This window comes from Streptomyces sp. NBC_00669 (assembly GCF_036226785.1).
Lineage (GTDB): Bacteria > Actinomycetota > Actinomycetes > Streptomycetales > Streptomycetaceae > Actinacidiphila.
This window is the reverse complement of the sequence record NZ_CP109018.1, coordinates 2,704,675-2,819,584: the sequence shown is the minus strand read 5'-3', so window position 1 is coordinate 2,819,584 and position 114,910 is coordinate 2,704,675. Positions and strand designations below refer to the sequence as shown.

105 protein-coding genes and 1 tRNA gene (1 of these 106 cut by a window edge) are annotated in these 114,910 nt (G+C 71.1%); 43 read left to right on the top strand and 63 right to left on the bottom strand.

Going from position 1 to position 114,910, the window contains the following annotated elements; translation table 11 throughout:
* Positions 1–580: 580 nt before the first annotated feature.
* The 19 genes from OG896_RS11305 to OG896_RS11215 form a co-directional block, all read right to left on the bottom strand.
* Complete coding sequence (locus OG896_RS11305) at positions 581–1,336, bottom strand: amino acid ABC transporter ATP-binding protein (protein ID WP_329373899.1); 756 nt, start codon at positions 1,334–1,336, stop codon at positions 581–583.
* Positions 1,337–1,377: 41 nt separating this feature from the next.
* On the bottom strand, positions 1,378–2,352 hold the full coding sequence (locus OG896_RS11300; protein WP_329364656.1) for an amino acid ABC transporter permease: 975 nt from the start codon (positions 2,350–2,352) through the stop codon (positions 1,378–1,380).
* Between the two features lie 10 nt (positions 2,353–2,362).
* A complete protein-coding gene (locus OG896_RS11295; RefSeq protein WP_329364654.1) occupies positions 2,363–3,259 on the bottom strand; it encodes a transporter substrate-binding domain-containing protein in 897 nt (298 codons plus the stop codon).
* A gap of 55 nt (positions 3,260–3,314) precedes the next feature.
* Positions 3,315–3,791, bottom strand: a complete 477-nt coding sequence (locus OG896_RS11290) for a DUF3830 family protein (protein WP_329364652.1) — start codon at positions 3,789–3,791, stop codon at positions 3,315–3,317.
* Positions 3,792–3,947: 156 nt separating this feature from the next.
* On the bottom strand, positions 3,948–4,787 hold the full coding sequence (locus OG896_RS11285) for a gamma-glutamyl-gamma-aminobutyrate hydrolase family protein (RefSeq protein ID WP_329364649.1): 840 nt from the start codon (positions 4,785–4,787) through the stop codon (positions 3,948–3,950).
* The gene (locus OG896_RS11280; RefSeq protein ID WP_329364647.1) at positions 4,784–6,283 is read right to left on the bottom strand and encodes an aldehyde dehydrogenase family protein; all 1,500 of its coding nucleotides are present in this window, start codon (positions 6,281–6,283) and stop codon (positions 4,784–4,786) included. Before OG896_RS11280 ends, OG896_RS11285 begins: the two co-directional genes overlap by 4 nt.
* Positions 6,284–6,369: 86 nt before the next feature.
* A complete protein-coding gene (locus OG896_RS11275) occupies positions 6,370–7,362 on the bottom strand; it encodes an Lrp/AsnC family transcriptional regulator (protein ID WP_329364645.1) in 993 nt (330 codons plus the stop codon).
* 589 nt (positions 7,363–7,951) lie between these two features.
* Complete coding sequence (locus tag OG896_RS11270) at positions 7,952–11,986, bottom strand: glycoside hydrolase family 3 C-terminal domain-containing protein (RefSeq protein WP_329364644.1); 4,035 nt, start codon at positions 11,984–11,986, stop codon at positions 7,952–7,954.
* A gap of 793 nt (positions 11,987–12,779) precedes the next feature.
* The gene (locus OG896_RS11265) at positions 12,780–13,802 is read right to left on the bottom strand and encodes an LLM class flavin-dependent oxidoreductase (RefSeq protein ID WP_329364642.1); all 1,023 of its coding nucleotides are present in this window, start codon (positions 13,800–13,802) and stop codon (positions 12,780–12,782) included.
* Positions 13,803–13,932: 130 nt separating this feature from the next.
* Positions 13,933–14,652: a hypothetical protein gene (locus tag OG896_RS11260; protein ID WP_329364639.1), complete on the bottom strand. Its 720-nt coding sequence runs from the start codon at positions 14,650–14,652 to the stop codon at positions 13,933–13,935.
* Positions 14,653–14,874: 222 nt separating this feature from the next.
* The gene (locus OG896_RS11255) at positions 14,875–16,410 is read right to left on the bottom strand and encodes a PstS family phosphate ABC transporter substrate-binding protein (RefSeq protein ID WP_329364637.1); all 1,536 of its coding nucleotides are present in this window, start codon (positions 16,408–16,410) and stop codon (positions 14,875–14,877) included.
* 88 nt (positions 16,411–16,498) lie between these two features.
* Entirely contained in the window at positions 16,499–17,377 is an 879-nt protein-coding gene (locus OG896_RS11250; RefSeq protein WP_329364635.1) for a hypothetical protein, read from the bottom strand.
* Positions 17,378–17,639: 262 nt separating this feature from the next.
* Positions 17,640–17,921 carry a hypothetical protein gene (locus tag OG896_RS11245; RefSeq protein WP_402451203.1) on the bottom strand — a complete coding sequence of 94 codons (282 nt, stop codon included), beginning with the start codon at positions 17,919–17,921 and terminating at the stop codon, positions 17,640–17,642.
* A 240-nt stretch (positions 17,922–18,161) separates the two neighbouring features.
* Entirely contained in the window at positions 18,162–18,479 is a 318-nt protein-coding gene (locus tag OG896_RS11240; protein ID WP_329364632.1) for a DMT family transporter, read from the bottom strand.
* A gap of 55 nt (positions 18,480–18,534) precedes the next feature.
* Positions 18,535–19,212 (bottom strand): HAD family hydrolase, encoded by a 678-nt coding sequence (locus tag OG896_RS11235; protein ID WP_329364631.1) that lies wholly within the window; start codon positions 19,210–19,212, stop codon positions 18,535–18,537.
* A gap of 45 nt (positions 19,213–19,257) precedes the next feature.
* Positions 19,258–20,355 carry an ABC transporter ATP-binding protein gene (locus tag OG896_RS11230; protein ID WP_329364630.1) on the bottom strand — a complete coding sequence of 366 codons (1,098 nt, stop codon included), beginning with the start codon at positions 20,353–20,355 and terminating at the stop codon, positions 19,258–19,260.
* A complete protein-coding gene (locus OG896_RS11225) occupies positions 20,352–21,320 on the bottom strand; it encodes an ABC transporter permease (protein WP_443057000.1) in 969 nt (322 codons plus the stop codon). The genes OG896_RS11230 and OG896_RS11225 overlap by 4 nt, the downstream gene beginning before the upstream one ends.
* The gene (locus tag OG896_RS11220; RefSeq protein ID WP_329364628.1) at positions 21,308–22,339 is read right to left on the bottom strand and encodes an ABC transporter permease; all 1,032 of its coding nucleotides are present in this window, start codon (positions 22,337–22,339) and stop codon (positions 21,308–21,310) included. The genes OG896_RS11225 and OG896_RS11220 overlap by 13 nt, the downstream gene beginning before the upstream one ends.
* Positions 22,340–22,347: 8 nt before the next feature.
* Positions 22,348–23,472 (bottom strand): ABC transporter substrate-binding protein, encoded by a 1,125-nt coding sequence (locus tag OG896_RS11215; RefSeq protein WP_329373895.1) that lies wholly within the window; start codon positions 23,470–23,472, stop codon positions 22,348–22,350.
* A 298-nt stretch (positions 23,473–23,770) separates the two neighbouring features.
* On the opposite strand from OG896_RS11215, the gene OG896_RS11210 reads away from it, so the two are divergent.
* Positions 23,771–24,541: a GntR family transcriptional regulator gene (locus tag OG896_RS11210; protein ID WP_329364626.1), complete on the top strand. Its 771-nt coding sequence runs from the start codon at positions 23,771–23,773 to the stop codon at positions 24,539–24,541.
* 54 nt (positions 24,542–24,595) lie between these two features.
* Here OG896_RS11210 and tmpA read toward each other — a convergent pair whose 3' ends face one another.
* From tmpA to OG896_RS11135, 15 genes are all read right to left on the bottom strand, one after another.
* Positions 24,596–26,281: a 2-trimethylaminoethylphosphonate dioxygenase gene (gene tmpA, locus OG896_RS11205; RefSeq protein WP_329364624.1), complete on the bottom strand. Its 1,686-nt coding sequence runs from the start codon at positions 26,279–26,281 to the stop codon at positions 24,596–24,598.
* Between the two features lie 291 nt (positions 26,282–26,572).
* On the bottom strand, positions 26,573–27,490 hold the full coding sequence (locus OG896_RS11200; protein ID WP_329364622.1) for a TauD/TfdA dioxygenase family protein: 918 nt from the start codon (positions 27,488–27,490) through the stop codon (positions 26,573–26,575).
* 81 nt (positions 27,491–27,571) lie between these two features.
* The gene (locus tag OG896_RS11195) at positions 27,572–28,324 is read right to left on the bottom strand and encodes a 2OG-Fe(II) oxygenase (RefSeq protein WP_329364620.1); all 753 of its coding nucleotides are present in this window, start codon (positions 28,322–28,324) and stop codon (positions 27,572–27,574) included.
* Positions 28,315–28,695, bottom strand: coding sequence for an acyl carrier protein (locus OG896_RS11190; protein ID WP_329364619.1), 381 nt, complete (start codon positions 28,693–28,695; stop codon positions 28,315–28,317). Before OG896_RS11190 ends, OG896_RS11195 begins: the two co-directional genes overlap by 10 nt.
* Complete coding sequence (locus tag OG896_RS11185; RefSeq protein ID WP_329364616.1) at positions 28,692–30,020, bottom strand: AMP-binding protein; 1,329 nt, start codon at positions 30,018–30,020, stop codon at positions 28,692–28,694. Before OG896_RS11185 ends, OG896_RS11190 begins: the two co-directional genes overlap by 4 nt.
* A complete protein-coding gene (locus OG896_RS11180) occupies positions 30,017–31,309 on the bottom strand; it encodes an MFS transporter (protein WP_329364614.1) in 1,293 nt (430 codons plus the stop codon). The genes OG896_RS11185 and OG896_RS11180 overlap by 4 nt, the downstream gene beginning before the upstream one ends.
* Positions 31,306–32,292 carry a biotin synthase BioB gene (locus OG896_RS11175; protein WP_329364612.1) on the bottom strand — a complete coding sequence of 329 codons (987 nt, stop codon included), beginning with the start codon at positions 32,290–32,292 and terminating at the stop codon, positions 31,306–31,308. The genes OG896_RS11180 and OG896_RS11175 overlap by 4 nt, the downstream gene beginning before the upstream one ends.
* Positions 32,276–33,463, bottom strand: coding sequence for a CocE/NonD family hydrolase (locus OG896_RS11170; protein WP_329364610.1), 1,188 nt, complete (start codon positions 33,461–33,463; stop codon positions 32,276–32,278). Before OG896_RS11170 ends, OG896_RS11175 begins: the two co-directional genes overlap by 17 nt.
* A 68-nt stretch (positions 33,464–33,531) precedes the next feature.
* Positions 33,532–35,058 (bottom strand): radical SAM/SPASM domain-containing protein, encoded by a 1,527-nt coding sequence (locus OG896_RS11165; RefSeq protein ID WP_329364608.1) that lies wholly within the window; start codon positions 35,056–35,058, stop codon positions 33,532–33,534.
* Between the two features lie 18 nt (positions 35,059–35,076).
* On the bottom strand, positions 35,077–35,922 hold the full coding sequence (locus OG896_RS11160; protein WP_329364606.1) for a GNAT family N-acetyltransferase: 846 nt from the start codon (positions 35,920–35,922) through the stop codon (positions 35,077–35,079).
* Positions 35,915–37,285, bottom strand: a complete 1,371-nt coding sequence (locus tag OG896_RS11155) for a B12-binding domain-containing radical SAM protein (protein ID WP_329364604.1) — start codon at positions 37,283–37,285, stop codon at positions 35,915–35,917. The genes OG896_RS11160 and OG896_RS11155 overlap by 8 nt, the downstream gene beginning before the upstream one ends.
* 119 nt (positions 37,286–37,404) lie before the next feature.
* The gene (locus OG896_RS11150) at positions 37,405–37,680 is read right to left on the bottom strand and encodes a hypothetical protein (RefSeq protein ID WP_328469445.1); all 276 of its coding nucleotides are present in this window, start codon (positions 37,678–37,680) and stop codon (positions 37,405–37,407) included.
* 420 nt (positions 37,681–38,100) lie between these two features.
* A complete protein-coding gene (locus tag OG896_RS11145) occupies positions 38,101–39,378 on the bottom strand; it encodes an XdhC family protein (protein WP_329364602.1) in 1,278 nt (425 codons plus the stop codon).
* A 116-nt stretch (positions 39,379–39,494) separates the two neighbouring features.
* Positions 39,495–40,052 carry a response regulator transcription factor gene (locus OG896_RS11140; protein ID WP_329364601.1) on the bottom strand — a complete coding sequence of 186 codons (558 nt, stop codon included), beginning with the start codon at positions 40,050–40,052 and terminating at the stop codon, positions 39,495–39,497.
* 41 nt (positions 40,053–40,093) lie between these two features.
* Positions 40,094–40,222: a hypothetical protein gene (locus tag OG896_RS11135; RefSeq protein ID WP_329364599.1), complete on the bottom strand. Its 129-nt coding sequence runs from the start codon at positions 40,220–40,222 to the stop codon at positions 40,094–40,096.
* Between the two features lie 320 nt (positions 40,223–40,542).
* On the opposite strand from OG896_RS11135, the gene OG896_RS11130 reads away from it, so the two are divergent.
* Positions 40,543–41,706, top strand: a complete 1,164-nt coding sequence (locus OG896_RS11130) for an IS701 family transposase (protein ID WP_329364597.1) — start codon at positions 40,543–40,545, stop codon at positions 41,704–41,706.
* Between the two features lie 11 nt (positions 41,707–41,717).
* On the opposite strand, the gene OG896_RS11125 is transcribed toward OG896_RS11130, so the two are convergent.
* From OG896_RS11125 to OG896_RS11110, 4 genes are read right to left on the bottom strand one after another with little or no spacing between them, the layout of a single operon-like run.
* Positions 41,718–43,874: a xanthine dehydrogenase family protein molybdopterin-binding subunit gene (locus tag OG896_RS11125; protein WP_329364596.1), complete on the bottom strand. Its 2,157-nt coding sequence runs from the start codon at positions 43,872–43,874 to the stop codon at positions 41,718–41,720.
* Positions 43,871–44,872 (bottom strand): FAD binding domain-containing protein, encoded by a 1,002-nt coding sequence (locus OG896_RS11120; protein WP_329364595.1) that lies wholly within the window; start codon positions 44,870–44,872, stop codon positions 43,871–43,873. The genes OG896_RS11125 and OG896_RS11120 overlap by 4 nt, the downstream gene beginning before the upstream one ends.
* Positions 44,865–45,365, bottom strand: coding sequence for a (2Fe-2S)-binding protein (locus tag OG896_RS11115; protein ID WP_329364593.1), 501 nt, complete (start codon positions 45,363–45,365; stop codon positions 44,865–44,867). The genes OG896_RS11120 and OG896_RS11115 overlap by 8 nt, the downstream gene beginning before the upstream one ends.
* 39 nt (positions 45,366–45,404) lie before the next feature.
* Positions 45,405–46,628, bottom strand: a complete 1,224-nt coding sequence (locus OG896_RS11110) for an MFS transporter (RefSeq protein WP_329364591.1) — start codon at positions 46,626–46,628, stop codon at positions 45,405–45,407.
* Between the two features lie 85 nt (positions 46,629–46,713).
* Between OG896_RS11110 and OG896_RS11105 the strand changes: the two genes are divergently transcribed.
* Positions 46,714–47,211 carry a MarR family winged helix-turn-helix transcriptional regulator gene (locus OG896_RS11105; protein WP_329364589.1) on the top strand — a complete coding sequence of 166 codons (498 nt, stop codon included), beginning with the start codon at positions 46,714–46,716 and terminating at the stop codon, positions 47,209–47,211.
* Positions 47,212–47,383: 172 nt separating this feature from the next.
* On the opposite strand, the gene OG896_RS11100 is transcribed toward OG896_RS11105, so the two are convergent.
* The 3 genes from OG896_RS11100 to OG896_RS11090 form a co-directional block, all read right to left on the bottom strand.
* Positions 47,384–48,193 carry a class I SAM-dependent methyltransferase gene (locus tag OG896_RS11100; RefSeq protein ID WP_329364587.1) on the bottom strand — a complete coding sequence of 270 codons (810 nt, stop codon included), beginning with the start codon at positions 48,191–48,193 and terminating at the stop codon, positions 47,384–47,386.
* Positions 48,194–48,346: 153 nt separating this feature from the next.
* Entirely contained in the window at positions 48,347–49,804 is a 1,458-nt protein-coding gene (locus tag OG896_RS11095) for a carboxylesterase/lipase family protein (RefSeq protein WP_329364586.1), read from the bottom strand.
* 92 nt (positions 49,805–49,896) lie between these two features.
* On the bottom strand, positions 49,897–51,327 hold the full coding sequence (locus OG896_RS11090; protein WP_329364584.1) for an MFS transporter: 1,431 nt from the start codon (positions 51,325–51,327) through the stop codon (positions 49,897–49,899).
* Positions 51,328–51,517: 190 nt separating this feature from the next.
* On the opposite strand from OG896_RS11090, the gene OG896_RS11085 reads away from it, so the two are divergent.
* Entirely contained in the window at positions 51,518–52,093 is a 576-nt protein-coding gene (locus OG896_RS11085) for a TetR/AcrR family transcriptional regulator (RefSeq protein ID WP_329364582.1), read from the top strand.
* A 265-nt stretch (positions 52,094–52,358) separates the two neighbouring features.
* On the opposite strand, the gene OG896_RS11080 is transcribed toward OG896_RS11085, so the two are convergent.
* The 3 genes from OG896_RS11080 to OG896_RS11070 all read right to left on the bottom strand — a co-directional run bounded on the left by OG896_RS11080 (position 52,359) and on the right by OG896_RS11070 (position 54,651).
* Positions 52,359–53,189: a dioxygenase family protein gene (locus OG896_RS11080; RefSeq protein ID WP_329364580.1), complete on the bottom strand. Its 831-nt coding sequence runs from the start codon at positions 53,187–53,189 to the stop codon at positions 52,359–52,361.
* 183 nt (positions 53,190–53,372) lie between these two features.
* A complete protein-coding gene (locus OG896_RS11075; protein WP_329364578.1) occupies positions 53,373–53,582 on the bottom strand; it encodes a hypothetical protein in 210 nt (69 codons plus the stop codon).
* A 505-nt stretch (positions 53,583–54,087) separates the two neighbouring features.
* The gene (locus tag OG896_RS11070; RefSeq protein ID WP_329364576.1) at positions 54,088–54,651 is read right to left on the bottom strand and encodes an NADPH-dependent FMN reductase; all 564 of its coding nucleotides are present in this window, start codon (positions 54,649–54,651) and stop codon (positions 54,088–54,090) included.
* Positions 54,652–54,750: 99 nt separating this feature from the next.
* Between OG896_RS11070 and OG896_RS11065 the strand changes: the two genes are divergently transcribed.
* On the top strand, positions 54,751–55,236 hold the full coding sequence (locus OG896_RS11065) for a MarR family winged helix-turn-helix transcriptional regulator (RefSeq protein WP_329364574.1): 486 nt from the start codon (positions 54,751–54,753) through the stop codon (positions 55,234–55,236).
* A gap of 363 nt (positions 55,237–55,599) precedes the next feature.
* Here OG896_RS11065 and OG896_RS11060 read toward each other — a convergent pair whose 3' ends face one another.
* Together OG896_RS11060 and OG896_RS11055 are read right to left on the bottom strand one after the other, a co-directional pair.
* Entirely contained in the window at positions 55,600–56,295 is a 696-nt protein-coding gene (locus tag OG896_RS11060; protein ID WP_329364572.1) for a hypothetical protein, read from the bottom strand.
* 32 nt (positions 56,296–56,327) lie between these two features.
* On the bottom strand, positions 56,328–56,834 hold the full coding sequence (locus OG896_RS11055) for a sigma-70 family RNA polymerase sigma factor (RefSeq protein WP_329364571.1): 507 nt from the start codon (positions 56,832–56,834) through the stop codon (positions 56,328–56,330).
* Positions 56,835–57,109: 275 nt separating this feature from the next.
* Between OG896_RS11055 and OG896_RS11050 the strand changes: the two genes are divergently transcribed.
* The 3 genes from OG896_RS11050 to OG896_RS11040 all read left to right on the top strand — a co-directional run bounded on the left by OG896_RS11050 (position 57,110) and on the right by OG896_RS11040 (position 59,495).
* On the top strand, positions 57,110–57,283 hold the full coding sequence (locus OG896_RS11050; RefSeq protein WP_329364570.1) for a hypothetical protein: 174 nt from the start codon (positions 57,110–57,112) through the stop codon (positions 57,281–57,283).
* Between the two features lie 530 nt (positions 57,284–57,813).
* Positions 57,814–58,167 (top strand): hypothetical protein, encoded by a 354-nt coding sequence (locus tag OG896_RS11045; protein ID WP_329364568.1) that lies wholly within the window; start codon positions 57,814–57,816, stop codon positions 58,165–58,167.
* A gap of 389 nt (positions 58,168–58,556) precedes the next feature.
* Positions 58,557–59,495 carry a phosphotransferase family protein gene (locus OG896_RS11040; RefSeq protein ID WP_329364567.1) on the top strand — a complete coding sequence of 313 codons (939 nt, stop codon included), beginning with the start codon at positions 58,557–58,559 and terminating at the stop codon, positions 59,493–59,495.
* Positions 59,496–59,685: 190 nt separating this feature from the next.
* Here OG896_RS11040 and OG896_RS11035 read toward each other — a convergent pair whose 3' ends face one another.
* Complete coding sequence (locus tag OG896_RS11035) at positions 59,686–60,405, bottom strand: hypothetical protein (protein ID WP_329364565.1); 720 nt, start codon at positions 60,403–60,405, stop codon at positions 59,686–59,688.
* Between the two features lie 52 nt (positions 60,406–60,457).
* A complete protein-coding gene (locus OG896_RS11030) occupies positions 60,458–61,849 on the bottom strand; it encodes a helix-turn-helix domain-containing protein (protein ID WP_329364563.1) in 1,392 nt (463 codons plus the stop codon).
* A 246-nt stretch (positions 61,850–62,095) separates the two neighbouring features.
* Between OG896_RS11030 and OG896_RS11025 the strand changes: the two genes are divergently transcribed.
* The 5 genes from OG896_RS11025 (at position 62,096) to OG896_RS11005 (ending at position 64,589) form a co-directional block, all read left to right on the top strand.
* Positions 62,096–62,614 carry a bifunctional DNA primase/polymerase gene (locus OG896_RS11025; RefSeq protein ID WP_329364561.1) on the top strand — a complete coding sequence of 173 codons (519 nt, stop codon included), beginning with the start codon at positions 62,096–62,098 and terminating at the stop codon, positions 62,612–62,614.
* Complete coding sequence (locus tag OG896_RS11020; RefSeq protein WP_329364559.1) at positions 62,601–62,900, top strand: hypothetical protein; 300 nt, start codon at positions 62,601–62,603, stop codon at positions 62,898–62,900. Before OG896_RS11025 ends, OG896_RS11020 begins: the two co-directional genes overlap by 14 nt.
* Positions 62,897–63,235 (top strand): hypothetical protein, encoded by a 339-nt coding sequence (locus OG896_RS11015; RefSeq protein WP_329364557.1) that lies wholly within the window; start codon positions 62,897–62,899, stop codon positions 63,233–63,235. Before OG896_RS11020 ends, OG896_RS11015 begins: the two co-directional genes overlap by 4 nt.
* 44 nt (positions 63,236–63,279) lie before the next feature.
* The gene (locus tag OG896_RS11010) at positions 63,280–63,984 is read left to right on the top strand and encodes a hypothetical protein (RefSeq protein WP_329364555.1); all 705 of its coding nucleotides are present in this window, start codon (positions 63,280–63,282) and stop codon (positions 63,982–63,984) included.
* Positions 63,985–64,157: 173 nt separating this feature from the next.
* On the top strand, positions 64,158–64,589 hold the full coding sequence (locus OG896_RS11005) for a hypothetical protein (RefSeq protein WP_329364552.1): 432 nt from the start codon (positions 64,158–64,160) through the stop codon (positions 64,587–64,589).
* A gap of 268 nt (positions 64,590–64,857) precedes the next feature.
* Here the strand turns inward: OG896_RS11005 and OG896_RS11000 are convergent, their stop codons facing one another.
* The 5 genes from OG896_RS11000 to OG896_RS10980 all read right to left on the bottom strand — a co-directional run bounded on the left by OG896_RS11000 (position 64,858) and on the right by OG896_RS10980 (position 69,621).
* Positions 64,858–65,136, bottom strand: a complete 279-nt coding sequence (locus OG896_RS11000; protein WP_329364551.1) for a hypothetical protein — start codon at positions 65,134–65,136, stop codon at positions 64,858–64,860.
* Positions 65,137–65,395: 259 nt separating this feature from the next.
* Positions 65,396–66,337, bottom strand: coding sequence for a transposase family protein (locus OG896_RS10995; RefSeq protein WP_329364549.1), 942 nt, complete (start codon positions 66,335–66,337; stop codon positions 65,396–65,398).
* A 109-nt stretch (positions 66,338–66,446) separates the two neighbouring features.
* On the bottom strand, positions 66,447–67,388 hold the full coding sequence (locus OG896_RS10990) for a transposase family protein (RefSeq protein ID WP_329364549.1): 942 nt from the start codon (positions 67,386–67,388) through the stop codon (positions 66,447–66,449).
* A 109-nt stretch (positions 67,389–67,497) separates the two neighbouring features.
* Positions 67,498–68,439, bottom strand: a complete 942-nt coding sequence (locus tag OG896_RS10985; protein WP_329364549.1) for a transposase family protein — start codon at positions 68,437–68,439, stop codon at positions 67,498–67,500.
* A 240-nt stretch (positions 68,440–68,679) separates the two neighbouring features.
* Positions 68,680–69,621, bottom strand: a complete 942-nt coding sequence (locus OG896_RS10980; RefSeq protein ID WP_329364549.1) for a transposase family protein — start codon at positions 69,619–69,621, stop codon at positions 68,680–68,682.
* A gap of 96 nt (positions 69,622–69,717) precedes the next feature.
* On the opposite strand from OG896_RS10980, the gene OG896_RS10975 reads away from it, so the two are divergent.
* Positions 69,718–70,488, top strand: a complete 771-nt coding sequence (locus OG896_RS10975) for a transposase (RefSeq protein WP_329364548.1) — start codon at positions 69,718–69,720, stop codon at positions 70,486–70,488.
* Between the two features lie 88 nt (positions 70,489–70,576).
* Here OG896_RS10975 and OG896_RS10970 read toward each other — a convergent pair whose 3' ends face one another.
* Positions 70,577–71,725 carry a TIGR02391 family protein gene (locus OG896_RS10970; protein WP_329364547.1) on the bottom strand — a complete coding sequence of 383 codons (1,149 nt, stop codon included), beginning with the start codon at positions 71,723–71,725 and terminating at the stop codon, positions 70,577–70,579.
* A gap of 277 nt (positions 71,726–72,002) precedes the next feature.
* Positions 72,003–72,074 (bottom strand) — tRNA-Arg (locus tag OG896_RS10965).
* 157 nt (positions 72,075–72,231) lie between these two features.
* Here OG896_RS10965 and OG896_RS10960 point away from each other — a divergent pair.
* From OG896_RS10960 to OG896_RS10845, 24 genes are all read left to right on the top strand, one after another.
* Positions 72,232–72,735, top strand: a complete 504-nt coding sequence (locus tag OG896_RS10960; protein WP_329364545.1) for a response regulator — start codon at positions 72,232–72,234, stop codon at positions 72,733–72,735.
* Between the two features lie 85 nt (positions 72,736–72,820).
* A complete protein-coding gene (nrtL, locus tag OG896_RS10955; RefSeq protein WP_329364543.1) occupies positions 72,821–73,984 on the top strand; it encodes an ArgS-related anticodon-binding protein NrtL in 1,164 nt (387 codons plus the stop codon).
* Between the two features lie 137 nt (positions 73,985–74,121).
* The gene (lysA, locus tag OG896_RS10950) at positions 74,122–75,513 is read left to right on the top strand and encodes a diaminopimelate decarboxylase (RefSeq protein WP_329364542.1); all 1,392 of its coding nucleotides are present in this window, start codon (positions 74,122–74,124) and stop codon (positions 75,511–75,513) included.
* Between the two features lie 536 nt (positions 75,514–76,049).
* Entirely contained in the window at positions 76,050–77,399 is a 1,350-nt protein-coding gene (locus OG896_RS10945; RefSeq protein WP_328469595.1) for a homoserine dehydrogenase, read from the top strand.
* 34 nt (positions 77,400–77,433) lie between these two features.
* Positions 77,434–78,498: a threonine synthase gene (gene thrC, locus OG896_RS10940; protein WP_329373893.1), complete on the top strand. Its 1,065-nt coding sequence runs from the start codon at positions 77,434–77,436 to the stop codon at positions 78,496–78,498.
* 546 nt (positions 78,499–79,044) lie between these two features.
* Complete coding sequence (gene thrB, locus OG896_RS10935; protein ID WP_329364541.1) at positions 79,045–79,968, top strand: homoserine kinase; 924 nt, start codon at positions 79,045–79,047, stop codon at positions 79,966–79,968.
* A gap of 383 nt (positions 79,969–80,351) precedes the next feature.
* Complete coding sequence (rho, locus tag OG896_RS10930; protein ID WP_443057244.1) at positions 80,352–82,379, top strand: transcription termination factor Rho; 2,028 nt, start codon at positions 80,352–80,354, stop codon at positions 82,377–82,379.
* A 266-nt stretch (positions 82,380–82,645) separates the two neighbouring features.
* The gene (locus tag OG896_RS10925) at positions 82,646–83,818 is read left to right on the top strand and encodes an LCP family protein (protein ID WP_329364537.1); all 1,173 of its coding nucleotides are present in this window, start codon (positions 82,646–82,648) and stop codon (positions 83,816–83,818) included.
* 211 nt (positions 83,819–84,029) lie between these two features.
* Positions 84,030–84,254: a 50S ribosomal protein L31 gene (gene rpmE / locus OG896_RS10920; protein ID WP_202236258.1), complete on the top strand. Its 225-nt coding sequence runs from the start codon at positions 84,030–84,032 to the stop codon at positions 84,252–84,254.
* A gap of 139 nt (positions 84,255–84,393) precedes the next feature.
* On the top strand, positions 84,394–85,473 hold the full coding sequence (gene prfA / locus OG896_RS10915) for a peptide chain release factor 1 (protein WP_329373891.1): 1,080 nt from the start codon (positions 84,394–84,396) through the stop codon (positions 85,471–85,473).
* 13 nt (positions 85,474–85,486) lie between these two features.
* Positions 85,487–86,332 (top strand): peptide chain release factor N(5)-glutamine methyltransferase, encoded by an 846-nt coding sequence (gene prmC, locus OG896_RS10910; RefSeq protein WP_329364534.1) that lies wholly within the window; start codon positions 85,487–85,489, stop codon positions 86,330–86,332.
* A gap of 84 nt (positions 86,333–86,416) precedes the next feature.
* A complete protein-coding gene (locus tag OG896_RS10905) occupies positions 86,417–87,064 on the top strand; it encodes an L-threonylcarbamoyladenylate synthase (protein ID WP_328469610.1) in 648 nt (215 codons plus the stop codon).
* Complete coding sequence (locus OG896_RS10900; protein WP_402451109.1) at positions 87,061–87,741, top strand: arsenate reductase/protein-tyrosine-phosphatase family protein; 681 nt, start codon at positions 87,061–87,063, stop codon at positions 87,739–87,741. The genes OG896_RS10905 and OG896_RS10900 overlap by 4 nt, the downstream gene beginning before the upstream one ends.
* 495 nt (positions 87,742–88,236) lie before the next feature.
* Positions 88,237–89,565 (top strand): MraY family glycosyltransferase, encoded by a 1,329-nt coding sequence (locus OG896_RS10895; protein ID WP_329364532.1) that lies wholly within the window; start codon positions 88,237–88,239, stop codon positions 89,563–89,565.
* A 290-nt stretch (positions 89,566–89,855) separates the two neighbouring features.
* Positions 89,856–90,317, top strand: coding sequence for a hypothetical protein (locus OG896_RS10890; RefSeq protein WP_329364531.1), 462 nt, complete (start codon positions 89,856–89,858; stop codon positions 90,315–90,317).
* Positions 90,318–90,602: 285 nt separating this feature from the next.
* A complete protein-coding gene (gene atpB, locus OG896_RS10885) occupies positions 90,603–91,409 on the top strand; it encodes a F0F1 ATP synthase subunit A (protein WP_329364529.1) in 807 nt (268 codons plus the stop codon).
* A 78-nt stretch (positions 91,410–91,487) separates the two neighbouring features.
* Entirely contained in the window at positions 91,488–91,733 is a 246-nt protein-coding gene (atpE, locus tag OG896_RS10880; RefSeq protein ID WP_037913419.1) for an ATP synthase F0 subunit C, read from the top strand.
* Positions 91,734–91,775: 42 nt separating this feature from the next.
* On the top strand, positions 91,776–92,327 hold the full coding sequence (locus OG896_RS10875; protein ID WP_329364525.1) for a F0F1 ATP synthase subunit B: 552 nt from the start codon (positions 91,776–91,778) through the stop codon (positions 92,325–92,327).
* Complete coding sequence (locus OG896_RS10870; protein ID WP_328469622.1) at positions 92,324–93,139, top strand: F0F1 ATP synthase subunit delta; 816 nt, start codon at positions 92,324–92,326, stop codon at positions 93,137–93,139. The genes OG896_RS10875 and OG896_RS10870 overlap by 4 nt, the downstream gene beginning before the upstream one ends.
* An 84-nt stretch (positions 93,140–93,223) precedes the next feature.
* Entirely contained in the window at positions 93,224–94,795 is a 1,572-nt protein-coding gene (gene atpA, locus OG896_RS10865; RefSeq protein ID WP_329364524.1) for a F0F1 ATP synthase subunit alpha, read from the top strand.
* A gap of 4 nt (positions 94,796–94,799) precedes the next feature.
* Complete coding sequence (locus tag OG896_RS10860; RefSeq protein WP_329364523.1) at positions 94,800–95,732, top strand: F0F1 ATP synthase subunit gamma; 933 nt, start codon at positions 94,800–94,802, stop codon at positions 95,730–95,732.
* A 5-nt stretch (positions 95,733–95,737) separates the two neighbouring features.
* Positions 95,738–97,192: a F0F1 ATP synthase subunit beta gene (gene atpD / locus OG896_RS10855; protein WP_329364521.1), complete on the top strand. Its 1,455-nt coding sequence runs from the start codon at positions 95,738–95,740 to the stop codon at positions 97,190–97,192.
* A 153-nt stretch (positions 97,193–97,345) separates the two neighbouring features.
* On the top strand, positions 97,346–97,720 hold the full coding sequence (locus tag OG896_RS10850; RefSeq protein WP_328469630.1) for a F0F1 ATP synthase subunit epsilon: 375 nt from the start codon (positions 97,346–97,348) through the stop codon (positions 97,718–97,720).
* A gap of 124 nt (positions 97,721–97,844) precedes the next feature.
* Entirely contained in the window at positions 97,845–98,294 is a 450-nt protein-coding gene (locus tag OG896_RS10845; RefSeq protein ID WP_329364518.1) for a DUF2550 domain-containing protein, read from the top strand.
* Positions 98,295–98,382: 88 nt separating this feature from the next.
* On the opposite strand, the gene OG896_RS10840 is transcribed toward OG896_RS10845, so the two are convergent.
* Complete coding sequence (locus tag OG896_RS10840) at positions 98,383–98,955, bottom strand: cob(I)yrinic acid a,c-diamide adenosyltransferase (protein ID WP_329364516.1); 573 nt, start codon at positions 98,953–98,955, stop codon at positions 98,383–98,385.
* Positions 98,956–99,125: 170 nt separating this feature from the next.
* Between OG896_RS10840 and OG896_RS10835 the strand changes: the two genes are divergently transcribed.
* The 3 genes from OG896_RS10835 (at position 99,126) to OG896_RS10825 (ending at position 104,159) form a co-directional block, all read left to right on the top strand.
* Positions 99,126–99,974, top strand: a complete 849-nt coding sequence (locus tag OG896_RS10835) for a 3-hydroxyacyl-CoA dehydrogenase family protein (RefSeq protein WP_329364514.1) — start codon at positions 99,126–99,128, stop codon at positions 99,972–99,974.
* A 185-nt stretch (positions 99,975–100,159) separates the two neighbouring features.
* Positions 100,160–100,459: an STAS domain-containing protein gene (locus OG896_RS10830; protein WP_329373889.1), complete on the top strand. Its 300-nt coding sequence runs from the start codon at positions 100,160–100,162 to the stop codon at positions 100,457–100,459.
* 229 nt (positions 100,460–100,688) lie between these two features.
* On the top strand, positions 100,689–104,159 hold the full coding sequence (locus OG896_RS10825; RefSeq protein WP_329364512.1) for a hypothetical protein: 3,471 nt from the start codon (positions 100,689–100,691) through the stop codon (positions 104,157–104,159).
* Positions 104,160–104,260: 101 nt separating this feature from the next.
* Here the strand turns inward: OG896_RS10825 and nucS are convergent, their stop codons facing one another.
* A complete protein-coding gene (nucS, locus tag OG896_RS10820; RefSeq protein WP_328469642.1) occupies positions 104,261–104,923 on the bottom strand; it encodes an endonuclease NucS in 663 nt (220 codons plus the stop codon).
* Positions 104,924–105,152: 229 nt separating this feature from the next.
* Here nucS and OG896_RS10815 point away from each other — a divergent pair, with 229 nt between their 5' ends.
* On the top strand, positions 105,153–105,545 hold the full coding sequence (locus tag OG896_RS10815) for an SCO5389 family protein (RefSeq protein ID WP_328469644.1): 393 nt from the start codon (positions 105,153–105,155) through the stop codon (positions 105,543–105,545).
* Between the two features lie 134 nt (positions 105,546–105,679).
* Here OG896_RS10815 and OG896_RS10810 read toward each other — a convergent pair whose 3' ends face one another.
* On the bottom strand, positions 105,680–106,705 hold the full coding sequence (locus OG896_RS10810) for an LLM class flavin-dependent oxidoreductase (RefSeq protein ID WP_329364508.1): 1,026 nt from the start codon (positions 106,703–106,705) through the stop codon (positions 105,680–105,682).
* Positions 106,706–107,039: 334 nt separating this feature from the next.
* Between OG896_RS10810 and OG896_RS10805 the strand changes: the two genes are divergently transcribed.
* Positions 107,040–107,351, top strand: coding sequence for an ATP/GTP-binding protein (locus OG896_RS10805; RefSeq protein WP_329364507.1), 312 nt, complete (start codon positions 107,040–107,042; stop codon positions 107,349–107,351).
* Positions 107,352–107,532: 181 nt separating this feature from the next.
* Here OG896_RS10805 and OG896_RS10800 read toward each other — a convergent pair whose 3' ends face one another.
* From OG896_RS10800 to mce, 5 genes are all read right to left on the bottom strand, one after another.
* Complete coding sequence (locus OG896_RS10800; RefSeq protein WP_329364505.1) at positions 107,533–108,306, bottom strand: ABC transporter permease; 774 nt, start codon at positions 108,304–108,306, stop codon at positions 107,533–107,535.
* A 2-nt stretch (positions 108,307–108,308) separates the two neighbouring features.
* Entirely contained in the window at positions 108,309–109,511 is a 1,203-nt protein-coding gene (locus OG896_RS10795; protein WP_443056996.1) for an ABC transporter ATP-binding protein, read from the bottom strand.
* A 166-nt stretch (positions 109,512–109,677) separates the two neighbouring features.
* Complete coding sequence (locus OG896_RS10790) at positions 109,678–110,616, bottom strand: cellulose-binding protein (RefSeq protein ID WP_329364503.1); 939 nt, start codon at positions 110,614–110,616, stop codon at positions 109,678–109,680.
* 105 nt (positions 110,617–110,721) lie between these two features.
* Positions 110,722–114,276 carry a polarized growth protein Scy gene (gene scy / locus OG896_RS10785; protein WP_329364501.1) on the bottom strand — a complete coding sequence of 1,185 codons (3,555 nt, stop codon included), beginning with the start codon at positions 114,274–114,276 and terminating at the stop codon, positions 110,722–110,724.
* A gap of 251 nt (positions 114,277–114,527) precedes the next feature.
* A protein-coding gene (gene mce, locus OG896_RS10780; protein ID WP_329364499.1) for a methylmalonyl-CoA epimerase crosses the window boundary here: on the bottom strand, positions 114,528–114,910 show its 3' portion. The gene runs 67 nt beyond the window's last position; the window shows 383 of its 450 coding nt (coding positions 68–450); its start codon lies off the right edge, out of view; it ends in the stop codon at positions 114,528–114,530.

Here is a 114,910-nt window from a genome sequence, read left to right as displayed (position 1 = left end):
TTAGCAGCCGATAAAAGGGTCCACAATTGCCCTATGTGCTATGCCGCTTAGTAGACGGCCATGGTCCCCGCGGTTTTCTCCCCGGATAGCGGGGCGGGGGCGCCCGAGAATGCACTAACCGGCTTCGTAGGTGACGTGTGTCCTATGTCGTGCATCACGTCGGAGTGCCCGATGGGGAAACGCGACGTAAGGATGCGGGCGCGGAAAGTGCGGACGCTTTTCCTTCTTAACAATGGCTTAGACGTGCAAATTGCCCAAGGAGCGCTTATGTCATCGAATCGGACATAAGGAAGCGCGTGCGATCGGCTCGGCGGGTGATTTCGGGTGATTTGCCGACGTGGGGACGTGGAGGCGCGCAGGCGCGGTGATGCGGCGATGTGGGCACGCGGTGATGCGGTGATGCGGTGACGCATGGATACGGTGGCGCGGCGACGCATGGATACGGTGCACGCGGCGACGCATGGATACCGTGGCGCGGCGACGGGCGCGCAAAAGGAGGCCAGGGCGCCCTCTCGGCGTCCTGGCCTCCTGATCCGGCTCTGAGTTCTCCTGCCCCTTCGGGGACCTGCTGCGCCGCCCCTCAGAGCACCGTCGAAAGGAATGCCCGGGTGCGTTCGTGCGCGGCGCCCGTCGGCGTCAGCCGCGCGGACGGGCCGGTCTCCACCACCCGCCCGTTCTCCATGAACACGAACCGGTCGCACACCTCCCGTGCGAAGCCGATCTCGTGGGTGACGATCAGCATCGTCATTCCGGAACTGGCCAGCGACCGGATGACGTCCAGCACGCCGGCGACGAGTTCGGGGTCCAGCGCCGAGGTCGGCTCGTCGAAGAGCAGGACCTGGGGGTCCATGGCGAGGGCGCGCGCGATGGCCACCCGCTGCTGCTGCCCGCCGGACAGCTCGGCGGGGTACGCGTCCGCCTTCTCCTTGAGCCCGACCAGGGCCAGCAGCTCCCGGGCCCGCCGGGTCGCCTCGGCCTTGCTGCGGCCGAGCACGCCGACCGGCGCCTCGATGATGTTCTGGAGGATGGTCATGTGGGAGAAGAGGTTGAACCCCTGGAAGACCATGCCGATGTTCCGGCGCTGCGCGGCCTCCAGGCGGTTCGGCAGCTCGCGGACGGCGGTGCCGTGCGGCCGGTAGCCGAGGAGCTCGCCGTCCAGCAGGACGGCTCCCTCGTCCGCCTTCTCCAGCATGTTCAGGCAGCGCAGGAACGAGCTCTTGCCCGCGCCCGAGGGCCCCAGCAGGCAGATGGTCTCGCCGCGCGCCACGTCCAGGCTCACGTGGTCCACGACGGTCAGGTCGCCGTACCGCTTGGTGATGTCCACCGCGCGCAGGATGGGGCCGCTGCCCGCGGTGGTCGCGGTGGTCTCTGTGGAGGTCACGGTTGGTCCACCTCGATTGCCTTGGGCCGGTTCGCGGACCGGCCGCGGGTGTTGCGCAGGGTCCGCTCCAGCAGGGTCTGGCCCACCGACATCACCGAGACGATGATCATGTACCAGAGGCTGGCGACGATGAGCAGCGGGATGACCTGGAAGTTGCTGTTGTAGATCTGCTGGACGGAGTAGAGCAGGTCCGGCACCGAGATGAAGGCCACCAGGGAGGTGGACTTCAGCAGGTTGATCGACTCGTTGGCGATCGGCGGCACCGCGGTCCGCAGGGCCTGCGGGAAGACGATCCGGCGCAGGGTGCGGATGTTCGACATGCCCAGCGCCGTCGCCGCTTCCCGCTGCCCGTTCGGTACGGCCAGGATCGCCGCGCGCAGCACCTCGGAGGTGTACGCCGCCTGCTGGAGCCCGAAGGCGACGATCGCCGCGGTGACCGGCTGCACCAGGTTCTTGGTGTCGACGTCGAAGAACTGGGGCCCGAACGGGACGCCGAGCCCCAGCGCGGGATAGATCAGCGAGAAGTTGTAGACCAGGATCAGCAGGACCAGCAGCGGCATCGAGCGGAAGAACCACACGTAGACGCCGGCCGCCCCGCGGAGCACGGAGTTGGCGGAGAGCCGCATGTTGGCGAGCACCGCGCCGAGGACGACCGCGATGGCGATGGAGGCGACGGTGATGATCACCGTCCGCTCCAGGCCCTCCAGGATCGAGTGGTCGAAGAAGTAGTCGCCGACGGTGCCCCAGGCCAGGTTCTTGTTGCGCGCGAGGCCCTGCAGCCAGAACGCGCACACGAGCACGACCACGACCGCGGCGACCTTGCGCGCGTAGTGGGGGTGCGGGGAGCGGGTCATCCCGGCGAAGGGGTGCGGGGGGAGCACGGCGGCTCCCCCCGCCGCGCGGTCGGCCGGGGGCGGCACGGTGTTCCCGGGGAGCGCGGTCCCCTGGGGCGATTTGCTGGTGTCGGCCATGGCCGGTTCCTCAGTTGGTCGGGTTCGGGGAGGGGTTGACGAGCGCCTTGGTCACGCCGGCCTTCTCGACGCCGTAACGCTCCAGGATCTTCTGGTACGACCCGTCCTTGATCAGCGCGTCGATGCCGTCGGCGACGGACTGGGCCATCCCGCTGCCCTTCTTGGTGGCCACGCCGATGTAGACCGACAGGTAGTGCGGGCCGCCGAGGGTGAACACGTCGCCGGACTGCTTGGCCACGTAGCCGAGGTTGGTGACGGTCGCGGTGGTGGCGTCCACCTGCTTGCTGCGCACCGCGAGGGTCGCGGCGCCCTGGTCGGCGAAGGTCTTGACGTCGATGGCGCCCTTGCCGGCCTTGACGCAGGTGGTGGACTGCTCCTTCAGCACCGGGATGGAGCTGGAGGCGGCGACCATGGAGATCTTCTTGCCGCACAGGTCGTCCATCGAGCCGCCGATCGCCGGGCTGCCCTTCAGCGACAGGAACTCGTAGTGGTCCTCCAGGAAGGCGACCTGGTCGAAGGACTTCTCGCGCTCGGCGGTGACGTCCGCGCCGAACGCGCCGAAGTACGTGCCGCGGTTCACGCCCAGCAGCGCGTTCTCGAAGGAGTCCTTCTTCTGCTGGACCTTCTTGCCGAACGGCCCGCTGAGCGCGTCCGCCAGGTCCACGTCCACGCCGACCGCCTTGCCCGACTCCAGCATCGCGTAGGGCGGGTAGCCGATGACCATGGGGGCGACCAGGTCGCCCTTGGCGCCGGCGGGCAGCTGCACGGAGGCGGTCGAGGTGCCGCTGCCGGCGGAGTCCTTCGGCGAGCTGCCGCCGTTGTCGGAGGAGGAGCCGGAACAGGCGGTCAGGACGCCGGCGGCGACCACCGCGGCGGTGCCGGCGAGGATGCTCTTTCTGATCTTCATGAGGGGCGCCGTACTTTCTCGCAGGGTGTGTGGCTTCGGGGCGGGGGCGTTCGTACTACGCGACGCGGCCGATGGTCAGCGACCGCACGCCGCTGACCCGGGTCTGCGCGCAGGCCGCGGCGAACTCCGCCAGCCCCTCGGTGATCGAGGCGAAGATGGTGCAGGGGGTCCAGCCCAGCGGGCCGAACACGCGGCCGCCCTTGCCGTAGAAGATGCCGACCTCCCACAGCTCGAAGTTCAGGCCGGACATCTGGCCGGGTTCCTGGAAGAACCAGATGAGGTCGCCGGCGCCGGGGATCACCTGCTGGTTCTCCGCGGGCAGGGCCCGGGGGTCGAAGGTGTGCGCCTGCTCGGGCAGGCCGAACATGATCTCCGGCCCGGCGTACATGGCGTGCATGACCTTCTCGGTCACGGGCTCCGCCAGGGCGTCCCAGATGGCCGCGCACGTCTCGGGTGCGTCGTCCGTGGCGAGGGTGGCCACGGCGCGGGTGCCGTCGTCGAACTGGAGGTAGATCCGGCGGTCGGTGCTCATGGGTTTCTCCGGAAGTGATGACCGTCGCCACACGTGCGAGCGGTGATAAGAACGATAGTTCGTCTTATTTCGGACAGGAACGGATTGTGAGGAGACTCATGGTGTGCGCGGAAGCGCACGGTATGAGCGGGCTGGGGGCCGTCGGTGGACGGGGTGTCAGGCGGCGGAGCGGGTCCGCGCGGCGTACCCGCGGGCCGCGGCCACGAAGTCGTCGAAGAGGATGTCGGCGTGGTGCCGCTCACCGGGCGCCGTCATCTTTTCCGGGTGCCACTGGACGCCCCGGAAGTACCAGTCCGGCGTGCGGCTCTCCGCCGCCTCGATCACGCCGTCGGCGGCCCAGGCGACCGGGCGGAGCGCGGCGGCCATCCGGTCCAGGGCCTGGTGGTGGATGGAGTTGACCCGCGCGGGGTCGGGCAGGCAGTCGCGCAGCCAGGATGTGTCGGTGCGCACCTCGTGCCGCAGGTTCCGCAGCTCCCGCGCGCCGTGGACGGCCGGATGCGCCGCGGTGACCGGGAGGTCGGCCTTGAGGGTGCCGCCCAGGGCCACGTTGGCGATCTGAAGGCCGCGGCAGATGCCCAGCACGGGCATCCGGCGGCGGAGCGCGCCGCGGACCAGCGCGGTCTCCGTCGCGTCCCGCCCGGGGTCGAGGTCGCCGGCCGAGTCGGCCGAGTCGGCCGCGCCCGCGGCACCTGCCGCGCCGTACGTCGCCGGATGGACGTCGCCGCCGCCGGACAGCAGCACCCCGGCCACCGTGTCCAGCACGACCTCGGCCTCCTCCGCGGTGAGGGTGGGGGTCAGCACCGGGACGCCGCCGGCCGCGCTCACCGCGTGGGCGTACTCGGTGCCGAGGGTGTAGAGGTCGGTGCCGTCCCCCAGGTACGTGTCCAGCGGGCGGCGCCAGCTCGTGACGGCGACCAGTACCGGGCGGTGCGCGGCGGGCAGCGGGCCGTTGGCGGCGGGCGCGTGGCGGTGCGTGGCGGGCAGCGGGCTGGTCATCGGGGCTCCAGCTGGAACCAGGTGCTCTTCAGGTCGGTGTACTTGTCGATCGCGTGCGCGGACTTGTCGCGGCCGAAGCCGCTCGCGCCCGTACCGCCGAAGGGCATGGCCATGGAACCCTCCTCGTAGCAGTTCACCCAGACCGATCCGGCCTTCAGCCGCCGCGCCACCGTGTGGGCGGTGGAAAGGTCACGGGTCCACAGCCCGGCGGCCAGGCCGTACGGTGTCGCGTTGGCCAGCCGGACCGCCTCGTCGGTGCTGTCGACCACGAGCACCGACAGCACCGGGCCGAACACCTCCTCCTGGGCGATGGACATCTTCTCGGTGACCCCGGTGAGCACCACGGGCGCGAGGTAGCTGCCGCGCACCAGCGCCTCGCTGGGCACGAAGCGCTCCGCGGTTCCGGCGGCGAGCGTCGCGCCGTCGCGCAGCGCGCCGCGGACGTGCCCGAGCACGCGCGCCAGGTGCGCCTCGCTCACCAGCGCGCCCGACGGAGCGTCGGCGTCCAGCGGGTCGGCCGGCCGCATCCGCCGCGCCTCCTCCACCGCGGCCGCGATGGCCTCGTCCGCGACGTCCCGATGGACGATCATGCGCGAGGAGGCGCTGCACATCTGGCCCTGGTTGTAGAAGCAGGCCCAGGCGGTGGTGCGCCCGGCCTTCGCGACGTCGGCGTCCGGGAGGATCACGCTGGCGGACTTGCCGCCCAGTTCGGGCCAGACCCGCTTGCCGTTGGACTCGGCGGCGTAGCCGAGGAAGCGGCGGCCGACCGCGACGGACCCGGTGAAGGCGAGCACGTCGACGTCGGGGTGGCGGCCGAGCGCTTCGCCGGCCTCCGGGCCGAACCCGGGAAGGACGTTGAGCACGCCCGCGGGGAGCCCCGCCGCCAGGGCGAGTTCGCCGAGCCGCAGCGCCGAGAAGGAGGTCTGCTCGGCGGGCTTGAGGACCACGCTGTTGCCCGCCAGCAGGGCCGGCCCGAGCTTCCACGCGGTCATCGTGAGCGGGAAGTTCCAGGGCACGACCGCCGCGACCACGCCGGCCGGCTCGCGGGTGACCAGGGCGAGCGCGTCGCCCGGCGAGGCCGGGTTCTCGTCCGCGAGCTTGTCGGCGAGCTGGCCGTACCAGCGCAGGCAGCCGGCGACGGCGGCGAGTTCGACGTCGAGCGCCTCGCGGACCGGCTTGCCCATCTCGATCGCGATGCGCAGCGCCAGTTCCTCGGCGTGGGCGGCGACCGTGTCGGCGAAGCGGATGAGGATCTCGCCGCGCCGGGCGGCCGGCAGCCGCGACCAGCGGCCGTCCTCGAAGGCCAGCCGGGCGGCGCGGACGGCCTGGTCCACGTCCGTCCGGTCGGCCGCGGCCAGGAGCCCGACGACGCTGCCGTCGCGCGGGCTGACCACGGTGATCTCCCGCTCCCCGTGTGGCTGGACCCGCCGGCCGTCCACCAGGTGGCCGGCCGACCAGTCGAGCCCTGCGGCAAGAGCCGCGTCGTGAAGCCGCATCGATCTCTCCTCGTTCTGGATGAGGAGAGATTATGCCTAGTCGGCTATTTCGGCAATGGTTTCTTTCTGGTTCCGACAGATGAGGCTCACTCGTGTCTCATGTTCGCCATCTGCATCGGGCCGCGTCGCAGTGCCTCCAGGACCACCGAGGAGCGGGCCACGGTGACCGAGCCGAGGGAGCCGATGGCCCCGGTGAGGAAGGAGTAGAGCGCGGCCGGGTCGGAGACCAGGCAGTCCACGAGGATCTGCGAGGAGCCGGTGCAGGCGACGCAGAAACGGACCTCCGGGCGGCAGCCCAGCGCGGCGCCGGCCGCCTCCACCTGGTCCGGCGGCACGCTCAGCCAGATCAGCGCCTCCACCCGCAGGTCGTGCACGGCCGAGGAGAGCTCGGTCCGTACGTGCAGCGCGCCCGCGCCGAACAGCGCCTCCAGGCGGCGCCGGGCGGTGGGCGCGGAGATGTCCGCCGCCTTGGCGAGCGAGATCACGGTCGCGCGGCCGTCCTCGGCGAGCGCGGCGACCAGCGCCTCGTCCTCCTGGGTCAGCTGCACCGGCCCCGACGCGGTCGCGCCGCGCGCCGGGGTGTCCGCGCGCAGCGTCTGCACCACCGGCGCGGGCAGCACGCCCACGCTCCAGTCGTAACCGGACCGGAAGTAGCGCAGCACCGTGCTGGCCTCCACCGAGACCACGCCGTCTATCGCCGGCAGCTCGGCCAGCAGCAGCCGGGAGCTGTCCTGGCGGGTGCGCGGCAGCAGCATGCACACCACGTCGCCGGACCCCTCGACCACCGAGACCGACGAGGCGTCCGGGCGGCGCGCGAGCTCCTCGCCGACCTGGAGCGCGACCCCGGTGCGGGTCGACAGCCGCAGCACCAGGGGATGCGCCTCGCCGACGATCGTGGTGTCCAGATACGTCGAGACCTGCACCAGTCCGGCGTCCAGCAGCCGCTGCCCCCGCCGCTGCACCGTCCGCTCCGACAACCCGAGCGCCCGGGCGATCGCCCCCCAGGTCGCGCGCCCGTTGACCTGCAGGGCGTACGCGATCATCCGATCGGGCTCGGTCAGCTCCTCTGCTGCGTTCATAGCCCAGAACACTAGATCAGCCCCCGGCCCCCGCTCACCCGTCGCCCCCGACGGCGGGCGCCCCCTGCCCCGGTGGTCGCGCGGACCCCGTCGCGCCCCCCGCGCGGCCGGCCGTCACCTCTCCCGCTCGGCGCCCCCGCGCTTCTCCGCTTCGTACGACGTCCACGCACCCTGGTGGTCCGCGCACCGCGACGAGCCCTCCATCGCCGGACGTTGGCATCTCCGCCCGCGCAACGTCCGCATATGGCATATCAGTTGGCGTTCTCCCACGATCACTCCTCGACGAGGTCATCCACGGCACTCGCATGCGCTCCCCACGATCGCAGCGAACCCCCCACCCCGGGCAGTCGTGCGCCCGGTGGTGAAGAGAGCACACCGAGCGCACCCGCCCACCCCCGAACTCGCTTACCGAATAGGGAAGTTGGGCCGCAGCGCCGATCGGGCGGACCCGCCGGACGGGCACAAGGGCACGGCCACCTGGCGCGCTTCGGGTCCTTTGGACCGGATCGAAGCGCGGCAGGTGGCCGTGGTGGGTGTCAGGTGGAACCGTGCTCCCCGCACGAGGGGGTCGTGCGGGGAGCGGGTGCGATCAGCTCGCGGGCATCAGTTGGGCCATGTTGAAGCCGGCCACGTCCTTGCTGGAGCCGATGCCGTCGCCCCACTGGTCGTAGCCCTTGCGCACCCCGTTGTCCTTGTCGTTGTCGTCCAACGCGAAGGAGAACACGGTGTTGTCGGTCGGCTGGACCGAGCTGACGTCGCTCCACGGGAGCGCCATCTCGTAGAGCGTGGTGTGGGTCGCCTCGTCCCTGGTCACGGTGACGGTCGCGTCGGTGACCTGTCCGCTGCCCTCGGTCGGTGCGGTCCAGCGGTAGAGCTGGGGGCCGGCCGAGGTGAGGGCGGCGCCGTACTCGTAGTGCCCGTTGGCGGAGGCGGTGCTCTCCGTGGCCGAGGCACCCGGCACGCCCGAGGTCGCCGCGAACTGCAGGGAGTCGCCCTGCCAGATGTCCGCCCCGGTCGCGGGCTGCGACTGGACGTCATCGGTGAGGTTCGCCGTGATGTAGAGGTTGTCGGAGTCCCAGTCGAGCCACACCTTGCCCGACAGGTCGGAGTCGCCGCCGTACGGCTGCGAGCCGTCCAGCGTCACCCACTTCCCGTCCGCGGTCGCGGACATGTCCACCGCGGGGCCGTCCTTGACCTGGTCGAGCGTCCACGACTTGCCGAGGCTCTTGTTGACCACCGGCAGGAAGGAGACATGCCCGGACAGGGCTTCCGAGGGCAGGTCGCCGGCGATGACGCTGGTCACCGTGAAGGACGAGCCCTTGCCGAAGGTGACGCCCGTCACCGGCACGTCGACCGTGGCCGACTCCTGGGGCGCGATGGTCGCGCTGACCGGCTGGGTGCCCGACGCGCTGCCGAGCTTCCAGTTGACCCCGGTCACCGTGGTCGGGGTGTCCGACGGGTTCTTCAGCACGACCTGGAACTTCCCGGCCGGCGGGTTGGTCCCGGTCACCACCGGGGTGACCTGCTCGGGCGTGGCACCCGAGGTCACCGTGACCGCGCTGACCGCGGCCTCGGAGTAGGCACCGGCACCGCCGGTGAACTCCGCCGACGCGTCCAACTCCGCCTTGGTGCCCGGGCTCGCGGACGCCGGCACCGTGACGCTCCAGGTGGCCGTCACCTTCTGACCGGGCGCCACGTTCGACAGCGACACCGGAGAGGTCGCCTTCACCGTCCAGCCGCTCGGCGAGTCGAGACCCAGCGAGAGTTTGCGGACGGCCTGCGCGCTGGTGTTGGCGAACGTCGCGGTCGCGGTGATCGTGGTGTTCGGCTTCACCACGGCCGCCGACGCCAGAGCGAACGGGTTCTGCACCACGATCGGGGTGCTGCCGGTCACGCCGTTCACCGTCACGTCGATCGTCGCGGCGCCGGGCGCCCGCATGGTGACCACACCACGCGCGCTGACCGTGGCGACCCGCGGGTCACTGCTGCGGTAGGTGACATGAGCGTGCGACAGGTCGGCGAGCGACTGGTCGTTGTCGGCCGCTTCGACGATGTGGTCCGCCGGCGCGTGCTTCTGCTCCAGCGAGGGATTCGTGTCCGCCGCCTTCATCGGGTTGGTGCCGGTGAGGTCCAGCGTGCCGCCGGGCTGGAAGAGCACCTCGTCCGGCTGGACCGTCACGGACCGCACCTTCGGCGTGATGGCGCCGTGCACCCGCACCGTGCCGGAGCCCGCCACGGTGGCGGAGTCGGGCCCGACGCGGAACTGGTAGGAGCCGTTGCGGACGACCTGCTTCAGCGCGCTCTCGTCCCACTGGCTGAGGTCGGCGGCCTTGACGGACAGGTTGACGTGCTGGGTGTGCCCCGGCGCGAGCACCGCCGTCTTCTTGAAGCCGACCAGCTGCTCCTTCGGCGACTGGCTGCCGGACGCCGCGGACTGCGGCGCCGCGTAGAGCTGGGCGACCGTCGCGCCCGCGGTCGTACCGGTGTTGGTGACGTCGAAGCCCACCTTCACCGTGCCGTCCGCGGAGACCGAACCGGGTCCGACCTTGACGCCGGAGTACTTGAACTGCGAGTAGGACAGGCCGTATCCGAACGGGTAGGTCGGCTTGCCGGTGAAGTACATGTACGTACGGCCGAGCCCGTCGGTCTCGGACGGGGAGAGCCCGTAGTTGTCGACCGACGGCAGCTGGGAGTCGTCGGCGTACCAGGTGAAGTCCAGGTGGCCGGACGGGTTCTGCTGCCCGAAGAGCACCTGCGCGAGCGCGGTGCCCTGGCTCTCGCCGTTGTAGCCGCTGAACACGATCGCCGGGAAGTCCTTCTGGGCCTGCTGGATGTCGTACGGGCCGTCGGCCTGCATGACCAGCGCCGTACGCGGGTTGCCGAGGGCGGCGACCTGGCTGATCAGCGAGTCGTAGTTGCCGGGCAGGGCCATCGTGGAGCGGTCCGTGCCCTCGTCGGCCACGCCCATGTCCGAGCCGACGTCCACGACCACCAGGTCCGCCTTCTTGATCGCGGACTGCGTGCCGGCCGAGCACGCCGCGGGCGTGGTGGCGCCCGTCGAGGTGCCGCAGGCGTCGTAGGTGACGGTCGCCGACGGGTTGGCCGCCTTGACCGCCGCGGTGATGCCCTGCACGGCGTCGACCCTGAGCGTCGGCTGGCCGGAGTAGCCGCCCAGCGTCGTGGTGTTCGCCAGGTTGCCGACGATCACGATGTTGTTCAGCTTCTTCGGGTTCGCCGGCAGCAGCGGGGCCGAGGTGCCGGAGACCTTGTCGTTCTGCAGCAGCACCAGGTCCTGGGCCGCGACCTTCTCGGCCAGCGCCTGGTGCGCGGGCGACTCGATCTGGTCCTTGGTGATCTTGGTGTAGGCGACCTTGCTCGCCGGGTCGAACTCGCCGGTCTGCATCCGGACGGTGAACAGCTTCGTCAGCGCGCTGTCGACCACGCCGGGCGTCAGCAGCCCGATCGAGATCGCCGCGTCGATGTTCTGCGTGTTCATCTCCCCGCCGGCGCAGTTCAGCTGGGTGCCGGCGCGCAGCGCGAACGCCTGCCCGCCCGCCGCCGCGGGGACCTGCTTGCCGGTGGCGGTGTTCGTCCAGGTGGTGCCGTTGGTCGTCCAGCCGGGCGGGGCCCAGTTGTGGCCGCCGGAGGAGTAGACGTCGCTGATCGCCCCGCAGTCGGAGGTGGTGTACCCGCCGAACCCGTAGGTGGCCTGGAGCAGTTGGTCCACCGTGTAGGTGTCCGCCGGCGCCGGCGTGCCGTTCACCGCGTTGTACGAGGTCATCACACCGGAGACGTGCGCGTTCTGCACCAGGCTGGCGAACTGCTTGGTGTAGTAGTCCCTGATGTTCGCGTCGGTGGTGTTCGCGCTCTGGGTGTGCCGGCTGTTCTCGTCGTTGTTGAGCGCGTAGTGCTTGGCGGTCGCGGCGACCTTCAGGTACGGGGTCTGCGCCTTGCCGGTGAGGGTCTGGCCCTGGTAGCCGTTGACGAACGCGTCGGCCATCGTGGACGCCAGATAGGTGTCCTCGCCGAACGACTCGTTGGTCCGCCCCCATCGTGGGTCACGGTCCATGTTCACCGTCGGCGCCCAGAAGGTGAGGTCGCCGTAGTCCGACGCGGACGGGCCGATGTTGTTCTGGCCCTTCCCCCACAGCGACTTGTCGAGGAAGCCGCGCACCTCGTCCGAGATCGCGGTGGTCTCCTGGTACGTCAACTCCGGGTCCCACGACATCGTGGATGCGAAGTTCACCGGGAAGCTGGTCGCCGTGACGTCCAGCTCGCCCTGACCGCCGGCCTGGGTGTCGGCGCCGAGCCGGTTGATGCCGTGCTGGCCCTCGCTCCAGTACGTGTACTGCTGGACCCCGAGCCGGGGGATGGCCGGCGCGTTGTTGGTCTGCAGCTGCGCGACCTTCTCGGCCTCCGTCATCCGCGACACCAGGTCCGCGGCCCGCTCGGCGAAGGTGTAGTGCGTGTTCAGGTAGATCGGCTGCGTCGAGTCCGCGGCGGACAGCGCCGCGGACTGCGGACTCGCCTGCGCCACCGCCGGCACCCCGGCGACCACGCTCACCGCCAACGCGGCGGTCAGCACTCGTCGTCCAACTGCTGATCTGAGTCTTCGGGAGCGCATGGTTGTCTCCTTCACGTCATACCCCGCTGGGGCACAGGTTCATGGGGGAGCAGGCCGGCACCGTTTGACGGTGGCATGCGCGGAGTGCGCGGATTGCGTAGGTATGACAACGATGTCTCCTTCGCGTACGACGCACCGTGCATCGCGGCTGCCTGCCGGGCTGACGAAATCTCGCTGACACACTGTTCAGCTTGGTATGAGCAGAAGTCAAGACTTCCTTCAGGACTCCCACGGAACCCGCACGATGCGTCAGATAGGCGCTTTGGCAAGGAGATCGGGCGGTTGGGCGGGGCCGGCGCGGGTAGCGGCGAGCGGGGTTGAATATGCCTAAAAGCGGTCGTCGGCCCAGGTCGGGGCCGGGTCCGGGCGACTTCGCGCCCTGGTGCGCGGGTGGTGCCCGGTGTGCCCGCGCCGGTCGGCTCGATCCTGACCAACGGGCGCGTTCCGGGGCGGCCTCGGCGGGTGGCGTGCGAGGATATTTCTGACTGAAGTCGACGGAAGTCGCTGTCGGAGCGGCCGTTCGACGCGTGCGGTGGCCGGACCGGTGGCGCGGAATATTGCGGCTTGTCAGGCGGAACGGCGGGGCGGCGGCCCCGGCGGGCCGGTCGTATACGGCGCCGGCGCGGTGACGGTCCTTTCGCGGCGGCGGCCCCGAAAACGGGTGCGGCCCAGCCGGGGTGAGCGGCTGGGCCGGGGGTGGCCGGGTGGTGGCCTGCGGTTCGGGTGGGGGCGGCCGGCTGCGGGCCGGGGCGGCCGGCTGCGGGTCAGGGCGGCCCGGGCCCGGGTGGGCGGGTCAGCGCCAGCCGAGCTCCGGGGCCACGTGGGTCAGGATGCTCTCCAGCACATGCGCGTTGTACTCCACCCCGAGCTGGTTCGGGACGGTCAGCAGCAGGGTGTCCGCGGCCTGGATCGCCTCGTCCTCCCGGAGCTGCTTGACCAGCGCGTCCGGCTCGGCGGCGTACGACCGGCCGAAGATCGCCCTGGTCGTGTCGTCGATCATGCCGACCTGGTCGCGCGACTCGCGGTCCTGGCCGAAATAGGCCCGGTCCAGGTCGTTGGTCAGGGCGAAGATGCTGCGGCTGACCGACACCCGCGGGGTGCGCTGGTGGCCGGCCGCTCGGAACGCCTCGCGGTACGCCTCGATCTGCTTGCGCTGCTGGACGTGCAGCGGCTCGCCCGTCTCGTCGTCCTTCAGGGTGGAACTCTGCAGGTTCATCCCGAGCTGCCCGGCCCACACGGCGGTCGCGTTCGAGCCCGAACCCCACCAGATCCGCTCGCGCAGCCCCTCGCTGTGCGGCTCGACCCGCAGCAGTCCGGGCGGGTTGGGGAACATCGGGCGCGGGTTCGGCTGCGCGAAGCCGTCGCCCTCGATCACCTTGAGGAACGCCTCGGTGTGCCGGCGGGCCATGTCCGCCGCGCTTTCGCCCTCGGCGGGCGCGTAACCGAAGTAGCGCCAGCCGTCGATCACCTGCTCCGGTGACCCGCGGCTGATGCCGAGCTGGAGCCGGCCGCCGGAGATGAGGTCGGCGGCGCCGGCCTCCTCGGCCATGTACAGCGGGTTCTCGTACCGCATGTCGATCACACCGGTGCCGATCTCGATCTTCGAGGTCCGCGCGCCGATGGCCGAGAGCAGCGGGAAGGGGCTGCCCGCCTGCCGCGCGAAGTGGTGCACCCGGAAGTACGCGCCGTCCGCGCCGAGCTCTTCCGCGGCGACCGCGAGATCGATCGACTGATGCAGGAAGTCGGCGGCGGTACGTGTCTCGGAGTGCGGGTTCGGCGACCAGTGTCCGAAGGAGAGGAATCCGATCTTCTTCACCTACTGGACAGCGTTCGGCGGCCCTGATTGATTCCCCGGGCCGGCCGAAACGCTCAGGTCACGGTGCCGGCGGGCCGCCGCGCGGTGCGATCGCCGCGCGGCGGCCCGCCGGCACCGTCCGGACCGGCGGTCACGCGTGGGCGCTGATGATGCCGCCGTCGCTGAGCACGATGTAGATGCCGTTGGCGTCGAGCCCGACGTCGTGCTGGTTCGTCTCCACCGTGGCGTCCACTTCGCCCTCGTTGCCGAGGATCTGCGCGCGGTAGCGCAGCTCGCCGATCTTCGTGACCTTGGCGGTCCAGCCGCCCGCGAGCTTGAACGTGCCCGGGCCCTGCTTCCCGCCGCCCATCCAGGAGTGGAGGGTGCCGTCCAGCGAGAGCTCGATGAACATGTCGTTGGCGTCCAGCCCGGCGTCGTGGCCGTGGGTCTCCAGCGTGACGAAGAGCTCGCCGTTGTGGACGACCTTGGCGAGGTAGTGCTCGTCGCCGAGCTTGTAGATCTCGGCCTTGCTGCCGTCCACCAGGGTCTGGGTGTGGATCGGCTTCGCCGTCCTGGTCGCGGCGGCGGGCGCGGCGGGTGCGACGGCCGGAGCGGTGGTGGGCGCGGGCGCGGGTGCGGTGGTGGGCGCGGCCGCGTTCGGGGCGGGCGCGTTCCCGGCGCCGGCCGGGCTGCTCGGGGGAGTCGCCGGGGTCGCCGGGCTCGCCGGGTTCGAGGGGGCCGCGGAACCGGTGGTGGACGCCTTGGCACCGTTCGCCGGCCCGCTCGCGGCGGAGTGGGAAGAGCCGCACGCGGTGAGGAGCAGAGCGGCGGAACCCAGGGCGACGGTGGCGAGTGCGGTACGGCGGATCATGGTTTCCCCTAGCGATGAGCTGGTCACTTGCATCGGCTGACACTCATGAGGACAGCGAGGCGCCTGCGGGGGTTTCCGCTGTGCGCCGCCTGTGACGGGACGGTGACCGCTGTCATACGACGGAGACGAACGTCACGCCGCGCCCCGGCAGTTCCGCGCTGCGCCGTCGCGTGCGCCGGTCCGCTCCGGGCTACGTCGCCGCTTACGCCGGTCCGCTCCGCGCTACGTCGTCGCGCCGGCGGCGGGCTCCTGACAGCGCTTCAGCCCTTCCGGCGTGTAGCAGGGGAGGTGGCCGCCGGCGGTCAGCAGGTCCTGGCCGGCGCCGCGGAGCGTGAAGTCCAGGAAACCGGCGGCGAGCGAGTCCGCGGGCGGCAGACCGTAGGTGTACGCGTACTCGATCTCGGTGAACGGGTAGCTGGAGTCGGCCACGGCCTGCGGCGTGGGCGCGTGCCCGTCGATGGTCAGGGTGCGCACTCCCGCGGAGGTGGTGGCGGCGCCCAGTTCGCTGTAGCCGATGGCGCCCGGCAGCCGGGCGACGGTCCGGAGGACCTCGCCGGTGCTGTCGAGTTCGCAGCGGATCACCTTGTCGGAGGGGGAGTTCCTGTGCCGGCAGTCGCGTGAGGTGAAGGCCGGCTCGCCCCGGCCGCCGAGTATGCGGCTGCGGAAGATGTCCCGGGTGCCCGAGTCGGCGCTGCGGCTGACGAGGAGGACGGGCAGGTCGGGGCCGCCGAGCTGGTCCCAGTTGGTGATGTCGCCGCGGTAGATCGCCCGGATCTGGCCGGTGGTCAGGTTCCTGACCGGCACGTCGTCGTCGACCACGAGCGCGAAGGCGATGACGGCGACGCGGTGGTCCCGCAGGTTCGGGTAACCGCCGTCCGGCGCGGGGCCGTCGGACATGGCGATCACGGCCGGCGCGGCGCCCTTGCCGGCCGCCGCGCCCTCCTCCGACAACTGGCGCACGCCCTGCTCGCTGCCCTGCGCGGCCACCGTGACCGTGGAGTGCGGGCACTCGGACTGGTACTCGTGCGCGATCCGGTCCATGGCGGGGGCGAACGCCGTGGAACCGGTGACCGTGAGGTGCCCGGTCGCGCAGCCCATCGGCAGCGGGGTGTCCTTGCCCACGATGATGATGCCCGCCAGTACGGTGACGCAGACGGTCAGCATGAGGGTGATCAGGCGGCTGGGCCGGCTGAACAGCGGCGGCTTCTCGTCCATCGGGACCGAGCGGTTGGGCTTCACCCGGCCGCCCGCGATCCCGCCGGTGATCTCGACCCTGGAGCGGACCGGACCGCCGGTGAGCCGGATCAGCAACTTGTAGTGCTCACCCGGGTTGAGCGGCACGCGCGGCAGGAAGACCTTGTTCCCCTGGTGGCGTACGCCCGTCGCGTCCGCGGACAGCCTGAAGTGCTCGATCAGGCCGCTGGGATCGGGCTGGGTGACCGCGGCGCTCTGCACGTGCCGGCCGGCGAACCGGACGGTGAGGCCCGGCTGTTCGTCGCGGTCGGTGTAGTCGCTCTGCCGGATGTCCTCCGCGCCGTCGTTCTCGATGCGCAGCAGGACCAGCGTGGCGTCGGGCATCCGGGGCAGCGCGTTGAACAGTTCGTTGTCGCTGTCGACCGCTATGTCCATCTGCACGCGGTAGCCGATGCTCTTGCCGCGGACCAGGCGTTCGTACCAGACCACGCCGATCGACACCCCAACGCCGATCAGCGCGGTGACCAGCGCCACGATGTTGTCGGCGCTCAAGTAGTCGCCCATGGTCGGCTCGTCCCCCCGTGACGGCAGTGCTGGTGTACGGCGTCGGCCCGCGCCGGCGGTGGGCCGGCGCGGGCCCAGGCGGGCGAGGTCAGCCCGCCGGCTGGTAGTGCTGGAGGTAGAGGAAGATCGACTTCCAGCCGGACCCCACGTTCAGGACGTGCAGTTGGCCGCCGCTCGGGCCGAGGTCCAGCGCCGCGATGCCCTCGACCTCGTCGTCGGGCTGGACGTCCTGCGAGAAGGCGCGGGTGACCGCACCGGTCGACGGGTCGATCCCGTACACCGCTTTGTCGCCGTCGCCGTCCACCGAGGCGTAGAGCACGCCGTTCAGCATGGCCGCGCCCTGGATTCGGCTGAGCGGCCGCGACAGCCGGACGGTCCGGGCGACCGGCAGCGCCGCCCCGGCCGGCAGGGACAGCAGGTCGGCGAGCCGGTAGGCGACCAACTCGTCGGTGCCCAGGGCCGCGTCCTGGTTCCACGCCGCGGTGTAGACGAGCCCGGCCGCCGCGTCGACGGCCACCCACGGCACGCCGCCGGGCAGCAGCGCCAGCGGCAACTGGACGTATCGCCCGGTCCAGCTCAGGTCGCCGGTGTTGTACAGCGCCAGCAGCGGGTGCTGGTAGTCGCTGCCGTCCTCCAGCGGGGCGATCACGTATCCGCCGTAGACGTCGATGTCACCGATGTGGTCGGAGCCGTAGGGGCCGCTCAACGCGGCGGGGATCGCCAGGGCGTTGGAGGCGGTCTCCTGGTTCCCGCCGACCGTCGCCTTGTCCAGGCTGTAGGTGCCCGAGTAGTAGAAGAACGTGCCGTCGGTCGCGATGCCCTGCCCGCGCTCCAGCGCGGTGATCCCGGTCCAGGTGGAGTAGTCCGGGAGTCTGGTCCATGTGGTCGCGTACGCCGCCTGCGGCAGCAGCAGCGCCATCGCGGCGGCGACCGCCGCGGCCGCACCTCCCGCATACCGGAGTTTCATCAGCTCGGACCTCCAAGTCGCCCTGTGACACGTCCTGTTGCTCGCCGGCGCCATTCATTTCAGCAGCGCGCGGGTGAGCGGCACACCGGTCGCAGATGAACTCTGACCGACGGGAGCGGGGCGGCGGGCGGAGGGAGCGGGAGGAGTGGGCGGGGCGCGAGGCGTACCGGGCCGCTCCGCGTCATGGAGCCGCCCGCGTACGAGGCCGCTCGGCGAGCGGCGACGTACGCGGGCGGCCGTGGAGGTGGCGGCCCCGGGGCGGTCAGCGCGCGGCGGCGAGGCCCTTCCGGAGCTCCTCGACGTTCATCACCGGCTGGATCTCGATCCGTGCGCCGAGTTCCTCGAAGAGCGGCTCGACGATGCCGGGCAGCTGCGAGCTGTCCTGCATGTCGAAGACGAAGAGGGAGCACCGCTCGCCCTCGCGGGCGAAGAAGTAGGCCGCCTCGGGCTTGAGTTGCTCCGCCAGCGACTGCATGAGCTTTTCCATGGCGCCGTTCTTGATCGCCTTGTTGGCGACCTGGGTGTCCATTCGGGCACTCAGCATGACCCTCATCGCACGGGCTCCTTCCGCTCGCCGTGACCGGCGCGGTTCGGCCCCGCGCTCATCGGTACCGGGGTGACGTCCCGCTCATCGTCACCACGGCCCCCCGGCGCGGCAACATCTCACCCCCCATTCGGGCCGGAGGCGGGGCCGGGCAGGCCGGAGGCCGGATCGAACGCGCACGCGGGCACGCGGGCGGGTCGGGCCGGGGGTGCGTTCACGCCCGAGGCTCACGCCCGACGCTCACGCGCGGTGGACGTTCAGCACCACGACGCCGGCGATGATCAAGGCGATGCCCGTCCACTGGGGCCACCCCAGCGCCTCGTTGAAGGCCGCCGCTCCGATGGCCGCCACCGCCGCGGTGCCGGCCCCCGACCAGACGGCGTAGGCGACGGACACCGGTATCCGGGTCAGTGCCCGCCCCAGCAGGACGAACGAGACCACGTAGCCGATCACCACGCCGACGGTGGGCAGCAACCGCGTGTAGCCGTCGGTGAGTTTCAGGCAGCTGGTGGCGCAGACCTCGCAGGCGATGGCGAGGGCGAGCAGCAGGTAGGGCAACGTGACTCCCGGGGAGCTGGTCGGGCCCGGCGGCGGGCGGCGGGTGCGGCGGGGATCAGACCCCGGCGGCGTCGAGCGAGGAGAGCAGCGCCAGGTCGACCTCCTCCAGACTCCCGACCACCAGGACGCCGGCCCCCGGCGCGAGCGGCACCGTGGACGGTACCGCCACCACCCGGCAGCCGGCCGCCCGCGCGGAGGCCAGGCCGGGCGGGCTGTCCTCCACCGCGACGCAGGTCCGGGGCGGCACCCCGAGCCGGGCCGCCGCGGCGAGATACGGTCCCGGGTCGGGCTTGGGGCGGGCGGTGTCCTCGGCCGCCACGGTCAGCGCGAACCAGTCCGCCCCCAGCGTCCGCAGCACCAGGTCGACCACCCGCCGGGGGGACGCCGTGACCAGGGCGGCGGGCACCGCGGCGTCCCGCAGTTCCGCCAGCAGCCGCAGCGCGCCCGGCCGCGGCCGTACGTCGCCGGCCACGCGTGCGGCGAAGGCGTCGTCGAGTTCCGCGGCGATCCTCGCCTCGGTGACGGCCGGCCCGACGACGCGGTGGAGGTACCCGGCGGTGTGCCCGACCGGGCGGCCGACCACCTCCGGCAGGTCGGCGTCGGTCAACCGGTACCCGAGCCGGTCGGCGATCTCGGTGACGGCCCGCCACCACAGGTGCTCGGTGTCGACGAGGGTGCCGTCCATGTCGAACAGGACGGCGGCGGGACGGAGCCGGACGGTACGGGAGTGCACGAATGCCCTTCCTGGAGGGGGAGTTCGGAGTCGGCCGGGAGCGGGTCAGGCGGTCCGGCGGTCCACCAGCACGGGACGCTCGGGCAGGGTGAGCGCGGCCGGCGAGCCCAGCGGCAAGGCGGCGGCGCGCTCGGTGGGCACGTCGGCCTTGACCTCGGTGCCGTCCGGGAGGCGCACGGTGACCCGGGTGACCGCGCCGAGGAAGGAGGCGGCGACCACCAGCGCGGCCCCGCGCGGATCGGCGGTGACCCGCACGGCCTCGGGCCGTACCAGGGCGTCCAGTTCGCCGTCGGAGGGCAGCTCGCCCTGCACCGGCAGCCGTGCGCCCAGCACCTCGACCTGGGGGCCGCCGCCGGCCCTGGCCGCGGGGATGCGGCTCATGGTGCCGACGAACTCCGCGACGAACGCGGTGGCCGGGCGGGCGTACAACTCCGCGGGGGACGCGACCTGTTCGAGCCGCCCGGCGCGCAGGACGGCCACCCGGTCGGCCATCGACAGCGCCTCCTCCTGGTCGTGGGTGACGAACAACGTGGTGATCCCCAGGTCGAGTTGGAGTCGGCGGATCTCCTCGCGCAGCGCCAGCCTGACCTTGGCGTCGAGAGCGGACAGCGGCTCGTCGAGCAGCAGTACGCGCGGTTCCAGCGCCAGCGCGCGGGCCAGCGCGACCCGCTGCTGCTGCCCGCCGGACAGCTGGTGCGGGTAGCGCCCCGCGAGGTCGGCCAGGCCCACCAGGTCCAGCAACTCACCTGCCCGGCCGCGCTGTTCGGCCTTGCCGGCGCCCCGCATCCGCAGCCCGAAGGCGACGTTCCCGGCGGCGGTCAGGTGCGGGAAGAGGCTGTAGGACTGGAACACCATGCCCGCGCCGCGCCGATGGGCGGGCACGCCGGTGATGTCCTCGCCGTCGACGAGCACGTCGCCGGCGTCCGGATGCTCGAAACCGGCCACCATGCGCAGCGCGGTGGTCTTGCCGCAGCCGGACGGGCCGAGCAGCGCCAGCAGTTCGCCCGGCCCGGCGGACAGGTCCAGCCCGTCCAGCGCCACCGTGCTCCCGAACGTACGGCGCAGGCCGCGGAGTTCGACGGTGGCGCCGCCGGTTCCCGGCGCGTGCGCGGCGGCCTGGGCGGCCGCGGTGGTGGCGGTCATGAGTTCTCCTCGGCGGTGGGGGTCGGTGCGGTGCGGGCGCCGCGGGGGCCGCGATCGCTCCGCTTGCTGCGGGAGGTACGGGTGTCGCGGCTGCCGGCGGAGGTACGGGCCGATCGGCCGCGCCCGGCGGCGGCGAGCACCAGCAGCAGCACCCAGGTGAGGACCAGGCTGAGCACCGAGACCGACACCGACATCTGCGCGTTGCTGCCGCCGAGGGAGACGATCCACACCGCGAACGGCCGGAAGCCGAGGATCGAGGCGACGGTGTACTCGCCCAGCACCAGGGCCAGCGTGAGGAAGCAGGTGTTCAGCAGGGCGCCGCGCAGGTTCGGCAGCACCACCTGGAGGACGGCGCGCGGCCAGTTCGCCCCGCAGTTGCGGGCGGCCTCGACCAGGGTGGTGAGGTCGACCGCGCGCAGCCCGGCGTCCAGCGTCCGGTACGCCAGCGGCAGGGCCATCAGTACGTAGGCGAGCAGCAGGACCACCGGAAAGCCGGGGTTCTGCACGGCGTTGAAGGTCTGGAAGAGCGGGGTGTCGGCGAAGTCGTCGGGACCCCACTGCAACACCGAGCTGATGCCCGCCGTCAGCGCCACCGCGGGCACCACCAGCGGCAGCGAGCAGAGCACCTCCACCAGCACCCGCAGCCGGGGAGCGGTCAGGCGCACGGCGATCAGCGCGGGCACGAGCAGCAGCAGGGTCACCGCGGTGGTGGCCGCGGCCAGCTCCAGGGTCAGCCGCAGGCTGCTCCCGAAGCCCTCGGCGCCGAGTATCCCGCGGTAGGAGCCGAAGGTCAGGCCCTGGCCGGGGACGTCCACGGTGAAGAGCACCGAGAAGACCATGGGGCCGAGGAAGTACAGCGCGGCGACGAGGCCGACGACCCCGCGCCACAGCCGGGGCCGGCGGCGGCCGCCGGGTGCCCGCGCGGGCCGGGCGGCGCCGGTGGCCGGCGGGGTCAGTGCAGCCATCGTGCGCTCCTGCGCTGGAGGGGGATGTACAGGGCCATCACCGCGCCCGCGATCACGATCATGTCCAGGCTCAGCGCGAGGGCCACGTTGCCCTGCCCGGCCAGCACGTTGCCGGACAGCGCGTTGGCGATCTGCAGGGTGATCAGCGGCACGGAACTGCCGACGATCGCGGCCGCGGTGGCGTAGGCGGCGAAGGCGCTGCCGAAGAGCAGGACGAAGCCGCCCGTCAGGGAGGGGGCGAGGACCGGCAGGGCGACGTGCAGCCAGTACTGGCGGCTGGTGGCGCCGCTGTTCTGTGCCGCCTCGCGCCACTGGGCCCGCAGGCCGTCCAGCGCGGGGGTGATGGTGAGCACCATCAGCGGCACGAGGAAGTACAGGTAGACGACGCTCAGCCCGGTGAAGGAGTACAGGCTCCAGCCGTGCCCGCCCAGGTTCAGGGCGCGGGTCAGCTCGCCGGAGTTGCCGAGGGTGGCGACGAAGGCGAAGGCGAGCGGCACGCCGCCGAAGTTGGCCAGCACGCCGGAGGCGGCGAGCACGCCTTCCCGCAGCGCGCGGAAGCGCGACGTCACGACGGCGTGCGCGAGCGGCAGGCCGGCCAGCACGCCGACGGCCGCGGTCAGGGCGGAGAGCTTGACGCTGCCCCACAGCGCGGTGAGGTAGGCGCCGTGCACCGACTGGCTGAGGTTGTCCGTGGTCCAGTGCCGGCCGCCGGGCGTGCCGGCCGACGTCCTGAAGGCGTTGGTGACGATCGCGAAGGCCGGCAGCCCGAAGACCACCAGGACGAAGACGATCAGCGGCAGGACGGCGAGCCATCCGGCGGCGCGCGGCCGGCGGCGGGGGCCGGCCTTCCGGGAGGACTCCTTGCGGGAGGCGGCCTTGCGGAAAGTGGCCTTGCCGAAAGTGGCCTTGCGGGAGGTGGCCTTGCGGGGGGTGGGGGCGGCAGCGGTCCCGGCGCCGCCGGCCTCCTGAGCGGAGGAGCCGGCGGCGGGGGACGGCGTCGCGGCGCGAGCCGTGGTCATGGTGCCGGTCAGCTCACGGCCTTGGCCCAGCCGGCGAGCACGGTCTTCTGCGCCGCGTCGACCTGGGCCGTGGTCGGGAACCGCGGGCTGCCGGAGACCGCCGGGAGCTTCGCGGCGGCGGCCTTGTCCACGGTGCCCTTCTGCGTCATGGCCGGCAGCTCCGCCGGGCGGGAGTAGCCCCGCAGCCACAGGTTCTGTCCCTCGCTGCTGTAGAGGAACTCCTCCCACAGCCGGGCGGCCGCCGGATGCGGGGCGTACTTGTTGATCGCCTGGCTGTAGAACTGGGCGTACTGGCCGTCGGCCGGCACGGCCACCCGCCAGTCCAGGCCCTTGCCCGCGAACTCCTTGGCGTAGCCGGCGTTGAGGTAGTCCCAGTCGATGCTGATCGGCGTCTCGCCCTTCTCGACCGTCGCCGGCGTGGACTCCACCGGGTTGAAGTTGCCGTTCGCCTTCAGCTTGTGGAAGAAGTCCAGGCCGGGCTGGATGTCGTCCAGCGAGCCGCCGTTGGCCAGCGCGGCCGCGTAGACGCCGCCGAACGCCGAACCCGACTTGGTGGGGTCGCCGTTCATCGCGACCTTGCCCTTGTACTGCGGCTTGAGCAGGTCGGCGAAGGTGGTCGGGCACTCCTTGACCGCCTTGGCGTCGCACCCGATGGACACGTAGCCGCCGTAGTCGTCGTAGCGCAGGCCGCCCGGGTCCTTCTGGGCGGCGGGGATGTCGTCCCACGAGGCGACCTTGTACGGCGCGAGGATGCCCTGCGAGGCGGCCTTCAGCGCGAAGGAGTTGCCCAGGTCGACCACGTCGGGGGCGCGGCCCTGGCCCTTGCGCGAGGTGATCGCGGTGATCTCGTCCTGGCTGGCGCCGTCCGGGTTCTCGTCGGAGACCTTGATCCCGTACTTCTTCTCGAAGGCGCTGATGACGGCGCCGTAGTTGGCCCAGTCCGGGGGAAGCGCGATGGCGTTGAGCGTTCCCTCCTTCTTGGCGGCGGCGACCAGGGCGGGCATGCCGCCGAAGTCCGCCGCGGACGCGGCGGTCGCCGCGCTCTTGCCGCTGCCGCCCGCGGAGGCCGCGGTGCCTGAGGCGGAGCCGCACCCGGTCAGGGCGAGCGCCGCGGCGGTGAGCCCGGCGGCCATGGCGGCAACGCGGACACGAGGGACTGTCACGGGATTCCTCCTGGGGAGCGGCGCGCGGAGGGCGGGTCGGATGACCGCCGACGGAACGAACGCCGAGGTTGGCTGTACAACTTTCGCCAGTACGCCCGACGCCCGTGTCCGGCGGGTGAACGGCACGGCGACGGCCGGGAGACGGTGGCGAAATGTCGGCGTCCGGCCGGCGCCGGCGGTCCGTCGCGGGGGACGCCTGGTGACGGAGAGCAGATAGGGTCCAGCGGAGCGGAAGGGCTCGACCGTGGCGCGGTGACGAGGAGCGACGTTGCAAGGTGACAGCGCGGTGCCGGCGAAGGGCACGCTCTATCGCAAGGTCGCGGCCGACCTCCGCGAGGCGATCGCCGCCGGCGAGTACGGATCGGGCGGCAAGCTCCCCGCCGAGAGCGCGCTGGCGGAGCGGTACGGCGTCTCCCGCGGCACCATCCGGCAGGCCCTCGGGTCGCTGCGCGCCGACGGCCTGGTCACCTCCCGCCGCGGCACCCGGCGGGTGGTGCTCGCCACGACGCGCGTGCAGAGCTTCGCGGAGCTGGTCAGCTTCACCAGCTGGGCGCGCTCGGTGGGCGAGGAGCCCGGCGGGCGGGTGGAGCGGATCGAGCGGCGGGCCGCCGACGCGCGGGAGAGGGAGCAACTGCGCCTGGAACCGGGCGCGGAGGTCGTCGTCGTGCTGCGGGTGCGGACGCTGTCCGGCCGCCCGGTGATGGTCGAACGCAGCGTCTACCCGGTGTGGGTGGGGGAGTTGGTGGCCCGCATTCCCACCGACGCGGTCTCGCACACCGAACCGCTCCAGGAGCAGGGGGTGGTGTTCGCCGACGCCGACCACACCATCGACCTCGTGCTCGCCGACACCGACGACGCCCGGCTGCTGGAATGCGGCGAGGGGCAGGCGCTGCTGCGCGAGCGCCGCCGCTCCACCGACCCGGTCGGGGCGCCCGTCGAGTGGTCGGAGGACCGCTACCTCCCCGGGACCGTCGCGTTCACGGTGCACAACTCGATAGCCGCGTCGGCGCTCGGCCGTCGCCACCGCCGTACGCCCTGACCCCGCCGGGCCGTACGCCCCGACCCCGGCGCGGCGCCCCCCGTGGCCAGGGCGCTACCCGTGCAGCAGCGAGGTGAGCAGCGGCAGGAAGTGGCCGAACTCCGGTGTGGCGGCGCCTGGTTCCTTGGCCTGCTCGTCCCAGCGGCGTACGGCCACCGCGTCGGCCGCGTACGGACGGCGGGCGAAGGCGGCGGCCTGCGCGTCGGTCATGGGGCCGCCCTGGAGCCGCAGGGTGTGCTCGGAGGCGGCGGACAGGCCCTCCCGGTAGCCCGGCTCCACCGTGCACAGGTACCGCTTCGCGGCGACGTGCAGCCGTACCGGTTCGGTGACTTCGGGGCCGAACCAGCGGGCGAGGAAGTCGGCGCCGGTGTGGCTGTGCCGGGTGTCGCCGTACTCCGTGACGTCGGCGTCGGCGTCCGCTCCCGCTTCGGCGCCCGTCGCGTGCTCGCCGAAGTGGCCGACGTCGTGCAGCAGGGCCGCCGCCACCAGGTGCGGCGGGGCGCCCGCGGCTTCGGCCAGCGCGCCCGCCTGGAGCATGTGCGCGGCCATGGTGACCTCCTCGCCCAGGTACTCCGCCGCCCCGGCCCCGTCGAAGAGCTCGGCCAGCAAGGCGGGCGAATCCGCCCGGCGCAGTACGGCGAGGCAGCTCGCCGGCCCGTCCAGGTCGGCGTACGCGCCTTGCAGGTGCCGGGAGCCGTCCTGCGCGAACGCGGTACGGGCGTGCAGCAGGCGGGTGTTGTCGAAGACCAGGCAGTCGCCCGGGGCCAGCCGGAAGTCCAGTTGCAGGCCGGGCCGGAGCAGGAGTTCGCCGAAGGCGCGGTAGGCGGCGTAGAACGCGTCCAGCTCCGCCGCGGGGAGTCGTACCGTGCCGAACGACCGGTTGTTGAAACGGACTTCGCGAATCCGTCCGCGCGCGTCCACCTCGATCAGCGGGCGGTCCGCGCGCAGTTCGGTGCGGTCGTCGCGGAAGACGAACGGGACGGGCGTACCGGTCAGCACCGCGAACGCCTCGGGGTCCTCCGCCCGCAGCAGCGCCGCCGCGTGGAAGCCGTCGACGAGCCCGGAGTCGCCGCCGGACGCGGAGTTCTCCAGGCAGTGCAGCAACTGCACGGTGGGGACCGGGTCGCGGTAGGGGTTGTCCGTGTGCGGGGTGATCCGCGCCGAGGTGAAGGCGAGGTTGTTGGGGTCCGGCTCGACCCTGACGTCGAAGAGCCGGCCGTAGTTGGTCTGCCGGACGTGGCCGAAGGTCTCGGCGACCGCCAGTACCTGGCCCTCCCGCACCGGCACCCCGCGCAGCAGGGCGAAGCCCAGCCGCTGCAACGCTTCGAGCACGCGGGCGCGCCGGGCCGGGTCGGCGAGGTAGTCGTCCCAGGCCGCCTCCGGCAGGCGCCCCGCCAGATCCGCCGCGCTCCACAGCTCCTTCCCCGTCTCGGTGCGCCGGTCGCCGGTGAGGGGGGAGTCCGCGGGGCGGTGGGCGTCCAGCCAGCCGACGGTGAAGCGGGACCGGTGGCCGTCCGGTGCCCATCCGACCTCTACGCAGGGCGAGTCGGGGCCCGGCTCCACCACCTCCTCGACGGCGAGTCCCCGCGGCAGATCGGTGATCTGGAAGAGCTTCTGGCCGGTGCGCGGATCGCGGCACTCGGGGCACGGGCAGTTGTCCCGCAGCCAGGCCGCCGGCAGGGCCCTGATCCGTGCGGACAGGTGACGAGTGGCAGGTACGACCGCTGGTTGCGCCGCCATGCTGTTCCCCTCGGTGGGTCGGGTCGGTCAAGTTGTACAGCCAACTTTGCCGAGCCAGGGTGAGCGGCAGGCGATCTGCGGGTGACGAGAAGGCGACCGGGCGCGGATACGCGCGCGACCCGTCGCGACGGTCCCCGGCGTCGCGCGGCGGATCACCGGCAGCCGGAACAGGTGGGTGGGCGCGGCCGGTGGTCGCTCGTACGGGCCGTGATCCTCGCCTACGACATCGGCCTCGTCACAGGACGGTGAACGCCTCCTCGACCCTCCTCGACCCCCTCCTCGATCTCCCGGTCACTCCGGACGGTCGCCGGCGATGACGACGCGCTCCATCAGACGGTGCTGCGGGAAGTAGTCGTTGACCCCGTAGTGAACGGTGGTCCGGTTGTCCCAGAAGGCCACGGACCCTGCCTCCCAGCGGAAGCGCACCTGGTACTCCGGGTAGGACAGCTGATGGAGCAGGAAGCCGAGAAGTTCTTCGCTCTCGTCGTCGGGGAGACCGACGAGGTGGGAGGTGAACGCGGCATTCACGTAGAGGGACTTGCGACCTGTCTCCGGATGCGTGCGCACCACGGGATGCTCGACCGGAGGCCGGCCGCTCCGCGCGTTGATGCTCCTGAGCAGGACGGCGATGCTGCCGCTCGCCGCGGGAAGCTCGTGGACCGCCCGGAGCCCCTCAAGGCGCTCCTTGACGTCTTGCGGGAGCCCGTCGTAGGCGGCGGCCGTGTCGGCCCACAAGGTGTCACCGCCGAGCGGCGGCAGGTCGACGGCGCGCAGGACGGCGCCGAGCGGCGGTGCCTCGTAGAACGACGCGTCGCTGTGCCAGACGTTCTCACTTCCGGGGTTGTCCCGGTCGTGCTCCAGCCGCGCCACTTCGTCGATTTCGGCCCTGCGCTGGGGGTGGGCCGCCTGGAGTTCCCCCCAGTTGCGGGCGAACGCGGCCTGCTGACGGCCGGTGAGCGTCTGGTCGCGGAAGAAGAGGACCTTCCAGTCGAGGAACGCCCCCCTCAGTTCGGTCAGCGTGTCGGCGTCCACCGGCCGGGCGAGGTCGACCCCGTGGATCTCCGCGCCGATGAGCGGGGACAGCGGCCGGACCTCGAAGGTCGCGTAGCGCCGTCCGGCGCCGTCCGACTCCAGCCTGCGCGGCGCCAGCTCCTGGGACACGACATGCAACCGCCGCCTGTCGGTGACGGCGGGCTGTGATGCGTTCACGGGCATTCCTCCGGAGAGGGAAGAGGGAGAGTGGTGACGGATGCGGGTACACCCTGCGGACGTCCGGCCTGCGCCCCCGCCTCAGGGGGTCGTGCTGTTCAGGATGGAGTTCCTGGCCAGATCCCGGTTGCGCTCGGAATCCGGCTGGAACTTCCTGTTGAGGTAGGCGAAGCCGGTCAGCGAGCAGCGCCGGTTCTCGCCCGCGGTGTGGTCCACCCTCCGGATCGTGTGCAGGGTGTCCGACATCACCATGACCAGGCGGTTGGGCCGCGGCAGTACGGCGACCGGGCTCCGCTCGCACGTGCGCAGGATCTTGTTCACCAGGCCCGCGGAGCCGCTCGCGGTGGTCTCCTCCGGGTCCGGCCCGCCGCCGGCCGCGGGGAGAAGGGTGCGCGGTTCTTGGTCGATCAGCATCAGCTCACCACCCCACGAGATGTCCCACTCGCGGTGCAGATAGACGATGTACTCCCCGCGACGGCCGCGCCCGGCGTCGTTGTGCCAGCCCAGCCGGCTGTTGGCGGGGTACTGCCAGAACGTGAAGGTGAGCCGGTCCCAGTCGGTACCGGCCGCGCCGAACAGCCCGGTCTCGGTGCGCACGGCCTGGGTGACGCGGGTGAACACCGCGGGCCGTCCACTGCTCCCGGTCTCGCCGATGGACGCGGGGAAGTGCGTGCCCCGGGTCCGGTGGGCCGGGCCGTCGAGTTCGGCGGAGATCACGCTTCCGGTCTCGCCCAGCGCCGAGCGCTCCATCAGCTCCACCGCCTGGTCGAAGACCTCCGGGGGGAGGAAGTCGTCGTACACCACGTAGCGCTCGCCGCGCTCTGTCATTCGCATGGATCGCCCTTCTTCCCGCGCGCATCGTCGTCGATGCCGCGCTCCGGTTCAGCCGCGGTGGCCGTCCGCGGCCGGATCAGGTGGTGCACGTGCTCGCTCCATCCGGCGACCGAGCGGTGCTCCGGGTCCAGCAGCACCTCGTCCGGGAGCTCGATCCCGAACGCGTCCTCCACCTCGGTCGCCAGGCCCATCCAGTCGACGGAGTTGAGTCCCAGCGCCGCGAAGTCGAGCCGGCTGAGCCGCGGGTCATCCGACAGAGCGTCGGCCGGGATTCCGCGGACCCCGCTGCGTTCGAGCCTGGCCGCGACGATCCGGGCCATCGCCTGCGTGGTCTCCCGGGCCCGGTCCCGGTCCGGCGGGGGCCCGCTCATCGTCCCGGCCATTGCGCGTCGATGAGCTTGATGACGTGGGCCCGGTCGACCTTTCCGCCGGCCGTCACGGGCAACTCGTCGCAGTGGACCAGCCGGACGGAGCCCGTGCCGGCCGGGAAGGTCGAACGGCTCCGCTCCACCTGGGCCCGGTCGACGCCCTCGCCCTGCACGACGGCGTACAGGTCCTCGGTCTCACCGGCGGAGCGGACCAGGACGACGGGAACCACCTCGACGACACCGGGTACGTGACGTATCGCGCGGCACAGTCCGTCGAGGTCCACGGTCCGGTCGTTGAGCCGGGCCGAGGGGTGCAGCCGGGACACGAACGTCACCACGCCGTCCCGTCCCCGCCGCACCAGATCGCCGGTGTCCCATCGTGTCCGGGGCGGACCGGCCGCGCCCAGGAAGCCCTCGACCGGCGCGTCCAGCAGCAGGCGCAGCTCGCCTTCGGCTCCCGGGTCCGGTGCCAGCACCGTGACCCCCGGCATGGGGGTGCCGATGGCCCCTTCCGGCAGTCCGGCCGAGCCGATGAAGGTCGGGCCGGTCTCCGAACACCCGTAGTTCCGGGTGAGCCGGATGCCGAACCTCGCGGCGAACCGCTCGTCCAGGTCGCTGCTGACGCGGCTGGCGCCGACCATCGCGATCCGCGGCCCCGCGGACGCGGTCGCCGGCGTGGCGGCGAGCAGGTCGGCCGTCGGGGCCGTGAGCGCCACGACGCTCGCGGCTCCGGCTCGGGCGGCGGCCCGTCGGGCGTGCACGAGGCGGCGCGCGTCGAGCCGGGAGCCGGCCATGAGCGCGGCGAACGCGATGCCCCAGCCGTAGGAGTGCGTCAGCGGTGTCGGCACGTACACGGTGTCGTCGGGGCCGAGCGGGAGCCGTGTGCGGTACCCGGCGGCCTCGTTGAGCACGCTGCCGCAACTGCGCCTGGCGATCCTGGGCGGGCCGGTCGAACCCGATGTCATGTGGAGTACGGCGGTCGAATCCCCTTCCGCCGCGACGTCGGAGCCCGCCGGCCGGCACACGCGCGCCGACGGCGACAGCTCCGCGCCGAGCGGACCGAGCGGCGCGTCCGTCAGGCTCTCGCACAGCAGCGGTACGGAGTCCGTCTGCCAGGCCGCGAGAACGACCGCGAAGAAGTCCTCCGCCCGCTGCTGCGTCACCGCGATCACCGCGCGTTCACCGGCACCCGCGGAGTCCAGCCGCTGGACGTAGTCGTCGACCAGCGGCCGCAGTTCCGCCATCCCGGTGTCGTCGAGACGGCCGCCCGCCTCCGTGACGAGCTCGGCCAGTTCGCGCCGCGTCGCCGGTGCGCCGGGGGCGGTCATCGGACGGCCTCCGCCACATCGCGGTCCGGCTCCGCGTCACTGGGGTCCGGCTGGGGGCCCCGGCCCGCGATCGGGCCCAGGGCCAGCGCGCAGGCGACGAAGAGTCCCGCCATCACCAGCCATGCGGCGGTGTGCCGGTCGGCGGCCAGCCAGCCGAACAGTGCGGGCGCGACCAGCATGCTGACGTCCAGCCCCATGTTGTAGACGCCCTGGTATTCCCCCACGGACTCGGCGGGCGCGAGCGTGTAGACGAGTTCCCAGGACGCGGCGGAGTACAGCACTTCGCCGCCGGCCACCAGCAGACCCAGCAGGATGATCGCCGCCACCTTGGGCCCGGTGCCGTGCACGGCACCGGCGGCCGCGAACATCGCGAGGCCCGCGCCCAGCAGGATGCCGCCGCGTCGCCCGGCCCGCACCGCGGCGACCGCGCCGCTCAGGTTCTTGGAGACCGGAACCTGTAGCAGCAGCACGACGCCGATGTTGAGGGCGGAGACGACCGAGACCAGCCACAGCAGTGACGACGCCTGGGCCGAGATCCACAGCGGCAGGGCGACGGAGAACACCGACGAGTAGAGCAGCAGGAACGCGTTGAGCCCCGCCAGACCGAGGAAGCGGCCGTCCCGGTAGACCATGCGGCGTCCCGGCCTGCCCGGTTCGGGTGCCGCGCCCGCACCGGCGCTCTGGCCGCTCGGTGCGTCGGCGGGCCGGGGCTGCGGTGTTCCGCGGGGTGCGGTGGCGACGAGGAAGCCCGCGGTACACAGGGTCAGGGCCTCGACGACGAAGGCGGTCCGGAACAGCGGGCGCGAGTCGAGCGACAGGACGACGCCTCCCAGGCTCAGACCGATGAGCATGGCCGCGTTGCTCACGGTCTTCACCATGGCCCGGTAGCGCACCCGACGGTCGGCGGGTACCTCACGCCGGACGAGCGCGCCCATGACGGCGCCGCTGCCCCGACCGCAGATGAAGAGCAGGCAGATCAGCACGAACGCCGTCCAGGCGTTCACGACCGCGAGCAGCCCGGTGGCGACGGCCATCGTGCAGACCAGCCCGGCATACGTGCGTCGGGCGCTGCCGTTGTCCGCGAGCCGGCCGGCCAGCGGGCCGGACACCATGCCGCACAAGGCCGCCAGGCTCATCGTCACACCGAAGGCGCCCGCGCTCGCGTGGAGTTGCCGCACCAGGTAGACGGCCAGCACCGAGGTGGACATGCCGGTGCCCAGCGACAGGATTCCGAAGGACAGGATCAGCCGCCGTTCGAGGGGCGGTCGCCGTTCTTTCCCAGGCGTCACTCCGCCCCCTCGGGCAGGAAGGCCGACCCTCGGACGGCAAGCCCCATGCTGTCGATCACGGCCCGCACGTGATCCAGACCGACCACGAACCGTTCCTTTCCGTAGATCAGGTACCGCTCCGCGTTGGCGTCGCCGGTGAAATTGCTGGTCATCACGTTCGCTCCGGCGGCCAGACCGAGGGACTGCCCGCCCGAACTGGTCTTCTCCAGGGCGCTGACCGACGGTATGAGAAGGCCCGGATAGCAGACCCGCAGGGTCGCGATGACGTTGAGCGCGAGCTGGAGGTCGCCGGCGGGAGAGAGCATCAGCGGGGTGTCCGGAGCCGGGACGAACGGGCTCACGCTGCACATCTGCACACCCAACTCGCCGACGAGTTCGATGTCGTCGATCACGCTTTCCAGACTCTGCCCGGGGAGGCTGGAGATGAGTCCGGTGCCCACCTTGAATCCCAGGTCCAGCAGGGTCCTTATCCGTTCCAGCCGTGCGTCCAGCTTCTCGTGGCGCATCTGCTCGAAGAGCACGGGATCACTGGTCTCGTGCTTGATGATATAGCTGTTGGCGCCCAACTCCCTTAGTTCCTCGTACTGTCGGCGCGAGAAGTTGCCGAGGTTGAGCAGGATCTCCACCTGGCCGTCCCACATGCGCCGCAGGGCCGGTATGACCTCGCGCAGGGTGGGGAAGAGACTCGGCGTCTCGCCGCCCTGCAGCAGGACGATGTCGATACCCGCGCCGCGGATGTGCTCCGCGCGCTCCAGGATCTGCTGCGGGCTCATGACGAAGCGGTCCAGGTGACCGAGGTTGTCCCGCCGCATCGGGCAGTAGTCGCAGTTCACCCGGCACACGTTGGTGATCTCGATGACCCCGCGAAGGAGCACCGCCCGGTCGAAGTTCTCGTCCCTCAGCCGGCTCGCCTCGGCGAACAGTGCCTCCTGGTCCGCGCCGACGGACCGGAGCGCGTGTCGGACTTCAGATCGTGTCAGCATCGCTGGGGCTTTCTTCCTCCGGATCGTCACGGGGACGCGGCGGCGAACCGGGCACGTCCAGGGTCACGACCGCCTCCGCGGTCAGTGCGGGGTCCCAGTGCCGGCGGTGGGTACGGAACACCGTGTCGACACTGGGACGGAAGCGGACGGTCGAGGTTTCGCCGTTGACCACGACGCGGACCTGCTGCCCGGCGTCGAGCCGATCACTCGTCAGGTAGAGCCGGACCTGCTCCGCGCCTTCGGCCCGCAGGTCGTACGCGTCGTCGTCGGTGCGCTCCGCGGTCACCTCGGCGCCCGCCGGGTCGACACCCGACAGGGCGACCCAGTGGGCCCTGCCGTGCCGGTCGTCGAGGGCGCGGTGGCGCACGCGTGCCACATCCGGTTCCCGCCGGCGGTCCCTCAACCAGGCCGACAGGCTCGCGACCAGCTCGCCGTCGTCCTCGAAGTGCAGCGAACCGAGCGGATGGTCGCCGTCCGGTACCTCGACGTAGGTCAGCGCCTGGTGGCCGGCCTCGCGCAGTTGCGTCACGGAGGTCCGGTCGAACTGCGGGGGGATGCGCTTGTCCTGGGCGCCGTGGATGACGAACAGCGGTAGCGGCAGCACGTTGTCCAGCAGGAAGCGGGTGCGCCGGTCGCTGCCGAACGCTTCCCACATCGACAGGGCGCCGTTGATCGGCACCGCCGCCGCCAACCGCGGCCACCCCCGCATGGCGAGGTTCCAGCACGCCAGCCCGCCCATGGACACGCCGGCCAGCACGATACGGTCCGGGTCCGCGTCGAGGTGCTCCAGAGCCCAACGCAGGGCCGCCACCGGGAAGTCGTCGTCGCGGCCGCTCCACCGCGGATGGCGGAAGTGCTTGGCGAAGACGCCGCTCACGTCCAGCTTCCCCACGACGTCGTCGAGCAGTTGCGCGTCCGGGCAGAGCAGCACCATGCCCAGCCGTTCGCTGATGCCGACGAAGGACGGCAGCATCCTGGCCCCGGTGTTCGCGGCGCCGTGCAGCACGATCAGGGCCGGCGGGTGAGGGCCCGCCGACTCGGGCACGTGCACCACCATGGTGGTGGTCCGCGCACCGAGGCAGAGCTCGACCGTCGAGGTGCCGGGCACCGGCGCCCGGTCCGTGCCCAACCGGCGAAGTGCCCTGCGGAGGTTGGCGGCGCCCAGGCGCATGCCCTCCTCCATGGGCGGCGGCCGATCCCCCACCGGCACCAGGGGGTTCGGCCACGACCGCATGGAACTCACAGGGTGGCTCCGAGCCGGGTGAGCCGGGCGATCTCGGTGTCGACGGCCGGGTCGAGGCGCTCTCCGGTCAGGGCGAACACGACCCTGGCCCGTTGCAGGATGCCGATCGCGCTGCCCACCAGCGGCACTGAGCAGAGCTCCCGGGGCAGCGCGATGGGTTTCACCAGCGGCTCCACGCTCGGCTCCACGGAACGGAAGGTCTCGACCGCCAGGCGGCGCAGGACGTCCGCGCACACCCGCTTGGCGACGGCGCAGGAGTACCGGTCCAGCTTGGTGAGGCTGCCGGTGGCCTGGATGTTGCGTGACGGGCACCCGCTGTCGCAGATGTCGCGCGCGTAGCAGGTCTGGCAGGACTGATGCTGGGACGGCAGCGCCGCCTGCCCGATCTGGTCCTTGCGCAGCAGGTCCACGAAGACCACGTTGCGGTCGGTGGCCTGCCCGACGTTGTGGCCGTACTGCTTGTTGCGGGCGGGGTCCTGCATCTCGGGGCACATGATCAGCTCGCCGGTGGCGTTGAGCACGTGGTAGGAGTCCCCGCTGCTCATCGGTCCGCAGTAGGAGCGGGGCGGGCTGGACAGCAGGTGCTGGAAGGCGTAACTGAAGACGCTGGCGTCGATGCCCCGAGCGACGTCCATGGCGCGCAGCAGGTTCTCCGCGTAGTCCTCGGCCGAGGGTTCGGAGTAGCGGGACAGCCGTCCCGGCGTCGTGGTCCCGACCGGTCCGACCGGCTCGAAGTGGACGAAGTTGGCGCCGAGGTCGGCGAAGAACCCTACCGTCTCTCCCATGTGGTGCACGGTCTCGCCGGTGACCGTGGACCGCACGCGGTAGGGGACACCGGCTTCCGCGAGGAACCTGATGGTGTCCATGGTCTGGCCGACGTTGTGGCGCTTGCCGTAGATCCGCTGCTCGCCCTGGCGTTCCGGCGCCGCGTCCATCGACACGGTCAGCGTGAAACGGTGGTCCACCAGGTACTGGAGCACCGGGAGGGGCGCGGTGCCGTTGGTGACCATCGTGAAGTAGGGAGTGACGTTCTTGGCCGCGCACGCCCGTTCGGTGTGCTCGACCACCTTCTCGATGTCGCTGATGGCCAGGGTGGGTTCCCCACCGAAGAAGTTGACCCCGAACAGCTTGTTCTGCGGACCGGGTCGACGCTCCAGGGTGTGGTCGACGATGGCCAGCATGCGGTCCGCTTCCAGACTCGCGGTGCTGTGGCCCACTTCGCTGAAGCAGTACACGCAGCTGAGGTTGCACCGGTGGCCGACCACCAGGGTGACGCCCCAGGGGTCGGGTTGACGCCTGTAGAGCCGTGAGTCCCGCAGGGAGGGGTAGTCGGCCAGGACCTGACGCCATGGCGCGGCCGCCTCCTGGTCGGCCGGGACACGGATGGCGTGCATGGACCTCGGTATGACGAGATACAGCCACTGGCCGTCGCGTACGGCGGGGTAGTCGTCAAGGAGTTCGGCGACCGCTTTCGATCCGTCCTGGGCGCCTCGCTGAGCGGCTTCGGGAGCCTGTGTTCCCATCGCTTGTCCCTTCTGAGGTCAGAATTCGTATCGGCCGACGTGGACCGGCCGACCGCTCACCCGCCGGCCTTTGCGACCGCCCAGCCACAACATGAGGGTGATGGCCGAAAGCGGCACCGGAATCTCGATCTCCGGCATTTCCCATACGGCGGCGAACGGCGCGAGTTCCGCCAGGAGAGTCGCGACGTCACTCACCGCCGCGCAGGGAAGCGCACCGAGGAGCAGGCGGTCCCGGTCGAGAACCGCCCGCCGGCCGGCGATCGGGGGGCCGCCGGCCAAGGGCGGGATGGGCAGCAGATCCGGCACCAGAGCCTCCCCCGGCGCTTTGACGCGGTCGGGGGAAAGCAGGTCCTCGATCCGCCCGAGCGCAAAGGAGCGTGACGGCGGGCTGTCCCCGGTCCTTTCGCCTTCCGGCAGGGCCGCGAAGGGCAGCGCGAACAGGTGGAGCGGGTCGCCGGCCCGCCGCAGTCGCAAGCGCTCGGCAAGCACGAGTTGGGCCGGGCTGCCTTCGGAGACCCAGGCGGCGATCCCGCGCAGTCCTGCTTGTTGTGCCAGGCGGCGCAGCGCGAACGCAAGACGCAGGGCGTGGTCGCCGCCGCGTGCCTCGGGATGGACGAAGACGCCCTTGAGGAACAGGTAGTCGCCCCAGCGCAGTGAACGATGCACCGCGGCAAGGCTGCCGTCGGGCCGGCGTCGTCCCATCCACCGGTAGCGGTCGTGGTCGGACAGTTCCGCGTGGAGGATCGCGTCGGTGAATCGGTGCCCGGCCACCAGGTCGGCAACGTCCCGCAGGTCGGCGGGGCCGAGGACCTGCACATCCTCCGGCGACCGTGGAAGCGCGGACCCGGACGCGGTATCAAGCATCCGCGGGCCTCCGGGTCAGTGCCAGATAGGGGAATCCGGTCGGCGCGATTTCGGCCGATTCCTCGGGATAGGGAACCTTGGTCATCTTCTTGCTGGCGATGTTGCCGACCATGATGTGCAACAGCCGTTCGTTGGGAAGGAACTGGCCGTCGAAGTACTTGATCACCCAGCCGAACAGGTCGGGGTCCAGCGGGTAGAAAGTCGGTTCGACGAGGTCGTCGTCCGGAATTCCGACCTGGCGGGCCAGGGCGGTGGCCGGAAGGACCCGGAAACCGATGTTCAGCACCGGCTCCCCGGTGCGCAGGTGCGCGTTCACGTATTCGGCCGATGCGCGGACCGTTTCCTCGGTCTCGCCGGGACCGCCGAAGACCAGATTGACGCGGGTCTTGAGGTCGTGTGCGCGGCAGCGCTCGATGAACCGGGTGACGTGCCGGGTGTCGAAACGCTTGCCCAGTCGCCCCATCATGGCGACGTCCAGGCTGTCCGGGGAGATCAGGACCGATTCGACGTTGCTGGCGGCGACCAGCTCGGCGAATTCGTCGTCGAACGGCCGCGGTGCGAAGTAACCGGTCCAGGTGAGGCCGGGCAGTTTGAGGTCGGCGAGCAGGGCGACCACTTGCTTGGCGAATCGGATCTCGCTGTTGAATATGGCGTCGGTGAAGAAGATCCGGCGCACTCCCGCCTCGTATATCCCGCGGATCTCGTGCTCGATCAGGGAGATGGGCTTGAGGTCGCCGAGATTGTCACCGCTGATGTGGGCGTACGGGCAGTACACGCATTCCTGGTAGCAGGTCTTGCGTTTCGTCTCGATCCCGATCATGGCGGTGGAGGAGCCGGCGTAGGCCTGGAGGAGGGCGGCCGGATGATCGAGGCGGTCGGTCAGGAAGCCTTCGTAACGTCCGCCGGTGAGGTTGCGTCCTGAGCCCCGGTACTTCTCCGGATCGGTGGCGATGTCGAGCATGGCCGTCTCGCCCGGGCCCACCACGCCGACATCCAGCCCGAGCCTTTTGAGCAGGGCGCTGCCGAACAGGCTGTAGCCGGGCCCGCCCGCGACCATGACGGGCGCCGCCGAGCCCACCGCCTCGCGGACCCGCTGGATGAACTGCTGGTAGTAGCGGACGAAGCCTTCGCGGGCCAGGTCGATGGGGTCGATGTTCCGGATCGAGAAGCCGATGACGTCCCAGTGCTGCGTGGCCCAGGACAGATCGTCGAAGGCCTGCGGTGTCTCGACGAAGTCCACCAGGAGGGTTTCGTGTCCGGCCAGTTCGAGCGCGGACTGCAGGCAGCGCGCGCCGATAGGGAAGATGGGCTCGTTCCCGGGCATCGGCATACTGGCAAGGTTTACTAGAGCAATGCGCGCCACGATGACGTCCTCCTCAAAGCAGTCACTGGAGCAGCGGGCAGATCGGACACCTGGTCAAGGAAGGGCCAAGCGGCCGAAAGCGCCCGGCCAAAAGAAATTCGGCCGGGCGCCCTAGTCGCTCAGTCGCAGGTAGGCGCCGACACCGCGACGATCACGTCGGGGTGAACCAGTTCCGCGAGTCGGTCGCAGATGAGGTCGAAGCGCTGCGGGTCGCTCTTGATGAACAGTTCGACGCTCGACTTGTCGAGGTGCAGGCCGGCGAGGTCGAGCATGTCGCCAGGGTTCGCGGTGAGCGCGTTTGCGAATTCCTCGTCGTAGCTGAGGCGCCCGATGAGCGCATCGAAGACGATTCCTGCGGAAGTTGTCTGAGTTCCCTCAGCAACAGGAGCTACCATGATCTCAACCTTTCGTCCTGGCGGCAGATTTCCGTCTTGTTGAGTGGCGAAAATCTGCGCAGCGATTTGACCGGTCGAATGCTGGCTATGCCTTCTATAGCCTGTTGCTTGACCACCGTGTTGTCAAGGCTGCCGCGGTTCGCCGTTTTGGAGAGCGCTGCTCTGTCAAACGACACCTGGCGCGCTGAACTGCGGTTTTTGCAATATCATGGGTTTCTTTCTGTGCAATCGACCAATGATCATCCGTGCGTGGATGCAATTGCATTCGGAATTTTTCCTTCCGTATTCCGGCGGCTTGATTCGCGGTTGCGGAGTCGGCGGCCGGGGTCGGCGACTTCGCCCGCGCCGGCGTCACCGCTATGTCATCGTGCTGAATCGACGCAAATGGCCGTGAGCGGACGGGTCGGTATTGTCCGGCTATTACCACGCGAATGCGCTGGAGGTCTGTCGCGCTGCCCGTTCGGGCGTGGGGATCGTGTGCCGCGACGGCTCGTGGTGGATCGGGGTGTCGGTGGCGCTCAACGGAAGGCACCCGCCGCCGCGGCGGTGGGCGACGATCTCGGCGGCGACGGCGACGGCGGTCTCCTCCGGAGTGCGCGCGCCCAGGTCGAGGCCGATCGGCGAGTGCAGGTGGGCGAGTTCGGTGTCGCCGAGGCCCGCTTCCCGCAACCGGTCGAGGCGGTGGCGGTGCGTACGGCGGGAGCCGATCGCGCCGACGTAGCCCAGTGGAAGGCGCAGCGCCCTGGTCAGCAGCGGGACGTCGAACCTCGTGTCGTGCGTCAGGACGCAGACGACGGTGCGGCTGTCCAGGCGCCCGGCGGCGTACTCCGCGTCGAGGTAGCGGTGCGGCCAGTCGGCCACGACCTGATCGGCCGCCGGAAAGCGCCGGGCGGTGACGAAGGTCGGACGCGCGTCGCAAACCGTGACGTGAAAGCCGAGAAACGCCCCGATCCCGGCCACCGCGGCGGCGAAGTCGATGGCCCCGAAGACGAGCATGCGTGGCGCGGGCGCGTAGGACTCCACGAAGAACGTGATGCCGCTCGACTCGTCATGGGGCTCGCAGGGGAGCCCGTCGGGTGCCCTCACCAGGCGGCCGGTGCGTCCGGCGTCGAGCATCGCCCGGGCCTGCGCGGCGACGGCGGTGCCCAGCGCGTCGGAGACACCGCTGTCCGGTCCGGCGCCGACGACGACCGTTCTGCCCAGGAGGTCCGACAGCCCGTCAGGTGCCCTGATGACCCGGGCCACCGCCACCGGTACGCCGCCGATGATGGCGGTCAGGGCCGCGGCGAGGCCGCTCGCGACGGGGGGCCGGGCCGGCGGGAGATGGCGGCCGTCCGCACCGTGGCCGCAGGCGGCGCGGCTTCGGATGTCCGGCGTGGCCGGGTCCGGCAGGACCGGCTGGACGAAGACCTCGATGGTGCCGCCGCAGCTCAGGCCCACGGCGAAGGCGTCCTCATCGCTGTAGCCGTAGCGTTCCAGCACGGGGCGGTTCGAGGCGATCGCCTCGCGGCACGACTCGTACACGGCGCCTTCCACGCATCCGCCGGAGACGCTGCCGACCACGTCGCCTTCGGCGTTCACCGCCAGCGCCGCGCCCGGTTCGCGCGGGGCGCTGCCGCTGACGCCGACCACACTCGCGACCGCGAACGCCTGTCCGCTCGCGTACCACGTGGCGAGTTCCTCCGCGATGTCGCGCACGGCCGCTCACCCTCCTTTTCGTGTCGGTGCGGGCCGGTTCGGGGTGCGGGCCGGTTCGGGGTGCGGGTCCGACCGCTGTGCGGGTCGGACCGGGGTGCGGGTCGGACCGGTGGCGCTCAGAGCGGGACCAACTCGTCCTGGCCGGCGCGCCCGGGCGCCGTCGGTCGACGCCGGGGCATGGAGCGGAGGGCGTAGATGGCGGCCTGGGTGCGGTCGCCCAGTCCCGTCTTGAGGAATATCGCGGTGAGATGGTTCTTGACGGTTTTCTCCGAGATGTTCAGTTCTCTGGAGATGTGCCGATTGCTCATTCCTCCACCGACGAGGTGCAGCACCTCCGTCTGCCGGGGAGTCAGGCAGGGGCCGGCGGCCGCGGTGGAGGAGCCGTTGCCCCGCTTGGCTCCGCGCCCGGTGTCCTCGTCGGCGGGGATGGAGCGGAGGGCGTAGATGGCGGCCTGGGTGCGGTCGCCCAGTCCCGTCTTGAGGAATATCGCGGTGAGATGGTTCTTGACGGTTTTCTCCGAGATGTTCAGTTCTCTGGAGATGTGCCGATTGCTCAGCCCTCCGCCGACGAGGCGCAGCACCTCCGTCTGCCGGGGGGAGAGCTCCTCCTCGCCCGCGCTCCGCGCCGGGTCGCCGGCATGAGATGTTGAATCGTCGGTGGCCTGTCGAGTCATATTTTCATGTCCCTCGCTGTGCGCATCGATAAAGATTCCATCTACAGGTGGAGCGATGAGCGGATGACATTTTTCAGCACGAACAGGCGTGCGTCAACGATGTTCTTCTCCCTCGGCTGGGCCTTGTCGGCTTCTCGCCGGCCGGTTCTGGCCGAAAAGGCATCTGCCATGGATGTCATAGGACCAAAGTCCTATTGATATGGCCCTGCCAAGTGGGTGACGCTTGGTTCACGAGTGCAGTCAGGGGGAGAGGCGATGGAGGCTCGTACTCCTGGCGAGGCTCTTCTGCCCAGCTCAACCCCTGCGTGGGTCGGTTGAAGCGCTTGGGCGTGGCGGGGGTTCGCGCTGATTCGGCGGCGGTGGGATTTGCGGAATCCGTCGTTCCGGACGGCTCATGCCGCGACGGTCGGAACATTTCGGAGCAGCTGAGGTTCCCACAAGAGCGCCCGTATCCGCGCGGGTGCCTGGAGCGCCGAGAGGATCGCGATAAATGAGCCTGAATTCGGGTGGGTCGGAATCCGCGGTGTTCCTGAACGGAGAGAGGCTTTCGGCCTTCTCCAGAGAGATCTTCCCGGACCTGGCGAGAGCCGATCAGCGGCGTTGGGCGAATGTCTATCTTCGAGGCATCCTTTCCGCTTCCGGCAAGAAGACGATCCGCAACATCGCGGGTCCGCACTCCTCGCTCTCCGACGTGCAGTCGCTCCGGCAGTTCATCAACCAGAGCACCTGGTCGTGGGAGTCGGTCGCGCGGCGCTGTACCCCGGTGGTCTCCAGCAGGCTGCCGCCGGAACTGTGGGTGCTGGACAGCGTGTTCATCCGGAAGCGCGGTGACGCGTCGGTGGGCGCCGGCCGCTGGTTCGTCCGGCGGTCCGGCCGGACGATGAACGGTCAGATGGGGGTCGCGCTCTTCCTCTCCTCGCAGCGCTCCAGCGTCCCCGTCGACTGGCGGATACTGCTGCGCGGGCGCTGGATGGTCGACCGCGAGCTGCGCAAAGGCGCCGGGGTGCCGGAGGAGTACCGCCTGGAGCACGGCTGGGAGGCGGGCGTCGATCTGCTGGACGCGGCGATCCGCAGAGGCGGTCCGCCCCGGCGCCCGGTGGTCGCGGACTGCACCGGGTGGCCGCGGGCCGAGTGTCTGATCCGGGAACTGGCCAAGCGGGACATCGAGTTCCTGGTCTGCGTCGACGCGTCGGCGCTTCCGGAGGAAGGCCAGATCGCCACCACTCCGGGGAGGGTGACCAGTTCGGTCGTCCAGCTCGCCGATCGCGGCACCGCGCACTCGGCGATCAGGGTCGTGACCCAGCAACCGATCCAGCGCGACGACCCGGCGCGCCACTGGGTGACGAACATCGACCCGTGGGACCTGCGCGTCCTCGGTCTGGCCCTGCCCGTGCTGCGTCGGCACGGCCAGGACGTCGAACGACTCGTCAGCGACTTCGGCGTCCACGATTTCGGCGGACGGTCGTTCGGCGGCTGGCACCGGCACCTGGCACTGGTGTCGGCGGCCTTCGCGTTCTCGGCCCTGGAGAAGCCGGAACCCCCGACCGCCCACCGCGGGGCGGAGCACCGCGGCCACCTGGCCAGGTCCGAGCGCCGGACGCTGCCTGCCCCGCGGGTGCCGGACGCGGTGGCGGTTCCGCAAGGGCACCGGTAAGGCCGTCACGATCACGCGTCCGGAACCAGGAGGGCTTCAGGGGCGATCGGCAGTTGCCGGACCCGGATGCCGGTCGCGTGGTGGACGGCGTTGGCGATCGCCGCCGACACGCCGACCGCCCCGAGTTCACCGACGCCCCGCGCCCCGATCGTGCCGCTCAAGGCGTCGTACTCCTCGATGAACTCCACCTCCACGTCAGGAACGTCGGCCTGGACCGGCACGAGGTAGCCGGCCAGGTTCTTGGAGACGAACCGGCCGAGTCCGGCATCCGTGTGCGACTGCTCCAGCAGCGCCTGGCCGATGCCCCACACGATCCCGCCGATGATCTGGCTGCGGGCGGTCAGCGGATTGATGATCCGGCCCGCGCTGTACGCGCCGGCCACGCGGCGCACTCGGGTCAGCCCCAGTTCGGCGTCGACCGCCACCTCGGCGAAGACCGCGCCGAACGTGTGCGGGGACGAGCCGTTGTCCTCCGGAGCCCACTCGCCCCTGCCCCACAGCCACTTCGTACCGCTCCCCGCCAGGCCGCGGGTCATCCGCCGCCAGCGGGCCTCGGGCGACCCGCCGGACGGCGGTCCGGAGCGGTCGGCCGGGTCGCCGCCGATCGCGGCCAACCGCTCCAGGAGGTCGGCCGCCGCGGCACGCACCGCCGATCCCACGCTGAGCGTGGTGGAGGACCCGGCGGACATCCCCGAGGCCGGCAGGCGGCTGTCACCCAGGATCACGGTGACCTGGTCCGGGGAGCAGCCGAGGGTCTCCGCGGCGATCTGGCCGAGCACGGTGTACGTGCCCGTCCCTATCTCCTGGCTGCCCGTCTCCACCCGTACGGCCCCGGAGCGGTCCACACCCACCCTGGCCGAGGCGGGGAAGGCGTACTGGTTCATCAGGGCGGTGGCCATGCCCCAGCCGATGTACTCGTGGCCCTCCCGGCGGGCGCGCGGGCGCGGCGGACGGTCCTTCCAGCCGAAGACCCGGGCCCCGGTCAGATAGCAGGCGCGCAGCTCCTTGGAGCTGAACGGCCGGCCGCTGGTCGGGTCGGTCTCCGCGTAGTTCCTCAGCCGTAACTCGACCGGGTCCAGGTCGAGTTCGTCCGCGAGTTCGTCCATGGCGGTCTCCAGGGCGAACATGCCCGGGCCCTCGTGCGGGGCTCGCATCGGGGTCGGCACGATGGTGGCGACCGGTGCCACCCGGTGGGTGGTCTCGATCGCCGGACAGGCGTACGCGGTCCGGGTGCCGGTGGCGGCCAGTTCGGGGTACTCGGCGTAGCGCGCGGTCTGGTTGACCGAGGCGTGGCGGATCGCCAGCAGCCGTCCGTCCGTGGTGGCCCCCAAGGTGACGGTCTGGCGGGTGGCGGGCTGGTAGCCGTGTGAGGTGAAACTCTGCGCACGGGTCAGCACCAGCCGGACACCTCCGCCCACTGCCCGGGCGGCCATGGCGGCGATGATCTGGTGCGGCCAGACGTGGCCCTTGCTGCCGAAGCCGCCGCCGGTCCAGGGGGAGAGCACGCGGACCAGTTCCGGTGCCAGGCCGAGGGCACTGGCCACGACGGTGCGGACGTTGGCGACGCCCTGCGTGGCGTCGTACAGGGTGAGCCCGGCCTTCTCGTCCCAGTGGGCGGTCGTGGCGGCCGGCTCCAGCGCGTTGTGGTGCCGGTTGGCCGTCCGGTAGTGGCGTTCGAGGACGACGTCGGCGGCTTCCAGGCCCGCGGCGACATCCCCCACGGCGGTGTCCGCGGGGCCCCACCGCGGGATGGGAGTGGGCCGCCATGCCTCGCCGAGAGCGTCGTCCAGCACCGTCGGGACGGACTCGCGAACGTAGCCGACGCGCAGCTCCTCCGCTGCCGCCTTCGCCTGCTCGGGACGCTCGGCGACCACCACGGCCACCGGCTGGCCCTCGTAGTGCACCTCGTCGTCCTGCAACGGGAGCAGCCGGTGCATGTACAGCCCCTGGGGCGGCGACAACCGGGGTGCGTTGAGGTGCGTGAGCACGGCCACCACACCCGGTGAGCGTTCCGCCGCCTCCGTCGCGAGCGAGGAGATCCGGCCGCTCGGCACGGTGGCGGTGACGAGGAACGCGTGCCGCAGCGGCTCGACCGCCTGGTCGGCCGCGAACTTCGCCTGACCGGTGACCTTCGCCAAGGCGTCCGTGCGGGTGACTTCGGTGCTCACGTGCGGACCACCCCTCTGTCCCGGAGTTCCAGCAGTGCCCGGCGGGTCGAGCGCCGGGCCAGCTCGATCTTGAAACCGTTGCTCTTCAGCGGGCGGGCCTCGTCCAGCGCCGACGTCAGCGCTTCCCGCACCACCGGCTCGGTCAACTCCCTTCCCACCAGGCGTCGTTCGACCTCGTACAGCCGCCAGGGCCGGGGGGCGACTCCGCCGAGGGCTATCCGGACGTCGCGGATCAGCGCCCCGTCCGTCTCCACGGCGACGGCCGCCGAGACGAGGGCGAACTCGTACGAGGCGCGCTCCCGCACCTTGAGGTAGCCGGAGCGCGCGGCGGCGGGGGAGGACGGCACCCTGACGGCGACGATGATCTCGTCGGGTTCCAGTACGGTCTCCCGTTCCGGGGCGTCGCCCGGCAGGAGGTAGAGCCGCGCCAGCGGCAGGGTGCGGCCGCCCCGCGGGGATTCGGTGGTGAGCTCCGCGTCCAGGGCAACCAGCGCCACGGCGAGGTCGGATGGGTGGCAGGCCCGGCAGGCGTCGCTCCCACCGATCACCGCCAGGGTCCGGTCGTGGCCGGCGCTCGCCGCGCAGCCCGAACCCGGCTGTCGCTTGTTGCACGGCAGCTTCGTCTCCGCCCGGAAGTACGGGCAGCGGGTGCGCTGGAGCAGGTTGCCGCCGATCGTCGCCGCGTTGCGGATCTGCGGGGAGGCGGACAGTTCCAGCGCCTCGGCGACGGCGGGATATCCGGAGCGCAGCTCCGGGTGTCCCGCCGCGGCGCTCATCGTGGTGAGAGCGCCGATCCACAGGCCGTCCCCGTCCGCCCGGACGGTGTCCAGCGGCAGCCGGCCGATGTCGACCAGGACGTCCGGCCGCTCGATCCCCTCCTTGATCAGGTTGACCAGGTCGGTACCTCCGGCGATGAGCCGGGCGGAGGGGCCGTATCGCGTCAGTGCGGCAAGCGCGGCGGCGGTGTCCGCCACCCGCAGGTATCCGGGTTCAGGCACCGGCGCGCTCCGTCCGGGCCCGTGCGGCCGCCACCGCGGACACGATCTGCGGGTAGGCGGCGCAGCGGCAGATGTTGCCGCTCATCCACTCCCGGATCTCCTCCGGCGAATCGGCGTGGCCCTCGCGGATGCAGGCCGTGGCCGACATGATCTGGCCGGGCGTACAGAAACCGCACTGAAGGGCGTCGTGCGCGACGAACTCCTGCTGCACGGGGTGCTCGCCGGTCCGGCCGCCCAGCCCCTCGATGGTGGTGACGGACCGTCCGTCGTGCTGTGCCGCCAGGGCGAGGCAGGAGTTGATCCGCTGCCCCTCGACGTGCACGGTGCAGGCACCGCACTCGCCGCGGTCGCAGCCCTTCTTGGTGCCGGTGAGCCCGAGGAGGTCGCGCAGAGCGTCCAGCAGGGTCATCCGGGCGGGCACCGAGAGCCGGTGCGTCGTCCCGTTCACCTCCAGAACCACCTCGGTCGACTCCGTGAACGGATGGGGCGTCATGGGTCATTGCCTCCTGCGGTCTCGACGGGGCGGGCCGATTCAGGCCGGCCGGGCGACGGGCAGGGCCCACCGTGCGTGGACGAGTGCGCCGAACAGGCCCACGGCGGCGGCCACGGGGGCGATCCAGGAGAATCCGGCCGAGGAGAGCAGTACGCCGCCCGCCGCGGACCCGAGCGAGGTGCCCAGGTACATGAAGCTGCTGTTCCACGCCATGACCGAGCCGATCTCGCTCCCGAAGGTGTGCATCAGCTGGGACTGGAAGGCGGGCAGGCAGGGGAAGGCACTGAGCGCGAACAGGCCGAGGACCAGGAGCAGTACCGCGGTCGGGGCGTGGAAGGCCAGGACCAGGAGCACTTCGAGCACCGACAGGCCCACCAGGCTGCCGGTGACGACCCGCGTCGCACCGTAGCGGTCGGCGAGCCGGCCTCCGCTCAGGCTCCCCGCGACGGCGCCGACTCCGTAGATGACCAGCGCGACGGCGACCATGCCGGTCGACAGGTGGGCGTTGTCGGTCAGCGCGGTGCCGACGTAGGTGTAGAGGCTGTAGACGGCGAAGGCCCACAGCCCGGTGACGGAGACCGCCCGGGCCTTGGTGACGGCGCTGCTGCGCGGGCCGGCCGCGGGGGCGCGGCCGGCGCCCGGAGCGCCGCCCGGCGCCACGCTGCGCCAGGAGAACAGGTTGACCACGACGAGGACGAGGGTCACCCCGCCGATCCCGAAGAAGGTCTCCCGCCAGCTCAGCAGCGAGGCGACGGCGGTGCCGGTGGGGGCGCCGGTGGCGAGCGAGATGAGGAAGCCCGACGCGGCGACGGCCAGCCAGCCGGCGCGGCGTTCGGGCGGAGCGGCCAGGCCGACCAGGGTCTGCACGGAGGGCGTGACGGCGGCGGCCGACAGACCCGCGAGCACCCGGGCGGCCAGCAGCATGCCGAACCACGGCGACAGGCCGGTCAGGGCGTTGGCGAGGCCGAAGACGGTCAGGCCGCCGATGAGGACGGTCCGGCGGCCGACCCGGTCGGCGAGGGTGCCGATGATCGGAGCGCCGATCATGTACGCGAGCGAGAACGTGGTGACGGTGACCCCGGCCACGGACGCGGAGACGTGGTACTGGTGCGCGATGTCCGGCAGCAGGGGCGAGACCACGAACAGGTCGGTGCCGATGACGAGAAGCGTGATGAAGGCAACCGCGAGGCTGCTGCGGCCGACGGGCTCCGACGTCGCCTCGCGGGTGCGGGGCACAGGCCGGCTCAAGTCCTGGCTAGTCATAGGCACGACCCTAGCAGTTTGCTTAGCTGGATATGTATTAGCTGGAAAATTATTCCCCGGCTTTGCGGTCGGGTACGATTGCCTCATGGACCGACAGGACTCCATCGACAGGATGCTGGGGCAGTGGTCATGGCGGACCCATGACCTCCCGTTGGAGCAGATGGCCGTCTCCAAACGCATCACGCGGATGGCGCGCGTCCTGGAGGACCTCGCCACCGCGTGCCTGGCTCCGCTCGGCATGGATCGCGGCGAGTTCGACGTGCTGGCCACCTTGCTGCGCAGCGGACCCGCCGGGGAGACGACGCCGACCGAGCTGAGCCACTGGCTGCTCATCTCCGGCCCCGGTCTCACCAAGCGGCTCGGGCGCCTTGAGGACCGCGGACTGATCACCCGCCGGCTCGCCCCGAACGACCGCCGCTCCCTGCTGGTCGCTCTCACCGACGAGGGCAGGGAACTGGCCGAGCGGGGCGTGCAGGCGCACGCGAAGGCCACGGCCGAGCTCTTCGACGGGATCTCGGCCACGAAGCGGGAGCGGCTGGGCGCGCTGCTGCGCGAGCTGATCCTGGTGGCGGAGGAACCGTAGGGCCTGAGGCGGAGCCTGCGGGCGGCGAGGCCCGGGGCGCCGAAGGCGCAGTTGGCCGAGGGCGGGCATCCGGCCCCGGTCGGCAGTCGCCGGTCAGCGGTTGGACGTGCTGTCACGCGGTGCCCGCGGGTGCTGTGCCCGCGTCGAACGTGACAGGTCACGTACCGGCCTCTCAGACTCGCCCGCTCAGAAGTTGGCAGCCCATCGGGAACGCGTACGAGCCGTCCCGACGGCGGCAGGGGGCGGCGAGTTCGGCCATGGTGCGGCGTGCCCGGCTCAGAGCGTCCTGGTCAAGACGGCGGAAGGCGTCCTGCATGGGGCCGGGGATGCTGAGGACGAAGGACCACCAGCTCTCGAAATCGGCGCGTTCGAAGGTCCAGCGCAGGGTGTGCGACTCGACCGCGGTCAGACCTGCCTCGCGGAGGATACCGTCACGTACGCCGGCAGCGGCCAGCCGGTCGAAGGCGCTGAAGTCGGGTACCTCTTCCGCGGGCAGCACGGATTCCAGGCAGCGGAGGCCGAGCCGCATGGCGGCGTGCATGTCGAGCGTTCCCCACACTGCGACGGCGAGCCTGCCGCCGGGGGTGAGTACGCGCGCGGCCTCCCGGGCGGTGCGTGCGGGATCGCCCATCATCAGGGCCCCCATGCGGGACATGACCGCGTCGACCGAACCGGTGTCCAGCTCCAGGGCGTCCATGGACATGACCTCGAATCGCACACCGTCGATTCCGAGCCGCGGGGCGCGTGCTCGCGCGGCTGCTATCTGGGTCTCGGAGATGTCGATGCCTGTCAACCGCAGGTCGGGACGCTGCCGTGCCAGTGTCACTGCCGGCTCCCCCACTCCGCATGCGAGATCGAGCACCCTGCCCGACTCGGGGACGGCCTTGAGCGCGGCGAGCAGGCCGTCGTCGGCCCCCTGGAGAAGAGGGAGGAACCGGTCGTAGTCGGTGTCGAGATGATCGAAATCGGGCTGGTCGGACATGCTGATGGACCTCATCGGATTCGGGGTGACGGTTGGTCGCCATGTCGTTCCTGCCGAGGACGGCAGTGGAACGTCACCAAGTCGTCCGACCTGACAGTGCGCCAGGCGGGAACACTTCGAGAACAGGGATCTGACCAGCGTGAACGAGGAAGATCAGGTGAACTTCCTGAAGTTGTTGGGGGTCTTGGCGAGGCCGTCGGAGCATTCGTAGGAATCGTGGTCGAAGACCATGGTGCGGCGCTCGTCGACGGTGTAGGCGCTCCAGCCCGGATTGTCGCCGTGTGCGAAGCGGATGAGGGCTGTGTGCATGCGCTCGGCCATGTGCTGGGGAGCGTCTGGTCCCAGTAGCTCGGGGGCCTGGGGTGCGTCCAGGTGGTCGAAGACGAAGGGAAGGTCGGCGCAGTGGGCGGCGCCGAAGAGGGGAACGGGCCAGGCGGACTGGTAGGTGTAGGTGGGGATGCCGGCTTTGGCGGCGGTGTCGGCAATGCGGCGAGCGGGGCGCCGGAAAGTGCGGTCGCTCAACGCCTGGGCGAGTGCGTGGCCCGGATTCTTGCTGCCGAGCCGGCCGAGGTAGGTGTCGAGGTCGTCGGCGGTGAGGCCGAGGTTGGCCATGCCCTTCAGGCTGGCGTCGGTGCTGGGAGCGGTGGTGAGGTCGCCGAGGATGAAGTTCCATTCCTGTGTGGTGGTGCCGATCAGCAGGGCCTCCACCGCGCCGGGGTCAGAGAGTGCTTGTTCGGGTGTGGTGGTGACGACGTCGCCGTCCAGGGTGGGCTGCCAGCGCAGTGCGTCCCGGCCGGCCTGGCGGGCGCGGTCGTCGACGCTCTCGGCAAGCGCCCGCACTTCTCCGGGCAGCCAGGCTTGTTCGAGTTCCATGCGGCGCTGGGTCGGCGTGGCGGAGATGGCCTGTCGGGTCTGCGGTATGCCGAGCTGGTCCGCGAAGTCGGCGGAGAGCTGCCGCATACGCTCCAGCGGCGTGAGCAGAGGAGTCCCGGCGCTCATGACGACCAGGCGACGGAACAGGCCGCGAGCCGCTGGGGCACCGGTCAGTGCGAGGGCGGCCGTTGCGCCGGCGGACTGTCCAGCCAGGGTGACGTTGGCGGGGTCGCCGCCGAAGGCGGCGATGTTGTCGCGTACCCAGGCCAGGGCGGCGGTGATGTCGAGCAGTGCGCGGTTGGCGACCAGGTCGTCGAGGATCATGAACCCTTCAGCGGCGACACGGTAGTTGGGGACGACGAAGACGACGCCGTCGCGGGCGAAGGAGGCTCCGTCGTACCAGGGGCTGGCGTTGCTGCCGGTGAAGAAGCCGCCCCCGTAGAGCCACACGATCACCGGGAAGGGCCCGTCGCCGTGGGACGGGGCGTAGACGTTGAGGTTGAGGGCTTCATCGCCCGCGACGACGGGGTCGGGAAAGAGTTCCTGGCCGACGTGGGGGTGAGCGGGGCTGGGGCCGGGACGTGTCGCCTCGAAGCAGGTGGTGAACGTCTCGCGCGGCTGGGGGGTGTCGAAGGCGTGGCTGGGGTAAGGGGCGCGGGCGTAGGGGACACCGAGGTAGGCGGTGTGGGCCTCGCGCGTGATTCCCACGATGGGTCCGCAGGGGGCGTTGACAGGCACGGGTTGCTTCCTTCTGACTGGTGCGGGGATTGAGGCGGGGCCATGGGGTGGGGGCCGGGTGAACAGGGTCTCCACCGTGGTGGCGGTATGGCTCAGTCGGCGGCCGCCGGGTTCGTCGCGGCCGCGGTGCCCGGGGCGGGCTTGAGCCGCAGGGCCAGGGCGGCGGTGACGAGGCTGAGGGCGGCGAGCGCGTAGAAGGCGACGCGGTAGCCGTCCACGACGGCCGAGTTGCCGCTGCTGGTGCTGGTGCTGGTGCTGTGGCTGGTGACGGTGGCGGCGATGGTGACGAGGACGGCCAGGCCGAGGGCCGCGCCGAGTTGACGGCACATGTTGATCAGCCCGGAGGCGACGCCGGCGTTGCGGGGGTCGATGCCGCTGGTCGATGCGACGATCGCGGGCATCATCGTCAGGCTGGTGCCCGCACCGACGACCACGGTGGGCAGCAGAACGTGGGCGACGTAGTCGGAGTGGGCGGGAAGCTGCGCCACCCACACCAGGCCCGCGGCGGCGATGGTCCCGCCTGTCACCACCAGGCGGCGGGCTCCGACGAGGGGGATCAGCTTCTGGGACAGCAGTACTCCGATGCTGATGACCGCGACCATGGGGAGCAGGGACAGTCCGGCGCGCGCGGCGCCCTGTCCCAGAACCTGTTGCAGATACAGCGAGAGGAAAAACAGCGGTGCGGTGAGGACGGCGCCCATGCACAGCGTGAGGACGTTGCCCATGCGCACGTTGGCGATGGAGAAGATCCCCAACGGGACCAGCGGCTCACTGGTGCGTCGCTCGATGGACACGAACGCCGCGAGCAGGAGCGCACCGGCCACGAGCGCGACGATCACGCGGGCCGCTCCCCAGCCCGCGTCAGGTGCGGCCGAGACACCGTAGACGAGTGCCGCGGCCGACAGCGTCACGGTGATCGCGCCGGGAAGGTCGATCGGGGAGCGCCGTTGTCCGGTCGCGGTCGGTGCCAGGCACGTCAGGCTCGCGATCAGCAGGCCGACGCCGATGGGCACGTTGACCAGCATCACCCACCGCCAGCTCACCGACGCCAGCAGTCCGCCGACCACGATGCCGGCCGCCCCGGCGCTGGAGGCGGCAACGCCCCACCACGTCATGGCGCGGGTGCGCTGAGCGAGCTCGCTGTGGCTGGCAGTGATCAGGCTCAGGCTTGACGGTGCGAGCGCCGCCGCTCCCGAGCCCTGCACCACCCGGGCCGCCAGCAGCATCCAGCCGTCCTGCGCCAGGCCGCCGGCGAGGGACGCCACCGAGAAGACGACCAGACCGATCTGGAAGACACGGCGGCGTCCGAACAGGTCACTGGCACGCGCGGCGAAGAGCAGCAGACCGCCGAAAGCGACCAGGTAGCCGTTGACCACCCACTGCTGGGCGGAGGGCGACAGGCCCAGGTCCGACTTCATGGCCGGCAGGGCCACGTTCACGATGGACGAGTCCAGCACCACCATGAACTGCGCCACGCACGCCACGGCCGCGACGGCCGCGAGCGCCACACCGCGCTTGGCCACCCCGTGTGAGGGACCCGCCTCTGACGGCGCGGATGCGCCGGCGTCTGGGAAGGGGTGTGATCGGCTGGGCATGGCTCTGCTCCTCGAAGTTTCCGGATAGCCTGTCCGCTAAGCGTAGGGCGATACCGGATAGGCTGTCCACTTGGGAGGTGCGGGCCCTGGCTGGCGTACCCGAACACGAAGAGCACGCGTGGAGGAGTTCATGGAGGCGGGCAACACGGCGTTCCCCAGGCGGCGGGCAGCCGCGGAACGCAATCGCGACAAGATCCTCGACGCGGCCCGGGAGGCGTTCGCCGATCCTGTCCCCGACATCTCCATGGCGGAGATCGCCCGTCGCGCCGGGGTGGGTATGGCCACCCTGTACCGCAACTTTCCCGGCCGGCAGGAACTCCTGGAAGCGCTCTACGCAGACGAGGTCGATCAGATCTGCGCCGCGGCAACGATCGAGCCTGGCCAGACCCCCGCGTCGGCTCTCATCGCCTGGCTTCGTCTGCAGATCGCGTTCATTCCGCACAAACGGCTGATCATTTCTGAACTGCTGGAGCACACCGACCGGGACGGCATCACCAGCCACCGTGGCCGAGCCATCGAAGTGGGTCGTCCCCTGCTGGCCGCGGCCCAGGAATCAGGACAGATCCGCGACGACCTCACGCTGGAGCAGGTCTTCGACCTGATCGTCGCCATCGCCAAGGTCAACGAATCGCCCGACTACCTGCAACCCCTCTTCGAGACCGCCCTCGACGGCTTGCACCGAACGACGACATGACGAAGCCGTCCGGCGGAGCCCCTTCGAAGGCTGCTGGTGAGGTGAGACGTGGCGCACCGTCGGATTCGGACCCGGGGGAGACGGCCGCGACCGTGCACGTGCGGACGCGTCGCGGTGCCCGTTCGCGCAGTGAAGTGAGCTCCCGCGCGCCTTTCCGGAGGGGGATGGCCTCGTCGGGGCCGAACCGAGTCGAGGGGACGAGGGCCGGGCCAAGGCCGCCGAAGAAGCCCTCATGCCGCGCGGAGCGGCATAGCCGCACCTGGCATCAAGCGACTTGGAAGGATCGCTTGGACAGGCCGAACCGATAGCCCTCGATCGTCGTCCGTACGGGTGCTCCGGCGGCGGTCGCGGCTCCGAGGGTGACGAACATCGGCGTGTAGTGCTCGACGGTGGGGTGCGCGAAGTGCACCGCGGGGGCGAGGCTGCGGTAGTCGGCCAAGGTGTCGACGTCGCCACGGGTGAGGGCGTCGGCCGCCCAGGCGTCGAAGTCGGCGGACCAGGACGGAACGACGTTGTGCACGAACTGGTCCCGGGTGAGAAAGGGAACCCCGTGCGTCATGTAGCCCGACCCGACCACGAGCACGCCCTCCTCCCGCAGGCCCCGCAGCCGGCGGCCGATGGCCATCAGCCGGGCGGGGGAGTGGGTGGGCAGGGACATCTGCAGGACCGGGACGTCGCCGTAGGGGTACATGGTCTTCAACGGGACCCACGCACCGTGGTCCAGGCCGCGGATGGTGTGCTGGTGGACCGGTTCGCTGTCCGGCATCGAGGCCGCGACCCGGGCGGCCAGTTCGCCGGCGTCCGGTGTTGCGTAGGTCATCCGGAAGTACCGGTCGGCGAAGCCCCCGAAGTCGTAGACCAACGGTGTGGCCGGGCGCGTCGCCGACAGGCTGAGCGGCGCGGATTCCCAGTGCGCGCTGACGATCAGGATCGCGGTCGGCTTGGGCAGCGCCTGGGACCAGCCGAACAGCTCGCTCATCCAGACCGCGTCCTCGAACAGCGCCGGAGAGCCATGGCTGAGGTAGAGCGCGGGCATCGGGCCCTCGGCCGGCGTCCAGGGACGCTGACCGCGACTGGCGGGAGCCTGCTCGACCATGAACCGGTCGTAGGCAACGGCAGGATCGGCTGCAGCATTCATACGTGTCCTCGCTGGGTGTTCCGGGGTGACTGACTCGTGTTCGGAGCCGGCGGGGTCGGCACGGGCGCTCGCCGCCCAGTGGCTCGCGCCGTCCTTCTCCGGGTGGGCGCAGGTCGCGCCCACGGTTCCTTTGAGGACGGTCTATTCCGTCCCGGGCAGGTGCCGGGCGAGCTGCCGCATGAGGGCCGACCCCCCGCCCGCGTCGGCGAACAGCACGACCTCGCCCCGGTGCCCCAGGACGAGCTGCAGCCCGGGGAACCGGTCGAAGACGCCGGCGATGATCATCCGGAGCACGGTCGGCCCGGTGTCGTAGTGCCGGCCGAACGCGCCGGTGGCCGGCATGTCGTCCACCGGCGTGCCGAAAACCGCGGAAGTAGGCCTTGGTGACAGCCGGGAACGGAACGTTGGGGTGCGCGTAGACGGGCGCGCGCAGATCCTCGGCAGCCTCGTGGACGTCCCAGAATTCCGGCGCGTCCAGAGCCCGGCCATCGGAGTTCGCGTTGACCAGCGTGCCGTTGAGCCCCGGTTCGGTGACCGCGCGCCGCGGTTCGGCGGCTGCGGCCGACGGAGCGGAGGCGGCGATCGCGTCGTTCGTGGGCGTCCGCACGGCAACCGCCTCCGCCGTGTCGAGGTTCTGCGGCCCCGGCGTCGTGAGGGACAGCACCGACACGTCGATTCCGGCGTCGTCGATCGCGGCGATGCGTTCGCTGTCGAGGTCCGGCAAAGCCGACGTGATGTCACTGGCGACGGCCCACTTCATCATCGGTTCGGCGAGTCGGGGGTCGCGCCGCTTCCACGCCTCGACCACGTCGGTGGTGACGAAGTGCTCCTCAAGACCGCAGAGCCGCATCGGGGCTCAGCTTCGGACGGACGTGAGTGCGCGGGCCCAGGACTCCAGCTGGTCGAACAGGACGGATGCGGCGTCGTCGTGTGTCGGGGAGGGCTTGAACACCGAGAAGTTCTCGAAGTCGGTGAGCAGCGAGAAGCTCAGCTGCTGGCGTACGTGGGCCAGTTGCAGTTCGCTCGCGATCGCCCGCAGGTGCTCGATCGCCCGCGCTCCGCCGAGCGAGCCGTACGACACGAAGGCAGCGGCCTTGTTGTTCCACTCGGCGTAGAGGTAGTCGATGGCGTTCTTCAGCACACCCGAGGTGGAGTGGTTGTACTCCGGGGTGACGAAGACGTACCCGTCGAACTCCTTGATCTTGGTGGACCAGGCCTTCGTGTGCTCGCCCGCGTATACGCCCCGGCTCGCGGGCACGGCCTCGTCCAGATGCGGCAGCGGGTAGTCGAGCAGGTCGATCAGTTCGTAGTCGGCATGGGCGCGTTCCTTGGCCTTGGTCAGCACCCAGTTCGCCACCGCTTCGCCGTTACGGCCGGGGCGGGTGCTGCCGAGGATGACGGCGAGCTTCAAGTTGCTCATGGACGGTCCTTCCGATCCGGTCACGCTTGAATGTTCAAGTGAAACCCTAGCCCGCCTTACATGAAGATTCAAGTCAATGTCTCTCAGTAGACTGCGCACATGTCTGTTCCAGGGGAGCCAGAGGGCTCCGGGTCACGCTGGCTCACCGGTGACGAGCTGACGGCGTGGCGCGGGTTCGTGAAACTCCTCCAGCGACTGCCGGCGGCGCTGGAGTCGCAGCTCCAGCAGGACTCCAAGCTCAGCTTCATCGAGTACCACGTGCTGGCGCACCTGTCCGAGCAGCCCGAGCGCCGTACGAGAATGAGCGAGCTCGCGGACTTGGCCAACACGGAACTGTCCCGCCTGTCCCACATGGTCGGCCGGCTCGAGAAGCGCGGGTTCGTGCGCCGCGAGCCCGACCCGCACAACGGGCGGTACACGCAAGCGATCCTGACCCAAGCCGGCTACGCCTACTTGGCAGAGGCGGCACCCGGACACGTGGCCCGGGTGCTGGACCTGTTCATCGACGTCCTGGACCCGGACGAACTCCGCACACTGCACCGGATCTCCGACAAGGCCCTCGCCCGCATCGAGAGCGCCGGCTGAAACGACGAGTCACCCCCCGCCGGATCGCGGTCGCCCCGGTCTGGTGGACCCGGGCGGGCTTGCGGCCCATGCCGCGGATTCTGTGAGGTCGGCCAATGCGTGAGCCCGGGTCGCGGGCACCGACGGCACTGACGGCACCGAAGGCACTGACCGCACCGATGACACGGGACGGCTGCGGCATGGGCCCTCACCGGCGCCGCCGAACGGGCCGTGTCGCCCGGTCGTCCCGCGACCGGGCAACACGGCCCACCTGTCATTCACCTGGGGCTATCGACCCCACTCCCGGTCACTCCTGGGGAGCGGCGTCGTCCTGGTCTTCGGCGGACGCGTCGGCGTCCGGGCCCCTGGGGTACGGCAACGCCATCACCCCTTGCCCGCGGTCGCCTTGTCGGTGGCGGTGACGCCGTCCGCGAAGGTGACGATCTGCTGCTTCGTCAGCCCGAGCCGGTCCGGGACCTGCACCTGGAGCCGGTGCCCGGCGGCGTCGTACCACATCAGCCACATGGCCTGCTTGTCCTGCGTGACGCCCAGCTTCCCGGCCCGCCCGTCGATGTTCACCTTCTCGGGCCGCTCGTTCGCGGGGAACTGCGCATCTCCCGTCAGCGTCACGGCGATCCCGCGGTCGAAGGCCACCTGTGCGGTTGTCCCGCGGGCGACGATGGTGCTCGTGTCCGTCCCGGGCGGGACGGCCAGGAAGGCGTACGGCGTGGACGAGACCACCTTCCAGCCCTGCGGAACGGTGCGGACCTCGAAGCCCGCCGGCTGGGCGCCGTGGTACGAGGCCAGTTCCACCGTCACCGACGTCGGTCGCCCCGCCGCCGTGGACTGGGCCCCGGACTGCGTGCCGGAGCCCGACTCGCCTCCCATCGGCACAGCCACCGCCATGACGGCCGTGGCGGCCACTGCGATCACACCGGAACCCACGAGCCGGCGCCGCCGGCCGACCAGCGCCCGTCGCCCGCGGGCGACGTCCGCCTCGACGACGGCCGGGTCGACCGGCTCCGCCCCCGAAGCGTCGGCAACCCGCAGTTCGCTCAGCATCTCTGCCATGTCACGCATGACTTCTCTCCTCAATCCTTCGGTCTTCCTCGTCACACGAAGTCGTGGGCGTGCTTCGGGTACATCTCGCGCAGGCGTTCCAGGCCGCGGGCGGTCTGGCTCTTGACGTTGCCCTCGCTACAGCCCATCGCCGCGGCGGCCTCGGCCGTGCTGAGCCCTTCGACGCAGCGCAGCACGATCGCCGCCCGCATCCGTTCGGGCAGCCTGGCCAGCAGCGCCATCAGCGGTGCCCCGTCGCGGTACTGGGCGTCGACTGCCGCGACCTCCGGCAGCTGGGCGGACACCCGTTCCCGGCGGCGGAACAGACTCCGCCGGTCGTCTATCGCCGCGTTCACTACGCAGCGCCGGGCGTAAGCCGCCACGCTGTCGGAACGCAGCCTCGGCCATCGCAGGTACACGCGCGTCAACGCGGTCTGCACCACGTCCTCCGCCTGGGCGTGGTCACCACCCAGCAGGAACGTCGCGACACGCACGAGCGAGGCGCGCTGCCTCACGACGAACTCGGTGAACTCACGATCTCGCTCGACAACACCCTTCACAGACACACACACCTTTCGCTTCGGCTCCGGCCGGCCGGACACCCCTTGTACGAAGGCGCGTGGTCTCGGCGTTGCATGCCGACCAAGGTTTCTCGACGGTTTCTCGACTTGGTCGCCGTCAAGCGGGGCGGGAGAGGGGGCCAGTGGGGCGGCCGTGTGCTCCGATCGGAACGTGCCGCCGTTGGCGCGCACGATCTGGCCGCACCGTCCGGGCCCCTCCGACAGCAGCCGGCCGACCGCCCGGGCGACCTCCTCGGGGCGGCCGAGGAGGATGCGTGCGTTGTGGTGGGTGTTTCCCACTGACCGCTGCCACCAAGGCGCTGGCGCCCAAGCAACCCAGCCGTCCGGCCGACGAGGCGTCGCAGCGCGCGCTGCGCGACTTCGCGTTCGTCCTGCCGGGACCGGCCAGGCGAGAGTTGCCGCCGCAGACGCGCGTGGTGCCGGACTGAGTCGAGCGGACCTCGCCTCCCCTGGCCGAGCTGCAGCAGCCGCGGTTGTGCGGTCGGTCCTGAATGCCATGAAGTTCAAGCTCGACGGCGGGCCCGCCGCGGCCGAGACGGCGAAGAGGAAGGTCTTCGTCAACGCTCTGAACTACGCGGTGGAGACCGGTGACCTGCCGAAGAACCCGGTCGGGCATTGCGTCGCGAAGGCCGATCACTGTCGAGACTGTCGGCCCCCGGGTGGTGGCCAACCCCCGCCAAGCGGCCAACCTGATCGATTCCGTCTCCTATATCGGGGCTGTCGCCGCGCTCGGGGGCGGCGTCCGGGGGGCATGTTCGCGGGCATGTACTACGCCCTCCTTCGGCCTGCCGAGGCCGTAGGGGGCGCGCCGGCCGGCTGCCTTTTGCCCAAGCGAGGATGGTGCACCGCACCCGGCCCGTGGTCGGCAAGAGTGGACCGGCACCGGCGAGGCGCACGACGACCGCGGCCTGAAGAACCGGGCAGCCGAGGACGTCCGGGTCTCCTTCCCCCGCAGCTCGTGGAGATCTGGCAGCAGTCCATCGACACCTTCGGGACGGCGGACGACGGCCGGCTGTTCTTCACTGAACGCGGCAACGTGGTGGGCTCCACGGCGTATTGGCGTGTGTGGTCCATGGCCCGGGGGTTCGGGCTGCCGGCGGAGCTGGTCAAGAGCCCCTTGGCGAGACGCCCCTACGATCTGCGCCACTCCGCACTGTCCACCTGGCTGAACGCCGGTCGTGATCCGACCGAGGTCACCGCACGTGCTGGAAACAGCGTCGAGGTGCTGCTCGCCCGCTACGCCAAGTGCCTCCACGGCCGACAAGCCGTCGCCCATACGCGAATTGAGAAACTCCTCCGCGAATACGAGTGATCATCGTCATCACGAGGGGCCCCGGGACTTACCCTCGGGGCCTTCGCTGTGTCCGTATATGTCTCGAAAGCCCGGAAGGTGCCATCCCACAAACAGCCCACAGCGCTGGTCCCAAGGCTGCTTTCCGCGGCATGCGGTTGCACAAAGCGACAGACCCTCTGATCGGCCGTTCGGCCAGATCAGAGGGTCTTTTCGGCACCTGAACTGCGGTGCCCCCGGCAGGATTCGAACCTGCGCACACGGCTCCGGAGGCTGGGGGAGATGCTGTCCTTTGCATGTCGCTGAGCTGGACAGCAGTCGATTCCGGTGGCGCGCGGGGGCGTGATCATTACGTCCCTACGACGTCAAGCGCCTGTCATGCACGGGAGGCGGGCCGTATGGTCGGTTGCATGGCGAGTGGCGGCTCTGGCGATGGCATGGCAGATGGCGGGGCCGCGGGCTTCACCGCGGAGGCAACCCTCGCGGTACTCGAAGAAGCCTGTGTTACGGCCGGGTTGGACGCGGAGGGGGCGCGATTGGTCCGGCTCGGTTCCAACGCGGTCTACGACTTACCCGACCTGCGCGTGATCGTACGTATCGCGGCCGACCCTGACGCCCTCGGCGAGATGGAGCGGGCGGTCCGTGTGGCGCGGTGGCTGGCGGTGGAGGAGTTTCCCGCCAACAGGGTGGTGCTCGATGTTGCGCAGCCGCTTGTCGTAGGCGGGCGCGTGGTCACCTTTTGGGAGAGCGTCCAGGACGACGAGGAGTACGCGAGCGTCACGGAACTCGCCGATCTGCTGAAGCGGCTGCACTGGCTTGAGGAGCCGGAGTCACTGGAGTTGCCGTACTTCGATCCCTTCGCGAAGGTACGCGCGTCGCTGCGGGGCCTGGGCGCGGGCGTTCAGCCCGAGGACGTCAAGTTCCTCGCTGAGCGTGCTGACCGCCTGGAGAAGGACTACGGTCGGCTCGACTTCGTGTTGCCGTTCGGGCTGATCCACGGAGACGCGAACATCGGCAACATCCTTCGTGACCGTTCCGGTCAAGCTGTGCTGATCGACCTCGACGGTTTTGCCCTGGCTCCGCGCGAGTGGGACCTGATCCTCACCGCTATCTACTACGACCGCTACGGCTGGCACACGCGCGAGCAGTACGAGTCCTTCGTCCATCACTACGGCTTCGACCTGATGAACTGGCCCGGCTATCCGGTTCTGGCCGACGTGCGTGAGCTGATGATGACGCTGTGGATGGGCGGGAAGGCGGCGGCCGAGCCGCGAGCGGCCGAGGAGTTCGTACGACGGGTGGAGGCCATCCGGACGAACGGCAGCCGGCGCGACTGGGGGGTGTTCTGACTGACGACGTCCAGCGATTCGCACCGCGAAGAGGCGTGACGAATACCGCTACGGTCCGGGGCTATTGCTGGGACACCTACGCTAGCCCCGAGCAAGGAACGGTAGTGCAGCTTGGGTGAGAGATAGATAGCGGTGCTCGACCTGCGTTGCTGTCTCCAGCAGCCCCGCAAGTGCGCTTACAGCCGCCATTTCAGGTCCTGCTTGAACGTTCGGCTGGGGCGAGAATCGCTGCGAGAGCGTCCCGCTCCTGCTCGGGCAGGTGGCGACCCAAGGGCACTTTGCGAGGGCTGTGGTCTCCTTCGCACCTCCAGCTGCGTTCGTCGACGTCGAACGACCAGTCCTGCGCTCCCCACATGGGATGCCCCTGAAGCAGTTGCCTGGCCAGCGGCTCGCTCGCCTCCGGAGCCCCCTGACCGATCAGGGCCTGGACCACAGCCCCCACGGCGCCGTCCGTGGCCGCAGCGTCACCCAGGGCCGGGAGAAGGAGGAGGAGCCTGGCGTGGGGATCGGTGACACCGGCCACGCCGGGCGGCGGCGCAAGAAGTGCGGCAAGCTCGGGCCAGCACAGTCCCGGTCCTATTCGGTCCTGATCGTCACTGGCCAGGACCAGGTCGTGACCCCAGCGAGGATGCGTGAGGAAGTAGTCGGTGGTGGTGAATTCCTCCCCGCTGTTGTAGTGCACGACGATCGTGAAGCCGCCGATCAAGGGGATCGTGAACACCGGCCAGGCCGACGGGTGATGGAGCCGGTCCAGCATGGCGCCCGCGTCACCTGCGTCCGAGCCGAATGCTTCCGGTGGGAAACCGTCGGACAGGTCCGCCAGGTGAGCCGGCCAGAAGCCCGGCACGTCGAGGAGCGGATGCCCGTCTACGACGGGCGAGGAGGAGTACCAGCGCCGGGCCATCACCATGCCGGGATTCTCTCCTTGATCGAGGTGTCTGGACACAGCCACAGGGACCAGCTCATTGCCGAGCCTGTCCCCCACTCGTGGCAAGCCACAGTCGGTGCTCCGCTGCCTGGTCGTGCAACTCGCGTACGGCCGTGCTCTTGGCGTGCGGAGCCAAGGCGGTACGGAACTCGGCGAGGTAGCTGACACACCGGGCCGACCTCAGTTGCTCGCCCAGGTCCAGAGCGTCCAGCGTGACGCGGCATGCCTCCTCCAACTCGCCGGCCCGAAGGTGCGCGTCAGCCAGCACCATGGTTGCGAAGAAGTCGGATCGGACGTGGCTGCCGCTCATGGCGTTGCGCGCGTGCTCGACAGCCTGCCGAGCGCTGTTGACGTCGCGGAAGCAGTGGGCAGCCTCGGCGGCGAGTTCGGCCTCGTCGAAGTAGGTGATCCACTCGGGTTCGTCGCCGTCGTTGCGGCGGTCGAGGTGCCGTGCGGCCTCGGCCAGGGCGAGTTCGCAGGCGTGCCGGTCGCCGGTGCGGGCCAGTGCGCGGGCTTCCATGGCGTGGAACTGGGCCATGAGCGTCGGTGTTGCCACGCCCGAGATGCCCATGCGAGCGGCACGAGCGAGCGTCGCGGCTTGGGTGAAGTGTCCGAGGAAGGTGGCCTGGTGGCTCATCGCGGACAGGATGCTCCCGGCGAGCCGGCGGTCCCCGCTGTCCTGGGCGAAACGGAGTGCCTGGAGGAAGTAGCGCTGTGCGAGGCCGTGTTGGCCTGCGTCGTAGGACATCCATGCGCTGAGGAGCGTGACCTCGGCGACGGTGGAGAACAGCGCCCGGCCGACGTTGTCTGCGTAGCGACCGTGAAGGAGCGGGGCAACGTCGTGGCTGAGGTACTGCACCACCGCGTGCCGGGCGTGTTCGCCGCCGAACCGGTCGTCCAGCATGGCGAAGGTGTCGCCCGTGGACTTGATCACGGCCACGTCGGTGAGGCCAACCCGCGCCCCGGTGCGGCCTTCGGCGGTCAGCGGAGCCGGTTCGGGGGCGACCAACCAGCGCAACGAGGCGTCGCTCCATGCCGGTTCGGAGGGCGCGGCGTTGAGAAGGGGCTCGTATCCGTGAAGGTCGGCGCGCCAGAGTTGGTCCACCGTGGAGATCGCCGCTTCGGGGGATGGCGGATACCGAGTCTCCAGGAGCGAGCCGTCTCGTACTCCGCTCGGAGACAAGCCGAGCTCAGCCGCACCGAGGTCCAGGGCGCCCGCGAGCAGCAGACCGTAGAACTCGTCCGGCACGCTGTGCCCGTTCTCCCAACTCGCCAACCTCCGCTTGACGCTCGCGTCGGCCGGTAGGGCCTGCCCACTCGACTGAGCGCGCCGGCGCAACTCGCTGACCAACCGGGGCTGACTCCAACCCCGCTGCTGGCGAGCCGCTTTGAGGCGTAAGCCGATCTGCTCCGGAGCGCCCGCCATCGCGCGCCCTCCCAGCCGTGGATGACATGTAGTTGCCCCACCACCGTACGTGTCGGGGCACCGGAGGGACCCCCGAATTCCGTGTCCGGGCTGCCCGGTCGACGGTGACCGGGGATGACGCGTCCCGTATGGCCTCGTCATCACCCGTCACCTGCCGTCATCTGCCCTGCCCATGCCGTCCGCATCGAATCTGGAACCGCGGCGGATGTCAGCTCTCGCCGCCTGACGAGAAGGGAGGGAGCAGGCATGCAACGGGTCACGAGATCGGGCGTTCAGTGGCTGACGCGGGCCGCTGTCGACGGCGAGGAGTGCCGCAACCTCTGGCGGCACAATCCGCGGGCACCCTACGCCCTGCCGGTGGGGGAGCACTTCGAGGTGCTGGTGGTCGGCCAGGAACTCGGAATGGAGACCTTCGGCCAACTCCGGCGCCGCCGTATGCCGGCGGGCCCCGTGCTGGCCGACTGGGCCGCCCGGCAGATCGGGTTCATGCTTCCGCCGCGGTCCCGTGGCAGCTTCCACCGTGTACTGGCGGGAGAGACAAGCACTCCACCCGCCTTCCGGTACCTCGACGCCGACGCGGTGCTCGTCGTGCCCGGTCCTCTGACGCTGAGCGGCGACCGGTACGAGTGGCTGTGCCCTCCGGTCGGCGAGGGCGGGCCTTCCTCGGGCCGTACGACCGCCCTCGCCGTGATGCTCGCTGCCTCCGCTGACCTCATCGCACGGGCTGCGCACATCGGAGAGGTGGAACTCCATGAGGCCCGATGACGGAAGCGGGCCGGGCGAGTTCGGTCGGCTTGGGGCCGGCGACGGGACGCCGCTGGACACGGCCGAGTGGTACGCGGCTCGCGACGCGACCACCGCGCTTCGCGACGTACTCACCTCCGCCGGACTGCACCGTGACTTCCCGTACCTGCGGGCCGACATGAACGCCTTCGGCCTGGGTTACGTCGACCTCGGCCGTATCGCCCCGCACACCGCCGAACGTGTCGCCGAACTGCTGCGCCTCGGTCTGGCCACCACCGCACCCCAGGAAGGGGAGCCGACGACATGACCGACCCGCGTGGTGTGTGCGCCCGATCGGCCGAAACCCTCGCCCCTGGCATCCCGTACGTGCGCGGCTGGTCCGATGCCCGCCGTGCCGCGGAGGCCCTCGCCCGTCAACTCACCGGCGCGGGCCTCGCGTCCGACGTTCCTGGCCTGAAGGCCGACGTCAACGTCATCGGACAAGGCGTCGTCCCCGTCGGAACCGTACGCCCCGACGTCTGCCGGGAGTTGGCACGCCTGATCGCCGCCGGTCTGGCGGCAGAGATGGCCCAGCAGCACAACCGGGGGACGAGCCGGGCTCCTTCCCCCGGCCCCTTCTCACCAGCCGGCCGAACCTCCTGACCAAGACGGCCGTTGACCTCCTACCCCGAGGGACTTGCCACCTCATGCCCTACACAGCAGTACCGGCACGCAAGGAGCGCTCGCGTTCCGCTGACGATCCGCCGGGCCAGCCCACCGTTCCGTATATCGCCTCCTGGACAGCCGAGAGCCGTCCCCCTGCCCATATCGTGAATCGCCCCGGTGGGCGCGGCATCGCCTACGCCGACGAAACGCTGCACGACCGGGACCGTCACGGGGTCCTCTGGTATCGCAGCGTCTTCCGTCCCCGGCAGGGGCGTCCGAAGTTCGGCACGGTCCATGCCGCCCGGCAGCGCCGCACCATGCGCAAGCTCCTGTGCCAGGTCTGCGCCGGCCCAGCCGACCGTAATGACGACGGCGTGTTGTGGCTGCTTGGCGATGACCGAGACGACTGGCCGGGCTGGCCGGAGGAGATGGGCGCGACGCACCCGCCGGTGTGCCTGCGGTGCGCCGCCCTCTCGGTCCGCATGTGCCCGTTCCTCCGGCGTGGCGGTCACGTTGCCGTACGCGTCAGGGACCCTCGACCGGCGGGGGTCGTCGGGGCCCTGTACGCATCGGGGCCGGCCGGACCGGTGCCTGTGGGGCAGGTGCTGTTGCCCTGGGGTGATGTACGGATGCCGTGGGTGCTGGCGTCGCAGATGGCCATGGGACTGCGCGGCTGCACGTTCGTCGACCTGGAGGCGGAGCTTGCTTCGGCCGGAATCGACATGCGGGCCTTGCGCCCTGGCTGACCTTTTGCGTGGTCGCCGCCTCGGGGCGGGACCGGCGCCCCAGCGCCGCAGCCCGCACCGAGGCGGCGAGCCGTGTGGGCGCCCACTTCTCGACTTCCAAGACACCCGTACGCGCCGTGACACCCGCACTGCCGTTGATCGACAACCACCCCTGCGACCCACAAGGAATCCCCATGCCCGTCAACCGCCCGCCCGCACCCTTACCGATCGACGGCCACATCGACCAGGCCCGGGACTGCTTCCGCGGCTTCGTCACCAACTACGCCCCGACCGACGTCCACACCACGGGCGTCTACCTCGAACCGCTCCTCGCCGGCTGGCTCTACGCCGGACCGGGCATCGAGTCGACCGCCGGCCTCTACGACCACTTCGTCCAGGCGGTTCTGGCGATTACCGATGCGATCCTGGCCGGGGCCCTCTCCTTGGACTACGCGGGTCCGGACGCTCCTCCCTACCCCCGCCACCTTCTCGGCCTCCGAGACCCCAACATGGGCGCCAACGTCCTCAGCCGCATGGGCCATGACCTCCTGGTCCATGAGACCTTGGAAGGGCGGCACGTTGAGGACGTCCGCGTGGTCTTCGAGGCCGCACGGATGCGGGGGTGACATCCCTCGACACAGAGGGCCCTTGTCGCCAATATGGCCACGGATCTGAGTCGGTGACGCTTCGGTGGGGAAGGCAGGACCTTTCTTCTTGCCCTGGTTGTTGGTGGGGGTCGGAGTGAGCTAGGTCTTCGCAGGTGGGGGCGGGCACCGCTGGCGTCTGAAGGGTCGTCATCGGTCGTCCTTGGGCACCGCCGAGCGGCGTCGGACGGCCCAGAGACGGCCCAGCCCACAGGACCTACGGGTACCTCGGTCAGCCAGTTCGTCGAATCTAGATCGGTGGTGTTCCCTGGCCACTTCGATCGGTCAGGCTTGCCTGACCGATCGCCGATGCTTCCCTCGACGGATGGGAACGCCGTAGGAGGGCCGACAGGTTCAAGAACGTGATCTTGATGAGCTCGACGAACCGCCGCTCGCTAAGCCTGTCGTCGTGGCGTAACTGGAGCGCGCCTACAGTCCCCGTTCCCAACAACGAACCAACGACAACAACAGGAACGATCCACAGCGGCGCCAGCAAGGTAGTTCCGATGGTGATAAGTGCAATGATCACGATGGCGAAGAGATAGAAAGATCCGCTGAGCCAGGGGCCTCGCCGACCTTCTGACCGTCGTGTAACTGCGAGGTGCGCTCGAATGACCTCCTCGGCACTCGAACCACTGATCGAACGCACCCGTCCGCGTCGGTCGACCCGGAAGCTGCACCCCTCGACTCCACAAACGCCGCGGCTGTTCCTCGCATGCGCTCGGGCACTAACGAGCTCGTGCATGGTTGGCGGTAGCGCGTCGAAGGCCGCGGACTGTCCGCCGTGTTCACGTTCGTGTACCGCTTGCCGTGGCCGCCTGCTGGTGCGAGAGCAGTCCGGCGACAGCTTGGATGATGTCACTCATGTGCTCGCGACGGCCGTGGTGGCGGGCGAGAGATCGCCAGTTCTTCAGATGGCCGATGCCGTGCTCGACCCGGATGCGGCGTGAGGAGTGGGCCTTGCGCTGGCGCTCGTGCATCTCCTCGTACCACTCGGGCGGGTTCTTCTTGAACTTGCGGTGCGGTGGCGTCACCACGCGGCCGCCGGTCTGGGCGCCCAGGCCCTGGTAGCCGGCATCGGCGAGGATCTCTACGGCCGGACCGTCGGCCAGGAGCTTGACCAGGCCCAGCTTCCGGGCGTGCGTGATGTCCGCGCAGCTCGCAGGCTCGGCCGGACTGCAGAACAGCAGCCGCCCCTCGGCGTCCGTGACGACCATGGACTTGACGGCGTTCTGCTTGTTCTTCCCGGAGATGAACTTCTCCCGGTCCTTGCGTCCGACAGCCGGGCGACGCACCCGGACCTCGGTGCCGTCGATGATTCCGGTTTGCCCGCTCGCGCCGAGATGGTCGATGACCTCGGCGAGTGTGCACAGTCGGATGTCAGGCGCGACGGTGCAGCCCCGCTCGGCGAGCAGTGGCCGCACTTCACCGATCGCACGCGTAATGGTGGAGCGGTCCACGCCGAACCAGCAGGCCAGCACGTCGTGCGTCGTTGCATGGCGGAGATGCACGAGCGTGGCCAACAGGCGGTCGACGAAGACCAGCTTGTACTTGGCCCCGGCACCGACGGCCCGGCGGCGAGGGCGGGACGTCAGCACGGCCTGGTGCCGCTCGTGCCACAACGGACCGATCTCTGCGACGAGTTCTGCGATCACGTCGGGCGCCAGCCCGGTGATCCGCTGGCTACGGATGATTGCTGCACGTGTCCGGCTCCCCACCACACGGATCATGATCAACGATCAAGGTCTCGACGCGCTACCGCCAACCATGCACGAGCTCGTTACGAGCTCGTGCATGGTTGGCGGTAGCGCGTCGAAGGCCGCGGACTGTCCGCCGTGTTCACGTTCGTGTACCGCTTGCCGTGGCCGCCTGCTGGTGCGAGAGCAGTCCGGCGACAGCTTGGATGATGTCACTCATGTGCTCGCGACGGCCGTGGTGGCGGGCGAGAGATCGCCAGTTCTTCAGATGGCCGATGCCGTGCTCGACCCGGATGCGGCGTGAGGAGTGGGCCTTGCGCTGGCGCTCGTGCATCTCCTCGTACCACTCGGGCGGGTTCTTCTTGAACTTGCGGTGCGGTGGCGTCACCACGCGGCCGCCGGTCTGGGCGCCCAGGCCCTGGTAGCCGGCATCGGCGAGGATCTCTACGGCCGGACCGTCGGCCAGGAGCTTGACCAGGCCCAGCTTCCGGGCGTGCGTGATGTCCGCGCAGCTCGCAGGCTCGGCCGGACTGCAGAACAGCAGCCGCCCCTCGGCGTCCGTGACGACCATGGACTTGACGGCGTTCTGCTTGTTCTTCCCGGAGATGAACTTCTCCCGGTCCTTGCGTCCGACAGCCGGGCGACGCACCCGGACCTCGGTGCCGTCGATGATTCCGGTTTGCCCGCTCGCGCCGAGATGGTCGATGACCTCGGCGAGTGTGCACAGTCGGATGTCAGGCGCGACGGTGCAGCCCCGCTCGGCGAGCAGTGGCCGCACTTCACCGATCGCACGCGTAATGGTGGAGCGGTCCACGCCGAACCAGCAGGCCAGCACGTCGTGCGTCGTTGCATGGCGGAGATGCACGAGCGTGGCCAACAGGCGGTCGACGAAGACCAGCTTGTACTTGGCCCCGGCACCGACGGCCCGGCGGCGAGGGCGGGACGTCAGCACGGCCTGGTGCCGCTCGTGCCACAACGGACCGATCTCTGCGACGAGTTCTGCGATCACGTCGGGCGCCAGCCCGGTGATCCGCTGGCTACGGATGATTGCTGCACGTGTCCGGCTCCCCACCACACGGATCATGATCAACGATCAAGGTCTCGACGCGCTACCGCCAACCATGCACGAGCTCGTAACGAGCTCGTGCATGGTTGGCGGTAGCGCGTCGAAGGCCGCGGACGGTCCGCCGTGTTCACGTTCGTGTACCGCTTGCCGTGGCCGCCTGCTGGTGCGAGAGCAGTCCGGCGACAGCTTGGATGATGTCACTCATGTGCTCGCGACGGCCGTGGTGGCGGGCGAGAGATCGCCAGTTCTTCAGATGGCCGATGCCGTGCTCGACCCGGATGCGGCGTGAGGAGTGGGCCTTGCGCTGGCGCTCGTGCATCTCCTCGTACCACTCGGGCGGGTTCTTCTTGAACTTGCGGTGCGGTGGCGTCACCACGCGGCCGCCGGTCTGGGCGCCCAGGCCCTGGTAGCCGGCATCGGCGAGGATCTCTACGGCCGGACCGTCGGCCAGGAGCTTGACCAGGCCCAGCTTCCGGGCGTGCGTGATGTCCGCGCAGCTCGCAGGCTCGGCCGGACTGCAGAACAGCAGCCGCCCCTCGGCGTCCGTGACGACCATGGACTTGACGGCGTTCTGCTTGTTCTTCCCGGAGATGAACTTCTCCCGGTCCTTGCGTCCGACAGCCGGGCGACGCACCCGGACCTCGGTGCCGTCGATGATTCCGGTTTGCCCGCTCGCGCCGAGATGGTCGATGACCTCGGCGAGTGTGCACAGTCGGATGTCAGGCGCGACGGTGCAGCCCCGCTCGGCGAGCAGTGGCCGCACTTCACCGATCGCACGCGTAATGGTGGAGCGGTCCACGCCGAACCAGCAGGCCAGCACGTCGTGCGTCGTTGCATGGCGGAGATGCACGAGCGTGGCCAACAGGCGGTCGACGAAGACCAGCTTGTACTTGGCCCCGGCACCGACGGCCCGGCGGCGAGGGCGGGACGTCAGCACGGCCTGGTGCCGCTCGTGCCACAACGGACCGATCTCTGCGACGAGTTCTGCGATCACGTCGGGCGCCAGCCCGGTGATCCGCTGGCTACGGATGATTGCTGCACGTGTCCGGCTCCCCACCACACGGATCATGATCAACGATCAAGGTCTCGACGCGCTACCGCCAACCATGCACGAGCTCGTTAGACCGACGTGAGGACGGCCCGCGGGGGTCTGGTCCTCGGTGCACGTGACAGTAGTAAGGAGTGGCCGCGTCCTCTGAGCGTCGCCGTCTCATGGACCTATCATGCCCGCTCCGCCGAATCTGCACTGCTAACGAGCTCGTGCATGGTTGGCGGTAGCGCGTCGAAGGCCGCGGACTGTCCGCCGTGTTCACGTTCGTGTACCGCTTGCCGTGGCCGCCTGCTGGTGCGAGAGCAGTCCGGCGACAGCTTGGATGATGTCACTCATGTGCTCGCGACGGCCGTGGTGGCGGGCGAGAGATCGCCAGTTCTTCAGATGGCCGATGCCGTGCTCGACCCGGATGCGGCGTGAGGAGTGGGCCTTGCGCTGGCGCTCGTGCATCTCCTCGTACCACTCGGGCGGGTTCTTCTTGAACTTGCGGTGCGGTGGCGTCACCACGCGGCCGCCGGTCTGGGCGCCCAGGCCCTGGTAGCCGGCATCGGCGAGGATCTCTACGGCCGGACCGTCGGCCAGGAGCTTGACCAGGCCCAGCTTCCGGGCGTGCGTGATGTCCGCGCAGCTCGCAGGCTCGGCCGGACTGCAGAACAGCAGCCGCCCCTCGGCGTCCGTGACGACCATGGACTTGACGGCGTTCTGCTTGTTCTTCCCGGAGATGAACTTCTCCCGGTCCTTGCGTCCGACAGCCGGGCGACGCACCCGGACCTCGGTGCCGTCGATGATTCCGGTTTGCCCGCTCGCGCCGAGATGGTCGATGACCTCGGCGAGTGTGCACAGTCGGATGTCAGGCGCGACGGTGCAGCCCCGCTCGGCGAGCAGTGGCCGCACTTCACCGATCGCACGCGTAATGGTGGAGCGGTCCACGCCGAACCAGCAGGCCAGCACGTCGTGCGTCGTTGCATGGCGGAGATGCACGAGCGTGGCCAACAGGCGGTCGACGAAGACCAGCTTGTACTTGGCCCCGGCACCGACGGCCCGGCGGCGAGGGCGGGACGTCAGCACGGCCTGGTGCCGCTCGTGCCACAACGGACCGATCTCTGCGACGAGTTCTGCGATCACGTCGGGCGCCAGCCCGGTGATCCGCTGGCTACGGATGATTGCTGCACGTGTCCGGCTCCCCACCACACGGATCATGATCAACGATCAAGGTCTCGACGCGCTACCGCCAACCATGCACGAGCTCGTAAGCGTTGTCCCGTAACTGCTGGCCATCGGTGAGATGATCTTGCTGTGTCTGGTGTGATCACGGCGTCGGAGCCCTCCTGGATAGCCCCGTTCGCCGGGCTGAGTCCGCGGCAGTTCAGCAAGTTGATCACTGTGCTGCGTCGGGAGGGTGTGGACCCGGTGCGCAAGGGCCGGCCCTGGAGCTTGCCGCTGGAGGACCGGGTCCTGCTGGTTGCCGCGTACTGGCGCACCAACCTCACCCTGCGTCAACTTGCCCCGTTGTTCGGGGTGTCGAAGTCCGCGGCGGACCGGATCGTCGACCACCTCGGACCGTCGCTCGCGCTCGAGCCCCGCAAGCGGTTCCGCAGGGACACCGTGCTGATCGTCGACGGCACGCTGGTCCCCACCCACGACCACAGCGTCGCCGCGCAGTCCAAGAACTACCGGTACTCCACCAACCACCAGGTCGTCATCGACGCCGACACCCGGCTCGTCGTGGCCATCGGTCGGCCCCTGCCCGGCAACCGCAACGACTGCACAGCATGGGAGGAATCCGGAGCGAAGGCTGCCGTCGGCCGCGCCACGGCCATCGCCGACGGCGGCTACCAGGGGACCGGCCTGATCATCCCGCACCGCCGAAAAGCCAGCCAGACCGAACTCCCCGCCTGGAAAGAGGAACACAACACCTCCCACCGCAAGGTCCGCGCCCGCGTCGAGCACACCTTCGCCCGCATGAAGACCTGGAAGATCCTCCGCGACTGCCGCCGCAAAGGCGACGGCGTCCATCACGCCATGCTCGGCATCGCCCGCCTCCACAACCTCACCCTGACCGGGTGACGTAGAAGGCGACAGGTCAGCAAGCACGCCGTAGATCATTTACGGGACAAGACTTAGCGAAAAGTGAAGCAAGGGGCGGTTCCCGTTCTCACTCCGTGGATTCTCGCAGTTCTTCTTCAATGTCCAGTCGGCGCATGAGGAAACTTGCGAGCACAAGCATCTCCTGAGCTTCTGCGGGGTCGTCTTGAGTTTCCGGGCCATGAGCACGAGGGTTACGCAGGCCGGTCATCGCTCCCTTGAAGAGATCGCGAATTCCCATCCGCTCGCTTTCCAGGGACGGCCCGGTAGACCGAGTCGCACGGATGGGCGGGGTGGATGATCCCAGCGCTGTGCCCATCAGCCTGTCACCGACCTCGGTTGAGCCAGTCAAGGTTTGAACCCTGTGCTCGACCGCGCGGAAGGAGCCCAGTACCGCGTCCTGATACTGGCCGCTACGGAACCTGTCGCCCGCCACCTGGGCAATCAAGGGATGCAACACGCACTGCAGTACGGATGACCCCTCGTTCTGACTTGGTTCGTCCGCCCCCTCCGCTGGTTGTGTGGGTGTCGGGGCAGCGCCTTGCCATATGTGCAGTTCTTCCCGTCGAACCGAGTACGGGCGGGTATCTTGGTCGATGCGGTCTGCGCCGAGCACCTGCGCGCGACGTGACCAATAGTCTTGGAGCGAAACAACACCCGCGAAGGGCCTGATCTCTCGGTCGAAGGCGAGTGACCAGTCCAAGTTCTCCTTGTTGCTGCCGCCACCCCGGAAACAGGGTTCGGCTACCGCCAGAGCGGCCGCGACAAACGTGATCTCTCGTGTGACGAGCCTCGGATCGATGCCGGTCACGTTGCGAAGATCTTGAAATTGAAGCATGGGCTGCTCGCCAGAAGGTGGGGCCCAATGCGGCTCGATTTCGCTGGCGATCCGCACCATTGCCAGAAATGTGGACAATGCTCCACCTGCGCCTGTGCAGTTGGCTGCGCCTGCGATCGTCAGAGACAACTGATGAGTGCCCTGTGGCCGCATGTAGCCGATGTTGGGATGAAGGCCCCGCAGGAGCGCGGGCGACAGTTGCTGGATGACTTCCTTGAACACAAGTTGACCCGGACCGGCATAGAGCTTGCGGTCGATGTAGTCGAAGGTCGGCCAGGTCCGATTGGCAGTGAAGAAGCCCCAGACCGCGTCCAGGAGAACGTGTCCATCCTCGCCTGTCGGCCGTGGAAGCTGCTCCGGCGCGACGGTCCTGGTGATCATCAGGAGCCCCCAATTCGTCCCAATAAGTTCCCGGAGACTACTACCGGGGAGGGGGCGGCTGCTTCGATTTCGGACCGCTGCGAGGCGTCGTGCTCTGATGGGCAGGTGTGCGGTGCCGGACCCACGTCAGTCGCGTCGGGCACCCGAAGATCAACACGCTATTACAACGTGATCACCGTCAGACGGCTGCCCTCGCCCGCGTCCGGCCGCACACAGACGAAGACCCCGCACCCAGCAACTTCGCTGGTGGCGGGGTCTGTCGGCACCTTCTGCAAGGTGCCCCCGGCAGGATTCGAACCTGCGCACACGGCTCCGGAGGCCGTTGCTCTATCCCCTGAGCTACGGGGGCGACGGGAAGAACATTAGCAGGTTGGGGAGGGTGGACGTGTACGGGGTTTCGGGGGTGCGGGGGGAGGGCCGGTGGGTGGGGGTCGGGTTCACCCGTCGCGGGGAAGAAATGGGCAAAACGCGGACGCATCGCGAGGGGGGCGCCTACGATTTCGGGTGTGGCGGGAGCGTCCGGCCGGGTGCTTGTTGTCGATGACAACAGGGTGATCCGGCAACTGATCAGGGTCAACCTGGAGCTGGAGGGCTTCGAGGTGGTGACCGCGGCTGACGGTGCCGAGTGCCTGGAGATCGTGCACTCGGTGCAGCCGGACGTGGTGACGCTCGACGTGGTGATGCCCCGGCTGGACGGAGCGCGGACCGCGATGCGGCTGCGGGCGGACCCGCGGACGCGGCAGGTGGGCATCGTGATGATCAGCGCGGGGAACCTGCCGGAGGCGGTCAGCGGGCCCGGCGGGGTCGACGCGTATCTGGCGAAGCCGTTCGAGCCCGCGCTGCTCGTGGAGACGGTGCGGCGGCTGGTCCGGCGCGGCCCCCGCCCCGTCGAGGCGCCGGAGGAACCCGGGCCGCCGTCCGGAGTGCCGGGGGAGCACCGCGCGGACCAGCCGCCCGACCAGCCCCAGGACCAGGCCGCCGCCACCCCCGGACCCGGCTCCGGCGCCTGAGCGCGCCTCCCACCGTGCCCCGGCCCACACGCCGGGCCGTAAACCCGCTCGCCTCCCCACCCCCTCCCTCGCCTACGCTTTTCCCGTGACCCCCGCCGAGCTGTCCCGCACCGTCCTGACCACGGTGCGCCGTGCCGTGGACGCGGCCGAGCTGGCCGTGGAGGTGCCCGAGAAGGTGGTGGTGCAGCGGCCGCCCCGCCCCGGCTGCGGGGACTACGCCACGAACGTGGCACTCCAGCTGGCCGGGCCGGCCGGACGCACCGCCCGGGAGGTCGCGGAGATCCTGCGCCGCCGGCTCGCCCGGGAGCCCGGCATCGCGGGCGTGCAGATCGCGGGCGCCGGCTTCCTGAACATCACGCTCAGCTCGCGCGCGTACGACGTGGTGGTGCGCAGGGTCCGCGAGGAGCGCGAGAGATACGGGTACGGCGACGGGCTCGCCGACGAGCGGGTCACCGTGGCCGCGACCGACGGCGCCGTACGCGGCACGCTCGTCGCGGAGGTGGCGAACGTCCTGCTGCGGGCCGCCGGCGCACTCCCGGCCGCCCCGGACACCCCGCCCGAGCCCCTCGAAGTCGCCGAACCGGCCACCCCCGCCGACCTCAGCGCCACCCCCGCCGAACTCAGCACCGGCCGCACCGCCCCCCTCACCCTCGCCGCCCTCGAATCCGCCCTCGGCCGCGACGCCGCCCGCTGGGCCCTGCTCCGCCCGCCCGCCGAGGACGTCCCGCGCCTGGACGCCCCCGCCCGCGCCGCCCTGCTCGCCCAGCGCGAGGCCAACCCGCTGTTCCGGGTCCGCTACGCCCACGCCCGCACCCGCGCCCTGCTCCGCAACGCCCACGACCTGGGCATGCCGGCCGACGGCGAGGCGGACGCGGCGGACACGTGTACGGTCGAAGAGGCTGGCCCGCATCCCGCTCCGGTCGACGGCGGCGGCCCTTCGCCGGCGTCCTCGGGCACACCGAGCCCTTCGCACCACCCCGCGGAGACCGAACTCCTCGGCCTGATCGCCGACTTCCCGCGCGTGGTGGAGAGCGCCGCCCGCCGGCGCGGCCCCGACCGGGTCGCCCGGCACCTGGAGCGGCTCGCCGACGCGTTCGCCCGGTTCCACGACGAGTGCGGCGTACTGCCGAAGGGTGACGAGAAACCCTCGGCCGTCCACGCGGCCCGGCTCCGCCTCACCGACGCGGCGGGGATCGTGCTCGCGGACGGCCTGCACCTGCTCGGCATCAGCGCCCCCGACCGGATCTGAACCCCCGACCGGGTCTGACCGGACCGAACCCCGGGCCTGACCTGACCGAACCCCGGACCGGGTCTGGCCTGACCCCGGCCGGACGTGGACCCCGACCGACCTGAACCCCCGCCCGCACGCCCCGAGGAAGTCCTGAAGTGAGCCGTTCCGCACACCCCGCCGGCCCCCGCCACGCCGATGTCCTGCCCGAAGGGCACTACGCCGGCCCGCCCGCCGACCTCAACTCCCTCGACCCGCGGATCTGGTCGCGCACCGTGACCCGTAACGCCGACGGCGCCGCGGAGGTCGCAGGGCTGGACGTACGCGACCTCGCCGCCGAGTACGGCACGCCCGCGTACTTCCTGGACGAGGCCGACTTCCGGGCCCGGTGCCGCGCCTGGCGGGCGGCCTTCGGGCACGAGGCCGACGTGTTCTACGCCGGTAAGGCGTTCCTCTCCCGCGCCGTGGTGAAGTGGCTGCACGAGGAGGGCATGAACCTCGATGTCTGCTCGGGCACCGAACTCGCGGTGGCGCTGGCGGCGGGGATGCCCGCCGAGCGGATCGCACTGCACGGCAACAACAAGAGCGCCGCGGAGATCGAGCGGGCGGTGCGCGAGGGCGTCGGCCGGATCGTGCTGGACTCCTTCCAGGAGATCGCCCGGGTCGCCGCGGAGGCCACCCGGCAGGGTCGCCGGCAGCGGGTGCAGATCCGGGTGACCGTCGGGGTCGAGGCACACACCCACGAGTTCATCGCGACCGCGCACGAGGACCAGAAGTTCGGCATCGGCCTGGCCGACGGGCAGGCCGCCGAGGCGGTGCGCCGGGTGCTCCAGCTCGACAGCCTCGACCTGGTCGGCATCCACAGCCACATCGGCTCGCAGATCTTCGACATGGCCGGGTTCGAGGTGGCCGCCCGCCGGGTGGTGTCGCTGCTGGCCGAGGTCCGCGACGAGCACGGCGTGGAACTGCCGGAGATCGACCTCGGCGGCGGCCTGGGCATCGCCTACACCCCGGAGGACGACCCGCGCGAGCCGCAGGAGATCGCGAAGGCGCTCGGCGAGATCGTGGCGCGGGAGTGCGACGCGGCGCGGCTGACCCCGCCGCGGCTGTCGGTCGAGCCGGGCCGGGCGATCGTCGGGCCGACGGCGTTCACGCTCTACGAGGTCGGCACCATCAAGCCGCTCGACGGCCTGCGGACGTACGTCAGCGTCGACGGGGGCATGTCCGACAACATCCGCACCGCGCTCTACGACGCCGAGTACAGCGTCGCGCTGGTCTCGCGCACCAGCACCGCCGAGCCGATGCTGGCGCGGGTGGTCGGCAAGCACTGCGAGAGCGGGGACATCGTGGTCAAGGACGCGTTCCTGCCGGCCGACCTCGCGCCGGGGGACCTGATCGCGGTGCCCGCGACCGGGGCGTACTGCCGGGCGATGGCCAGCAACTACAACCACGCGCTGCGGCCGCCGGTGGTCGCGGTCGCGGACGGGCAGGCGCGGGTGATCGTCCGCCGGGAGACGGAGGAGGACCTGCTCCGCCTCGACGTCGGCTGACCCCCTGCGGGGGCGCCCTTGACCCGCCGGGGCAGGTGGTTCTGCCGGCTGAGGGACGACCACCTGTCGGTGGGCGGTTGTTCGCGCCGTTCTCCCCAGAGCTTCGCCTGGGTGGGAGTGCCGCCGGCGGAGCCAGGGCCAGGGGGAGTGCCCCCCACACGCTCCTGAGCGTGTGCGGGTCCCTCCGCGACAGGAGGGGCACCAGCAGGGTGTGCGGCAACCGCGCGCCGGGACGAGGCCGGCGCGGCAGCGGTGGGCTACCAGGGCGCGCGGAGACGGAAGTTGCGGTGGGCGCCGCCGGTTGCCCACGCAATTCGTGGAAGATCGCCGGGCGGGCGGAAAATCTCAAGGTTCGCCCGGGCGGTCTCGCGATCCGGACAGGGCGTGGATTCTCCCGTCCGGTGCGTGAGACTGGACTTTTCAAAGGTGCGGGCGCGCCCGCGCCCGACCGCGCGAGAGCCTGCTCGCGCAGCCCGGCCCGGCGGGATCGGCCGGACGGTTCGACGAGTGAGACGTTTGACGAGAGACGAGGTCGGATGATGCGTACGCGTCCGCTGAAGGTGGCGCTCCTGGGGTGCGGTGTGGTCGGCTCCGAGGTCACGCGCATCATCACGACGCAGGCGGACGACCTCGCCGCGCGGATCGGTGCCCCGATCGAGCTGGCCGGGATCGCGGTCCGCCGCCCCAACAAGGTGCGCGACGGCGTTCCCGCCGAACTGCTCACCACCGACGCCACCGCGCTGGTCAAGCGCGGCGACATCGACGTCGTGGTCGAGGTGATCGGCGGTATCGAGCCGGTCCGCACCCTGATCACCACCGCGTTCGAGCACGGCGCCTCGGTGGTCTCGGCGAACAAGGCCCTGCTCGCCGCCGACGGCGCGAGCCTGCACGCCAAGGCCGTCGAGCACGGTGTCGACCTGTACTACGAGGCCGCGGTGGCCGGCGCGATCCCGCTGATCAGGCCGCTGCGCGAGTCGCTGGCCGGCGACCGGGTCAACCGGGTGCTGGGCATCGTCAACGGCACCACCAACTTCATCCTCGACAAGATGGACTCCACCGGCGCCGGCTACAGCGAGGCGCTGGACGAGGCCACCGCGCTCGGTTACGCCGAGGCCGACCCCACCGCCGACGTGGAGGGCTTCGACGCCGCCGCGAAGGCGGCGATCCTGGCCGGCATCGCCTTCCACACCCGCGTCACCATCGACGACGTGCACCGCGAGGGCCTGACCGAGGTGACCGCCGCCGACATCGCCTCCGCCCGCAAGATGGGCTGCACGGTCAAGATGCTCGCGATCTGCGAGCGCAGCACCGACGGCCGCTCGGTCACCGCCCGGGTGCACCCGGCGATGATCCCGCTCAGCCACCCCCTCGCCTCGGTCCGCGAGGCGTACAACGCCGTCTTCGTCGAGGCGGAGGCGGCCGGCCGGTTGATGTTCTACGGTCCCGGCGCCGGTGGCGCGCCCACCGCCTCCGCCGTTCTCGGCGACCTGGTGACGGCCTGCCGCAACAAACTCGCCGCTACCATCGGAGCAGGCGAGTCCGCGTACACGCGACTGCCGGTCAGCCCCATGGGGGATGTGGTCACCCGTTACCACATCAGCCTTGACGTGGCGGACAAACCGGGCGTCCTGGCTCAGGTCGCGACGGTGTTCGCCGAGCACGACGTGTCGATCGGCACGGTGCGCCAGCAGGGCAGGAACCAAGGCAGCGGCGACGACGCCGCCGTCGAGCAGAGCGGTGGCGGGCAGCGCGAGGGCGGCGAGGCATCGCTCGTCGTCGTCACCCACCGTGCGACGGACGCCGCCCTCTCGGCGACCGTCGCCAGTCTGCGCGAACTCGACACCGTACGCGGCGTGGCCAGCATCATGCGCGTGGAAGGGGAGTAGCACCGTTATGAACGTCAAGGTCGACCAGCTCCGAATGTCCGGCACCCACCAGTGGCGCGGCATCATCGAGGAGTACCGCGACCGCCTGCCGGTGGGCGTGGACACCCCGGTGGTCTCGCTGCTGGAGGGTGGCACTCCGCTCGTGCCGGCCCAGGTGCTCTCCGAGCGCACCGGGTGCGACGTCCTGCTCAAGGTCGAAGGGGCCAACCCCACCGGGTCCTTCAAGGACCGCGGCATGACCATGGCGATCTCCAAGGCGAAGGAGGCCGGCGCCCAGGCGGTCATCTGCGCCTCCACCGGCAACACCTCCGCCTCCGCCGCCGCGTACGCGGTACGGGCCGGGATGGTCTGCGCCGTGCTGGTGCCGCGGGGCAAGATCGCGCTCGGCAAGATGGGCCAGGCGCTGGTGCACGGCAGCCGCATCCTCCAGGTCGACGGCAACTTCGACGACTGCCTCGACCTCGCCCGCGGCCTCAGCGAGAAGTACCCGGTCGCGCTGGTCAACTCGGTGAACCCGGTGCGGATCGAGGGGCAAAAGACCGCGGCGTTCGAGATCGTGGACGCGCTCGGCGACGCGCCCGACATCCATGTGCTCCCGGTGGGCAACGCGGGCAACATCACCGCGTACTGGAAGGGCTACCGCGAATACGCCGCCGACGGCTTCGCCGGCCGCACGCCGCGGATGTGGGGCTTCCAGGCGGCCGGTTCGGCCCCGATCGTCAACGGCGCGCCGGTGCGCGAGCCGCAGACCATCGCCACCGCGATCAGGATCGGCAACCCCGCGTCCTGGCAGCTCGCCGAGCAGGCCCGCGACGAGTCGGGCGGCCTCATCGAAGCGGTGACGGACCGTCAGATCCTCGCGGCCTACCGGCTGCTGGCCGGCAAGGAGGGCGTCTTCGTCGAGCCCGCCTCCGCCGCGTCCGTGGCCGGCCTGCTCAAGGCCGTGGACGAGGGCCGCGTCGACCCCGGCCAGCGCATCGTCTGCACGGTCACCGGGAACGGGCTCAAGGACCCCGACTGGGCCGTCGCCGGCGCCCCCCAGCCCATCACGGTCCCCGTCAACGCGGACGCCGCCGCGACCCAACTGGGCCTCGCCTGAATCCGACGGACCAGGGTGCCCCTCCCCGGGGCGGGGGTCCCTCGCGGAAGACGGCAACCCACCAGGGGTGCGTGGGCGCCGTTGCGTGAGACGGCAACTCACCAGGGGTGCGTGGGCGCTGTCGCGGAATTCGGCGCCCACCCAGGGGCGCGTGGGCGCCGTCGCGGAAGACGGCAACTCACCAGGGGCGCGGGGAACTGCGCGACCAGCCACGGCGGTGGTGCGCCGGGCCCGCGAGCCTGGCCTCCGCGGCGAGTTCGCCGGACCACCGGCAGCGGTGGGCTGGTCCGCGCAGTTCCCCGCGCCCCCGGAGCACCGCCTTCCCCATGGTTCACTCCCGTAAGGGGCGCACGCCGCGAAGGCGACACGCATCACGCGCGGTCCGTGCGCCCTATGTCGCGGGGGAACCTTGTTTCGATAGGCTTACCCCAGCGGCGCAATCGCGCCGAGTTCCGGCTGATGCCGCCGCATCGCCATTTCCCGCCTCGCCGCCTGGCAACGGAGCCACGCCCGCAGGGCGTACGCACCAAGGAGATTCGTCGAACGATGGCCGGTCCAGCGTTTCGCGCCGCCGCAGTACGAGTGCGCGTCCCCGCGACCAGCGCGAACCTCGGCCCGGGCTTCGACGCGTTCGGCCTCGCGCTGGGGTTGTACGACGACGTGGTGGTGCGCGTCGCCGACTCCGGTCTGCACGTGGACATCGCCGGTGAGGGCGCCGACACGCTGGCGCGCGACGAGAAACACCTGGTGGTCCGTAGCCTGCGCACCGCTTTCGACCTGCTCGGCGGCCAGCCGCGCGGCCTGGAGGTGGTCTGTGCGAACCGCATTCCGCACGGCCGCGGTCTGGGGTCGTCGTCCGCCGCCATCTGCGCGGGCATCATGGCCGCCCGCGCGGTGACGATAGGCGGCCCGGCGGGGCTGGACGACACGGCCCTGCTGGAGCTGGCCACCGAGATCGAGGGGCACCCCGACAACGTCGCGGCGTGTCTGATGGGCGGCTTCACCGTGGCCTGGACCGAGGGCGGGGCCGCGCGGGCGGTCCGGATGGAGCCGGCCGGGTCGCTGGTTCCGGTGGTCTTCGTGCCGGGGGTGCCGGTGCTGACCGAGACCGCCCGCGGGCTGCTGCCCCGTACCGTTCCGCACGTCGACGCCGCGGTGAACGCGGGCCGGGCGGCGCTGCTGGTCGAGGCGTTGACCAGGCGCCCCGAGCTGCTGCTGCCCGCCACCGAGGACCGGTTGCACCAGGACTACCGGGCGCCGGCGATGCCGGAATCCCTCGCGCTGGTGAACCGTCTACGCGCGGAGGGCGTCCCTGCTGTCGTATCGGGTGCCGGGCCGACCGTGCTCGCGCTCACCGACGAGGGCGCCGCGGACAAGGTCTCCCGGCTCGCGGGTGACGGCTGGGCGGCCAACCGCCTGGCGTTGGACGCCGCCGGGGCGAGTGTCCTGCCGCTCGCAGGTGGGCAGTGACACGATTGCCGGTCGAAGAGAGGGGGAATATCTGTTGGACCGGGTAGTGTTAACCTCAAGCCAGCATTCGCCGCCCTTTGGGCGCGATGGGCTGTGTCCCCGCAGTGGGACCGCACTTTCTCCGGGAGCCTCCCACACCGTATAGGCAGCCAGTCCGGGTCGGCCGGACAGCCTGTCCGGGAAGTGTCGAGCACGCTCCGGATTCGGTACGAGTTCTCTCCCGTGCCGAGAGCATCTATGTATTTCTGCCGCCATCAGGCAGACCACCGCCCCGGGTCGAAGCAGCGGGAACGCCAGACCCGGTCAGCACGACCGGTCGCCGAGCCAGACAGGCCGACGCCCGCTCCAGGGAAGGACCCTTCGTGAGCGACACCACCGATCTGATGGGCGTGCGCGCAGACAACACTGTCGCCGCGTCCGAAGCCGCCGCGCCTGCCACCGGTGCTGCCACGGCCGCACGGCGCCGCCGGTCCGGGACCGGCCTGGAGGGCATGGTCCTGGCCGAACTCCAGCAGGTCGCCGCAGGTCTCGGTATCAAGGGCACCGCGCGGATGCGCAAGGGCCAGCTCATCGAGACGATCAAGGAGCGCCAGGCCGGCGGCGGTGCCGCCGCGGCCGAGAAGCCCGCCGCCGCCACCGGCGCGCCGGCCGAGAAGCCCAAGCGCCGCGCCACCTCGCGGGCCCGGCTGGAGCAGGCGGCGGAGTCCGCCGAGGCCCCCGCGGCCGCCGCACCGGCCGCGAAGGAGCCGAAGGAGGCGAAGCAGCAGCAGATCGAGATCCCCGGCCAGCCGGCCGGCGAGAAGGCGAAGGCTGCCGCTTCCGCGAGCGAGCGGGCGCAGGGCGAGCGCGGCGCCGACCGGGCCGCCGAGGCCTCCGCAGACAGCGCCGAGGGCCGTGAGGCCAAGGGCGCCGAGGCCAAGGGCGGCGACGCCAAGCAGCAGGGCGGCGGGGACGACCGCCAGGAGCGCCAGCGCGGCCAGCGCGGTGACCGCCGCGAGCGGCAGCGCGACCGCCAGCGCAACCGTGGCGAGGACGGCGGCGAGGGCCAGCAGAGCGGCGGCCAGAGCCGCCGGGACCGCCAGCAGCAGAGCGGCGGCCAGGGTGGCGGCCAGCAGCAGCACCAGGGCGGCCAGCACCAGCAGAGCGGCCCGCAGGACGACGACGAGTTCGGCGAGGGCCGCGGCCGCCGCCGGGGCCGTTACCGCGACCGCCGTGGCCGTGGCCGCGGGCGCGAGGAGTTCGGTGGCGGCGGCGAGCCGCAGGTCGCCGACGACGACGTGCTGATCCCCGTCGCGGGCATCCTCGACATCCTCGACAACTACGCGTTCATCCGCACCTCGGGCTACCTGCCGGGGCCGAACGACGTGTACGTCTCGCTCGCCCAGGTCCGTAAGAACGGCCTGCGCAAGGGCGACCACGTCACCGGCGCGGTGCGCCAGCCCAAGGACGGCGAGCGGCGCGAGAAGTTCAACGCGCTGGTCCGCCTCGACTCCGCGAACGGCATGGGCGCCGACTCCGGCCGCGGCCGTCCGGAGTTCAACAAGCTCACCCCGCTGTACCCGCAGGACCGGCTCCGGCTGGAGACCGACCCGGGCGTGCTGACCACGCGGATCATCGACCTGGTCTCGCCGATCGGCAAGGGCCAGCGCGGCCTGATCGTCGCCCCGCCGAAGACCGGCAAGACGATGATCATGCAGGCGGTCGCCAACGCGATCACCACCAACAACCCCGAGTGCCACCTGATGGTCGTCCTCGTCGACGAGCGGCCCGAAGAGGTCACCGACATGCAGCGCTCGGTGAAGGGCGAGGTCATCTCCTCGACCTTCGACCGGCCCGCCGAGGACCACACCACCGTCGCCGAGCTCGCCATCGAGCGGGCCAAGCGGCTGGTGGAGCTGGGCCACGACGTGGTGGTGCTGCTCGACTCCATCACCCGGCTGGGCCGCGCCTACAACCTGGCGGCGCCCGCCTCCGGCCGCATCCTGTCCGGTGGTGTCGACTCGACCGCGCTCTACCCGCCGAAGCGCTTCTTCGGTGCCGCGCGGAACATCGAGGACGGCGGCTCGCTGACCATCCTGGCCACCGCGCTGGTCGAGACCGGCTCGCGGATGGACGAGGTGATCTTCGAGGAGTTCAAGGGCACCGGCAACATGGAGCTCAAGCTCGACCGGAAGCTCGCCGACAAGCGGATCTTCCCCGCGGTGGACGTCGACCCGTCCGGCACCCGCAAGGAGGAAATCCTCCTGGACCGCGAGGAGTTGGCGATCGTCTGGAAGCTGCGCCGGGTGCTGCACGCGCTCGACTCGCAGCAGGCGATCGAGCTGCTGCTGGACAAGATGAAGCAGACCAAGTCCAACGCCGAGTTCCTGATGCAGATCGCCAAGACCACCCCTGGCCAGAACAACGACTGACAGTAACCGCCAGGATCGGTCCGACCGCCCGCCTACCCCAGCTGACCTGGGGATACGCGGGCGGTCGCGATTTGCGGCCCCCGTCCGCCCCCGTCGGCCCCTCGTCGACGCACTGCCCGCTCGCCCCTCGAATGGCGGCACCCGCACCCCGGGCGCACGATGGAACGTCTGACGTTACGGACATTCCCGGCGTCGGGAGCCGCAGGGCCGCACACCGGACCCGCGGGACGCCTGACACCGGACGCTCAGGAAGCCGAGGTGCCGCCATGCCGGACGAGCAGCAGCCGCGGACCGGCTCCAGCCCCAGCGGGGCCGGAGCGGCCCGCCGACGCCGCCGGCGCACCCTGCACATCGTCGCCTGGACCGCGTCCGGAGTGGTGCTGCTCGGCGCGACCGGCGCCGGATACCTCTACCACCGGCTCAACGCCAACATCCACAGCGTCGACATCGACGGCGCCCTGGGCACCCACCGCCCGGCCCGGCTCGACAACGGCTCGATGGACATCCTGGTGCTCGGCTCGGACTCCCGCTCCGGCGCGAACCGCGCGTACGGCCACGACAGCGGCACCGCGCGCTCCGACACCGCGATGATCGTGCACCTGGACAAGGGCCGGAAGAAGGCCAGCGTGGTGAGCATCCCGCGCGACACCCTGGTGGACCGCCCGGCCTGCACCGGCGCCAAGGGCGCCGTCGAGCCGGCCGGGCAGCAGGTCATGTTCAACACCGCCTACGAGGTCGGCGGCCCGGCCTGCGCGGTCAAGACCGTCGAGCAGCTCACCGGGCTGCGGATGGACCACTACATCGAGGTCGACTTCACCGGCTTCAAGAACCTCGTCAACGACCTCGGCGGGGTGCCGCTGACCACCACCAAGGCGATCCACGACGACAAGAGCCACCTGAACCTGCCGGCCGGCACCCACACCCTCGACGGCTCCCAGGCGCTCGGCCTGGTCCGCACCCGGCACGGCGTCGCCGACGGCAGCGACCTGGGCCGTATCCAGCTCCAGCAGGCGTTCATCAAGGCGCTGATCGACCGGATCGGCGGCCTGGGGCTGTTCACCAGCCCGACGAAGCTGTTCTCGGTCGCCGACACCGCCACCAAGGCGGTCACCACCGACACCGGCCTCGGCTCGGTGAACAAGCTGACCGGGCTCGCCGAGAGCGTGCAGCACCTGCACTCCGGCGACGTGCACATGGTGACCCTGCCGGTGCGCTACGACCCCGCGAACCCCAACCGGGTCGAGCCGATCCGGGCGCAGGCCGACATCGTGTGGGCCGCGCTGCGCGCCGACAAGCCGATCCCGGCCGACGCCACGAAGGGCTCGGTCGCCGACCACGTGGACGCCGGCAAGGTGGTCGGCGGCAAGGCCACGGCGCCGGCCACTCCGAAGCCGTCGGGGCCGGCCGGCTCGAAGCCGTCGGGTTCGGCCTCGCCGTAGGCGTCCGCCCCGCGCGCCGCGTCAGCCCCGTCCTCCCGGCGTCACCCTCGCGAGCACCGCGCTGACCTGCGAGGACGTCGCGGGAATTATCCGGGGCCCGACCTGGTTTTGGTAGCTGCGGCCAGTGCTGGCAGACTGGTCCGCTGGCCCCGGTTCACGCCCACGCAACCCGCATGAGCGACCCGGCGCCCTCCCGAACCTAGGAGCACCCTTGAAGCGCGAGATCCACCCCGAGTACGTAGAGACCCAGGTCACCTGCACCTGCGGCGCCTCGTTCACCACCCGCAGCACCGAGACCAGCGGCCAGATCCGCGCGGACGTGTGCTCCGAGTGCCACCCGTTCTACACGGGCAAGCAGAAGATCCTCGACACCGGCGGCCGCGTGGCCCGCTTCGAGGCCCGCTTCGGCAAGAACGCCGGGTCCGCCAAGAAGTAGCGACCCGACCAGCGCCGGTCTCCGGTCGCCCAGCCCAGGGTGACCGGACCGGCGCTTTGTCGTCCTCGCGTCCCAGCCGGCGGCGCCCGTCCCACGGCGGCCCGGTCCCAGGCAGCACCTACTCCTCCAGGAATACATGATGTTCGAGGCGGTCGAGGAACTGATCGGCGAACATGCCGACCTCGAAAAGCAGCTTGCCGACCCCGCGGTCCACACCGACCAGGCCAACGCCCGCCGGCTCAACAAGCGGTACGCGGAGCTCACCCCCATCATCGCCGCCTACCGCTCCTGGCGGCAGACCGGCGAGGACGCCGAGACCGCGCGTGAACTGGCCGCCGACGACCCGGAGTTCGCCGCCGAGGTCAAGGAGCTGGAGAAGCACCGCGAGGAGCTGACCGACCGGCTGCGGCTGCTGCTGGTGCCGCGGGACCCCAGCGACGACAAGGACGTCATCCTGGAGGTCAAGGCCGGCGAGGGCGGCGAGGAGTCCGCGCTGTTCGCCGGCGACCTGCTGCGGATGTACCTGCGGTACGCCGAGCGGGTCGGCTGGAAGACCGAGATCCTCGACGCCAACGCCTCCGACCTCGGCGGCTACAAGGACGTCCAGGTCGCCGTCAAGGCCAAGGCGAGCCACGAGCCCGGCCAGGGCGTGTGGGCCCGGCTGAAGTACGAAGGCGGCGTGCACCGGGTGCAGCGGGTGCCGGCCACCGAGTCGCAGGGCCGTATCCACACCTCCGCCGCCGGCGTGCTGGTCACCCCGGAGGCCGAGGAGGTCGAGGTCGAGATCAACCCCAACGAGCTGCGGATCGACGTCTACCGCTCGTCGGGCCCCGGCGGGCAGTCGGTCAACACCACCGACTCCGCGGTCCGGATCACCCACCTTCCCTCCGGCCTGGTGGTCTCCTGCCAGAACGAGAAGAGCCAGCTGCAGAACAAGGAGTCGGCGATGCGCATCCTGCGCTCCCGGCTGCTGGCCGCCGCCCAGGAGGAGGCCGAGCGCGAGGCGTCCGACGCCCGCCGCAGCCAGGTCCGCACCGTGGACCGCTCCGAGCGCATCCGCACCTACAACTTCCCGGAGAACCGCATCTCCGACCACCGGGTCGGCTTCAAGGCGTACAACCTGGACCAGGTGCTCGACGGAGACCTCGACGCGATGATCCAGGCGTGTGTGGACGCCGACTCCGCCGCGAAGCTGGCCGCGGCCGGCGACGGCAGCTGAGAAGGGGGCGGACGTGAACCTGCTGCTCGCCGAGGTGGCCCAGGCCGCCCAGCGACTCGCCGACGCGGGCGTGCCCTCGCCCCGCTTCGACGCCGAGGAACTGGCCGCGTACGTGCACGGGGTCAAGCGCGGCGAGCTGCACACCGTGGCCGACGCGGACTTCGACGCGCGCTACTGGGAGGCCGTCGCCCGCCGCGAGGCCCGCGAACCCCTCCAGCACATCACCGGCCGGGCCTTCTTCCGCTACCTGGAACTCCAGGTCGGGCCAGGGGTGTTCGTGCCCCGCCCGGAGACGGAGTCGGTGGTCGGCTGGGCCATAGACGCCGTCCGGGCCATGGACGTCGCCGAGCCGCTGATCGTCGACCTGTGCACCGGCTCCGGCGCGATCGCGCTCGCGCTCGCCCAGGAGGTGCCCCGGTCCCGGGTGCACGCCGTGGAGCTGTCCGAGCAGGCGCTGGAGTGGGCCCGCAAGAACGTCGCCGGCAGCAAGGTGGACCTGCGGCACGGCGACGCGCTGGCCGCCTTCCCCGAACTCAACGGCCAGGTCGACCTGGTGGTCTCCAACCCGCCGTACATCCCGCTCACCGAGTGGGAGTACGTCGCACCCGAGGCCCGCGACCACGACCCCGAACTCGCCCTGTTCTCCGGCGAGGACGGCCTGGACACCATCCGCGGCATCGAGCGCACCGCGCACCGCCTGCTGCGGCCCGGCGGCGTCGTCGTCATCGAGCACGCCGACTCCCAGGGCGGCCAGGTGCCGTGGATCTTCAAGGAGGACGCCGGCTGGGCGGACGCGGCCGACCACCCCGACCTCAACAAACGGCCGCGATTCACCACTGCCCGCAAGGCGACACCGTGAGAGCGCGGACCTCCGCCCGCAAAGCGGCACCGTGAACACAGCATCCCCCGCAACGGCGGCAGAAGAGCTAATGGAGGACTTCCCATGGCACGGCGATACGACTGCGCGGACGCGACCGACCGGGTCACCGGGCTGCGCGAGGCCACCTCGGCGGTCAAGCGCGGCGAACTCGTGGTGCTGCCGACCGACACGGTCTACGGCATCGGCGCGGACGCCTTCGACAAGGACGCGGTCGGCGACCTGCTGGAGGCCAAGGGCCGCGGCCGCTCCATGCCGTCGCCGGTGCTGGTGGGCTCCCCGAACACGCTGCACGGCATCGTCACCGACTTCTCCGAGCAGGCGTGGGAGCTCGTCGACGCCTTCTGGCCGGGCGCGCTGACCCTGGTCACCAAGCACCAGCCGTCGCTGCGCTGGGACCTCGGCGACACCCGCGGCACCGTGGCGGTCCGGATGCCGCTGCACCCGGTCGCCATCGAGCTGCTCACCGAGACCGGCCCGATGGCCGTCTCCAGCGCCAACCTCACCGGCATGCCGTCCCCGCAGGACTGCGACGCCGCCCAGGGCATGCTCGGCGACTCCGTGGCGATCTACCTCGACGCCGGACCCACGCCCGCCGCCGTGCCGTCCTCGATCGTCGACGTGACCGGGAAGGTGCCGGTGCTGCTGCGGGCCGGTGCGATCAGCGCCGAGGAGCTGCGCAAGGTGGTACCCGACTTGGAGGAGCGCCGTTGACCACGCCCGACGGGCGTGCCATACGGGGGTTCACCACTGCGCCGACCGGACTCGGGGGAGGCGGCCACCCCGCTCACGCCCCACTCGACGTGCTGCGCGTCCTGCACGTGTGCACCGGCAACGTCTGCCGCTCGCCGATCGCCGAGCGGCTGATGCGGCACGGCCTCGCCCAGCGGCTGGGTGCCGGCGCGGACGCCATCCTCGTGGAGTCGGCGGGCACGTGGGGCCACGAAGGGGCCCCGATGGAGGTGCACGCCGCGGCGGTGCTCGCCGAGCACGGCGCGGACCCGGCCCACTTCACCGGTCGGGAGCTGCTCGACGACCACGTCATCGACGCCGACCTGGTGCTCACCGCCACCCGCGACCACCGGGCCCAGGTCATCTCGATGGGGCACGCGGCGGGCCTGCGCACCTTCACGCTCAAGGAGTTCACCCGGCTGGTGCGGGCGATAGACCCGGCCACGCTGCCCGACGGCAGCGTCACCGAGCGGGCCCGCGCGCTGGTCCGGGCCGCGGCCGCGCTGCGCGGCTGGCTGCTGGCCCCCAGCCCGGACGCCGACGAGGTGCACGATCCCTACGGCGCCCCGATCTCGTACTTCCGCAGCATCGGCGAGGAGATCCACGACGCCCTGGACCCGGTGGTGACCGCGCTCACCGGGATTCCGGCCACCGTCTGACCGGAGGACCGCGCTCACCGGGATTCCGGCGACCGTCCGACCGGCCGGCCGCCTCACCGCCGCACTGCAACCGTCCCACCGCCGCATCGCACGGCCCCACCGCACTGCAACCGCCCCACCGCCCCATCGGGACGGCCCCACGGCCGCCCACGGGCCGATCGTTCGACCGCCGGACCCGCTCCGGCGGTCCGTGATCCGACTGCCGTCGGGCTGCGGCCGGACCGTGATCTTGGTCGCTCTCCGGGCGCCGCGCGAATCCTCCCGCGGCCGGGGCCGACCGCCGCCTCGCCGCCGACCTGCGGTTTCTGCGGCCACCGCGGCCGGGCCGATCTCTTTACCTGCCCACAACGGGCCATCTGCAACCGTCCGGGCCGCCTGTGAGTCTCGATAGGTGTTCGCCGTCCCGGCCCGGCCACCACTAGGGTGTGACGCTGTGAAGATCCCCCGGACGTGTGCGCGTGCCCGCCGCACCCCCGAATACGTCGGAGGCTGCCTGTGCGCGAGTATCTGCTGACCCTGTGCGTCTCCGCCGCCGTCACCTATCTGCTGACCGGCCCGGTGCGGAAGTTCGCGATCGCGGCCGGCGCGATGCCCCCGATCCGCGACCGCGACGTGCACAAGGAGCCGACCCCCCGGCTGGGCGGCATGGCGATGTTCGGCGGGCTGTGCGCGGGGCTGCTGGTCGCCGCGCACCTCAGCAACCTCTCCGGGGTCTTCAAGCTCTCCAGCGAGCCGCGGGCGCTGCTCTCCGGGGCCGGGCTGATCTGGCTGCTGGGCGTGCTGGACGACAAGTGGGGCGTGGACGCGCTGATCAAGCTCGGCGTGCAGATGATCGCCGCGGGCGTCATGGTCTTCCAGGGGCTGGCCATCCTGTGGCTGCCGGTGCCGGGCTTCGGCACGATCATCTTCACCCCGGTGCAGTCCACGCTGCTCACCGTCGCGCTGGTGGTGATCACCATCAACGCGGTCAACTTCGTGGACGGCCTGGACGGCCTCGCGGCCGGCATGGTGTGCATCGCGTCCATCGCGTTCTTCATGTACGCCTACCGCATGTGGTACGGCTACGGCATCGAGCAGGCCGCGCCCGCGACGCTCTTCTCGGCGATCCTGATCGGCATGTGCGTCGGCTTCCTGCCGCACAACATCCACCCGGCGCGGATCTTCATGGGCGACTCCGGCTCGATGCTGATCGGCCTGGTGCTGGCGTCCGGCGCGATCTCGATCACCGGGCAGGTCGACCCGGACGCCATCACCGACTTCACCGGGTCCACCCGGCAGACCGTGCACTTCATGGTGCCGGTCTACATGCCGCTGCTGCTGCCGCTGACGATGATCGCGATCCCGGCCGCGGACCTGGTGCTCGCGGTGGTCCGCAGGACCTGGCGCGGCCAGTCGCCGTTCGCCGCCGACCGCGGCCATCTGCACCACCGGCTGCTGGAGTTGGGGCACACGCACAGCCGCGCGGTGCTGATCATGTACTTCTGGGCGGCGCTGTTCGCCTTCTCCGCGGTGGCGTTCTCGGTGAGTTCCTCCAGCCTGTGGATCGTGCTGGTGATCGTGGCGCTGAGCGCGATCGGCCTGGTCGTGCTGCTGCTGCCGGCCTTCCGGCCGCACGCCCCGCGCTGGGCGGAGTCGGTGGTGCCGCCGCGCTACCGCCGCAGGCGTCGCCGGCTGGCGGCCGCCGCGGCCGCGGCCGAGCGGGAGATGCGCGGCCCGGACCGGCCGGCGCTCAACGGCTCGACGGCGGTGGGGGATCGGCCCCGGCTGCCGGAGCGGTCCGCGACCACCACCCACCCCGCGCCCACCGCCAACAGCGGCCGGTGAGCGGTAGTCGATCAACAACGCGCCGTAATCGGTCGTTTCCCGATCGAGGGACAACTCAGGTAAATAGGACGGCGTGTTGCTACCTCCTGTGTGTGACAGGCAGCACATCTTCATGGTAAAGACCGCATCAAATACTTTGTGATACCGTTCACGAAAGCAGGGAACGCGCCGAAAGACCTTGAGAGAGACGGTCTTCCGGCGAGAGGCACACCCTCGCTCTCCCCCCCGCCTCGCCCCGCTCGTCTCCGACGACATCCGCTCGCCCCAACTCCCGCCGGAGGAGCCGCCCCATGCAGCCCAACGACGCCCGGATTCTCCGGGGCTCGGCCCTCGCGGCCGGACCCGTCGGAGTCATCGCCATTGTTGTCAGCGCCCTCGTCGCAGGCGAGAAGGGCCTGCTCGGCGGTGTGGTGGCGGTTGCCGTGGTCGCTGTCTTCTTCGCGCTCGGCTCCTGGGCGCTGATGCGGATCACCCAGAACCAGCCCCAGTTGGCGATGTCCGCCGGGATGCTGGTCTACGCCGTGCAGATCCTGCTGATCGGCGTCTTCATCGTCGTCTTCAAGAACACCAGCGCTTTCAACGGCCGCGCGTTCGGCCTGACCCTGCTGGTCACCGCGCTCGCCTGGGTGGGCGGGCAGATCAAGCAGTCGCTGACCAGCCGGATGCTCTACGTCGATCCCGAACCCTCGGTCCCCGCCGCACGGAAGCAGGAGGCGGACGCGGTCGGGACGGGGTCGCGCGATGCTACGTAAGGGGAGGGTAAGGGGCCTTCATCCAGGTCTGCTATCGTCCGAAGTCGCATCCGGACGTGAGGGCCCCTCGCACATGCAGAGGGTCAAGCCCCCGCGCCCTGCGGTGTATTCGGAACCGGAACCGCACTGGCGGCACGGAAGACGGATGCCCGCGACGCGATGCGGGCTCTCAGCGGACCGAGCGAGCTTCGCCACGCCCTACCCGCAGTGCCGAACAGCGGCCCCACCAGCCGCGCTGACACACAAGGTTGCCGTTACTTATGCGTCACGACGAAGGAGTCACGGGTGAGTGCCCACACGCTGCTCGCTGAAGCTGGATGCCACATCCAGCACGGTTGCGCATTCCCCGCTCCGGGTCTCAACTCGTTCGACTTCAAGCCGATCTTCAGCATCGGCAGCTTCGACTTCACCAAGCCGATGCTGCTCGCGATCATCTGCATGCTGCTCGTCGTCGGATTCTTCTGGGCCGCGTTCAGCAAGCCGAAGCTCGTGCCGGGAAAGCTGCAGCTGGTCGGTGAGATCGGCTACACCTTCGTGGCCCGCAGCATCGCCCGCGAAGTGATCGGCAAGAAGGGCGACAAGTACGTCCCCTTCCTCGCGTCGATCTTCTTCTTCGTGTGGTTCATGAACATCATGTCGATCATCCCGGTCGCGCAGTTCCCGCCGATGTCGCGGTTCGCGTTCCCGGTGGGCCTCGCCGCCCTGGTCTTCATCACGTACATGTACCTCACGTTCAAGACGCACGGCTTCCGCGGCGGCGTGAAGAACCTGGTCTGGATTCCGGGCCTGCCCAAGCCGCTCGTGCCGCTGATCGTGCTGCTGGAGTTCATCCAGAACGTGATCACCCGCCCGTTCACCCTCGCGGTGCGGCTGTGGGCGAACATGTTCGCCGGCCACATGCTGATCGTGATGTTCAGCGTGGCGAGCTGGTACCTGCTCACCCCCTCGGCGTTCACCGCGGTGGCCGGCGGATCGTTCGCGCTCGCCGTCTTCATGACCGCCTTCGAGATCCTGATCCAGTTCCTCCAGGCGTACATCTTCACGCTGCTCGCCTCGATCTACATCAGTGGAGCGCTCGAAGAGGGTCACTGACCCGCGCCCGGAACCCATCCATCGAATCTTCCGCTGGGAAGCCCCCCAACGGACCGCATCACAAAGGAAGACAGGGAAATGTCTGCCGAGCTCGTTAACCTCGCCGCCGCCACCACCGCCGGCCGCCTGGGCGCGGTCGCCTACGGCCTCGCCGCCATCGGCCCCGGCGTGGGCATCGGTCTGGTCTTCGGCCACTCGATCGAGGCCATGGCCCGCCAGCCCGAGGCCATGCCGGTCATCCGCACCAACATGTTCCTCGGCTTCGCGCTCTGCGAGGTCCTCGCACTGCTCGGCCTGGTCGTCCCCTTCATCTTCCAGAAGTGACCTGGACCCCCGACCAGTAGCCACTCGACGAAAGGTTCAGACATGATGATCTTCCTTGCGGAGGAGGGGGCGCAGAACCCGCTGATCCCCGACACCGCGGAACTGATCGTCGGCCTGCTCTGCTTCTTCATCGTCTTCGGCATCCTCGGAAAGAAGCTCCTGCCGAACATCCAGAAGACCCTCGCAGAGCGGCACGACGCGATCGAGGGTGGCCTGGAGCGGGCGGAGAAGGCTCAGGCCGACGCCAATCGCACGCTTGAGGAGTACAAGGCCCAGCTCGCCGAGGCCCGCCACGAGGCGGCCCGGATCACCGAGCAGGCTCGCGAGCAGGGCGCGCAGATCATCGCGGAGATGCGCGAGGAGGGTTCGCGGCAGCGCGACTCCATCATCGCGGCGGGCCATGCCCAGATCGAAGCGGATCGCCGCCAGGTGACGGTCAGCCTCCGGCAGGAGGTCGGCAAGATCGCCACCGACCTGGCCGGCCGGGTGGTCGGCGAGTCCCTGGAGGACTCCGCCCGGCAGTCCCGCGTGGTCGACCGCTTCCTGGACGGCCTGGAGCAGAGCGCCGCATCGTCCGCCGAGGCGGCGCGATGAACGGTGCGAGCCGCGAAGCACTGGCGGCCGCCCGCGAGCGGCTGGACGCGCTGACCGACAGCACGTCGGTGGACGCGGCCGGTCTCGCCGGCGAGCTGTCCTCGGTCACCACGCTGCTCGACCGCGAGAGCGGACTGCGGCGCGCGCTGACCGACCCGGCACAGACCGGTGAGGCCAAGGCGCAGCTGGTCCGCAGGCTGCTCGGCAGCCAGATCGGCGGCGAAGCGGTCGACCTGGTGGCCGGCATGGTCAGGTCCCGCTGGTCGCGCTCGCGTGACCTGGTGGACGCCCTGGAGGAGCTGGCCGACACCGCCGACCTGATCGCCGCCCAGCGCGGTGGCGACCTGGACGACGTCGAGGACGAGCTCTTCCGCTTCGGCCGGATCGCCGCGGGCAGCAGCGAGCTGCGCGCCGCGCTGGCCGACCGGGCCGCGACCGCGGACGCCAAGGCTGCCCTGCTGGGCACGCTGCTCGGCGGCCGCGCCAATCCGGTCACGGAACGGCTGGTCGTACGACTGGTCACCGCGCCGCGAGGACGTAGCCTGGAGGGCGGGATCGAATCCCTGTCCAAGCTGGCAGCGGCCCGCCGGGGCCGGACGGTGGCGGAAGTGGTCTCGGCCGTTCCGCTCAGTGACCGGCAGAAGCAGCGGCTCGCAGACGCGCTGTCCCGCATCTACGGCCGCCCGGTGCACCTGAACCTTGACGTGGACCCCGAGGTCCTCGGCGGGGTGCGGGTACGCGTCGGCGACGAGGTCATCAACGGCTCCATCGCGGACCGGCTCGACGAAGCCGCCCGCCGTATGGCCGGCTGACAGCCACCAACGCAACAAGCATGAAGGCGGCCCTAGTTGGGCCGTGAGGAATACAGGGCCCAACAAGGAGAGCAGGGAACCCAGATGGCGGAGCTCACGATCCGGCCGGAGGAGATCCGGGACGCGCTGGATACTTTCGTCCAGTCGTACCAGCCGGACGCCGCCTCGCGCGAGGAGGTCGGCACGGTCAGCGTTGCCGGTGACGGCATCGCGAAGGTCGAGGGTCTGCCCTCGGCCATGGCGAACGAGTTGCTGAAGTTCGAGGACGGCACCCTCGGCCTCGCCCTCAACCTCGAGGAGCGCGAGATCGGTGCGATCATCCTCGGCGAGTTCGACGGCGTGGAGGAGGGCCAGCCGGTGCAGCGCACCGGTGAGGTGCTCTCCGTCGCGGTCGGCGAGGGCTACCTCGGCCGGGTCATCGACCCGCTGGGCAACCCGATCGACGGCCTCGGCGAGATCGAGACCGAGGGCCGGCGTGCCCTCGAACTCCAGGCGCCCACCGTCATGCAGCGCAAGTCGGTGCACGAGCCGATGCAGACCGGCCTGAAGGCCGTCGACGCGATGACCCCGATCGGCCGCGGCCAGCGCCAGCTGATCATCGGTGACCGGCAGACCGGCAAGACCGCGCTGACCATCGACACGATCATCAACCAGCGCGACAACTGGCGCTCCGGCGACCCGAAGAAGCAGGTCCGCTGCATCTACGTCGCCATCGGCCAGAAGGGCTCCACCATCGCGGGCGTGCGCGCCTCGCTGGAGGAGGCCGGCGCGCTGGAGTACACCACGATCGTCGCCGCCCCGGCGTCCGACCCGGCCGGCTTCAAGTACCTCGCCCCGTACACCGGCTCGGCCATCGGCCAGCACTGGATGTACCAGGGCAAGCACGTCCTGATCATCTTCGACGACCTGTCGAAGCAGGCCGACGCCTACCGCGCCGTCTCCCTGCTGCTGCGCCGCCCGCCGGGCCGCGAGGCGTACCCGGGTGACGTCTTCTACCTGCACTCGCGCCTGCTGGAGCGCTGCGCGAAGCTCTCCGACGACCTCGGGGCCGGCTCCATGACCGGTCTGCCGATCGTGGAGACGAAGGCCAACGACGTGTCGGCGTTCATCCCGACCAACGTCATCTCCATCACCGACGGCCAGTGCTTCCTGGAGTCCGACCTGTTCAACGCCGGCCAGCGGCCCGCGCTGAACGTCGGTATCTCGGTCTCCCGGGTCGGCGGCTCCGCGCAGATCAAGGCGATGCGCAAGGTGGCCGGCCGGCTCAAGCTGGACCTGGCGCAGTTCCGCGAGCTGGAGGCGTTCGCCGCCTTCGGTTCCGACCTCGACGCGGCCTCCAAGGCGCAGCTCGGCCGTGGTCAGCGGATGATGGAACTGGTCAAGCAGGGCCAGTACGCGCCGTTCCCGATCGAGGACCAGGTCGTGTCGATCTGGGCCGGCACCACCGGCAAGCTCGACGACGTACCGGTCGAGGACATCCGCCGGTTCGAGCGCGAGCTGCTGGACTACCTGCACCGCGAGCACAAGTCGATGCTCACCGCGATCGTCGAGACCGGCCAGCTGCCGGACGAGACCGTGGACGCGCTGACCGACGCGGTGGCCGCCTTCAAGAAGCAGTTCGAGACGTCCTCGGGCGCGCTGCTGGTCGAGGGCTGATCGCATGGGCGCACAGATTCGGGTCTACAAGCGCCGGATCAGGTCCGTCACCGCCACCAAGAAGATCACCAAGGCGATGGAGATGATCGCGGCCTCGCGGATCATCAAGGCCCAGCGCCAGGTGGCGGCCTCGTCCCCGTACGCGGACGAGCTGACCCGCGCGGTGACCGCGGTCGCGACCGGCTCCAACACCAAGCACCCGCTGACCACCGAGGCGGAGCACCCCACCCGGGCCGCGGTACTGGTCGTCACCAGCGACCGCGGTCTGGCCGGCGGGTACTCGTCCAACGCGATCAAGGCGGCCGAGCGGCTCACCGAGCGGCTGCGCGCGGAGGGCAAGGAGGTCGACTCCTACCTGATCGGCCGCAAGGCGGTGGCGTACTACGCGTTCCGTGAGCGCAAGGTCGCCGGCTCCTGGACCGGTTTCTCGGACAGCCCGAGCTACGCCGACGCCAAGACCGCGGCGGCACCGATGATCGAGTCGGTGCTGGCGGACACGGCCGACGGCGGCGTGGACGAACTGCACATCGTCTTCACGCAGTTCGTGTCGATGATGACCCAGAACCCGGTGGACCGGCGGCTGCTGCCGCTGTCGGTCAAGGACCAGGACGGCGGGGCCGGCGACGGCGACGCCGCACCGGCGAAGAGCGAGGCTCTGCCGCTGTTCGAGTTCGAGCCGTCCGCGGAAGGCGTGCTCGACGCGCTGCTGCCGCGGTACGTCGAGAGCCGGATCTACAACGCCCTGCTCCAGGCCGCCGCTTCCGAGCACGCGGCCCGCCGCCGGGCGATGAAGTCCGCCACGGACAACGCGGAAGACCTCATCAAGTCGCTCACGCGGCTTGCCAACGCGGCCCGACAGGCCGACATCACCCAGGAAATCAGCGAGATCGTCGGTGGCGCCAGCGCCCTCGCCGACGCGAGCGCGGGGAGTGACTGACCACTATGACCACCACTGCTGAAACGGCACCCACGGCCGGCGTGGCCGCCGGCCGCGTAGCCCGGGTCATCGGCCCGGTCGTCGACGTGGAGTTCCCCGTCGACGCCATGCCGGAGATCTACAACGCCCTCCACGTCGAGGTCGACGACTACGCCGAGGCGGGCGCCACCAAGACGCTGACCCTCGAAGTAGCGCAGCACCTCGGCGACGGCCTGGTCCGCGCGATCTCCATGCAGCCCACCGACGGCCTGGTCCGCCAGGCCCCGGTGACCGACACCGGCGACGGCATCACCGTGCCGGTCGGCGACGTCACCAAGGGCCGCGTCTTCAACACCCTCGGCCAGATCCTCAACGAGCCGGCGGCCGAGTCCGAGGTCACCGAGCGCTGGGCGATCCACCGCAAGGCGCCGAAGTTCGACGACCTCGAGTCGAAGACCGAGATGTTCGAGACCGGCCTGAAGGTCGTCGACCTGCTCACCCCGTACGTCAAGGGCGGCAAGATCGGCCTGTTCGGCGGCGCGGGCGTCGGCAAGACCGTGCTCATCCAGGAAATGATCATGCGTGTGGCGAAGCTGCACGAGGGCGTTTCCGTGTTCGCCGGCGTCGGCGAGCGCACCCGTGAGGGCAACGACCTGATCGCGGAGATGGAAGAGTCCGGCGTGCTGCCGCAGACCGCGCTGGTCTTCGGTCAGATGGACGAGCCGCCGGGCACCCGGCTGCGGGTCGCGCTGGCCGGTCTGACCATGGCGGAGTACTTCCGCGATGTGCAGGGCCAGGACGTGCTGTTCTTCATCGACAACATCTTCCGGTTCACCCAGGCCGGCTCCGAGGTCTCCACGCTGCTCGGCCGGATGCCCTCCGCGGTGGGTTACCAGCCGAACCTGGCGGACGAGATGGGCCAGCTCCAGGAGCGGATCACCTCGACCCGTGGTCACTCGATCACCTCGATGCAGGCGATCTACGTCCCCGCGGACGACCTGACCGACCCGGCCCCGGCCACCACCTTCGCCCACCTCGACGCGACGACCGTGCTTTCGCGGCCGATCTCGGAGAAGGGCATCTACCCCGCGGTGGACCCCCTGGACTCCACCTCGCGCATCCTGGACCCGCGGTACATCACGCAGGAGCACTACGACTGCGCCTCGCGCGTCAAGGGAATCCTGCAGAAGTACAAGGACCTCCAGGACATCATCTCCATCCTCGGCATCGACGAGCTCGGCGAGGAGGACAAGCTCACCGTCTTCCGTGCCCGCCGGATCGAGCGCTTCCTGTCGCAGAACACCCACGCGGCGAAGCAGTTCACCGGTGTGGACGGCTCGGACGTGTCGCTGGACGAGTCCATCACGGCGTTCAACGCGATCGCCGATGGTGAGTTCGACCACTTCCCGGAGCAGGCGTTCTTCATGTGCGGTGGCCTGGAGGACCTCAAGGCCAACGCCAAGAAGCTGGGCGTGAGCTGACGCCTCGCACCACCCGGGCCGCCAGGCCCACGCGACCGGGGGGCGATCCGGTGGACTCCGCAGGGGGTCCTCGGACCAGCCTTCCGGTCGCACCCCTTATTCTGTGTCCTATGCATCCTCCGCAGGCGGTGGGTGCCAACCCGAGGAGCCGTCTTGGCCGATCTTCACGTCGAGCTGGTCGCCGCGGACCGCAACGTCTGGTCCGGCGAGGCCAACCTGGTCGTCGCCCGTACCAAGTCGGGTGACATCGGCATCATGGCCAACCACGAGCCGCTGCTCGGGGTGCTCCAGTCCGGTCCGATCACCATCAGGACCAGCGACGGCGGCACCGTCATCGCCGCCGTGCACGGCGGGTTCATCTCCTTCGCGGACAACAAGCTCTCCGTCCTCGCGGAGATCGCCGAACTCGCCGACGAGATCGACGTCGACCGGGCGGAGCGGGCACTGCAGCGCTCCAAGTCCGAGGACGACGCCGGTGCCGAGCGCCGGGCGGAGGTGCGGCTCGCCGCCGCGGCGGGCGCACGCTGAAGGACGTTTGACCGCAGGACGTAGTACCAGCAGGACCACGGTGCCGCGGACCGCCCGCAGGGGCGGTCCGCGGCACCGGCACAGCAAGGGCGGCAACTCATTCGAGGCGAGGAGGTCGGTGGACGTGATCCTCGCTTTCGAAGTGGGCGGCGCGGTCCTGGTGGCAGCGCTGCTCGGTCTCTTCCTCTTCGGGCTGCGCCGGCGCCTCATCCAGCGCCCCGGCGGCACCTTCGACTGCTCGCTGCGCCCGGCCCCGGCCGGCGACGCCGAGTCGGCCGCCGGCAAGGGCTGGGTCTACGGAGTGGCCCGCTACAGCGGTGACCGGGTGGAGTGGTTCCGGGTCTTCTCCTACGCGATCCGGCCGCGCCGGGTGCTGGAGCGCCCTTCGATCGAGGTCACCGGCCGCCGCGAACCCCAGGGCTCGGAGGAGCTGGCCCTGCTGTCGGACGCGGTGGTGCTCTGCTGCGTCCACCGGGGTGTCCGGCTGGAGCTGGCGATGAGCGACGACGCCCTGACCGGTTTCCTCGCCTGGCTGGAGGCGGCCCCGCCCGGCCAGCGCGTCAACGTGGCATGACGCCCGCGGCCGGCTGAGCCGCGGACGAACGCGGCGCGGCACCGTACCGCGCGGCCGGGTGCGCTGACCCCGTGGTGCCGTGACCGGCTCAGCGGTCGCCGCCCGGCACCCACAGCACGTCGCCGCGGGCGACGTTGGCGCTGCGGGCGAGGATGAAGAGCAGGTCGGAGAGCCGGTTCAGGTAGGTGGCGGTGAGCGGGTTCATCGTGTCGCCGTGCTCGTCCAGCGCCGCCCAGGTGGAGCGCTCGGCCCGGCGCACCACGGTGGTCGCCTGGTGCAGCAGCGCCGCGCCCGGGGTGCCGCCGGGCAGGATGAAGCTGCGCAGCTTGTCCAGCTCGGCGAGGAAGCGGTCGCACTCCGCCTCCAGCCGGTCCACGTAGGGCTGCTCCACCCGCAGCGGCGGGTACTTCGGGTCCGGCACCACCGGGGTGGCCAGGTCCGCGCCCACGTCGAAGAGCTCGTTCTGGACCCGGGTCACGACGGCGGCCACCGGCTCCGCGAGATCGCCGAGCGCCAGCGCCACCCCGAGCACCGCGTTCGCCTCGTTGGCGTCGGCGTACGCGCCGATCCGCGGGTCGGTCTTGGCGGTACGGCTCATGTCGCCGAGCGCCGTCGTGCCGTCGTCGCCGGTACGGGTGTAGATACGGGTGAGGTTGACCATGCCGACGAGCGTAGGCCCTGCCCGGCCCGGTCCGGGGCGCCACCCACCCGGCCGCGCCGCCCCAACTGTGCGACCAAGGACACACGGTGACGCGGCCGACATCATGCTGCGCCGGGTGCTGAAGGGGCGTTAGGGTCCGGGCCAGATACCCCGACGGAGAGGTGTGTGCCGTGGCGAAGAAGGTCGCCGTCATCGGAGCCGGACTGATGGGCGCCGGCATCGCGCAGGTGTCCGCGCAGGCGGGCTACGAGGTGGTACTGCGGGACGTGACCGACGAGGCGCTGGCCCGCGGCCGGAGCGGAATCGCCGCGTCCTACGACAAGTTCGTGGCGAAGGGGAAGCTGACCGCGCAGGACGCCGAGGCCGCGCTCGCCCGGATCACCACGACCACCGACCTGGACGCGGCCGCCGACGCCGACCTCGTGGTGGAGGCGGTCTTCGAGGAGGTCGAGGTGAAGCGGGAGATCTTCCGCACCCTCGACCGGCTGGTCGGCGACGACACGGTGCTCGCCTCCAACACCTCCGCGATCCCGATCACGAAGATCGCCGCGGCCACCGAGCGCCCCGAACGGGTCGTCGGCACCCACTTCTTCTCGCCGGTGCCGCTGATGGGGCTGTGTGAACTGGTCCGCGGCCACAAGACCAGCGACGACACGCTCGCCCGGGCAAGGGAGTTCGCGGAGCGCACCGGCAAGACCTGCATCGTCGTCAACCGCGACGTGGCGGGCTTCGTGACCACCCGGCTGATCTCCGCGCTGGTGGTGGAGGCGGTCAAGCTCTACGAGTCCGGGGTCGCCACCGCGGAGGACATCGACACCGCGTGCAAGCTCGGCTTCGGGCACGCGATGGGCCCGCTCGCCACCACCGACCTCACCGGGGTGGACATCCTGCTGCACGCCACCGGGAACATCTACACCGAGTCCCAGGACGAGAAGTTCGCCCCGCCGGAGCTGATGCGGCGGATGGTCGACGCGGGTGACCTGGGCCGAAAGAGCGGGCAGGGGTTCTACACGTACTAACCGACGTCACTCCAAGGAGTGAATTCGGTCTCGGTTCGCTCACAGGCGGCAACTTCTGTATACGACGGACCGTCAGTTGTGTGAGGACTGACGGGTCGACGCGTTCACGCCGCTCGCACGGCATCCATGCCGGCACCGTGTCCGCACCAGCACCGTGTCCATGCCAGCACCGTCCGGGAGTGACTATGCACATCAGGGGCGACCACGCCGAGCTGGTCGTCGGGGGGCGCCTCGACGTGCGCAGCGCTGCGGACGCCCGTACGGCCCTGCACACCGCGCTGGACGCCGGGCACGGCGACCTGGTGCTGGACCTGACCGAACTCGACTCGTGGGACGCGACCGGCCTCGGTGTGATCATGGGCGCGCACCGGCGGGCCGGCCGCGGCGGCCGCCGGCTGGTGCTGCGCGGTGTGCCCCCGCAGATGCAGCGGCTGCTGATCGCCACCCGGCTGCACCGAATCCTCGCGATCGAGGCGGAAACGTAATCCGCGGCAGCCAACCGCACGTAAAAGGCGTAACGGACGCTTCTCGCAGGTGAGGCACCCCCGGCACTTCATGGATGGTGTGCGAGCCCTTAGAGTTTGCGCATCGATGGCCAGGAGGCGTGCCACCGCGTGCGCCGCAGTAGGGGAATCCGGGCGGCGGTCCGTGAGCGCGGACCCGCGGCAGCCCGTGGCGGCCCCCAACCAGTGACGCACCTTGGGGGCGTACGACATGGATCACACCGAGCGCTTCGACTCCGTCGAGGACCCGGACGGCGACGACGGCCGTGCGGCCGGTCGCGGTGACGACCTCGCGCGGGGCGACGGCGCCCGTGCGGACCGGCCGGGACCGGCCGCGTCCGGGGTGTCGCCGTTCGGCGGCGCCTCCGGCGGTTCGGCCGGCCGGCGCCCGGCGGGGGCGTTCGACGCGTTCGCGGCCGGCGCCCCGCGGCCGGGCGCGCGGCAGGAGCAGCCCCGCGGTGAGTGGCCGGCCGCGCCGGAGCCGCCCGCGCAGCCGCCGTTCGGCCTTGGCGCCTTCGCCACTCCCGCGGTCTTCCAGGACCCGGCCGCCGAGGACGACGGGCTGGGGCTCGCGGCCGGCGCCGGAGCCGTCGCGCGGCTGAAGGGCGCCGAGAGCTTCGACGCGTTCGGGACCGGCGGGAAGAGCCTGCGCGGGACGGAGCAGAGCGCCGGGGGCGAGGCGGACGACGCGGGCGGTACGGGCGACGCGGGTACGGAAGCGGCCGGCAGCGCCGCGGGCGGCGACGGTACGCGCGGCGACCTTACGGGTCCGGGTGACGCGGACGAGGGGCGGGCACCTGGTGCCGGGCTCGACGTGTACGACCCGCTCGCCGACGACTTCGACCCCTTCGCTCCGGCCGCCCCGGTCGACCCGGCGCAGCCGGCGGACCCGGGCGCGGGCGTCGTGCCGTTCAGCGGGGGTGGCGACATCGCCGGGTTCGGTGACGGGTTCGGCGGCGGGTTCGCCGACGCCCCGGCCGTCGACGTCAGCGGCCCGGGTGGACTGGCCCCCGCGGACCGCGACCTGAGCGGCTCTGCGCCGGGCTCCGGGTTCGGCGCCTTCGGGGCGCCCCGGAACTCCGGGGCATCCGGGGTGTCCGGGTCGTTCGACGCCTTCGGCGGGTCCGGTGGCGGGGCCGGCGGGTCCGGCGGGACCGGGGGAGGGGCCCGGTCGGGCGGCAGCTTCGACGCGTTCGCGGCGGGAGCGGTCGGCGACGGCGACCGGCTGCCCGCGCTGCGACCCAGCCACACCCCCTCGCTCTTCGACGCGACCTCGCCCGTGCCGCGGGTGACCCGGCCGGCCCGCGACCCGCTCGCCCCCGAGGTGGGCGGCGGCAGCGGCCCGGGCACCAGGGTCGAACGCGTGGTGACCGCGGACTACCTGCTCACGATCAACCACGTCGACGGCACCGAGGTCGTCAGCTGCCCGCCCGAGGAGGCGCGGGTGCCCGCGCGCCGGAGCAAGGCGGAGCGCACCGCGCGCAGCGCCGGCGCCCGGCCCACCCCGCCGCCGGGGCCGCCCGGTCCCGAACTGCCGCTGCTGGAGCGCGACGAGGAGCGGGAGCGGCTGATACGGCTGCTGGCCCGCGGCCGTTCCATACGCGTCACCGGCCCGTCCGGGGCCGGACGCACCGCCCTGCTGGAGTCCGTGGCCAACGCCTGCGGCGACCTCGCGCCCGACGGCGTGCTGTGGCTGTCCGGCTACCACCGCACCGTCGCCGATGTCCTGCAGGACCTCTACGCCGTCGTCTACGCCGGTGACGGCTACCGCCCGGCCCGCGCCGAGCTGCCCGGGCTGCTGCGCCCGATCGGCGCCGTGGTCGTGGTGGACGACCTGGAGTTCGGCGGCGCCGCGCTGGAGGAACTGCTCGCCGCGGCCCCCGAATGCGCCTTCCTGATGTCGGCCACGCCCGGCGTGCCCGCGCCCGCCGCCGACTCGATGGTCGAGGAGGTCTTCCTCGCCGGCCTCACCCGGGTCGCCAGCCTGGACCTGCTCCAGCTCGCCGCCGGCCGGACGCTGGCCGAGGACGAGGCCGCGTGGGCGGCCGACCTGTGGTTCGAGTCCGAGGGGCTGCCGCTGCGCTTCGTGCAGGCCGGCGCCCTGCTCCGGCAGCGGGACGCGCTGCGCGCGCCGGTCGAGGAGGCCGAACCGGCGGAGTGGGACGACTCGGTGTGGGAGAAGGGCGCCCCCGGCACCGGTGTGCCGTCCCCTGGCGTACGTCGGCCCGCGCCGGACCCGCTGCCCTCGCTCGCGGAGAGCGCCGCGCCCGCGGACCTGCTCGCCTCGCGGCTGAGCGAGGCCGCCCGGGAGGCGCTGGCCTTCGCGGTCGCCCTCGACGGCGAGTGCCCGCACCCCTCGCACCTGCCCGCGCTGGTCGGCGACACCCACGGTGACGCGGCGCTCGGCGAGTTGACGTCCGTCGGGCTCGCGGTGCCGGTCGCCGCGCACTTCCGGCTGGCGGCCGGGGTCGTACCGCAGCTCGCCCCGAGCCTGTCGGTCGACGGCGAACTCTCCGACGTCCAGGCGCACACCGCGGCACTGCACTACGCCTGGTGGACCGGGCACCCCTCGGTCACGCCCGAGCGGGCCACCGCCGAGTCCGAGGCGATCATCGCGGCGATGACGGCCTGCCGTGACGGCGGGCACGCCAGCGCAGCGGTGCTGCTGGCCCGTACGGTCGCGCCCGCGTTCGCCGCGGCGCTGCACTGGGGGGCCTGGGAGCGGGCGCTGCGGATCGGCCAGGAGGCCGCGCGGCTGTCGGGGGAGGTCGCCGAGGAGGCGTACTTCCTGCACGAACTCGGGGTGCTCGCGCTGTGCACGGGCCACCTCGACCGGGCCCGCGCCGACCTGGAGGCGTCCATCGCGCTGCGCGCGGCGCTCGCCGACCGTCAGGGCACCGTCGTGGGCCGCCGCACCCTCGCGCTCGTCACCGACCTGGCCGGCAGCGCCGCCCCGGAGGTCCCGCCGGCGGCGGCGCCGGCCGAGCCGCGGGCGGCGGCCACCGGGACGCTCGCGCTGCCCGAGGCCGTGCCGCCCGTGCTCATCAGCAAGGCGCCCGCGCCCGGCGCGGCCCCCGCCGCGGGGCGCGCCGCGCCCAGCGTGCGGAAGCTCGCGGTGGTCGGCTCCCGCCGCAACCTCGTGGCCGCGGGCACCGGGGTCCTGATCGCCGCCGTGGTCGGCACGATCGTCACCCTCGGGGCCACCTCGGGCGGCGACGACCACCCGGACGACCAGGTCAAGCCGATCGAGTCCGTCCAGCAGGACCCGCCGGACACCACGCAGGCCCCGGCCCAGGACGGCACGACGGCTTCCCCGCCGGCGAGTTCGTCCACCGCCTCGCCCTCGACGACCTCCACCCCCACCGGCTCCACACCCGCGGGCACCACCACCGCCACCGGCACCACGGCCACGACCCCCTCGACCACGCCCCCGACCACCCCGAGCACGGGCCACCCGGGCGGAGGCGGCAAGCCGACCCACTCGCCGACGACGCGGCCGACCACGCCCTCGCCCACCACGAAGCCTCCGACCACCCCGCCCACGACCCCGCCGACCACGCCCCCCACGGATGACCCGACGGGCCCCTCACCCTCCATCGCCACGCAGCCCGCGAGCACACCCGCCACCACCCCGGACACCCCCTCCGCGACCCCCTCCGATACGGCAACCGCGACCCCGTAGACAACGGTGCCCCCCAGGGGCGCGGGGAACGGCGCGAGCAACCCTCACGGGCAGGTGGTCCCTGAACCGACAGAACCGCCCACCCGGGCGGGTCAGGGGCCCTAGAAGAGGCGGAGCTTGTCGTCCTGGATGCCGCGCAACGCGTCGTAGTCCAGCACCACGCAGTCGATCCCGCGATCAGTCGCGAGCACGCGTGCCTGCGGCTTGATCTCCTGCGCCGCGAACACGCCCTTCACGGGCGCGATCCGGGTGTCGCGGTTGAGGAGTTCGAGGTAGCGGGTGAGCTGCTCCACCCCGTCGATCTCACCGCGCCGCTTGATCTCGATCGCCACCGTGGCGCCGCCACCGTCGCGGCAGAGGATGTCCACCGGGCCGATCGGCGTGGGGTACTCGCGCCGGATCAGGGTCCAGCCGGCGCCGAGCACCTCCATCCGATCCGCGAGCAGCTCCTGCAAGTGCGCTTCGACGCCGTCCTTGATGAGACCGGGATCGACCCCGAGTTCGTGCGACGAGTCGTGCAGGATCTCCTCGATCGAGATGATCAGCTGTTCGCCCGCCTTGTTGGTGACCGTCCACACACCGTCGTCGCCCTCCTTGAGCGAGCACGGCGGGGACATCCAGTTCAGCGGCTTGTAGGCGCGGTCGTCCGCGTGCACGGACAGGCTGCCGTCGGCTTTGATCAGCAACAGCCTTGTGGCGGAAGGGAGATGAGCGGAGAGCCGACCGGCGTAGTCCACGGAGCAGCGGGCGATCACGAGGCGCATGGTGTGCAACGCTATCCGACCCCGCCCCCGCCCGGAAAATTGGCCGGTTGTGGGTGTCGCCGCCTGGTGCGGCCGCGCAGGTGACGCCTACGGTTGACGTACCGGGGCCGACGATCCGCACTTTGGGGCGGCCTCCGGGCAACACGTCCTCCCGCACGGCGCTTCCGGCCGTGCGCGGTGCCCGCAGACCCCCGTCCGCTCAGGACGCGTGGTCACGAGAGGAGTACCCATGTCGCTCGACGTCTCACCGGCCCTTCTCGAACAGGCCGAGCGAGGCGAGGTCGACGAGCAGGAGTTCGTCGACTGCGTCCGGACGTCCCTCCCTTACGCGTGGGAGATGATCAGCTCGCTGGTGGCGCAACTGAAGGTCGACGGAGGGGAGTTCGCCGACAACCAGGTGCCGCCGCCGAGCGAGAAGGAACGCGGCCAACTGCTGCGCGCACTGGCCAGCGACGCGATACGCGGCGCGCTGCAACGGCACTTCGGGGTGCGGCTGGCCTTCCAGAACTGCCACCGGGTGGCGGTGTTCCCCTGGGACCCGGCGGTGGAGCGCAGCTTTGACGAGTTCACCTCGTTGCGGTCCCAAGTGCTCAACCAGTCACCGGAGTTGCGGGACTGCTGAGCCGGCCGCGCCGATCGGCCCGTCCGCGGGGCCGGTCGGCGCGCCCACCCGCCGCGGCGGGACCGGCGGCCGTAAACGATCAACGGTGCCGCACACAACCAGGCGTGCCGCCGTGCCGGGCGCTCCGCACCGGATCAGGCCAGTTCCGGGAGCACGTCGCCGCCGAGCCGGGCGACGTTCTCCATGGTCGCGTCGAGGTCGCCGGAGCCCTCGGCGAGCAGGGCGAAGCGGGTGATGCCGGTGCGTTCGGCGGTGGCGGCCAGCCGGTCGGCGCACAGCCGCGGCGACCCCACCGGGTGCAGGGCGCAGAGCAGTTCGGTGTAGCCGTGCGGGTCGCGCATCGCGCGCGGGCTTCCGTCGTAGGTGCGGTGCGCGGCCAGGCCCTGCTGGAGCCAGCCGGGCATCGCCTTCGCCAGCACCTCCACGGCGTCCGCGCGGGTGTCGGCGACCTGCACCACTCCCGCGGAGACATGGCCGGCCGCCGCGACCACGTCCGGCGGGTGCCCGGCGGCGAGCGCCGCCTGCCGCCACATCGCGACCATCGCCGCCTTGTCGTCGTCGCCGCAGTGCATGCCCAGCAGCATCGGCAGGCAGCGCCGGGCGGCCTCCCGTACGGTCCCGGGCGAGGTGCACGCCACCACCACCGGGGGGCCCGGCCGCCCGTCGAGTTCGTCCGGCCGCGGCACCACCGCCACCTCGCGGAAGGCGTACCGCGGGCCGGTCGCCGCCACGGCGGGCTCGCTCAGCCAGCGCATCAGCAGATCGAGCGATTCGGGGAAGCCGCGCTCGAAGGCGTCGAGTCCGGTGCCGAAGACCTCCAGGTCCACCCATGGCCCGCCGCGCCCCACGCCGAGGGTGAAGCGGCCGCCGGAGGCGAGGTGCAGCAGCGCGGCCTGCTCGCCGAGCGCGACCGGGTGGACGGTGGGCAGCACGCTCACCGCGGTGCCGACCCCGATCCGCGAGGTGCGGCCGAGCATGATCCCGGCAAGGGTGACGGCCGACGGGCAGACGCCGTACGGCACGAAGTGATGCTCGGCCAGCCACACCGAGTCCAGCCCCGCAGCCTCCGCCGCGTCGGCCGTGGATATCGCCCGGCTCAGCGCCTCGCCCTGGCCCTGGCCGGGGAACTGGGCTGCGAGAACGAACGTCCCAACGCGCATCACGCACTCCCTCTTTCCCCGTCCAACGCTTGGCACGTGCCAAAGGCACGGCCTGGCCCGGGAGTTTTCATGATTTTCGGCAGCCGATGAGCGGGCGGCAGCCGGGCGCCAGCCGGGAGGCGGGCGGGACGCGGGCGGGTTGCGGAAGGGCGGCGGAAGCGCTGCCGAAGGGCGCTGGGCGGGCGTCAGGAGGGCGGCGGGCCGCGTGTGGGTGTGCCGCCGGGCCCGGGGCGTACGCGTAACCTGGAGGGACGGTTCGGCCCCGGCGGCTCGGACCGGTCCGCTGTCGAACCAGTGCAGCCCGGGGCCTGGCCGGGCAGAGCGCGAGGTGTCCGTGTCGCCGCGACGTAACCGCCCGTACAAGCCGGCGCCCGCGCAGGAGCGCGAGTCGGGCCTCGGCGGCGGCCGGACCGAGGAGTGGCAGGGCGAGGAGTGGGTGGTGCGGCCGATCGCCGGCAGCGCGTCCGCGAAGCACTACCGCTGCCCGGGCTGCGACCAGGAGATCCCGCCCGGCGTCGGCCACGTGGTGGCCTGGCGGGAGTACGGCGGGGTGGACGACCGCCGGCACTGGCACCGCGCCTGCTGGAACGCGAGGGACCGCCGCACCAGCAAGGTGCAGCGGTCCCGTAACGCCCCGCGGTATTGACGCGTCCCGCGGTATTGACGTGCACCGCGGTTCCGAACGCTCCGCGGCATCGGTTCTTTCGGTGGTCGCGCCCGCCGGCGGATTCACTCGTTCGAGTGACGCGTTCCGTGCTCCCGAAGTGGCGTGACGCGCCCGTGCGGGCGGGCCTGCCGCAGGCGCGGACCGGCGGGCGGACCCGGGCTCAGGCGTCGCGCTGCTTGAGTACCACGTAGCCGCCGATGAGCACCGCGATCACCCACAGCGCCATGATGCCGATACCGCCCCAGGGGCCGTACGACGTGTGGTCCCCGGAGCCCGGCACCACCTGCATGATCTTCTGACCGGCCTGGTCGGGGAAGTAGCGGGCCACCGACTTGACCTTCGGCACCGCGCTGAGGATCGGCGAGACCAGGAAGAAGAACGGCATCAGGATGCCCAGCCCCAGCATCGGGCTGCGCAGCATCGCCGCGGTGCCCACGCAGAACAGCACGATCAGCGTCATGTACAGCCCGGCGCCGAACACCGCGCGCAGCACGCCGTGATCGCTGATCGAGGCGCTGTGCGAGCCGAGCAGCGCCTGCCCGACGAAGAAGGTCAGGAAGCTGGTCACCATGCCGACGATCAGGGCGAGCACCCCGGCGACCGCGACCTTCGAGGCGTAGAAGTGGCCGCGCTGCGGCACCGCGGCCAGCGAGGTGCGGATCATGCCGGTGCTGTACTCGCTGGAGATCACCAGCACGCCGAAGACGATCAGCGCGAGCTGGCCGAGGGTCATGCCGAAGAAGCTGGTGTTCGTCGGGTCGAAGGTCGCCTTGTCGGACGGCGACATCGAGCTCCACTGGCTGTTGAAGACGGCGCTGATGATCGCGCCCAGCGCGATGGTGACCAGGAAGGCCAGCGCGAGCGTCCACACGGTGGAGCGCACCGAGCGGATCTTCGTCCACTCGGACTGGAGGACGGCGGAGGTCGAGGCCATGGTCAGTGCCCCTTCTTCTTGCCGTTGTCACGCCACTGGGCGCCCCACTCGGGGGCGGCGGGAGGCGGCGGCGCCGCTTGACCGCCCTGGCCCGGCTGCTGCCAGCCCTGCCCCTGCGGCGCGCCCTGGCCCTGCCCCTGCGGCACTCCCTGCCCCGGTCCGTACGGCGAGGCACCGTACGGCGACGCTCCGTACGGCGAGGAGCCGTACGGAGGCTGCCCCGCGGGCGCCCCGGGCTGCTGCCCGGCAGCACCGCCCGGCACCGGAGCCCCGGGCCCGCCGACCGGCCCCGGGCCGACCTGGCCATGCGCGTGGTACTCCACCGACTCCGCGGTGAGCTGCATGAACGCTTCCTCCAACGACGCCCGCTGCGGGCTGAGTTCGTGCAGCACCAGCTGATGCTGCGCCGCGAGTTCGCCGAGCGCGGCAGCGTCGCCGTCGGTGATCTCGAACGCTCCGTCGCCGGTTTCCACCACGGTGTAACCGGCCTTGGCCATCACGTCCTTGAACCGCTCCTGCTGCGGAGAGCGCAGCCGGACGTAGGACCGCGAGTTCTTCTCGATGAATTCGGACATCGAGGTGTCCGCCATCAGCCGGCCGCGGCCGATCACGATCAGGTGGTCGGCGGTCAGCGCCATCTCGCTCATCAGGTGGCTGGAGACGAAGACCGTGCGGCCCTGGGCGGCCAGGCCCTTCATCAGGTTCCTGATCCAGTGGATGCCCTCCGGGTCCAGTCCGTTGACCGGCTCGTCGAACATCAGGATCTCCGGGTCGCCGAGCAGCGCCCCGGCGATGCCCAGCCGCTGGCCCATGCCGAGCGAGAAGCCCTTGGAGCGCTTCTTCGCCACCGCGCTCAGACCCACCGTCTCCAGCACCTCGTCCACCCGGTGCTTGGGGATGCGGTTGGACTGCGCCATGCACAGCAGGTGGTTGTACGCGGTGCGGCCGCCGTGGATCGCCTTGGCATCCAGCAGCGCGCCGATGTACTTCAGCGGTTCGCTGAGCTGTGCGTAGTGCTTGCCGTCGATCCGGACACTGCCGCTGGTCGGGTTGTCCAGCCCCAGCAGCATGCGCATCGTCGTGGACTTGCCCGCGCCGTTCGGCCCGAGGAAGCCCGTCACCACGCCGGGGCGCACGGTGAAGGTCAAATGGTCGACTGCGGTCTTGTCCCCGTACCGCTTGGTGAGCCCCTGCAACTCAATCATGGGCCCGAGGCTACTTCAGACGGCGCAACCCCCGCCCGAGGAGGGGCGGGGGTTGTGGAAAAACGTGCCTCCACCGGTCGCCGACCAGTGGTACAGCCCGCGAGCGGAGCCGCCGGCCAGTGGCACCACCGCGGGGCGGAGCCGCCGGCCGGCGCGGAAGTGCCGGTCAGCGGGACTGCTGGGCCGGGACGCCGCGCGAGACCGGCTCGTCGTCGGCGGGGGAGCCCGCCGCGGCGACGGCCGCACCCGTGAGCGTCGCCAGCATCTCGCGCACGTTGGTCAGCTGCGCGTTGATGCTGTCGCGGCGGTTGGTGAGCGCCGCCAGCTCGCGCTCGGACTCGCTGCGAATCCGGTCGGCCTTCGCGTTCGCGTCCGCGACGATGTCCTCGGACTGGCGCTGCGCGGTCTCCACCGTCTGGCGGGCGCGGCGCTCGGCGTCGGTGCGCAGCTTCTCCGCCTCCAGGCGGAGCTGCTCGGCGCGGTGCTCGATCTCCGCCAGCCGCTTCTCCGCCTTCGCCTGACGGGACGCCAGGTCCCGCTCGGACTGCTCGCGGCGCTTGGCCAGGTTGGTCTCGAAGTCCGCGGCGGCCTGGGCGGCCTTGGCGCGAGTCTCCTCGAACAGCGCATCGGCCTCCTCACGCTTGGCCGAGGCGTCCTTCTGCGCGTCCGCGCGCAGCTGCGTCGCGTCGCCCTTCGCCTTGTCGACGATCCGCGCGCCCTCGTCCTCGGCCTTCGCCTTGCGGTCGGAGGCGTAGGACTCGGCGTCGCTGCGGACCTGGGCGGCGGCCGACTCGGCCAGCTCGCGGTGCTGCTCGGCCGCGCGGCGGGCCTCCTCGCGCAGGTCCTTCGCCTCCTCCTCGGCGAGGCGGAGGATCTTCTCGACACGGGCGCCGAGACCGGCGTACGACGGCTCGGAGTCGGTGACCTGGGCCTGGGCGTTCTGGGTTTCGAGGTGCAGTTCCTCGATGCGCTTCTCCAGCGCGGTGATCCGGGTCAACGCGCTGTCACGGTCGGCGACGAGCTTGGTGATGCGGTCGTCCACCTGACCGCGGTCGTATCCGCGACGCACGAGCTCGAAGCCGAAGGGGGAGGAAGTGTCGCTCATGGGGTTCCTGTCGATGATTCAGACCGGTGAGGTGATAGGGGGAATCCTAGGGGGCGCGGCGGCGTGTCACCGAGCCATTGCGTATTCGGTATGGAGAATGTCCGCTCAATCGAGTGGAGCCTCGTCGGACCGCTTGCCGCTCGTACGAGTGGCGGGTGCGCCCGCGCCGGCCGCGACGGCGCTCTTGCCGGACCCGCCGGGCGCCTCGAACGACTCCAGCGCCTCCAACACGTCCTGGACCCGGGAGATCTCCGCGTTGATGTCCTCTCGGCGGCGCACCAGGACCTCCAACTCTCTTCTGCCCTCCGCCACGACGCGCTCGGCTTCGGCGCGCGCCTCGCCCTTGACCCGCTCCGCCTCGCGTTCGGCCTCGGCCTTCTTCTGCTCGGCTTCCTTGAGCAGGCCCTCGACCTTCTTCACGGCGGCGATCCGGACCTTGCTCGCCTCCGACGTGGCGGTGCTCTTGATCTCGGCGGCCTTCGCTTCCGCTTCCCCCAACTGCTCGGTCGCGGCGGCCACCAGCTTGTCCACCCGCTCGCCGACCACCTTCATGGCCTCGGCGGCCTCCTTGCGGGCCCGCTCGTGCAACTCCTCCACCTCGGACTCCACCCGGCGGCGCAACTCCGCTGTGCGGTTGCGGGTGTTGGTGGCGTCGTTGCGCGCCTCGGCCAGTAGCGTATCGGCGTCGGTGCGGGCGCGCTCCACCATCCCGTTGCCCTCGTTGGTGGCCTCGTTGACGATCCGCTCCGCCTCGGTGCGGGCCGCGCCGACCATCGCGTCGGCGTGCTGCTCCGCCGCGGCCTGCGTCGTGACCGCCTCCGCCTGCGCCTTGCCGATCAACTCGTCGGCCTGCTCGGCCGCTTCGCTGCGCCGCTTGTTCGCCGCCTCGCGCGCCTCGTCCAGGATGCGCTGCGCGTGCGTACGGGAGTCCTCGGCGGTCCGCTCGGCGCTCGCGAGCGCGTCCCGGGCCTGGGCGCCGAGGCGTTCGGCCTCCTCGCGTGCCTTGCCCACGAGTTGGTCGGCCTGGTTCGCCGCGTCGGTACGCATCCGGTTCGCGTCCTCGCGCGCCTCGGAACGCAGCCGGTCGGACTCCTCGATCGCCTCGCTGACCGTGCGGTCGGCCATCGCGCGGGCCGCCTCGGCCTCCTCGGCCGCCTCCCGGCGGACCCGGGACGCGTCCTCACCGGCCCGCTCCCGCTCGGAGTTGGCGTCGGAGTGCAGCCGGTCCGCCTCGCCCTGCGCCTCGGCGCGCATCCGGTGGGCGGCGTGCTCCGCGGCCGACCGCAGCCCGGCGATCTCCTCCTCGGCCTCCTGACGCAGCCCGGCGACGGAGTCGCGCACCTGCTGCGCGGTCCCCTCGGCGGCGGCCACCAACTCCGCCGCCCGCTGCTCCGCTTCGGCGACCAGCCGGTCCGCCTCGACGCCGGCGTCCTCCACCCGCTTGCGGGCGGCGGCCAGCAACTCCTCGCTCTCCCGGCGGGCTTGGGTGCGCTCCTGCTCGGCCTCGGTGCGGGCCGCGCCCAGCACCTCCTCGGCCTCGCGGCGGCGCCGGGCCGCCTCCTCCTGGGCCGCGCCCAGCGCCTCGGCGGCCTCCACCCCGATCCGCTCGGCGGCGGCCGCGGCCTCCGCGCGCAGCCGGTCCGCGGTCTCCTGCGCCTCGGTCCTGCGCTGCTCGGCGTCGGCGGCCGCCTCGGCCTGCAGCCGTACGGCGACGGACTCGCCCTCGGCGCGGGTCTGCGCCGCGTCCGAGGCCGCCTCGTCGCGCAGCCGCACCGCCTCCGCCTCGGCCTGCTCCTGAAGGACGCGGACCCGCTCGGCGGTCTCGCCGCGCAGCCGCTCGGCCTCCTCGCCGGCCTCGGCGCGGACCCGGTCCGCCTCGGCGGTGGCCTCGCGCAGCGCCTGCTCGGCACCGACGACCCGCGCCTCGGCCTCCTCGCGCAGCCGGGCCAGGTCGCCCTCGGCCTCCTCGCGCATCCGCGCGGCGACCGCCTCGGCCTCGGTACGGGCCTGCGCGAGGGTCTGCTCGGCCGCCTCCTTGGCCGCCTCCGCCTGCCGCCCGGCCTCCGCGTGCAGCTCGTCGGCCTCCGCGCGCGCCTGCCGCAGCGCCTCCTCGGCCTTGGTGTTCAGCGCCGAGGCCCGCTCCACGGACTCCGTGCGCATCCGGTCGGCCTCGGCGGTCGCGCCCTGCCGCACCTCGTCGCCGTCGGCCTTCGCCTTGGCGAGCAGCTCCTCGGCCTTGCTCGCGGCCTCCTCGATCTGCTGGACCGCCTCGCGCCGCGCCTCGCCGCGGATGCGCTCGCCCTCGGCGACCGCGTCGGCGCGCAACTGCTCGGCCTCGCCGCGCAGCCGCCGGGCCTCCTCCTGGAGCTCGACGGTCCTGGCGCGGTACTCCTCGGTGTCGTCCTGGGCGGCGCCGCGCAGCTCCTGCGCCGACGCCTCCGCCTCGGCCCGCAGCCGCTCGGCCTCCGCGTCGGCCTCGCGGCGGATGCGCTCGGCCTCCTCGGCGGCGGCCTTCGTGGTGGAGCGGGCGTCCTCGGACGCCTTGGTGAGGATCTCCTCGGCCGACCTGGCCGCTTGGGCGAGCTGGGCGGCGGCGTCCTCGGTGGCCTTGGCGCGGGCGGTCTCCTGCGCCTCGGCCCTGATCCGGTCGGCCTCCGCGCGGGCGTCGGCGACGGTCTGCTCGGCCTCCGCCTTGGCCGCCTCGGCCTCCTTGGTGGCCTCGCCGACCATGCGGGCGATCTCGGCGCGCGCGGTCTTGGTGCGCTGCTCGTTCTCGGTCTCGGTGGCCGCCAGCCGCTTGGCAGCGCCGGCCGCGGCCTCCTCGCGCAGCCGCTCGGCCTCGGTGGTGGCCTGCCGCAGCGTCTCCTCGGCGGCCCTGGCCCGCTCGTCGGCGAGCCGGGACAGCTCGGTGGCGCGGGTCCTGGCCTCGTCGGACTCGCTGCGGGTGGTGGTGCGCAGCGCCTCGGCCTCGGTGGTGGCCTCGGTGGCCTGCGCGGAGGCGGTGGCCATCAGCCGCTCGGCGTCGGCGCGCGCCCGGCGCAGCAACTGCTCGGCCTCGGCGCGGGCCGCCTCGGCCTCCGCGGTCAGCCGCTGGCTGGTCTGCTCGGCGATCCGGGTCGCCTCGGCCCGGGCGGCGGCCAGCGCCGCCTCGGACTCCGCGCGGGTCTCGTCCAGCAGCCGCCGGGCCTGCGACTCGCTGCGGGCCCGCAGCTGCTCGGCCCAGGCCACGTTCTCGTTGACGTGGGTCTCGACGGTGGCGCGCCGCTCGGCGAGCTCCTCGTCGAGCTGGCGGCGGCGGGCGATCGCCTCGGTGTGCCAGTCCGACTCGAACCTGGCCTGGTGCTCGGCCTGCTCCTGGAGCAGCCGCTGGGTCTGGGCGCGGGCCTCGCGCAGCTCCCGCTCGGCGTCGGCGCGCAGCTGGTCGGCCTGGATCTGGGCGTTGCGCAGCAGCTGGTCGGCCTGGTGGCCGATGTTGTCGTAGGCGGGACGGGTGGCGAGAGTACGGCGCGCCTCGTGCAGCTTGGCGCGCAGCACTTCGACCTGGTAGCCGAGGTCGTCGGCGTGATCGACCGCCTTGCCGCGCTCGGTACGCAGCCGGTCCATCTCGGCTTCGAGTCGAGAGAGCTGGTCGTCAGCCCGGTAGCTGTCGTTGCCCCGCACTCCGCGGTCCCATCGGTCTCCTGGCGTCCTCACCCGCCAACCGGGTGAGATTCTCCGTAGCTCGGTTTGAGAGAACAGAGCTATACGAAGAATGGTGTCAGATCAACGTCACGGAGCGGGAGCGTACCCAGGAGCGTGCTCCCGGCCGCCCACCCCGGTCGGCCCTCGGTCACTCTACCGGGCGGCACCGGGGTTGGGTCAGTGGTCTCGGGCCTGTTCGGCGGTCCCGGGGGCCCGGTTCGGCCGGATCGCTACGCCTTGTCGCCGGCGTCGGGGGTGTGCGGGGCGGAGGTGACCAGCTCGGTGAGCACCCCGTGGCAGTCCTTGGGGTGCAGGAAGGTGATCCGCGACCCCATGGTGCCGATCCGCGGCTCCTGGTAGAGCACCCGCACGCCCTTGTCGCGCACCGCCTCGGAGTCGGTGTCGACGTCCCCGGTGCCGAAGGCGATGTGGTGCACGCCCTCGCCGTTCTTCGCCAGCCACTTGCCGACCGCGGAGTCCTCCCGGGTCGGCTCCAGCAGCTGCAGGTAGGAGGCGCCGCCGTCGTCCGTCCCGCTGATCCTGATCATCGCCTCGCGGACACCCTGCTCCTCGTTGACCTCGGTGTGCTCCACCTCGAAGCCGTACGTGGCAC

Bases quoted from the DNA above. Each gene is read 5' to 3' on its own strand.
- prfA (WP_329373891.1), top strand. From the start codon at position 84,394: ATGTTCGAGGCGGTCGAGGAACTGATCGGCGAACATGCCGACCTCGAA.
- OG896_RS10810 (WP_329364508.1), bottom strand. From the start codon at position 106,705: ATGCGCGTTGGGACGTTCGTTCTCGCAGCCCAGTTCCCCGGCCAGGGC.
- OG896_RS11225 (WP_443057000.1), bottom strand. From the start codon at position 21,320: ATGGCTGCACTGACCCCGCCGGCCACCGGCGCCGCCCGGCCCGCGCGG.
- OG896_RS11140 (WP_329364601.1), bottom strand. From the start codon at position 40,052: ATGACTCGACAGGCCACCGACGATTCAACATCTCATGCCGGCGACCCG.
- OG896_RS10825 (WP_329364512.1), top strand. From the start codon at position 100,689: ATGGATCACACCGAGCGCTTCGACTCCGTCGAGGACCCGGACGGCGAC.
- tmpA (WP_329364624.1), bottom strand. From the start codon at position 26,281: ATGGCGGCGCAACCAGCGGTCGTACCTGCCACTCGTCACCTGTCCGCA.
- OG896_RS10790 (WP_329364503.1), bottom strand. From the start codon at position 110,616: ATGAGCGACACTTCCTCCCCCTTCGGCTTCGAGCTCGTGCGTCGCGGA.
- OG896_RS11300 (WP_329364656.1), bottom strand. From the start codon at position 2,352: ATGGCCGACACCAGCAAATCGCCCCAGGGGACCGCGCTCCCCGGGAAC.
- OG896_RS11260 (WP_329364639.1), bottom strand. From the start codon at position 14,652: ATGATCCGCCGTACCGCACTCGCCACCGTCGCCCTGGGTTCCGCCGCT.
- atpA (WP_329364524.1), top strand. From the start codon at position 93,224: ATGGCGGAGCTCACGATCCGGCCGGAGGAGATCCGGGACGCGCTGGAT.
- thrC (WP_329373893.1), top strand. From the start codon at position 77,434: ATGTCCGGCACCCACCAGTGGCGCGGCATCATCGAGGAGTACCGCGAC.
- OG896_RS11015 (WP_329364557.1), top strand. From the start codon at position 62,897: ATGACCGACCCGCGTGGTGTGTGCGCCCGATCGGCCGAAACCCTCGCC.
- OG896_RS11275 (WP_329364645.1), bottom strand. From the start codon at position 7,362: ATGAACGCAGCAGAGGAGCTGACCGAGCCCGATCGGATGATCGCGTAC.
- OG896_RS11040 (WP_329364567.1), top strand. From the start codon at position 58,557: ATGGCGAGTGGCGGCTCTGGCGATGGCATGGCAGATGGCGGGGCCGCG.
- OG896_RS11220 (WP_329364628.1), bottom strand. From the start codon at position 22,339: ATGACCACGGCTCGCGCCGCGACGCCGTCCCCCGCCGCCGGCTCCTCC.
- OG896_RS11185 (WP_329364616.1), bottom strand. From the start codon at position 30,020: ATGACCGCCCCCGGCGCACCGGCGACGCGGCGCGAACTGGCCGAGCTC.
- OG896_RS11020 (WP_329364559.1), top strand. From the start codon at position 62,601: ATGAGGCCCGATGACGGAAGCGGGCCGGGCGAGTTCGGTCGGCTTGGG.
- atpD (WP_329364521.1), top strand. From the start codon at position 95,738: ATGACCACCACTGCTGAAACGGCACCCACGGCCGGCGTGGCCGCCGGC.
- OG896_RS10860 (WP_329364523.1), top strand. From the start codon at position 94,800: ATGGGCGCACAGATTCGGGTCTACAAGCGCCGGATCAGGTCCGTCACC.
- OG896_RS11295 (WP_329364654.1), bottom strand. From the start codon at position 3,259: ATGAAGATCAGAAAGAGCATCCTCGCCGGCACCGCCGCGGTGGTCGCC.
- nucS (WP_328469642.1), bottom strand. From the start codon at position 104,923: ATGCGCCTCGTGATCGCCCGCTGCTCCGTGGACTACGCCGGTCGGCTC.
- OG896_RS11250 (WP_329364635.1), bottom strand. From the start codon at position 17,377: ATGAAACTCCGGTATGCGGGAGGTGCGGCCGCGGCGGTCGCCGCCGCG.
- OG896_RS11110 (WP_329364591.1), bottom strand. From the start codon at position 46,628: ATGACTAGCCAGGACTTGAGCCGGCCTGTGCCCCGCACCCGCGAGGCG.
- OG896_RS10985 (WP_329364549.1), bottom strand. From the start codon at position 68,439: ATGATCCGTGTGGTGGGGAGCCGGACACGTGCAGCAATCATCCGTAGC.
- OG896_RS10925 (WP_329364537.1), top strand. From the start codon at position 82,646: ATGCCGGACGAGCAGCAGCCGCGGACCGGCTCCAGCCCCAGCGGGGCC.
- OG896_RS11230 (WP_329364630.1), bottom strand. From the start codon at position 20,355: ATGACCGCCACCACCGCGGCCGCCCAGGCCGCCGCGCACGCGCCGGGA.
- OG896_RS10840 (WP_329364516.1), bottom strand. From the start codon at position 98,955: ATGGTCAACCTCACCCGTATCTACACCCGTACCGGCGACGACGGCACG.
- OG896_RS11060 (WP_329364572.1), bottom strand. From the start codon at position 56,295: ATGCGTGACATGGCAGAGATGCTGAGCGAACTGCGGGTTGCCGACGCT.
- OG896_RS11190 (WP_329364619.1), bottom strand. From the start codon at position 28,695: ATGAGCGGGCCCCCGCCGGACCGGGACCGGGCCCGGGAGACCACGCAG.
- OG896_RS10945 (WP_328469595.1), top strand. From the start codon at position 76,050: ATGATGCGTACGCGTCCGCTGAAGGTGGCGCTCCTGGGGTGCGGTGTG.
- OG896_RS11285 (WP_329364649.1), bottom strand. From the start codon at position 4,787: ATGACCAGCCCGCTGCCCGCCACGCACCGCCACGCGCCCGCCGCCAAC.
- thrB (WP_329364541.1), top strand. From the start codon at position 79,045: ATGGCCGGTCCAGCGTTTCGCGCCGCCGCAGTACGAGTGCGCGTCCCC.
- OG896_RS11100 (WP_329364587.1), bottom strand. From the start codon at position 48,193: ATGTCCGACCAGCCCGATTTCGATCATCTCGACACCGACTACGACCGG.
- OG896_RS11135 (WP_329364599.1), bottom strand. From the start codon at position 40,222: ATGGCAGATGCCTTTTCGGCCAGAACCGGCCGGCGAGAAGCCGACAAG.
- OG896_RS11115 (WP_329364593.1), bottom strand. From the start codon at position 45,365: ATGACGCCCCATCCGTTCACGGAGTCGACCGAGGTGGTTCTGGAGGTG.
- OG896_RS11255 (WP_329364637.1), bottom strand. From the start codon at position 16,410: ATGGGCGACTACTTGAGCGCCGACAACATCGTGGCGCTGGTCACCGCG.
- OG896_RS10870 (WP_328469622.1), top strand. From the start codon at position 92,324: ATGAACGGTGCGAGCCGCGAAGCACTGGCGGCCGCCCGCGAGCGGCTG.
- rho (WP_443057244.1), top strand. From the start codon at position 80,352: ATGGGCGTGCGCGCAGACAACACTGTCGCCGCGTCCGAAGCCGCCGCG.
- OG896_RS11170 (WP_329364610.1), bottom strand. From the start codon at position 33,463: ATGCGCCTGGGCGCCGCCAACCTCCGCAGGGCACTTCGCCGGTTGGGC.
- OG896_RS11070 (WP_329364576.1), bottom strand. From the start codon at position 54,651: ATGAGCAACTTGAAGCTCGCCGTCATCCTCGGCAGCACCCGCCCCGGC.
- OG896_RS11245 (WP_402451203.1), bottom strand. From the start codon at position 17,921: ATGCTGAGTGCCCGAATGGACACCCAGGTCGCCAACAAGGCGATCAAG.
- atpE (WP_037913419.1), top strand. From the start codon at position 91,488: ATGTCTGCCGAGCTCGTTAACCTCGCCGCCGCCACCACCGCCGGCCGC.
- OG896_RS11175 (WP_329364612.1), bottom strand. From the start codon at position 32,292: ATGCTGACACGATCTGAAGTCCGACACGCGCTCCGGTCCGTCGGCGCG.
- OG896_RS11280 (WP_329364647.1), bottom strand. From the start codon at position 6,283: ATGCGGCTTCACGACGCGGCTCTTGCCGCAGGGCTCGACTGGTCGGCC.
- OG896_RS11065 (WP_329364574.1), top strand. From the start codon at position 54,751: ATGTCTGTTCCAGGGGAGCCAGAGGGCTCCGGGTCACGCTGGCTCACC.
- OG896_RS10890 (WP_329364531.1), top strand. From the start codon at position 89,856: ATGCAGCCCAACGACGCCCGGATTCTCCGGGGCTCGGCCCTCGCGGCC.
- OG896_RS11080 (WP_329364580.1), bottom strand. From the start codon at position 53,189: ATGGTCGAGCAGGCTCCCGCCAGTCGCGGTCAGCGTCCCTGGACGCCG.
- OG896_RS11035 (WP_329364565.1), bottom strand. From the start codon at position 60,405: ATGGTGATGGCCCGGCGCTGGTACTCCTCCTCGCCCGTCGTAGACGGG.
- OG896_RS10970 (WP_329364547.1), bottom strand. From the start codon at position 71,725: ATGATCACCAGGACCGTCGCGCCGGAGCAGCTTCCACGGCCGACAGGC.
- OG896_RS11010 (WP_329364555.1), top strand. From the start codon at position 63,280: ATGCCCTACACAGCAGTACCGGCACGCAAGGAGCGCTCGCGTTCCGCT.
- OG896_RS10875 (WP_329364525.1), top strand. From the start codon at position 91,776: ATGATGATCTTCCTTGCGGAGGAGGGGGCGCAGAACCCGCTGATCCCC.
- OG896_RS11215 (WP_329373895.1), bottom strand. From the start codon at position 23,472: ATGGCCGCCGGGCTCACCGCCGCGGCGCTCGCCCTGACCGGGTGCGGC.
- OG896_RS10990 (WP_329364549.1), bottom strand. From the start codon at position 67,388: ATGATCCGTGTGGTGGGGAGCCGGACACGTGCAGCAATCATCCGTAGC.
- OG896_RS11030 (WP_329364563.1), bottom strand. From the start codon at position 61,849: ATGGCGGGCGCTCCGGAGCAGATCGGCTTACGCCTCAAAGCGGCTCGC.
- OG896_RS11160 (WP_329364606.1), bottom strand. From the start codon at position 35,922: ATGCTTGATACCGCGTCCGGGTCCGCGCTTCCACGGTCGCCGGAGGAT.
- OG896_RS11005 (WP_329364552.1), top strand. From the start codon at position 64,158: ATGCCCGTCAACCGCCCGCCCGCACCCTTACCGATCGACGGCCACATC.
- OG896_RS10815 (WP_328469644.1), top strand. From the start codon at position 105,153: ATGTCGCTCGACGTCTCACCGGCCCTTCTCGAACAGGCCGAGCGAGGC.
- OG896_RS11130 (WP_329364597.1), top strand. From the start codon at position 40,543: ATGAGCCTGAATTCGGGTGGGTCGGAATCCGCGGTGTTCCTGAACGGA.
- OG896_RS10905 (WP_328469610.1), top strand. From the start codon at position 86,417: ATGGCACGGCGATACGACTGCGCGGACGCGACCGACCGGGTCACCGGG.
- OG896_RS10995 (WP_329364549.1), bottom strand. From the start codon at position 66,337: ATGATCCGTGTGGTGGGGAGCCGGACACGTGCAGCAATCATCCGTAGC.
- OG896_RS10795 (WP_443056996.1), bottom strand. From the start codon at position 109,511: ATGATTGAGTTGCAGGGGCTCACCAAGCGGTACGGGGACAAGACCGCA.
- OG896_RS11105 (WP_329364589.1), top strand. From the start codon at position 46,714: ATGGACCGACAGGACTCCATCGACAGGATGCTGGGGCAGTGGTCATGG.
- OG896_RS11195 (WP_329364620.1), bottom strand. From the start codon at position 28,324: ATGCGAATGACAGAGCGCGGCGAGCGCTACGTGGTGTACGACGACTTC.
- OG896_RS10980 (WP_329364549.1), bottom strand. From the start codon at position 69,621: ATGATCCGTGTGGTGGGGAGCCGGACACGTGCAGCAATCATCCGTAGC.
- OG896_RS11150 (WP_328469445.1), bottom strand. From the start codon at position 37,680: ATGGTAGCTCCTGTTGCTGAGGGAACTCAGACAACTTCCGCAGGAATC.
- OG896_RS11165 (WP_329364608.1), bottom strand. From the start codon at position 35,058: ATGGGAACACAGGCTCCCGAAGCCGCTCAGCGAGGCGCCCAGGACGGA.
- OG896_RS10800 (WP_329364505.1), bottom strand. From the start codon at position 108,306: ATGGCCTCGACCTCCGCCGTCCTCCAGTCCGAGTGGACGAAGATCCGC.
- OG896_RS11290 (WP_329364652.1), bottom strand. From the start codon at position 3,791: ATGAGCACCGACCGCCGGATCTACCTCCAGTTCGACGACGGCACCCGC.
- OG896_RS11270 (WP_329364644.1), bottom strand. From the start codon at position 11,986: ATGCGCTCCCGAAGACTCAGATCAGCAGTTGGACGACGAGTGCTGACC.
- OG896_RS11025 (WP_329364561.1), top strand. From the start codon at position 62,096: ATGCAACGGGTCACGAGATCGGGCGTTCAGTGGCTGACGCGGGCCGCT.
- OG896_RS10830 (WP_329373889.1), top strand. From the start codon at position 100,160: ATGCACATCAGGGGCGACCACGCCGAGCTGGTCGTCGGGGGGCGCCTC.